We start from the raw sequence: 115,343 nt of genomic DNA, 5'->3' as shown, positions 1-115,343 counted from the left end.
AATCTCCAGGATTTGCATTTGCTGCCCATTTAGAAGCTGGGCCGTTATCGCCATGCGCAACAAAATCGATTTGCATTGTTTTATTAATTAAATCAATATTTCGAGTGGTATAAGTTCGAGTCGCGACGAAAAAATCAGAGTCCCAGATTGATTCTTTATAATCTGTGCTGTGCATCGCGTTTTCAGATGGAATGTAAATTTTATTATTGCTTCCTGCACACATATTTTGAAATAGATTTACTTGTTCGTCAGACATCTTAAAAATTATTCTAATGTAATGTGGAGTAAGAAACAGCTTTTCTTTTACTACAAAAAGAGAACGTGCAGTATTTCGTATTGGTTTATCCATTCGTGTTTGATTTTTTTAGTTAATAATGGCCTGAATTTCTTTTCGTTCCGATTGAAGAAGGCTTGCTATGGCAATCACGCAACTAAATGCTCCAAAAAAGTATATGGTCTGATAACTGAACCATCCTGCAATCAAACCAGCGACAGGCCCTGCAATTCCCAGAGAAAGATCAAAAAAAGCAGCATAAGCGCCTAAGGCAGTTCCTCTCATTTGAGGTGTTATTTTCTGGATTGCCAATACGCCTAAAGATGGAAAAACAAGCGAAAACCCAATACCCGTTAGCGCGCAACCTAAAATAGCTGTGCAGCCATTAGAAGACAAACCAATGCATAACTGACCTGCAATTTCAATCAAAAAAGAAATCATAGCCACTTTAAATCCGCCAAAACGATCGGGATACGAAGAGAAAAAGACACGAGTTAAAATATAAGAACCTCCGAAGAAAAGAAATCCGAGAGAAGCTCCGTTCCAGTTTTTCTGACTAAACAATAAGGCGATAAACGATGCGATGCAAGCAAAAGCAATAGAAGAAAAGGCGAGGGCAATTCCCTGCGGAAAAACTTTTCCAATTACTTTGTAAAAAGGGGTTCTTACATATCCTTTGTGCACAGGAACTATTGGCAAACCTTTAGAGGCAATCCAACTTATAAATGTGAAAACCAGAATTGAAGTAAATGCGAATAAAGTTCCAAATTGGACAATCCATAGGCTGAAAGGAGCGCCTATTGCAATTCCTGCATACATTGCAATTCCGTTCCAAGTCATTACTTTGCCAGAATTCTGCTGACCCAAAAGACCGATTCCCCAAGTTAGCATTCCTGTTACCAGAAAACTTTCAGCAATTCCGTGAACGATTCGAGATAATACTAACAATGAAATCGAAAGTAAAGGAATTGATATTGAAGAAGATGCGAACATGTATAAAATACCTGCTATTAAAACCAATAAAATGCCTCGACGGGAACTGATTTTTGAACCGAGAACATCAGTTGTTTTTCCAGCAGATGCGCGTGTGAGAAGCGCGGATAATGCTTGAAGACCAATGACTAAACCAACGGTAAGATTGCCAAAACCTAACTCCTGTTTTATGAATTTTGGAAGTATGCCAATAGAGATGCCAATTGTAATGTAAACAGCCAAAACTGTTATAACAATAGGAATAAGCAATTTAGTGTTAGATTCAGGATTTGGATTTGGAGTATTGCTTGAAGTTGTACTTTTTTCTGTCATAATTTTACTTTGTATATTAATAATTTTTACAAAGGCAAAATTATGCTCGCATGGTGTTTTAAACGTTATCTATAGCAGGGCTGTTGTTGGACAAATCATGGTTTTTTAATCTAAACTCAGAAGCAGTCATACCAATGTTCTTTTTTACAAAACGTGAAAAATAAGCATGATCTTCATAACCTAATTCAAAAGCAATTTGTTTAATATCCAGTTCTGTATAATACAAAAAACGTTTAGCTTCCAAAGCAATTGTTTGCTGTATCCAGTAACTTACAGTAAAACCAGTAACTTGTTTTACAATTTCATTTAAATACAAAGGTGTAATGTTTAGCAAACTTGCATAATCTTTCACTTGTTTATATTCTTTGTATCGTGATTGTAGAAGTTGCTTAAATGTATTGACAGTCTGATACTTTTGTCCACCAATAAGTTCTTTTGAATCTTCCTGTATGAGTGCTCCAACAAAAAATCCTAAAAAAGCATCAGCAAGCGAGTATTCGGTTTGATCCTGAAAGAATTGTTTTTTTTGTTTTAAGAGACTTTCAAGTATCGGAATAATAGAAAAAATCAAATTATTAGCATTCAGTTGAATTCCCTGACGGCTGTTTAAATTCGTATTTAAGATTTGAGTGTATTTCTCAGAAATCAAAAGCGGATCCATAAAAATATACCATCCTTTGCAATTATTCTGGCTGATATAGGAATGAACTTGTCCAGGTGCTACATAATAAGCATATTGATTGGACATTGTAATGTGTTTGAAATCCAATTCCAATTCAAAAACGCCTTGAGTAAGTACAATAAACATATAATGATCATCACGATGGGGCGATTGCGCTTTTTCTGAAAATGCACCAATTGGAATGACGTCTATTCCAATAGTTTTCATTTCATCTCGATGTATTTCAATATGATTCAAATTCATACTTCAGATTGGATCTTGTATTTTTATTGTATTCAAATGTAAAAGTAAAAAAGAAAGTTGTTCGTTATTTTACAATTTTCGCTTTAGCGTAATAATTTCCTTTGTAAAAAAATATATAAACCATGAAAACAAAAATTTTTTTAAGCGCATTTATGATGCTTACTTTTTGGTGTAATGCCCAAACTACAGATTCTTCTTTACAAGAAGTAAAAAAAGTTATTGAAGCCAGTAACAAAACATTTTCTGATTTTACCAACAAAAACGACGGATCAATCGTTGCGAGATACACAGACGACGCCTGTTTATTTCCGCCAAACGGAGAGCCAAAATGCGGAGCAAAACAAATTGATTCTTTTTTTAGAGGCGGACCTCAAGTGCATGTTAAATTCACTATCCAACATCTTTATGGAGACTCCAAAACAGCTGTAACAGAAGAAAGCTTTTACGAAATGACCGATATGAATGGCAAAAAACTAGATGACGGAAAAGTAATTGTAATCTGGAAAAAAACAAAAGACGGCTGGAAAATGCATCGCGATATGTTTAGCAGCAATCATCCTGCAAAACAAGGCTAAAAGCCAATGTTAACCGCTTGCTGAAAGTCGGTATCATCTTTTAGCTGTGAATTTCTGGATGCCGAAGGCGTGATGCCCGTAAACCTCTTAAATTCTTTGATAAAATGGGCTTGGTCATAATAACCGCAGTCATACGCAATGTTGGTTAATGATTCTGTGGTATTGAGAACCAAATCTAAACTCTTATTAAATCGAATTACAGAAGTAAAAGCGGCGGGACTAATGCCAATATTGGCCAGATAAAGTTTTTGGATATACCTTTCTGATAATCCCGAATGGCGGGCAAGGAAAGGTAAATCCAATTGCTGATGATTGCGGAAGAGTTCCTGACTTAAATTCTGCACTATAGAAACCTTCTTTAAGCGGGTTTCATTTTTCTTTAATTTTTGAAGAAAATACCTCTCTAAAACATCAATCTTAGCTGAAAGACCTTCGGCTTCCATAATCTGATCGTACAAATCTCTATTCTCTCCCAATGCCACATCGTACATATCGGTGGCATAATTGGTAAATTCTGATAGCGGATCTGAAAAAAACAGTGCGCTGGCATGCGGATAAATTCGCGCTATAAGTACCGAAGTGCCTTTTGCTACAGAAAGACGCGTTGGAAGCGTCAGATGTCCCAATAATTCTATTGCAGGAGTATCTTTCTGTTTTCCATTGATAATCGTCGCTGCAAATCCTCCAGAAATATTGATTACCAAATCGACATATCCGCTCGGATAAAATACTTCATTGTCGAGATCTTTTTCAATTGTAACAACAGTATAGTTTTTGATAAACGGCGCTAAACTAGCGGATGGTAAAAACTGCATATCGTTTTTTTGTTGTAATTTAGAAAGAAATTAACTGATTATTAGCCTGTTCTAAATTAGCAATAAATACAATGCAAACGAGTTAAAGTTTCAGAGATAATGTTACAATTTTCCATAATTTAGTTACAGCTGTCTCTACAATAGAATCGAAATTTGCAGTAGTAAAATAACGATGTTATGATTTTAAAGATTTTAATTATTGCCACCAATATCGGTACTTATCCAGGAACCAACCTTAAAACGGGTTTATGGTTAAGTGAGCTTACACATATTTATGATGCTGCTCTAAAAGAGAAGTACGAAGTTACAATTGCCAGTCCGAATGGCGGAGATGTGCCAATAGATCCTGAAAGTTTAAAATTCTTCACGCTTGATAAAATTTCAGAACAATATTGGAAAAAATCTTCCTTTAGGGAATTATTAAAAAACAGCAAAAGTGTAGATGCTATTTCGAATCAGGAATTTGATTTAATCTATCTCGCTGGCGGACATGGAACGATGTTTGATTTTATAGAGAATAAAACGCTCCAAAATAGTATTGCAAAGCAGTATGAAAGCGGAAAAATGGTTGCCGCAATTTGCCACGGAGTTGGCGGACTGCTGAATGTAAAATTATCAAACGGAGAATATCTCATTAAAAATAAAAAGATTACTGGTTTTAATTGGTTTGAAGAAAGTCTAGCCAGAAGAAAAAAGGCAGTGCCTTTTAATCTGGAAGCAGCATTAAAAGAAAGGGAATCAGCTTACGAAAAGGCGTTTATTCCGATGACTTCCTATGTTGTGACAGACGGAAATTTAATTACAGGGCAAAATCCATTTAGTTCAAAAGAAATGGCAAAAGAAGTAATCAAGCAATTAAAAAAACAAGCGAATTAAGATGCAGACTATATTGGGAGCCAACGGACAAATAGGTGAAGAATTGGCAAGAGAATTAAAAAGAAACTATACTTCAGATATACGAATAGTAAGCCGTAAAGCACAAAAAGTAAATGATACCGATACTGTTTTTTCGGCAGATTTAACCATTAAAGAAAGAGCAATAGAAGCCGTAAAAGGCAGTGAAATTGCTTATTTTACATTAGGACTTCCGATGAATTCTGATTTGTGGGAAAAACAGTTTCTCCTAATTACCAGAAATGTTATAGAAGCCTGCAAAATCAATAAAACAAAACTAGTGTTTTTTGATAATACGTACATGTATCCGCAAGATAGCAGAGTGCTTACCGAAGAAACGGCTTTTGAACCAATAGGAAGAAAAGGGAAAATTAGGAAGGAAATGGCCGAAATGGTTTTAAACGAAATAAAATCAGGTCAGCTTGAAGCGGTAATTTGCCGTGCGCCTGAATTTTATGGACCCGCTAAAACGCAGAGCATTACCAATACTTTAATTTTTACTGCTATTAAAGAAAATAAAAAACTAAAAGTACCTTTGAGTGATGCTAAAAAAAGAAGCCTAATTTGGACACCTGATGCAAGCCGTGCAACAGCACTGATAGGAAATACCCCAGATGCTTTTGGCCAGACTTGGCATTTGCCGGTTGATGAAAGCCATCTCAATTATAAAGAGTTCATTGCATTGGCTTCTGAAATATATGGCAGAGAATTAAAATATACCGTTATTCCAAAGTTGATATTTAAAATAGGAGCGCTTTTTAATAAAGGGATAAAAGAACTGCAAGAACTCCTTCCGAGATATGAGCATGCTAATGTTTTTGACGATTCAAAATTTAGAAAGCGTTTTCCAGATTTTGCTGTAACAAGCTACAGAGAAGGAATCGAACAAATTAAGAGCGAACAGCAGAAATGAAAACACCTGTAAAAATACCGTCGATAAATGCATTGCATCAGTTTTTAGGATTAAAGAAACCTTTAAATCCGTTGGTGAGTGTATTTGGTTTTGATGACATAAAACTAGAATCTGAAACTCTTTTAAACGCCTTTACGACCGATTTTTATGTCATCGCCTTAAAGAAAGATTGTGCAGGAGGAAAGTTCAAATACGGCCAACAGTATTACGATTTTGATGAAGGCATTATGTATTTTACAGCTCCAAATCAGGTATTGCAGTTTGAAGATATTTTGCTAAATGGCGTAAAAGGTTTTGTATTGGCGGTGCATCCAGACTTTTTATACAATTATCCTTTGGCGGTAAAGATTAAAGAATACGGCTATTTTGCTTATACTGCTAATGAAGCACTTAATCTTTCAGAAAAAGAAGAGGTTTCTATTATGCAGATAATCGAAAATATTGGTAGAGAAATCCAAGATAATATGGATGCTTTTACACAAGATTTGTTGGTGAACAACATCGAATTGCTTTTAAAATATTGTGATCGTTATTACAGCCGACAGTTTTTGACCAGAAAAAAGGCAAATCACGATCTGCTTACTAAATTGGAAGAACTGCTAGATGATTATTTTAAAAGCGATAAATTGGCTGAAAAAGGCGTTCCAACAGTTCAATATATGGCAAGCGAACTTTGTTTAAGTCCCAATTATCTTTCAGACATGTTGCGCATACAAACTGGCCAAACCACACAGCAGCACATTCAAAACAGAGTAATAGAAAAGGCAAAAGAACTTTTGTCTACAACTTCCATGTCAGTATCTGAAATTGCTTACTATTTGGGTTTTGAACATCCGCAGTCTTTTCATCGATTATTTAAAAATCGGGCATCGCTTTCTCCACTAGAGTTTAGACAATCATTTAATTAAAAGAGAAATGCTAAACCTACATGATTTAGCATTTTGATATATTTTTTATGCCGACGTAACATTCTTAACTGAATGATTTTTATTTCGTTTCTATAAAATGCAATATTTAATATTCCGTTAGGAATATCTCGTCGGTAAAAAAATGTATTGCATTGTATAGTGTCCCGTAGGGACACCTGATTCAGAAACAATATGCCAGCCGATTAATCAAACGTTCCTACGGAACGTGTAATCTGAAATCCAATTTAATTTTTCTACCGATATGACATTCCTAACGGAATGATTTTTTTATAGTTCTTCATACCAATTTATAATATATTCGGCTACACTTTCCCAGCCAGGTTCTCCACAGATAAAATGGCTTTTTCCATCAAATATTTTAAGATCGACACGACCTGCATTTTCTTTATATCGTCGGGCAATTGATTGTGTGAGGTTAGAAGGGAAGATATGATCACTTCCTCCGCCAATAAATAAAATAGGTTCATGAGGCCTTTTGAAATTGATATTAGAGAAGGAATTTAAAACCAATTCTCTGCTTACTTTATAGCTTTCAGGTACGGCAAACTTCTCAAAGGCAATGCTTTTTTGAGATTCGGGTATTGTATTAAAAAAAGCATAATCGTACCATTTTCGGCTTCCCATAAAATATTGAGAAGAAGAGAAAAAACCAAACGCAGGAATGACTGTTTTTAAGGTTTGAAATGGCGGGAACACATTTTTTGGAGGTGCTCCGTCAATGCTAACTCCAGCAACAGCTTTGCCTAATTCTACAAGCTTTAAAACAGCCATACCCGCCATCGAATGCCCTATTATCAAAGGCTTTTCGGGTAAAGTATCTATTAATTTGCTGATGTTAGTAACGATGTCTATAAATCCAGTTTTGATTAGATCAGGATGAACTCTTGCTCTCAGTTCGGCAGGAACTCCTTCGTGTCCTGGATTTGTCGGAGTATAAACCGTATATCCTTTTTGTTCGTAGTACTTTTTCCATTCTGTCCAAGTTTTCTCGTTGACAAAATTTCCGTGAATAAGCACAATAGTTTTTGATTTTGACATGATTCTTTTATTTGATTAATATTAGAATTGCTCTGAAAATTTCACTTTTCAATAAGTTTGCTTTTTTCAGAAAAACCAATTTACATGCCATGCCAAATATGCCTTAATTATTAAGGTTTTAGGGCTTTCTCTGGAATTTAAAAGTTCTATATTTCGCTAAATGCATTTAGATTAGTGAGATTTCGCTATAAAAGAATTAAGCGTTGGAACGAATCAATAAACATATAGAAACATAGTTGCAAAGCATCGGAATTGCGTTAAAAGCATTTCACTTATTTGAATGTACCTAGTTTATCTATGTATGGAAACTAGTTTCTTTTACTTTCTTTTTCGATATAAAAAACTATGTTTCTATATGTTTAAAAACTTTAATCGCTCAAATTATCTTCTTTTTTCATTGATTGGAAATTCTTTAGAAAACTCAATTTTAAGAATTGTTCCGTTGTTATTTTCCATAGAAAATGTTGCATCCAAATCGTCACTAAGACCTCTTATCAGGCTCAGTCCAAACGAATTGATTTTTTTATTGCTAATGTTTGCATCAAAACCAATTCCGTTGTCTGCAATTATCAGTAGATATTTGTTTTCGGAAGTAGCTTGTAGGGTGATATAGATCATTCCAGTTCTGTTATCCGGAAAAGCATATTTTATGGCATTGGTAATCGATTCATTTAAAATAAGTCCAAGCGGAACGGCCTGTGCAACATCCAATTCCAGAGGATCAATTTTAAGTTCAAAACGGATGCGCTGTCCAAGAGAAAAAGATTCTCTTAAATATTCGACCAATTCTTTGATGTAATTTGGCATATTAATCGTCGAAATATTCTCTGAATTATACAATTTCTGATGAATAAGCGACATCGAATGAATGCGATGCTGGCTGTTTTTAATAGCCGACAATGCCATATCATTCTCCAAATAAGCCGATTGCGAATTCAAAAGACTAATTACGGTTTGAAGATTGTTTTTTACGCGATGGTGAATTTCTTTCAAAAGCCATTCCTTCTCATCCAGCAAATGCCTCAGATTGATGTTTTTCTGGTTGATTTCTTTCTCTTTCAGTTCTAATTCGGCATTAGTTCTCTGTTTCAGGCGGTATCGATTGTACAATAGAGCAAGAAAAAGAACCAATAAAACCAAACTCCAGATTGAAAGTGTATTTATTAATTTTGACTTTTTTAATGCTGTTTCCTTCAAATCGGTTTCTTTGCCTAATTGTTTGATTTTTTGTTCTTTATTCTTGGTTTCATATTGAATTTTAAGCTCTTCGATCTGTTTGTTTTTAGAATAATCTAAAAGAGAATCGCTCATTATTTTATACAATTTATGATGCACCAAAGCCGATTTAAAATCACCTCTTAGTGAATCTAATTTATACAAAGACATCTGAATCGCTTCTGAATTGTATGTTTTGTTGTGTTTTTTTGAAAGCGCATCGATTTTGTCAATATAAAATTTTGTTTTCTCAAGGTTTTTACGATTGGAATAAAACAAAGCAATAGACGAATAGGTATTGCAGACATCTCGATAAGTTAGGGGCGAATCTAAACCATCGGCAGCTTCTCCAGCTTTTATAAAATACTTTTCGGCTGTTCCATAATTTTTAATTCGCCAATAGCTATTCGCATAAGCATAATTCATCAGCATATTGTCAATGGCATTTGGTGGCGCATAATGGCTTGTTATGGAGTTCATGTATTCAATTGCTTCTTTATTTTTTCCTTTTAGAGATAAAGAGGCCGTCGCTGTTATAAAACTTTTGTACCAACTACCGCTGTTATACACGTTTTGTCCGTATTGAATACTTTTTTGGGCCATTTTTATAGCATCATCTGTATGTCCCATTTGTAGGTACGCAAATCCTAATCGCATATAAAAAATATCGGCAAAAGTGTAGTCTTTTGTAGCTTCCATGGTCTGTACACTTTTTAAAGCATAATAAAGAGCATCTTTAATATTGTATTGTACACCATGGATATAAGAAAGGGTCGTTTCGCCAAATTGCTGTTGTCTAAAACCAATTTTACGCATAGCCGCAATATTTTGGTAGAGTATTTTCTTGGCCTCATTTATTTTTCCGTGCCAGAAATAAATGGTGCATAATTTTGCTTTAGTTTCGATTACTTTTTCTTCAAAACCCAAAGCCTTATATAGTGTTTCGGCTTCTTTTAAAATTTTTTCTTTTTCAGGATCCAGATCGTATTGATAGGTCGCCTGATTGAGCAAAGCATCAGCAAGAGCGGTTTTATCATTTTGTTTTCGGCATTCGTTTACAACCTGCAAAAAGCATTTTTTACTTTCGGGATAATTGTTGATTTGGAAATAGAATTTTCCGAGAAGCATTAAACTCTCGTGTTGCCACTTTTGTATTTTTAGCTGATTGCTGATTTTTACCGCTTCATTGATATAAAAATTAGCATTTTTTAAGTCATCGGGTTTTGTAAAAGGCTGAAACAAATAAAAGATTCCCAATTGTAAAGCCAGTTTTATTTTATTGATGTCTTTTGATTTGATAAAAAGCCTTTTTGCAGCCTCAATATTTCCTTTTTCAATTAAATCACTTCCAATTAAATAAGAGCCGTCATTAAAACCTTCGTCATAAGCCAAAGAAACAGGAAGCTTATAGGCTTTGCACGTTAAAACTACAGAGCTGTCGGCATCAATAGCACCTTGATTGGAATTGTACAGATAAGCCGAACAAGTTTGTATTAATAAGCGTTTCTTTTTTAAGTCATAATTGGCCGTTGCAGGATGATTTTGCGCCTGCGTATTAATCGTAATAAAAAATAGCAAACAAAACGAGTAAAGTAGCTTCATGGTTTACTTAGAATTAAGTTTTGGTAGGTTTTAGAGTAACAAATATAATTAGAAACCTTTTTGGATGTCTTAGGAAATAACATGAAAATTAAGGTTAATTGTTGTTTTTATTTATCTAAATTTAGAAACGATTAATTTTAATTGTGATAATTAACTATTTTTGTGTCAATAAATTAAGTGCAAGATAAGATAAAAAATACTCACTTATGAAAAACTCTCCCGATAACAGATCTCAAGCTGTTTCTTCTGGTTTTAAAAAACGAATTTTAATTGTAGAAGATCAGTTTATTGAAGCCCATGATTTGCAGCTGATTCTTGAAAAAGCAAATTATGAGGTGACGGGAATAGCACGGTCGGTAGAGCAGGCTTTGGAACAAATTGAAGTTGAGAAGCCAGATTTGGTTTTCTTGGATATCATGCTCAAAGGAAACCGCAATGGCATTGAGTTGGCACATATTCTTAAAGAAAAATATATTGGTTTTATATTTATTTCTGCCAATTCAAGTAAAACAGTATTAGATCAGGCTAAAACCACTCAGCCTTACGGATTTATTGTAAAACCTTTTCGAGATCAAGATGTACTTACAACGCTCGAAATCGCATTTTACCGCCAGCAATATAGCTTAGAAAGCCAGTTATTGCAGCAGTTTCAGCTTCAAGCAGCAATTACCGAAATTATCAATTCCAATCTAAAGAAAGAAGATGCCTTATTGGCTTTTGCAAAAGCAGTACAAACTTTTATTCCTTTTGATTATTTAGAAGCGGGATTTGCTACGGCCACACACTACGATAATCTCGGAATTGTCCGTAGAAATTTAGATCAGTATCAAATCATCAATTTGCAAAAACTATCGCAGATTGCAGTTCTCTCTGAAAAGGAAATAAATGACACTTATAGAAAATCAAAAGTAGATAAAGAACCAATTATCTATAGCGAAGAAGCGCTGATAAACAATCTGCAAGAAGCGCCAATTAAAGCTTTGATTGCACATAATTTTGGCATAAAATCGTATCTGGTTTTTCCGCTTTCAATTGCCTCGATCCAGCACTATCATTTTACTTTTTACAGCCGTAATCTAAATGTTTATTCTCAAGAACACTTGCGAATTTTGAGTTCGCTAGAATCACTTTTGTGTCAGTTTGTTGCTAAAATCTATTCGAAAGAAGAAGTAAGTTCGCCTCCAAAGAAAACAGAAGTTAAAAACGGAAAGTCTGTAAATGCCAATGAAGGATTTGAAGGTATTATTGGCAAAAGTTCGCAAATGAATACTGTTTTTAATTACATCCGAAAAGTTTCGCCTTCAGACACTTCGGTTTTGGTTTTAGGCGAAAGCGGTACAGGGAAAGAAAAAATCGCGCAAAGTATTCATGCTTTGTCTCCAAGAAAAGACAAACCTCTGGTGATTATTAACTGTGGAGCAATTCCAGAAAATCTGGCAGAATCATTGCTTTTTGGTCATGAAAAAGGTGCCTTTACTGGTGCGCTGGACAGACGCCTTGGTAAATTTGAACTGGCAGACGGAGGAACCATTTTTTTAGACGAAATAGGAGAGATGTCTCTCGAATTGCAAGTGAAATTGCTTCGTGTTTTGCAGGAAAGAGAAATTGAGCGCGTAGGCGGCACTTCGCCCATAAAAATAGACGTTAGGATTATTGCGGCAACCAACAAAAATCTTGAAGAAGAAGTGGCCGCAGGACGATTTAGAATGGATTTGTACTATCGTCTGCATGTTTTCCCGATTATGGTTCCGCCATTAAAAAAGAGAAAAGAAGATATTCCAGATCTTGCCAATCATTTTATAGCTGTTTATAGCGAGAAAATGGCTAGAAAAGCACCTGTTCTTTCTGATTTTGCTTTGCAGCAGATTATGGATTACAATTGGCCTGGCAATATTAGAGAACTCGAACACGTGATGCAACGTGCTATTTTGCTGACTGATGGAAATACAATCAAGGAAATTGAACTTTCAATGTCTTCCAAAATGCATCCTGAACCAGTGCAAGATTCATTTTCAATCAAAACCATATTAGAAAACGAGCGAGATTATATTTTGTATATCCTTAAAAAATGCAACGGAAAAATCTCTGGAGCAGGTGGTGCGGCTGAAATTTTAGATATTCATCCGTCGACTTTAAATTCTAAGATTAAAAAGCTCGAAATAAAGAAAGGAATTATTTAAGCCGTTAGCGAAAAATTAAAAACATTGATATGTGCTTTTTAAATAAGTCGAAATCCTTTTTTAAGCTTATTGCAACTATGTTTCTATGTATTTTAACAAACTAGAAATTAAGAAATTTTCTTTAGCCAATTGGCGATAAAGTCAGCGATAGCTTGCCAATTTTCATCAGTTATACTCAAATGATTGAAATCTTGAAATTCTTTGTAACAAGTAATCGAATGCAGGTTTTTGTATTTTTTGAAGTTTAAATAGTTTAAAGAAGCAGGCACTAAAGCATCTTTTGAACCTGATACAAACAAAAGAGGATTATGTTTCTTTTTAAAATCGATTTTAGCTGATCTTGAAAAAATATCACGCATAATTGATTTTGATTCGGGAATCAATAAGGATTCATAAGCTTCTTTTTGTTCTTCAAATGATATTTGGTTTGCAAAATAGTGCTGCCATGCTTTAAAAGGCATTAAATAAGTCTTATTTGATGAACTAAAATGGTCTGAAAGATTCCAAACAGCTTTATAGAACGGAAAATTAAAATGCATGAGATTGCCAGGCGGAATAGAATTGAGGCAGATTCCGTGCGAGCCTAATTCTTTTTGCATTAATAATTGAGTTAGAAGTCCTCCGTAAGAATGACCAATTAAAATAGGTTTTTCGGGCAGTTTGTCAATAATTTCAGTATAGTACTCCAGCACATCAAATAAACGAATTGAAGCTATTTTAGATTTGGGATGCGTTTGCCTTAAATCGACAGCCAATTCGTTTTTGCACAGCCAAGGCGGCGCTACAGTTTTATAGCCTTCATCTTCAAAAAATACAATCCATTTTTTCCAACAGGAGTGACTGATGAACGCTCCACTAATAAACATAATCGTTTTTTTATTAGATAAATACATCATATCGCGGTAATTAGGTTTGTTTTAGTAAAAAGGTGCTATTTCATTTACAAAAGACAAAAGGAGTGCCTTTTTTGAAATGTCTTGATTATAAAAGCATTTTTCGAGAAGCCAATCGCAGAATTATTATATTTCGTTAAAAGGAAGATTTAATTCTTGAAATATCATAATTTTAAAGGTAGAGTTTGGTTCTAAGTGCTTTGTTATAAGGTTTCTGTGTTTTGGTTTAATCTTTGTCTGTGGCATAAAAAACAAATATTGATTACAATCTTTAACTTATAATTATGGAAAAAATTTATGACGCAGAAACCCGGTTTGCTGATCTTGGCGACCGCAAAATTGCTTATCGTTCTTATGGAAAAGGAAAAGCAGTGATTTTTGTAAACCGATTTAGAGGGACACTTGATACTTGGGATCCGTTGTTTGTGGCATCAATGGCAGAAAAGTTTAACGTGATCGTCTTTGATTATTCTGGAATTGGTTCTTCTACAGGAAGCCTTGCGCCAGATATTACTGTTGTGGCCAAAGATGTAAAGGATCTGGCAGATGCTTTAAAACTAGATTCAATTATTGTTCTGGGATGGTCTTACGGCGGTTTGGTGGCGCAGACGGCAACTTTATTGTATCCTAATCTCGTAACGCATGCCGTTTTGGTTGGAACAAACCCGCCAGGGGCAAATGAAATTCCAATCGAACAGGCATTTTTTGATGCAGCGCTAAAACCAGTAAACGATTTTGAGGATGAAATTGTTTTGTTTTTCGAACCAAAATCAGAATCAAGCCGACTGGCTGCAAAAGCTTCGCATGATCGAATCCATAAAAAAATCGACGTAGCCAAAGTCCCTTCAACTATGGATGTTTTTCAGCTGTATTTTGGCGGTGGAGATACTTTTAGAGAAGATGCTTTAAATTTTAGAGAACAGCTTAAAAAAACTAAAACTCCAATCTTGATTATTTCGGGAGATCATGATATAAGTTTTGCTGTAGATAACTGGTATCCTTTCATCAATCAAATGACAAATGCCCAAATGATTGTTTATGCCGCAACTGGCCACGGACCTCATCATCAATATCCAGAACTTACCGCACAATACATCATTAATTTTGCAGGATATATTTAAAATTAAATTGATTAGCAGAACTTGACGAAATGCAAAAAGGAATAGTTTAAACTACTATTCCTTTTTTTATGAAAAAAAATTATAAGGTGTTTTTTATGATCTTGTTTTATAAAATGATATTTCGCTAAAACGTACATTTTAGCGAAATATGACGAAGAAAAACGGCCAATTTAGATGTCAATTGTGCTGTTTATTTTAGGCAGAAATAATTCCAGAGAAGCCTTTTTAAAATCATCTAAAGCTTTTTGATGATCCATGACAATAAAACCAAAAGTGTCATAATGAACGCCCAATATTTTGTTTACACCAACTAGTTTTGAGGCTTCAATAGCTTCTTCAATTCCCATAGTAAGTCCGTCTCCAATAGGAAATACGGCAAAATCAAGTTTAGCAAATTTCAGAATGAGCTGCATGTCTAAAGTCAGTGCTGTATCGCCACTGTAATAGAAGTTTCCATCTGCCGTTTTTAGCACAAAACCACAAGCAATACCTCCGTAAGAACCATCCATAAAACTGCTCGGATGTTGGGCTACGACACATTTTACAGTACCGAAATCAAAATCGAATTTCCCGCCTGGATTGATGGGATGCGCGTTTTCGATTCTGTTTTTCAATAGCCAATTATAGATTTCAAAATTCCCGAGCACTTTTGCGCCTGTGTTTTTGGCAATTCGTTCTACATCCAAAATATGGTCGTAATGCGCATGCGAAATAAAAATGTAATCTGCTTTTATGGCATCAACATCAACCTCTTTGGCTAATTCGTTTGGCGTTATAAAAGGATCAAAAAGAAGGTGTTTTCCGTTGGTATAAACAGAAAAACACGAATGTCCGTAGTACGTAATTTTCATGGTAAATTGTTTTAAATCAGTTAATAATGTAGAATGTTTTCCAAGAAATATGCCAGCGGAATATAACAGTCTTAAAAAGCAGTTGAATAGAAATGCCAGTATACTTAAAATATAGCCAGCTTATTTTCTATAAATTTAGGAGGTACTTATTAAATAAAATCTTATCTTTAACTAGTTAGTATGTCAGTTTTTATGTGTTTTTAGCTGTTGTACTTTTTTAAGCTGTTTAGGTTAAGAACCCCATATTTTCTTAAACAGTATATTTTAAATCTAATTCGGCATTTCTAATAACTCCGGATTTTTTTTAATGGTAAGTTTTTATTTCATTTCTATTGTATCCTGCTGTTTTATTGAACGGCAAAAAGAAGTCGCTGGTTAAGTAATTTCAATTTTTAAGAATATTATATAGATGCACGTAAGACTAAATTTCCTAAAGCCTTTTATTCTGTTTTGCTTTTTACTTTCCTTTTGGAATATAAGAGCACAAACCACTTCTCTTGAAGAATGTTTTTCTATAGCGAAGCAAAATAATATTACTATAAAACAGGCTCAATCTGCTTTGTTAACAGGCGAATATAATCTTCAAGCCGAAAAGAAAGGCTATCTTCCTAAGGTAGATCTGTTGTCTAGCTATTCTTATTTGGGCAATCCGTTGACTATAAACCTGCAGACGGTGAAAGACGGAGTTGTGGAAGGATCGTCTCAGCAAAGTGTAAACACCGCCAACGAAATTTACCATGAAATTACAGGAGGCAATTTGTCTCAGGCAGCACAGGATCGCATTTATGAAACTTCCAAAAAAGTCATTAGCGGCATTTATCCAGATTATAATCCTAGTTTAAGTAAGCAGTCCTATTTTATTGCAGGAGTGGGAGTTCGTCAGCCAATTTTTCTGGGAAATAAAATAAACTCGAGCATCGATTTGGCTCAATCGGTTGCCAATTCTGCAGGAATTGGTGTCGAGCTTGCGGGCAAAGAAGTTGATTTTTTAATAGCAGTTCAATATATCAGGATACTATATCTCAACTCTTTGATTAAAAAGCAAGAACAAATTGTAAATGCTTTGGATAAAAATAAAAACTACGCCGAAGAATTGGTTAAAAACAAAATACTGCCTCCGTATCAGAAAAACTGGACCAATGTAGTCTTGATTCAGGCGCAAAGCCAGTATAACAACATTAAATTGGAAAAGCAAAATGCCCATCTGGAACTGAATAAGCTTATGGGAGTTGATCTTGACGCTCCAATAGTGATTTCAGACACTTTACGATACAGTGCCATAAATCTAGAGAAACCAATGAAAGAGTATTGGCTTTCTAATCCGGTTTACAGAATTGCAAACAATAAGATCACTTATGCCGAAACGGCTGAAAAGATCAGTAAATCAATGGCTTTGCCTAATATTTTTGCAATTGGAAATTACAATTTATACCAAAAGGATTTGCCCGTTTCTATACCTGATTGGTTTGTAGGCTTAGAATTGCAATGGACTTTGTATAACGGACAGACGAGTAAGAAAACTTTAGCCGCAAAACAGCTAATAGAAGAAGCTAAGTTAGGAGAGGAAAATTCAAGTTTAATGCTTCAGGTGCAATCAAGGGTTGCAAAAAATAAAATGACTTCTCTTCAAAACGATGTTGATGCCATGGATGCGGCTAGAAAAGAAGCCGCCACGACAAGCAGTTTGATTACCAAAAGGATGAACAATCAGCTGTCATCGCCAAAAGATGTAAATGATGCCTTGTTGATAGAAACAGAAATAGAGAAAGGATATTATACCGCTGTTTTGGGGTACTATCTGGCATTAGCGGAATATTTTAACAGTTTAGGAAATCCAAGTCAAATAACGCAATTTATTAAATAGATGAAAGAGATATTTAAAAACTACTGGGCGCTGATTATTCCAATCTTTGTTGTGCTGGCAGGATTGATTTTTTTCTTAAAAGACAATAAGGAAGAAGATAATTTTATCGGAATGGTGGACGCATCTAGTGTAGATGTGGCGGCTGAATTTCCTGGCAGGCTAGATTCGTTACTTGTCAAACAAGGCGATACAGTAAAAACGGGGCAATTATTGGCAGTGCTTCGATCTAACGAAATAAATGCGATTAAAGCTCAGGCATTATCGGCTATAGATGCAGCAAAAGGACAACAGGAACTTCTTACACAAGGAGCCAGACCCGAACTTATTGAAGCAACATCTAAACTATATCAAATAAGTCAGGAACAGTACAAGTTGTTTAGCACCACTTACGGAAGAATGGAAAGGCTCTATAACGAAGATGTTATTTCTGGACAAGAAAAGGATGTTTTTTATTTTAAACTCCAAGCCGCAAAAAAAGAAATGGAAACTGCTCAGTTAAACTTGCAGATGCTAAAGAACGGCACAAGACCCGAACTGCTAAAAACAGCAAATGCTATTGTAAAACAAGCAGAACAAGCCTATGAATTGACCAAAGCACTTGGAGATAACACAAAAGTATATGCTCCGGCAGAAGGAGTTATTTCAAGTTTGGTGACACATCAGGGCGAAATTGTTTCTATAGGTTATCCGATTATGACCATCGAAAAGAAAAATTCCACTATCATAAAATTCAACATCAGACAAGATAAATCAAATCTGCTTAAAGTAGGAAGCAAAGTTGCGGTTAAGGTTCCAGGCTGCGAGCCTGAAACGTTTGATGCCGTTGTACATACTATTGCGCCTACACTAGAATTTGCAAATTGGGTGCCATCAAAAGATAAAGGAGAATTTGAATTGAGAACTTTTACGATAGAATTGAAACCTGTTAGCCTTTCCAATATTAAAGGATTGCGTTCTGGCATGACAGCTTCTTTAATACTTCCTTAATGAATTTTATAAAGAACATAATGTTTAGGGAGTGGAAACGCATTCTGAGTTTAAAAGTATTTTACTTAGTAATGCTCATTGTGCCAATACTATTGTTTTTCTTCTACGCTTTTATTTATCAGAAGCAGGATGCCAAACATTTAGCATTTGCTATTTGGGATGAAGATCAAAGCGCTGTAACTCGTGAGCTGCTTTTTTTATTAGAACAAAAAGAAGCCTTGCAAATAACCAGAAGAGTCAGCAGTGAAGCCGAAGTAAAAAAACTGATACAGGAAGGTAAAATATTGGGCGCTATACATTTTCCTGCCAATCTGCAGAAGAATATCTATAGCAGACATCCCAGTACAGTGACTTTGTATACCAATGCGGCCGCACTTGTTCCTGCCAAATTGGTTTATAAGGCTGTTGCCGAGGTTGTTATTACAGGAAGTACAGGCGTAATTTTGCAGAAGCTTGTAAAAACAGGAATGAAACCAGATCAAGCAATGGCGATTGCCAACCCAATAAGTTTAAATACCTATCAGCTTTACAATCCAACTTATAATTATCAGGAGTATTTGGTTCCGGGTTTAATAACGGTGGGCATGCAGATGATTCTTATTATCAGTTCTATGCTGGCACTAAATTATGAATGGATTACGGGAACGATGCAGGAACTGTACGATACATCAAAAGGTTCTGTTTTGAAGGCCATTATGGGAAAAACAATGGCACATCTCACGATCAGCTGGATTAATTTTATCATTATTACAGGTATTATTTTTCCTTTTTTTGATATTGGTGTTCCAGCAGCCACGGGCAAGTTTTTTGTTATGTACACCATGCTTTCTTTAGCCTGTATTGGTATTGGCATGTTTATATCGGCTTTGTTTAAAGATGTGATGCTTTCAGGAGATGTGGCTCTTTTCTATACGTCGCCTGCATTTGTTTTTAGCGGTTTTACTTTTCCAAGATGGGCAATGCCTTGGTACGATCAGTATTATGCGCTGATTATGCCTTATACTTCGTTTTTGGATGGTTTTTTCAAGGTGTATTATATGAATTTGCCTCTAAAATATGCCAATGGAGATTTGGCTAAACTCCTATTATTTTGTGCCGTAATGTATCCGACAGCGGTGTTGTTGTTTAAACGTCAATTTAATTCGATTAAAAATGAAGAAGAAGCCGCAACAATCGCTGATTAAACTTTTTTTGAGGGAAGCTTCATTGGTTGTAAAAGATCATAGCTTGCTGCTTACGCTTCTTATAGCGCCTTTGCTGTATGCTTTTTTTTACGGAAGCATTTATATTAATAAAGAAGAATTTGATGTAAAACTAGCTGTTGTAGACGATGATAATTCTAGGTTGTCACGTTTGCTAATGCAAAATATCGACGATTCTCCGATAGTTGAACTCATTCATTTTTCTAATCTCGAGCAGGCAAAAGAGCAGATGTATCGAGGTAATTGCCAAGGCTATTTTTATATTCCAGAAGGAACAGAAACCAATTTGCTGAGTTTAAAACAAAGCAACGTGGTATTGGCAATCAATGCGGCAAGGTTTCTGCCATCGAGTGATCTTTTGATGAATGTGCAGCAAATATGTCTGACTATTGGAGCGGGAGTGAGGCTACAGTATTATCAGAAAAATGAAGGCATGAGCACTACTATTGCGATGGAAAATGTAATGCCTGTAAATTTTGATTATCGCCCTTTGTTTAATGAAAGATCAAGCTATGGAGCATTCTTATTGCCAGGATTATTAGCACTGATCTTGCAGCAGACTTTATTGATTGGCTTGTGCGAAAGTGTTGCAGGCGAACGGCAGCGCTCCCGCTTAGGCGAATGGTTGGGATCTAGCATTTCTAATGGCATTTGGGGCAAAGGATTGTTCTATCTGATTCTTTTCTCTTCGTATGGTTTTTTCTTTTTAAATGTAAATTACAGATTGCTCAATTTGCCAATCAGAGGCAGCGGATTCGAGTTGAGTGTATTGCTGCTTTTGTTTATCGTAACTTTAATTCCGATGGCTCAGTTTATCGGTTCGCTTTTTAAATCGCAGCTCGTTTGCCTTCAAATGATGGCTTTTTCAACCTATCCAATTTTCTTAATTACAGGATATAGTTGGCCCTTTGAATCGCTTCCGTTGCTATTGCAGTGGCTTTCTAATCTTTTGCCAACCACGCCTTTTATTGTTTTGTATACTTCAATTGTACAATCGGGCGCGAGTTTATGGGACAATCCTTCTGTTTTATTGCATCTTATGCTGCTTTTTGCTTTTTATAGTACAATCTGTTTTATTCGATTGAGATATTTGGCAAAGTAAGTTATGAGTTATGAGTTATGAGTTATGAATTATGAGTTATGAATTATGAATTATGAGTTATGAATTATGAATTATGAGTTATGAATTATGAATTATGAGTTTTGACTAACTTAATCCTAACGCGCATTTTTTTGCTTGTACGCATATATCAAACGTAGCCAGTGGTTTCAACCACGGAGATCCAGATGATATTAAATTGAATTGGCTCCAGCTTTAGCTGGAGTTTAAATAAAGCGAATCAAAATGGCTTTAGCCAAAAATATGTCGTTTGGCTAAAGCCTTATTCTTATGCTGATTAAAAACCTCCAGCTGAAGCTAGAGGCTATTCATAAAAAAGCTCAACTTAGAGAGTTTTGAATTATTAATAATTCTTAAATCTGCTCAATCTGCCAAATCTGCGAGAGAATAAATAAAATAGTGGCTAAAATCCATCTAAATCTGCGAGAGAACAAATAAAAAAAGCTGAAATAAATCGCAATTTACGATTTGCTCCAGCTTCTTAATTGAGTTAGTTACTTAAATTATTATAAAACCACTAAAGGAGAAATTATACCAAGCATAATTCTTCCGCTTGTGGTGTTCGATTGTCCCAAATCTGTTTTAGCATAATCGCTATAATTATAGAATCGCTGCACATAGGTGGCAAAAAACTTTAAGTTGAAGTTTTTGATCGGATAAAATTCTACTGTTGGAATAATGCCGTATGCGGTACGAATTCGGTTCGAGCTTACAGAAGGATCAGGAATATCTTTCCACGAAGCTTTACTTGTCATTCCGATAACTGTAAGTTTCCATTGTTCGTTTAGAGAATACACGGTTCGTAGCCAGTGTTCTACATAATATACATTTTCTGCAGCATGATCTAAAACAGTATCTGGAATAATATTACTAACCACTCCTGTTCGGTCTAAATCCTCACTGCTCCATTTGAAATCATATTGAAAAAGCCATTTTTTGCTTCGAAATTGATTTCCTAAAGCCGTATAATACATATTTACCGGCCTTCCATTTTTTGTGGCTTCCTGAAAAATACTGAAACTGTATATCGTTTTGAATTTTCCTTCTAAAAAACTTCCGTTCCAGTTTCCAACATAGGCAGCCGGAAATTTTGCTTCTTCGACATCTGGCACATTTTGATATAGTTCAGAAAAAGTTTTGGTTCTTGAATTTAAGATCTGTCCCGAAAAGACATGGTTGGCATTCAATTTCCAGTTTACCTGAACTCCTGTTAGAAAGTTATCCGAATTATCCACAATATCATTATACTGATAGATATCAATCGGATTCATATCAAACTCATAACCACCCCAGTTGGCCGTCATTTTTCCTATTGCAATACTGGTTCTTTCAGATATTTTATATCCAATAAAAGCCAAGTCAGTAGAACTGCTAATGTTATCGGTAGATTGCGGTTCAGTTTCTTTAGTATATCGGTCTCGAAACCTAAAAAACACTTTGTCCTTATACACTTTTCCTTTTATTTCCAATCTAAACTGATTCACTTCAAATTTACTGCCAGTGTAATTTCCGTCATCAAAATAGGTGTTAAAGCCTACTTGTGTATTGAAAATTAAATCAACATTATTGAGTAAATCAACTTTGGTTGCTTTTATTAGAGGCGTTTTATGATTTAGGATAGTATCAGTCTGTTTTTCCTGCTGAGCGTATGCACCGCTTACCAGAAAAATGCCCAAAATTATTGTAGTTAAGACGCGCATAATTTACAATTTCATTTTGTTTAATACTCAAAGAAATATTCCTGCAGTTTTTTACTGTCACTGGTTTGAGTAAGTCCCAGCATTAGTAAAATCCTCGCTTTTTGCGGAATTAAATCATCGGCGACAATCGTTCCAAGTTTCTGGTCGTCAGTTTCGTCAAATAAAGTAACTCTTCCAGACGGTACTCTAGAAGCTCTTGCAACGGCAATCCCTTTTTTAACAGCGCTAGCAGCAGCATCTGAATTTATCTTATTAAGATTTCCATTACCCAAACCGCCAGTTACAATTCCTTTTACTCCAGACGCTACATATGCATTAATTGCAGTTGCAGGAGCATCGGCATATAATTCGACAACCGCCACTTCAGGCAGAGTAGTTAAACCTGTAATATCAAACGGAGTGCTTTTATTGGCTTTTCTTACCGGAGTTTCATAAAGAGAAACTTTTCCGTCGTAAACCTGTCCGATTGGACCATTGTTAGGCGCTGTAAAAGCGTTTAAGTGCGTAGTACTGGTTTTTACAGCACTTCTTCCTGTAAAAATGTATTCGTTAAATACCAATAAAACGCCACTGTGCGCCGCCTGTTTAGAAGCTGCTAGAGTTACTGCATCGTATAGATTCTTTGGACCGTCTGCGCTAATGGCTGTTGCTGGACGCATAGAACCTGTAATAATTACGGGTTTGTCATATCGTACTGTCAGCGATAAAAAATAAGCGGTTTCTTCTTGCGTATCTGTTCCGTGCGTGATTACGATTCCGTCTGCTTCGTTATTTTTATAAATTTCGTTGATTCTTTTATTCAGCTTAATCCAAATGTCTACCGTCATGTCCTGACTTCCTACATTTGAGATCTGCTCTCCCGAAATCTCTGCGACTTTGTCAATTCCTGGAACCGCCGCAATTAAATCTTTTATCGGCAATTGTCCCGCGGTATAAGCAGAACGGTCTGCAGATGCGCCTTGGCCCGCAATTGTTCCTCCAGTTGCAAGTATTTTAATTCTAGGTAATTTTTGAGCATAAATACCTGTTACTAATAAAACGGATAATAATAAAGTAAATAGATTTTTCATAGGATCAAATGTTTATATTTTAGAATTCTATTATTTTTTTGAGTTTTCCCAGCTCGTTACATATTCCAATAAAATTTTACGGATATTTTTACCCAAGATTAGATAACTATCAGTTGGAAGATTGGCAAGAGAAACTCTAATGCTCCATTCAGGTCCAGCAAATCCGCCACCGTTTAATAACACGATTGCTGTTTTTTCTGCCAAACGGAAAAGAACATCAACAGGTTCGAAGTTAGTTTTCAGCCAATTGGCAAAATCGTCCCCATAAAAGTGTTTTGCGGCCACCATAACATCAATTTCAGAATAATATCCAGCACGCATCGGATCTTCTAGAATTGGAACTTCTAATCCTTCCCAAAGTAAGTTGAGACGTTTGTGAATGATGGATTGTGTAAGGGTTTTGTAAACATCTTGAGTGTCTAATAAACAAAATGCCGAAAAAAGCATCATCTGAAATTGTTGAGGTAAGGATAAGCCTGCAGTGTGATTTAAAGCAACTTGTCGGCTATCGGCTACCAGTCGGTCAATAAACTTAATTTTTTCAGGCTCTAATGTCAACGAAGAGTAACGTTCGTGCAGTTGCTTTTTATGAGCTGGGCTTAAATTGGCAATTTTTTTATCAAAAATATTGTCCTCATGAATGGCTATTGTACCAAGTCTCCAGCCTGTACAGCCAAAATATTTGGAGAACGAATAAACGTTGATGGTATTATGCGGTATAATAGCCATTAATGATCTGAAATTATTAACAAATGTTCCATAAACATCATCTGTAATAATCATCAGTTCCGGATTATGATTTTTTACTATATCTGCTATATAATTAAGCGTTTCGTTGCTCATTGCCGATGATGGCGGATTGCTCGGATTTACCACAAAAGCCACTTTGACAGCAGGATCTTTAAGCTTGTCTAATTCAGAATTAGGATATTGCCACGTATGGAAACCATTTTCACCAACTCCGCTTGCTTGCACATAAACAACATCAAATTTGTATTGTTCTAATTGCGGAATTTCGATATAAGGTGTAAAAGTAGGAGTGAGAAGTGCTATTTTATCGCCACGTTCTGTAAGGTGGTTTTGCATAAACGAATCAAAAATGTAGCACATTGCGGCAGTACCTCCTTCAACGGCAAAAATATCAAACTTGCCTTTGTCATTTCCTACACCGCACATTTCCTGAACCAGATAATCGTGAACTATCACTTCTATTTGATTTAGCATACGGTCAGGAACAGGATAATTAAATCCGATTACGGCTTCTACCCATTCGCGAATCCATGCATCGCCATCAAAATCATGTTTTTCTACTCCGTAGTGATATGTTTTTTCTAAAAGAGAAGCTCCTGGTGATTCTTTGTGTTTCGCTAAAAATGTTTCAAAACGTGAAGCCACACCGCTTTTGTTCTGTACAATTCCGGCTAAAATGCCTTGCGCTTCAAAAACATTTCTACATTCTTCCAATGCAAATTGTCCGAAAAGAAAAAAAGCTTCTCTAGGAACAGTTGCAATCCAGTTTGGGTTTCCTCTTCCAGCATTTAGGGTTATCGCTGTAGATTTAAGCGCGCTTTCTTCTGCCAGATGAATCAATTCATTTTTAATTTCAAATGGACTTAGGGTCTGAAGTGTTTTCTCTACTTCTCGAGATGTTTTTATTTTAGAAATATCAATTGCCATAATGTAAATGTTTAGAGATTATATAATAATTGAATTAACTCATGATTAAAATGATTACGACGCCCCATATAATAAGCAGCGTATTCCCAACGGCATAGGTTACCGTATAACCCAAAGCAGGCGTTTTGCTTTTTACAGCATCTTGCAATGCTCCTAGAGCTGCTGTAGTGGTTCTAGCTCCAGCTGCGCATCCTAAGGTTATAATAGGATGGAATTTGAAAATATATCTTCCAAGAAGAAGTCCGAGAATTAACGGAATGGATGTCGCCGCAGCACCTGCAATAAAAAGTCCCCAGCCGGCTTCTTGAAATCCGACAATAAAACTTGGTCCTGCTGTAATACCTACTACTGCGATGAAAATGTTTAATCCAACATTATTCATAATCCATAATGCAGGTTCTGGGATTCGTCCAAAAGTAGGGTGCTGACCTCTTAGCCATCCGAAAAAGAGACCAGAGATTAATGCACCTCCACTAGTGCTAAGGCTTATGGGCACTCCGCCAATTTTTACAGTCAAAGCGCCAAGCAGTCCTCCTAAGACGATTCCAAGACCAACAAAAGCCATATCGGTAGCATTTGTAGGACGGTCAGGATAGCCAATATGCACAGCAACTTGATCTACATCTCGTTTTATACCAATTAATTCGATCATGTCTCCTTTCTGCATCACCGTATTGGGCAATATTGGCATCTGAATTCCAGCTCGTTTTAATGATCTAATTACAACACCATGCATGTATTTCAAATGTCGTAAATCGGCTAGTGTTTTATCAACCACTTCTTTCTTTACAATTAGTACACTTAAAACTTCTACGGGGAAATTTAGAAGTTCAATGTCCAGAACTTCTTTTTCATTTACAGCAACATAATTCATCATGAATTCTCTTCTTCCGCCCAAAGCGATAACATCGTTTTCCTGAATAACGATTTCTGGAGAAGCGTCTATAATTTCTTTCCCTTTTCGGATTCGCTGTATAAATAAGCGTCTGCCTTTGCTTTCAAGTTCGTTTTCAATTTCTAAGACTGTTTTATTGCAAGCATAAGATTGTGCAGAAATCTCATAAGCGTTGTATATCACACGGTCATAAGCGGAGGCAATGCTAGGATCATCGCTAATGGCATCTCCTCCAAGCTGGATTTCGAGTTCTTTGGCTTTTTCTACAAGATTACCGCCTAATAATTTTGGTCCGATAGAAGCTAATAGCCAAGCAGATCCTGCCGTTCCGAAAATATAGGTTACAGCATATGCAACTGGGATTTTGTTTATTAAAGCCGCTTTTTGATCAGCAGGAATTCCTAGTTGATTGATTGTGTCTGATGCAACACCAATAACAGCAGAAATAGTTTGCGAACCGGCAAGCATACCAGCCGTCAGTCCCATATCGTATCCCATAATTTTACCGATCAGATACGGACATATTAGGCATAACACGCAGACTACCGCCGCGTACAGCATTTGAGGAAGTCCATCTTTTTTTAGTCCCCCAAAAAATTGAGGGCCCACACTATATCCTACAGCGAAAAGAAACATGAGAAAAAATACAGATTTAACGTTAGGAGAAATCACAATGTCCAATTGTCCAACTAGAACTCCAATAAGCAGAACACTGGTAACCGTTCCTAAAGAAAAGCTTCCGATTTTAAATTTTCCGATAAAATAGCCTAGAGATAGAGTGAGAAAAATAGCCAGTTCGGGATACTCTTTTAATGTAGTAATAATCCAATCCATAATTGTTTGCTTTAGTTTATATCAATAATTGATTCTGAAAATCGCAGGAAATAGGAAAAAGACTGGGGGCTTTTGAGAACGGTTTTTTTTAGGTCTTTCAAAAGTAGACTAGAAAGTCAGAATAATTGCATAAAATAAGCGATAGAGATGTTTCATGTTATAATTTGAAACAAGAAAACTTGCAACATTCAGATGAAATACTAGGTTGATAATAAGCATATTAAAGAAGGAAACTCTTTCTTTATAGTAGTTGCCATGCAATTTTAATAGTATCTATGTCAAATTGTTGAATAAACTCTAAAAAGGATCCTATTCTGCAATACATGTTAAAGCTGTATTTGAAATTTGCACTTTGTATACTTCAAGTACAAAGAAAAACAGTAGTCGTATAAATATATTACCTAATTTTTATTGTAAAGAATTATATAGTCTTTATCGGTTATGATGCGTATATTTGAGAGAATAAAAAAATAAAGCCATTATGAAGAAAATAGGATTTTTATCATTTGGGCATTGGGCTAATCATCCGTCATATAAAACACGTACCGCGGCTGACACATTACTGCAATCTATTGATTTGGCTGTAGCTGCTGAAGAAATTGGTATAGATGGCGCTTATTTTAGAGTACATCATTTTGCACAGCAGCTGGCATCGCCATTTCCGTTGCTTTCGGCTGTAGGAGCCAAGACAAGCAAAATTGAAATTGGAACAGGTGTAATCGATATGAGGTATGAAAACCCGATGTACATGGTAGAAGATGCTGGATCTGCCGATTTAATATCGGAAGGTCGTTTACAATTGGGAATTAGCAGAGGATCACCTGAACAGGTTATTGATGGATGGCGTTACTTTGGTTATGAACCTGATGCAGGAGAAACCGATGCCGATATGGGGCGTAAGAAAGCGCTGGAATTTTTGGATAAATTAAATGGAGAAGGATTTGCAGAACCGAATCCGTACCCGATGTTTCCGAATCCGCCTGGATTGTTGCGCATCGAGCCGTATTCTGAAGGTTTAAGGGAACGCATCTGGTGGGGAGCTGCATCTAATGCCACTGCCATTTGGGCTGCCGAAAACGGAATGCATCTTCAAAGTTCTACGCTTAAGTATGATGAAAACGGAAAACCTTTTCATGTACAGCAAGCCGAACAGATAAGATTATACAAAGAAGCTTGGAAAAAAGCAGGACATCAGCGTGAAGCGAGAGTTTCGGTTAGCCGTTCGATTTTTGCGATTGTCAATGAGCAAGACCGATATTACTTTGGCGGACAAGCTAAAGGCAATGATAGTTTTGGTTATATCGAGCAAGATAAAAGAGCAATCTTTGGTAAAAGCTATGCCGCAGAACCCGACAAATTGATCGAAGAACTAGCTGAAGATGAAGCGATTCAAGAAGCAGATACTTTGTTGCTCACAATTCCGAATACGATAGGAGTAGAGTACAATGTTCATATTCTGTCTTCTATTTTAGAACATGTCGCGCCAGCTTTGGGTTGGAGATAAGTTTTGATAAAAAATGAATAAGCCCTCGTTGATGCGAGGGCTTTTTTATGATTATTTTTCATTTGCAATTTTATATTCTTCATCAGTAACAGGTTGGAGCCAGGTAACTTGAGTATCTTCTTTAAAATTGGTGATTGCAACATGAACCATTTTAGTTTCTGCGTTAGCACCATGCCAATGTTCTACATTTTCGGGAATATTGACAACATCTCCTTTTTGAATTGTTTGTGCTGGTTTTCCTTTTTCCTGATAAAGCCCTTGGCCTTCAATAACCAGCAGAACCTGACCTTTTGGATGTGTATGCCAGTTTGTTCTCGCCCCAGGTTCGAAAGTTACGCTACCCGCTGAGAACTCATTATTTTTATCTCTTGCAATTAAAGGCTTCAAAAAAGCATTGCCTGTAAACCAATCTTTAGAAAGAGGTTCTCCTTTTGGAAATATTTCTGTTGAGCTCATATTGTTTGTTTTAGAATTACATGCAGTTAAAAGTACTGTGAATATAATGATTAATTTTTTCATTTTTGCTTCTGTTTTTACTGCTGTAGTTTAATGTTTTACTTTACTAAAGAGTTTTAATCGTCTTTGCAGGAACACCTCCAACAAGGGTATTATCAGGAACATTTTTTGCAACGACCGCACCCGAAGCTACAATAGAATTTTCTCCAATTGTAACCCCCGGAAGAATGGTTGCATTGGCTCCAATCCATACATTTTTTTTAATATGTACAAGACCCGGTACAAGTGACTGTCTATTTTCGGGTTCTATGGGATGCGCTTCAGAGAGCAGACTTACATTTGGAGCTATTAAGACATTGTCTTCAATAATGATGCCTCCCAAATCCAAGAAAGTGCAATTGAAATTGATAAAAACGTTTTTTCCTATTTTGATATTTTTGCCATAATTAATATAAGAAGGAGTAAATACAGAAGTGCTTTCGTGAATAATACTGCCTGTAATCTCACCTAATATGGATCTGATTTCAGAAGGATCACTAGAACTGTTCATCTTCACAAGCAACTGTTTTGTTGCATAAGAAGATTTCTGAAGAAGATGAATCTCTGGATCCTGCGGTGTTGCTGTTTCCCCTTTTAAAAGTCTTGCAAAGATGTCTTCTCTATTTTTGTTTGAACTCATGAATCAAAAGTTTAGCTTATTTTAGATTGTTTTCAAAAAAAGATTGTAACTTTTCAAACGGAATTTTATCCAATCTATCATACAAATCTACATGCACACCATTTGGTATAATCATTAATTCTTTTGGTTCGGCCGCAGCTTTAAAAGCATCTTCGCTAAAATATCTAGAATGTGCATTTTCACCCGCAATAAGCAAGACAGGTCTTGGGCTTATTTCTTTAATATAAGACAGAATTGGCATATTCATAAAAGAAATAGGTGTCGTTGCGGTCCAAGATGCATTAGAATTGATTGAGCGAACATGAAAACCTCTCGGTGTTTTATAATAATCAAAATATTCTTTTACAAATTGAGGTTCGCTGCCGGTAAGTTTTTGCGGAAGATTATTTGCAGATGGCGCATAAGTGCCGTTTTCTGCATCTTTCCAACGCTGTTGTCCCAATTGTTCTAGGTTTTTTGAGCGTTGTTCGGCAGTTACTATATCATTATAGCCTTTCGACATTACTCTAGTCATATCGTACATGCTTGTTGTTGCAACGGCTTTAATGCGTTTGTCAGCTGCTGAAGCATTTAAGGCAAAACCTCCAAATCCGCAGATGCCTATAATTCCGATTTTTTCTCTGTCAATATTCTTTTGGAGGCCCAAAAAATCAACTGCGGCACTAAAATCTTCGGTATTTATATCAGGTGAAGCTACATTACGTGGCAGGCCACTGCTTTCCCCTGTATAAGATGGATCAAAAGCCAATGCTGCAAATCCGCGTTCCGCCATTTGATTTGCATATAATCCTGAAGACTGTTCCTTAACAGCCCCGAAAGGGCCGCTTATTGCTAATGCAGAAAGTAATTTTTTATCTGTACTTTTTGGAAGATAAAGATCACCTGAAAGGGTAATGCCATAACGATTCTTAAAAGTTACTTTTTGGCGTGTTACTTTATCGCTTAATTTAAAAGTATAATGTTGTTCTGTAGTATTCATTTTCTTTTTATTTTGAATTGATTCTTTGTTTTGTGAGAATGCCTGTCCGACAAGTAAAAAAGACACGGCAATTAATGCTGTTATTTTCATCTGTTTAAAATGGTTTAAATTACAGCTACAAAATTAAAAGGGCACCATCAGGTGCCGTTAAAGAATATCAAACCAAAAGTTAAGAATATCAAACTTCGATTTCTCGATATGATTTAGGATTGGTTCCTGTATGTTTTTTAAAAAAGTTATTGAAATAGGTTGGATATTCAAATCCAAGCGCATATGCAACTTCTGAAATATTCCAATCCGTATGCTGAAGAAGTGCTTTTGCTTCTGCTGTGATTCTTTCTGTAATATGTGATGTCGTCGACTTACCTGTGATTTCTTTCACTGCTCGGTTTAAGTAGTTGACATGAATGTTCAAGTTTAGGGCGTAATCTTTTGCTGTTGTCATACGAAGAGGGCTGTCTGCACTTTCGATAGGAAATTGTCTTTCTAAGAGTTCAAGAAATACAGAAGCAATCCTTGATGTCCCGTTTCTGCCTTCATTATTATTTTTAGAAGGTTGCAATTTTAAAGATTCGTGAATGATTAAATGGATATAGCTTCTTATGAGTTCATCTTTATAGGTATAATCACTTTTTTGTTCCTCTATCATCTTTTGAAAAAGAGTATTAAGGAACAATCTCTGTTCTTCTGAAATGTGGAGAACAGGTGTTCCGCCAATTTTAAAAAAAGGCGATTGATGAAGGCTTTCTGACCGTTCTGATTGTTTTAGAAATTCTTCAGAAAATAAAATAGTATAACCAGTATATGTGGTAGAAATTGTTTCCCATGAGTAGGGTATATGAGGATTGCCAAAAAACAATATGGTTCCCTGCTGGTCAAAACTTTTATCGGCATAGTGAATTTTGCTATGTCCCGTAGTCAGACATATTTTAAAGAAATCTTTTCTGCTGTATATACGGGTCGCATTACTATCTTCTTCTATTTGAAAAGCTTTGAAGCCTTTTAGTTTAAGTTCATTATTAAACTCAGAAAGGTTGCGAACTTTTTTTTCTTCCATTGAGCAAAATTAATAAATTCAAATTTATTGGAAGTTTGGTATTAGTTGTTTTTTATGTTTCAAACAAAAGATAATTTAATTACGACACCTAATATAGCAGCAATTAAAATAATATAAGGTTCTTGAATTTTCTTGATATAAATAAGAGAAAGAATACTGGTAAGAGCGATTAATACTGTCGAAGTATCGACAATACTTCTTTTTGCTATAATAATAACAGAACCAACTAGAGCACCAACTACGGCCGCTGTTATTCCTTCTACAAAAGCTTTGACAGGTTTATTGTTTACAATTTTTTTAAAGAATGGAGCCAAAACAATAGTAAAAAGGTAACAAGGCAGAAAGGTGGCTAAAGCTGCTGCGATAGCGCCTAAGAAACCATTTACAAGATAACCAATAAAACCAACCGTTATCACTACCGGACCAGGAGTAATCATAGCTATAGCAACCGAATCTAGAAACTGCTGTTCGGTTAGCCATTTGTTTTCTACAACGACTCCAGAATGTAAAAACGGAACAATAGCAAGACCGCTTCCAAATACAAAAGCACCTGCTTTAGCAAAGAACAATGCAATTTTGATCAATGTGGAGCTTTCAAAATTCCAAAAGCCAGATGAAATCAAGATCAAAACATTGGCTGCTTTTGTAACTTTAAAATACGGACGCGCTTTTATGACCATATAAATAAGCCCCGCTGCTACAAACAGCAAAATATGTTCTTTCTCTGTTATGTAAGTGATATAAATGGCTGCAAGGAAGAAAAGCCATAAAAGCCATTTTTCTTTGAAAGACTGCAGATTAAATTTGCCGATCGATTTTACGGTAAGTTTATAAGAGCTTAGCGTAATGATTCCAATAACAGCAGCACTCACACCATAAAAAATAGACTGAATCCATAATAGTCCGCCGTATAACTGATAGACTATTCCGAGCGATAGCACCATAAGAAAAGAAGGAGTAATAAAAGCAAAACCCGCCAATGTAGCACCCAGAATGTTATAATGAACATAACCTACGTATATGCCAAGCTGTGCGGCCAATGGCCCTGGAGCCAATTGTGCTAGTGCCAGACCTTCTTTATATTCTTCATCCGAAATCCATTTTTTGTTTTCTACCAAATCTTTGTACATATAGCCCACCAGCGCAACAGGTCCGCCAAAACCAATTGTACCAAGTTTTAAAAAATATAGAATTAATTCTCTTAATGTATATTTTGGTTTTTCAGTCATATTGAGATTCTTTAAAAGCAATTCTAATTCATTATAAAACAAAACTAGAACGAAAGAGACACTTTAAATAGAATCTTATTTACCTTTTGTACGCAGATTACTTTTTTCGAGAAGAAAAATTAATATCAATCTCTATTGGCCTCCTTTGCCTGTCTGATTGCTTTAGAATCTGTAAGGTTAAAACGATAGACAAAACTCAGACGATATCTTGCCGCATTAGGAATACTGTTATCTCTAACAACATAATCGGTTCCAGTTGTAACACTTTTGTACTGGCGCAGGTTAAAAGCATTGGATACGTCAAAAACAATAGTTGCTTTATCTTTAAGAAGGAGTTTGCTAAATCCGAAATCAATAGACTGTAAGGCTTTGCTAGTGGTTTGAGCATTGCGTTTTTCGCCACGAAAATTATAGCGTCCTTGAAAACTAAATTTTGCAGGAAGTTTGATTTGCGTGCTCACTCTCGCCGTAAAGTTCTTGCTGCTGTAATCTAGGTTTTCTTCCATATAATTTCCTTTTTGTTTGAAATGGTAATAATTCATTTCGGCATTAAGCTGAAGCCATTTTAAAGGATTGTATAAGGTCGATAATTCGATGCCGCTTCGTATTTCGTAATCAATATTGATGGGAGTCGTCAGGAAAATATCATCTTGCCGATAGGTATAATCTTGAATAAACCCTTTTTCATACTGATAATAAACCGAAGGATTCAAAGTAAATGTTTTCCAAGTTTTAAGAAATGCCATTTCAAACGCATCTGTATAAGACGGATTTAAATCAGGATTCCCGATGTATTGCGCATTCAAATCGGTAACTTCATTGAAAGGATATAAAGCATATAGAGACGGACGTTTAATGCGTTTGCTGTAATTGAGCTGTAAAGCGGCTTCATCAAACTTATAGCTGAGGTTAACTGTCGGAAACAGCTTGTTGTAGTTTTTTTGATCGTTATAAGCATTTTCGACATCTTTTATAGAAATGTTGGTAAACTCGGTTCTAAGACCCAGCATATAGCTAAATCTGTTGATTTTACTGCTAAATTGAGTATAAGCTCCCGTTATAGTTTCGTCATAATTTAAATCATTATCAATATTCTGATACACGACCCAATTAGTATCCTGTTGCTGTTCTGCCAGATAGTCGCTAGAAACCGTTCGAATTTCAGTCTTTATTCCGAATTCTAAAGTATAGAGACTGTCAATGGGCTGTATAAAATCGGTCTTGGCTAAAAAATCTTTGCTGTTTCCGACAGAACTTGTTCTAATGCTTGGATAAACCATAGCATCTGGAACTAAACGCTGTGTAGAAAGATCCCATTTTTTGTCGCTGTTCCACCAATCGTATTGCACATCAATCGTCCATTTTTTTTCCTTCTGTTTGAATGTTCTGGTATAATTAAATTCAAGCTGACTGTAATCGCGTTTTTCTAATGACTTTCCGTGTCTGGTTAAAAGACTATCAGGCATATTATTTCCAAGATCACTATCATATTGGTATCGCAAATCGGTTTTATCGTTGTCGTGTGTGGCATTTTTTAAAAAAGCAGCCGTTATAGTCTGATGTTCATTAATAAAATAATCGGCACCCATATAAAGTAATTTTCCATCATCATGTCGGTCTTCGTTCTGCACACGATGCATGTAATTTGGTGTTGTAGTGCTATTCGTTACTTGATCGGTGGTGTATAAACCAACATAATCGCTGGAGCGAATACTGAAATTAGAAAAGAGATTGATTTTGTTCGATTTGTAGTTAAGGCTCGGATTAAGACGGCTATCGTTTGGAGAACCCCCAACCAATCTGACCTGACCGCTAAAACCGCTTTTTTTGTTCTTTTTCAGGATAATATTAATAATACCCGCCGAGCCAGCAGCATCATATCTTGAAGAAGGATTTGTAATAACCTCAATTCGTTCAATCTGATCGGCTGCAATCTGGTCAAGTGCATTGCTTTGAGTAAGTCCAGATTGTCTGCCGTTAATTAAGACCAAAACATTACTATTTCCGCGAAGACTTATTGTTCCAGAGGGATCTACTGCGACAGATGGAACGCCATTTAGCACATCATGAGCAGAACCATTTTGCGAAAGCACGTCTTTGCCTACTTCAAAAACCTTTTTGTCTAGTTTTAAGCTAATGTTCGGTTTTTGGCCATTAATTTCTACTGCTTTTAATTGTACGGCATCGGTTACTAAATCAATAATTTCCAAGTCTATTTTTTGTTTTTCGGAAAAAATTAAAGATTGAGAATGATTTTGATAACCTGTATAAGTAAATAAAATGGTTGATGCGTCAGTTAAAGTCGCTTCAAGATTAAATAAACCATGATCATCAGTGACGCCTGTAGCTATTGTTTTTGATTTACTATTTTGTACTGTTACGGTAACATAAGCCAATGCTTCTTTTGTTGCATGGTCTTGAACTTTGCCCGAAATAGTGGTTTGTTGCGCTATTCCAAAAAATGGAATAAAGAGTGCTAAAATATTGATTGTTAGGTTTTTCATTTTGATTGATTTTGTTGTACAAGATTAAATCATAAAATAAAGTGCCGTTCTCAAAAACATGCAAACCGCTCTATGAACTTCTCAAATGCATTTTTCCATTCGATATTTATTTTATCTTTATCCTATGTATAAATCTTACTTTTTTATCGTTTTTCTTCTTCTAATGTTTACCTCGTGTTCGTATTATAAAGAATACGTAACATCAGATGTAACCTATGATATTGATTACGATCATCAGTGGATAGAGTGGGGAAAACCGAAAAATTCAGTTTTTAAATTAAAGACGGAAATTGATATACTGAAGCGTGAAAACAGTTCTGGATCTTTGGGACTTCAGATTAATGCTTTTGGTGCTTTTGATGTGTATTGGGACGGAATCTTAGTAGGAAGAAATGGAAAAATGGCAAAGGCAGGACAGGCAGAAGTACCTGGAACAGAAACAACATATTATGAGATACCGAAGAAATTGTCTAATCTCGGGAAACATACCGTTTTTTTAATCGGTACCAGGACTTACAATAAAGAAGCAGAACGTGGTATTGATATAAAACTTAAAGATTACCTTTTGCTTCATCGTTCGCCGCTTATTGTGGTTTCTTTTATGAATATTATGGCCGGTGCATTCCTCATTGCGGGAATCTATTATTTCTTTCTGTATGTAAATAGCACCCGAAAAGAACTGGCCGTTTTGCTTTTCGGCATTATCTGCTTGCTTTTCTTTGGACTTCTAATTATCGAGTACGTCAAGTATTATTTAGATATTCCATACAATCAATTTTATACTCGTTTAAAGATTATAGGCTGGCTGACTTTTGCTATTTCTATGCTTGTACCGTGGTATTTCATGCTTCAGTTTGAATTTAAAAGGAAAAGGTTATTTTTAGCTCTTTTATTCCTTGTTCTTTTGGCGGTTTATATTGGCTATTACGGACATTATGATGTTTCTGCGGCTTATTTTACCATTACGGCCCGATTCTTTTCTATTGTAATTGCTATTGATGCTATAGTTAGAAAGAAAAAAGGCGGACTCATTGTGGCCGCTGGTTTGCTGGCGGGCGTTGCGGTCAATTATTTTATGTTTTATGATTTCGGATTGTATATTGCTTTTACAATTTTGGTGCTTTGTATGCTTTATCTTCACACTATAAGAACAAAAGCGATGGAAGAAGCCCACAATGCCTCATTGCTGCTTTCTTCGAGACTTCAATTAGAACTGATTAAGAAAAATATTCAACCGCACTTTCTTCGTAATACTTTAACTTCATTGATTGACTGGATTGAGGAATCGCCAAAAGAAGGAGTCGTTTTTATTCGTGCTCTTGCCGAAGAATTTGATATCATGAATGATATTTCCGAACACACGCTTATTCCAATAAGGCAGGAAATAGATTTGTGCCGAAGACATCTGGAAATAATGTCTTTTCGTAAAGAAATTTGCTACGAATGGCAGGAAGAAGGCATTGACGAAAACGAAACCATTCCGCCCGCTATTTTTCATACCATTATAGAAAACGGAATTACGCATAGTCTTTCTCCAAAACAAGGCTGTATTGTTTTCCGTTTAGAATTCGCTAAAGAAAAACAATTCAAACAATATACATTATTGACTTTTGCCAAAAACAGAAACACTAAAAAGGAAAAGCGTGTTGGAACAGGTTTTAAATATATTGAAGCCAGATTAACAGAAAGTTACGGTGCCAATTGGACTTTTGATTCTCACGCTGTAGAAAAAGGCTGGGAAACCACTATTAAAATTTCGCATTAAATGAAGATACTCATCATAGAAGACGAAGCTCGTATTGCCAAAAGAGTAGAAAGAATGACACGCGATTTCTTTGACAAAGAGGTGCAAATCTTGCTTTCTGATTCTCTCGAAAATGGACTTTTGGCTATCGAACAAAATACAATCGATCTATTGCTTTTGGATTTAAACCTGAATGGAGAAGATGGTTTCGAAATCCTTCAGACTTTTGTTGCAGGTCCATTTCAGACTATTATCATTTCTGCTTATACCGATAAAGCGATTACGGCTTTTAATTATGGTGTCTTGGATTTTGTACCTAAACCTTTCGATCAGAATAGATTGGCGCAGGCTTTTACACGTTATACCACGCAAGGAAAGCAATCGGGTGGTAACGTGCGCTTTCTGGCAGTACGAAAAGGCAAAACCTTTAGACTTGTACCTGTTAATGAAATCCTGTACATAAAAGGAGCAGGAATTTATACCGAATTACATTTGGCCAACAATAAGATAGAGCTGCACGATAAATCGCTTGAAGCTTTAGAAAAACTGCTTCCAGAAACCTTCGAAAGAATCCATAAATCGTATATTCTCTGTTGGGAACAAGCAGACAAAATTGTGGTAGAAGCAGGAGGGAAGTATAGCATGCAGCTCAAGAACGGCGATTTATTGCCAATTGGCCGTTCTAAGTATAAGGAAATAAAAAATAAGCTGGTTTAATTTGATAAGAGTGCTTAAAAGAATTGTAATGCAAAAAACGCATTAACTAATAAAAAAATAGCATTTTTACGCATTACGTTTTTATCTAGTTTTACGACTCGAAAACACAACTACAAATTACCAAAAATGATTACCACCAAAAATCTTGTAATAAAACCTTATGAAGCCAAAGATTCAGAGGTTTTCTTTAAAAGTTTGACAGACAACCGCGATTATTTGTTTGATTACTTCGCCAACATGATAAAAGCAAACGGGAGCTTAGAATCAACCAAAAAATATTTTGAACAGAAAGCCACAGATTGGCAAGAAAATAAAAGCTATGCTTGCGGTATATTTTCAAAAGAAAGTAACGAATTGATAGGCCATATATCGGTAAGAGAAATTGATTGGAAAATTCCAAAAGGAGAATTGGCTTATTTTATTTTTAAGCAGCATACTGGAAATAACTATGCGGCAGAAGCATTATCATCATTTAAAAATTGGTGTTTTGCCAAAAAGAAATTTAACAGACTCTTTATGAAAATCGCCGAAGAAAATACAGCAAGCATTAAAGTTGCCGAACGCGCTGGATTTGTATATGAGGGACTTTTAAAGAAAGATTACAGAAAAAGAGAAGAGGAATTGACAGATATGAAAATATACGGATATACTGAAAATCTAGAACTCATAAGATCCGATTCTCAAAATGAAGATTTCTCAAAGCTAATAGTAAAGCTGGATGAAAATTTAGCAAGCAGAAATGGCGATATGCAGGAATATTTCAATCAGTTTAATAAGGTTGATGCTATTAAGCATGTTATTATTGCCTATATCAACGGTATTGCAGTAGGCTGTGGCGCTATAAAACAATTTGATAGCCAATCTGTTGAGGTAAAACGTATGTTTGTTTCTAATGAATACAGAGGAAGACGCATAGCATCTCAAATCTTAAACGGACTTGAAAGCTGGGCCAAAGAATTAGGATATGCAGTTGCAGTTTTAGAAACCAGCAATGTGCAGACAGAAGCAGTCGGATTATATACTAAAACCTATACTGTTACTGAGAATTACGGACAATATGCTGGAATAGAAACCAGTATTTGCTTTAAAAAGCAATTATAAATACTTAAAAACTAAAACAACTTCGATGCTTTATATTAAAAAACATCGAAGTTGTAGGGTTTATTTTTCGGTTCAAATTTTTTTAAAGTGTTTTAAACACTATAGCGCATCCCAAGATGCACTTGGATAATAGATAGAACTTGTTACAGGAGCTGTCCAGTAATCCTGACTTCCACCACGGAAAGTGTGTAAGCTTACTGCATTTACATTTCGCTTAGCATCGTTGGTTACCCAGCGAATTTTTTCGTTCAATATCTCCGTACCGTTTACATAATATTTTACATATCCGTCTGTATTTGAACCTGTGTTTAATTTCACAGATATTTGGCAGTTATACGTAACACCTTCTTGTATGTAATATTTCTTTCCAAAATCATTTCCAAATTGTCCTGGCTGATCTTTATAATATACATAGGGTTGCAGATAAGCACCGCTTCCTTTTGCCGTATTAGAGCCGTTCGGGCAATACCACATAAATCTGGCACTACCACCATTTCCATCCCATCCTGGATCTCCGCCTGTATTTTGGTCACCAATTAAGATACCGTATCCACATTTACCGCCTCGGCTCCAATAAAATCCGTTGTTGAATTTAATTTGAAACCAAACCGTATAAAGACCCGTCGACCAAACGCCATACGATGTGCACAAGCCGCCAGGACATGATAAGGTATTGGTTTGCAAAGTAATGGTTCGTGCTCCAGCGGTTCCTTTTGCTGTAGTGCTGCCTTCTAAAACGTTATTAGCAGAGAGTGTATCTTTGCTCGCTGCTTGTTGCATTTCTTTTTTAGCAGTTTGAGGCGCATTTAAATCTTCTTGTTCCTTTTCGCAGGAATAAAACACTAGTGCTGAGGTTGCTAGCACACAAGTTAATTTTAAGATTTTCTTCATTTTTTAAATTTTAAGGTTAGTAAATAATAGTTAGTAAATAGATAGTAGATTAGTATTTGATACCGAAAGTGTAAAGTTGAACATTAATGTTTTAGACAAGGAGTAATAAAGTACGTTTTTACGTACACAGGAATCCAGCGTAGCGATTTGCTGTATAAAAGATGTAGTTTTTTAAAGCAAAAGCCCGTTAAATTAAAATGGTTTTAGTAGGAATGATTGTTTTAATTCGCAGTAATTGAGGTAAATACCAAAAAGCGTCTAGTTTAAAAGACCAAATGGATAAAACTGCTTTTGAATAAAAAAGGGACCTATAAATCGATTATTTATTGCAGTCAATCCAATTTAGCATTTTATATAAATTGGTTTCACATTACAATTTGAAACATCAATTTGAGCGTCTTTCAATTTTATACGAAATGTTCTAGGTAATTTTAGTAGTCGAGTTTAAAAGTATTTTTTCTATGGCTGCAAAAGAACAGGAACTAATCGGATTAAGTTTTAAAGAAGTTGCCGAATCCAAAAAGAAATTCGGGACGAATCAGTATAATTATAAAAAAGAAAATCGATTTTTAGCTTTCTTCAAAAGTGTTTTTGCAGAACCAATGGTACTATTGCTGCTCGCAGCTTCGGGCATCTATTTCATCAATAAGCAATACAGTGATGGTTTGTTTCTTTTAATTTCCATTTTACTTATAGTTACCATTTCGCTTTATCAGGAAAGCAGAAGTCAGGATGCTCTAACAAAATTAAAAGAATTTATTGAACCGCTTTGCACGGTTATTCGTGACGGAAAGCAGCAAAATATAAAAACACAGGAAATTGTTGTTGGAGATCTAGTAATAGTGGAAGAAGGTTCAATTGCTCCAGCCGATGGCGTAATTGTGCAATCTAATGACTTTTCGATAAATGAAGCGATACTAACTGGAGAAGCGATGCCAGTTTTTAAAGACAGTGCACAGGAAGACAACAAAGTTTTCTCTGGAACCATTGCAGTCAGCGGATTGGCAATTATTAAAATAACCGAAATAGGAAACCAAACGCGATTAGGCAAAATTGGAAGCAGTTTAGAATCGATAGCTGTAGAAAAAACGCCACTTGAAATACAGATCTCGAATTTTGTAAAGAAGATGATTTTTGCCGGTGCATTGGTATTTGTATTGGTCTGGGTTTTAAACTATTTAAAAGTAGGCAACGTGCTTCAGAGCCTTTTACTGGCACTTACGCTTGCTATGAGTATTCTGCCAGAAGAGATTCCCGTTGCTTTTGCTACATTTATGGCACTGGGAGCTCGCAGGCTAATGAAAAACGGTATTGTGGTAAAACAAATGAAAACTGTAGAAACATTAGGCAGCGCCACGGTAATCTGTACAGACAAAACAGGAACCATCACGCAAAACAAAATGGACTTAGCAGGACTTTATCTTTCTTCGGGTTCTGAGACAGAGGTAAGTGCATTTAAGGAGTCAAAAGAAACAGAAGAACTTCTTACCGTTGCAATGTGGGCAAGTGAGCCCATTCCTTTCGATCCTATGGAAATTGCGCTTCATAATGTTTATAAAAAATTTGCAGAAACAGATCAGACGACTGCTTTCAAAATGATACACGAATATCCATTATCTGGCAAACCGCCAATGATGACACATATTTTTGAAGATGCTGCAGGCAATCGTATCATTGCCGCAAAAGGAGCTCCTGAAGCCATATTGAAAGTTTGTGGACTTTCGGAATCAGAAACACAAAAGGCTATAACCGCAATGGATAACTTAACAGGCAAAGGCTATCGAGTGCTTGGTGTTGCCGAGGGAAATTGGCAAGGAAATAATTATCCAGAAAAACAGCAGGAAATTCCGTTTACATTTAAAGGATTGGTTGCTTTTTACGATCCGCCAAAAGAAAATATTGCTCAAGTATTGCAGTCTTTTTATAAAGCAGGAATTGCCGTTAAGATTATTACAGGCGATAATGTACGTACGACCAATGCTATTGCGCAGCAGATTGGTTTTGAAGGTTATGAAAAAGCTATTACAGGAGATGAACTAATGCAACTGAAAGATGAAGAACTTCAAAGCAAGGTAATGGATATTAATGTCTATAGCCGTATGTTTCCAGATGCCAAATTGAGAATCGTAAATGCTTTGAAAGCTTGCAGACAAATTGTTGCCATGACAGGAGATGGCGTCAACGACGGGCCTTCTCTTAAGGCAGCACATATTGGAATTGCGATGGGAAAAAAAGGTACCGCAATAGCAAAAGATGCAGCATCGCTTATTCTTACCGAAGACGATCTTTCCAAAATGGTGGATGCCGTGGCAATGGGAAGAAGAATTTATACCAACTTAAAAAAAGCGATTCAATACATCATTTCGATACACATTCCGATAATCTTGATTGTATTTCTTCCGCTTGCTTTAGGATGGATTTATCCTAATATTTTTAGTCCACTTCATGTAATTCTTCTCGAGCTTATTATGGGGCCTACTTGTTCTATTATATACGAAAACGAACCAGCAGAAGCCAATATTATGGAGAAAGGCCCAAGACCGTTAAGCAGCGATTTTTTTAATATAAAGGAGCTTACCATTAGTATTTTGCAAGGCGTTGTCATCACTTTTGGATTATTATTTGCTTACCTGTGGGCGGTACACAACCAAAGTAATGAAAATGTAACGCGCAGTATGGTTTTTCTAACCCTAATCGCTTCAAATATTGTACTTACTTTGGTCAATCGCTCTTTTTATTATTCTTTATGGACAACATTTCAATATAAAAACATTCTTATTCCTATCATAATAGGAGTCACCGTACTTTTGACCATCTTGCTATTTGCAGTTCCATTTTTGCGTTCGCTTTTCAATTTTGAGCTTATCACGATTTGTCAGCTATTCTTTTGTGCGCTTATAGGCTCTTGTGCAGTATTATGGTTTGAAGTGGTGAAATATTTTAGAAGAAAGTACTAGAAAAAAGGTTTTTCACTTAGAATAGTACACATAGAACTATATGTTAAAGCTTGCTCTAACGCATATTATTTTTTGTCAGCATTTTTTCTGGCAAATAGTTCCACATTATTTACGGTTAGCCTTTCGTTGAGCCAGTTTTTCAACTTTTCGGTGTCGGCATCATTAAGATTCTTTTCACTGCTATAGAGAACAGCAGTTATCGGAGTGATGCTGTCACGCTGATTGATCAAATTACTTTTGTTTATGGAGAGTGATTGGACAGAAGGAAATAGAATTTTAATTTCTTTGAGTAAAGAACGGCTGTCGAATTTATCTTTAGAAAGTTCCTTTTCGAGCTGCGAAATCCTAACATCCTTTAAATTCATTTCGTTTTCTTTTCCTTTAATTTGATTTAAAATATCGCCTTTTAAAAGAGATAAGCGGTCTGTTGAATCTTGGCGAATGAGAAGTTGCGTGCCTTCAAGATATTTGCTGTGGTTGAGTTTGTTTTTTAATGTATTGATTTCTTGAGGAGAAAATCGTTTAGAAAGAAAAGCAAGTTCAACGGTTTTGGTCTTCGGATTAAAATCAGTTCTTTTGTAAACCACCGTGTAGCCTTTTGCAGTAAATTCGTTTTCAATAAAAATATTTATATTTTTTTTAAACTGCTGTTCTCTATAAAGCGAGTAGGCAAGATAGCTGCTTGGAAGAAGCATAATAGTAATCAGAAAAATAATAATATATTTTACCCTTCTTTGGCGTGCTTCATCTACCTGTTTAACCGCAGGATATTTAAGGTATTTGATAATCAAAAAAGTTGCAATTCCTATAAACACGCAGTTGATGGTATAAAGATAAAAAGCGCCGAAAAAGAAAAGCCATTGAGACGTAGCCAGTCCGTAGCCCGCAGTACACAAAGGCGGCATTAATGCTGTTGCAATAGCCACTCCAGGAATAGGATTTCCTTTTTCAGATCGCGTAACAGCAATTGCTCCTACAATACCGCCAAAAAAAGCGATCAGAATATCATAAATATTAGGCGAAGTTCTAGACAATAATTCAGATTGAACTTCTTTAAACGGACTTATATAAAAATAAAGTGTTGAAACAAACAGACTGACAAAAGTCGCTGTAACAAGATTTTTTAATGATTTTTTTAGGAGAGAAAAATCATAAATGCCCAAAGCAAATCCTGCACCAACAATCGGTCCCATAAGAGGAGAAATAAGCATTGCACCAATTATAACTGCGGTAGAATTTACGTTAAGGCCAACTGATGCCACAATTATCGCACAGGCAAGAATCCAGAGATTGGCTCCTTTAAATGAGATATTCTTTTTAACTGCTTCTAGGGTTTTAATTCTATCATCTTCACCCTCTCTAAGATTCAGGAGATTTGCAATTTTTTCAATCATCTTTATGCAATTCAATTATCATACAGTTAAATATACAATAAATCTCAGTTTTCTCCTTAGCAAAGCGTAGTTAATTCTGCATCAAAAGATTCCTGCTTTATGCCTGTTTTCAGTTGATAAATTAGCTATTCTTTTTTTAACATGAAATCGTTTATTAATTTAGGTTTTTTCGTATTTTTATAATGTAATAAATAAAGAATAAAAGCCATGCAGAGACATTACTTTCTTTTATTTGTTTTGTTGACTTTGCTTTCGGTCAATGGAATCTCACAGACCAATTACAATCTTCAAAAATCACTACAAACCGCAAGAAAAAATAATCCTGTTCTTAAAGGCCAGTTTTATGATGTAGACGTTGCCCAAAGTGATATTGTGACGGCAAAATTAAGACCCAATTTAATTTTTGGATTTAATTACATTGGCATAGCAACAGAAAAAAATTACGCTCCCAATACCGGTTTTTTTAATAGCGCTAATACTCAAGCCAACTTGCAATTAGGAAAAGTTTTTCAGCTTGCTGGAACACGTAAGAATAAAATTGAGTTTGCGAGTCAGAATTCTGTTTTAACGCAAAAAAATTACAACGAAATAGAACGGAATCTTTTTCAGGAAGTAGGCTTGAAATGGGTCGATGTCTGGGCGGCGCAAAAACAATTGGAAATAGTAAAAAAGGCTAGCAGCAATCTAGACAGTTTAGTGATTATAAACAAAGTGCGTTTAAAAAATCAAGTTATTACAGAAACAGATTTTAACCGTACTTCTTTACTAGCCAATCAATATGCTTTAGAAATAAAAAAATCGGAGCAAAATTTAAAAAATCAATTGGTGAGCCTTAAATATTTACTAGGCACTCAAGAAGAAATAAATATTGACTCTAATGATAATTTTGTATTTGCTTTGCCTTCTGATTTAGAAGGTTTTTTGCAGGAAGCTTTAGAAAAGCGAACTGATGTTTTGGCTTCCAGATCAATTTTAGATGTGGCCAATAGCAATATCAATCTTCAAAAATCATTAGTTTATCCTCAGCCCGAATTAGGAGTCATCTACAATCCGCAAAACATGATTCCTTATGTGGGGTTATATGGAACAATCGAGCTTCCTTTCTTTTCAAGAAATCAGGGCGAAATACAAAAATCAAATTACCTAAAACTGCAGGCAGAGCAAAATCTCGCAGCGACGCAAGGTTTAATTCAGACAGAAATAACCAACGCATTTAATGCTTATCAGACTCAGAAAAGCAACCTAGAGAATTTTAACGGATTGCTTTCCAGATCAGAGAATATCCTAAAGAGCGTAAAGTATTCTTATTTAAGAGGCGGAACCACCATTATCGATTTTCTGGAGGCACAGCGCAGTTGGCTAGATGTACAACAGCAGTATTACGATTCGATGCAAGAATATAGAAGAAGTTATATCACATTGCTTTACGCCTCGGGCTTAATCAATCAAATAGCGCAATAATAATCTTTTAGAACAGATGAGATTTGGTATAAAATAAATAATAGCATATGAGACATTTAATACAATATATCGGGATTATCATATTATTTCTGTACTCCTGCGGAAAAGAGAAAAAACAAGATCAAGAAATAAACACGATGCCTCAGGTCACGAATAATGGGAAAAAAATTTCATTTCCTACTGATAGCAGTGCGGCTTTTTTTGAAACAGAATCTATAGGAAATTCGGTGCTCAACAATCAAATTATAGCTCCCGCTAAGGTTTCTGCAACGGTTATGAAATCGGGTGAAGGAGCGTCGCAAAATATTATTTTATTTGAAAATCCTGATTTAGCGGCCAGTTACACTCAGCTTATCCAGCACTTAATCAATATCAATCAAATTCAAAATAAAAACATAAAGCAAAAACAGATAGAAGTGGAGCGCACCAAAGACCTGCAAGCTCATGGTGCAGCGACAGGCAAAGATCTGCTGGAAGCGCAAACGGCATTATCTGTAGAACAAACCAATTTGGCTAATGAAAAAGCAGCTTTGATCGAATACGAAACAAACTTAAAGGCGGGAGGATTTGAACCGGAACTGCTTAAAAGGGCAAAGGCGGGAACATCTTTTATTATTTGTGATATTCCCGAAAATCAGATTGACAGAATAAAAAAAGGAGATAACTGTACGGTGCAATTTACCGCTTTTCCTAATGAAAAATTCTCTGGAAAAATTGACGCTGTTGCCGATATGATTGATCAGTCAACCAGAATGGTTAAGCTTAGAATAAGCCTAAACAATTCGAGTGGTAAATTTAAAGCAGGCATGTTTGCGACCGTTTCTTTTGGCATAAGCGAAGGCGATAATATAAGTATTGATAAAAATTCTTTGGTTACCGTTCAGGCAAAGAATTATGTTTTTGTCAAAAAAAGCAATAAAGAATTTGAACGCACAGAAGTTACGATTGGAAATCAAATTGGGGACAGAATTATTGTGTATAATGGTTTAACAAGCGGTGACGCGATAGCCGTAAAAGGTGTTATGCAATTAAAAGGACTCAGTTTTGGGTATTAGAAACAAAGATTATGTCTGTAAAAACAAAGTGAAAAATACGATTTGCTAACCCTTTAAAGAAAAAACAATGACACAAGCACAAGTATTCATAGATAAAGACGAACTAAAGGGAACACAGCCTTTGTACGAGTATATTTTAAGATTTTTGATTGAGCACAAAATTGAGGGAGCAACTGTATTTCACGGCAAATTAGGATATGGAGCCAGCAGATACCTGAACAGACCGCATGATTTGTTCAGTTTTGATAAAACGCCTTTGCTAATCAATTTTATTGATGAAGATGAAAAGGTAAAATCTGCCCTAGTGGCTTTACGAAAAATTTATAAAGGCGGTTTTATAGTTACAAATCAAGTAGAAAAATGGTAAACAGATGATTAAAAATTTACTCATATTCAGCCTTCGTAATCGGTGGGTTATCATTGCCATTACCATTGTTTTAATGGCGACCGGTTTTTGGTGTTTTACTCAATTAAAAATAGAAGCCTATCCCGATATTGCAGATACCAACGTAATTATAGTAGCACAATATGATGGTCGAGCAGCAGAGGAAGTAGAACAGCAGGTAACGGTTCCTATTGAAAGAGCTTTGCAGAATACGCCCAATGTTTTAGATCGCCGAAGCAGAACTATTTTCGGCTTGTCGGTGGTGCAGCTTACATTTAAAGACGGTACCGACGATTATTTTGCACGTCAGCAGGTAACAGAACGGCTTGCAAGTGCCGAATTACCAGACGGCGTAATACCTCAATTGGCGCCACTTTCTACTGCTGTGGGAGAAATTTTCAGATATGTGGTAGAAGCTCCGCCCAACTATAGTCAGGCACAGCTTCGAGATTTGCAGGATTGGATTATAAAACCTGCTTTACTGCAAGTTCCAGGAATTGCCGATGTAACTACTTTTGGAGGTCCGTTAAAGCAATTTCATATTATTACTTCGCCAGAAAAGCTAAGAAAATACAATCTTACACTGCAAAACGTAATGGACGCAGTAAATGCAAACAATCAAAATACAGGAGGAAATATAATTGAAAGAGGCGGGCAGGGCTTTGCAGTGCGCGGTTTAGGAGCCATTAAGACCGATCGAGATATTCAAAACATTGTTCTTAAATCTGAAAGTGGAGTACCGGTTTTTATTCGTGATGTGGCTACGGTCGAAATCACGCCGCCGCCGCCAAGCGGTGTTATGGGATATACCGTTACCAAAGATAAAAAAGATGTAAGCAGCGGTGTTGAAGGGATCATTCTTTTAAGACGTTATGAAAACCCAAGCGAAGTCTTAAAACTTTTAAAACAAAGAATGGCCGATTTAGAGGAAAATGATTTGCCTCAAGACGTAAAATTGCGTCCGATGTACGATCGTACTTTTTTGATTGACCATTCGCTGGAAACGGTTGCACATACCTTATTTGAAGGAATTTCGATTGTCATTATTCTATTGGTTTTGTTTCTCGGAAGCGTGAGAAGTGCTTTGGTAGTAGCCTTGACAATTCCGTTTTCATTGCTTTTTGCCTTTATTTTAATGAGGCTTACGGGCATTCCTGCCAATCTGCTTTCGCTTGGAGCAATAGATTTCGGGATCATTGTAGATGGCGCCTGTGTTATGGCAGAGCATCTTATACGAAAATACAGAACAGCGACACCAGAAGAAAAGCAGCAGGGAATTGTGCAGATTACACTGCAAGCTGCTCAAGAAGTGGGAAGAGAAATTTTCTTTTCGGTTACCATTATCATATTGGCTTATATGCCTATACTTTTAATGACGAGAGTAGAGGGTAAGCTGTTTTCTCCAATGGCTTTGACTTTGGCATTTGCTGTTATTGGTTCGATGCTGGGAGCGCTTAGTTTTATTCCAGTTCTAATTTCGTTTGTTTATAGAAAAGCTATGCTAGATATTGATAAGCCTATAAAAGAGCACAAAAACGTAGTCTTGGACTTTTTAACCGAATCATATGAAAAAACACTTTCGAGAATTTTAAGTAATTATAAAAAAACTACGCTAATTGGCTTCTCGTTAGTGGCAGTGTTTATTTTATGCGGTTTAAAACTAGGAACCGAATTTTTGCCAACATTAGATGAAGGATCTATTTTTTTAAGAGGAAATTTTCCTGCTGGCATCTCGATACAAGAAAATGCAAAGTATGCTCCTAGAATTAGGAAAATAATTGCCAAATATCCTCAAATATCTTACGTAATAACGCAAACCGGACGTAATGATGATGGTACCGACCCGTTTCCTGCCAATAGAAATGAAATTTTAGTAGGATTGAAAGATTACAAACTCTGGAGCGATACTATTGCTAAAAAAGATTTGGTCGAAATCATAAAAAAAGATTTACGGCAAGAAATTCCTTCAGTTCAATTTTCTTCTGGACAGCCTATTATCGATCAGGTGATGGAAATTGTAAACGGAAGTGCGGCAGATTTGGCTGTTTCTGTTGTAGGAGATGATTTGGAGATGATGAGAAAAAAGGCAGAAATGATCGCAAAGATTGCCAAAGAAACGCATGGTGCAGATAATGTCAATATTGAACAGGAAGGAGATCAAGAACAATTGGCAATAGATATTAATAGAGAACAAGCTGCGCGGTTCGGAATAAACGTTGCCGATATTCAGAGCATGATCGAGGCAGCAGTGGGCGGAAAAACAATTTCGACCTTGTATGATGGAATAAAGCGTTATGATATTGTTGTTCGTTTTTTACCGCAGTACCGCAACTCAATTGATGCGATAAAAGATATTTTAGTGCCGTCTTCCAACGGAGCACTGATACCAATGAATCAGTTGGCAAATATACACTTTGTTGAAGGACAGACTAATATCTATCGTTACGGCAGCAAACGCATGATTACGGTGAGAACCAATATTAAGGGCAGAGATCAGGGAAGTTTTGTAAAAGAATTGCAAAAAAAAGTAGAAAAGAACGTAACTGTGCCCAAAGGATATAGTATTATTTATGGAGGACAATATGAAAATCTGGAACGAGCAGGAAAACAATTGGCCTTTACGATTCCGCTCACCATTATTATGGTTTTCTTATTTCTATTTATGCTTTATAAAAACTTTCAGCATACCATGATTACAATGTGCTGTATTTTGTTTGCTTTAGGAGGCGGAATCATGGCTTTACTAATAAGAGGATATTATTTTAATGTTTCTGCCGGTGTGGGATTCGTAAGTATTTTTGGAATTTCGGTTATGGCTGGAGTGCTCCTCGTATCGGCTCTCAACAGAAAAACATTATTTAAAGAAGATAATCTGCAAGAAAACGTACTGATAGCTTCAAAAGAACAATTAAGAGCTTTGTTATCTATTCTAATTGTTGCTATTATAGGTCTTGTGCCTGCAGCAACCTCTTCAGGAATTGGTTCAGATGTGCAACGTCCACTTGCAACGGTAATTATTGGCGGATTGACAAGCACATTGTTTTTTGCTCCGATATTGATTCCTCCTTTATATTTTTGGGTCAACAAGAAAAAGAAGGAATAAGTATTTTCTAAAACAAAAGATATAAACCATATCTGTGAATAAAATTTTGATTTAATCTATTGGATTTAAAAATATTATCAGAAATTTAGCATGCAAATTAAATTCTTTAATCAATGGAAAATTACAATCAAGACGTTACCGCTTACATTGCAAAAATGGCTGATTTTGCAAAACCAATTCTAAGCCATTTAAGGGAAACAATTTTTAGTGCCTGCCCAGAAGTAGAAGAAAACATAAAATGGGGAACACCGCATTATTCGTATAAAGGAGATCATTTAGTTATGATGGGCGGTTTTAAACAACACTGTTCTTTTAGCTTGTACAAAGCAGAACTAATGAAAGACAAAGACATACAGGAAAGTGTAAAAGCAGGTAAAAAATTTGGTTATATGGATAAAGTAAAGGATTTATCTGAATTGCCAAGCAAAGAAAAATTGGTTGCTTATATTAAAGAGGCAATGGTTTTTAATGAGAATGGTACGGCAAAGCCCAAACCAGTAAAAGAAAAATCGGCTGTAGAAGTGGTAGCTCCGCAAGAATTTATTGACGCTCTAAAAAAAGACAGCAAAGCCACTGAAATTTTTGAAAGCAAATCGCCTTCATTCCGCAAAAATTATATTATTTGGATTGCAGATGCAAAGACAGATGAAACCAGAAATAAAAGAATTGCCCAATCTTTGGAATGGATTGCAGAAGGAAAAGATAGGTTTTGGCAATCTAAAAAATAGAAGAGTATAGTAAAATAAGCAACATATAAAGAATTAAATACAAAAGCTGTCTCACGATAAAGGAGACAGCTTTTGTATTTGGACTCGAATAGAGTTGAAATCATTTATCTGCGAGAATAAAATCAGCAGAGATATTGATGTTTTCTGAGATTTTATCTTTAACGATGCTTGGTATTTTGATATCAAAATCTTTTGCCTTTACTATAAAATTGCAATCGGCATTTATTTTTCTGTCTTTTAAAACTAGAGTTATTTTAGTCTTAATTTTTTTTGTTACTCCATGTATAGTCAAATCGCCTTCAAGATCATATTTGGCATTTGATAATTTAGAAGCATCAAAATTGATGATTTTTCCTTTGAAAGTAGCCTTTGGAAATTTACTGGATTCCATATAATTTTCATTAAAATGCTCTTCCATTAAAGGAATTTTAAATTTGAAAGCCTTTACCAGCGCTAATGCAGCAAACTCTCCGGTTGATTCATCAAGAATAGCAGAAACCGAGTTGTTTACTGCCGCCACGGGTTCAAACGTGGTCATCGAAGCTTCAAATTTTATTTCTCCTGTGCGTGTTGCCATCTTCTGAGAAAAAACTAGATTTCCCATAAATAGCAAGACAGCCAATACTAGTATCTTTTTCATTTTGATTTTATTTTTCTACAAATCCGTTACTTACCCAAAGTTTAATTACATCAATATTGGGCTGCGGCAGTTTTCCGCCTAGAGGCATTCTTGTTCCGCAATCGTTGCTTTCAATTCTGCAAACTAAATTATTATTTAGACAAGCATTTTTTACCGCCGAATACGTTTCCAAATTAGGAAATTGGCTGTCTCCAGAATGGCAACTGGTGCAACTGGCTGTCATTATAGGCTTAATATTGGCTTCATAAGTCGGATTTGTTGTTTGTCCAGCCACTTCTTCATACGTATTCGATTCGCAAGAAGCAATAAGTATACTGCATAGTATTATAAAAGCTATTTTTGTTTTTCCCATCATAATATCTATTAATTTTAAAAAACTCTATATAAATTAAATCCAAAGTAAATGCTTCCGCCATTCCATTTCCCAGTTGCATTAGAGTACACATAGACATCATTCATAGTTTGGCAGTTTGAAAAGACCAGCTGGAAAATATGCCCGCCTGTTTCGATGTCGAGCCCTAAAGAAAGCAAATTGTGATAAACATCATGCTCTGGCGCATCTATTCGTGCCGCATATTCTAAATTCACACTTAGTCTTTTGGTCAATTTATACCTTCCTCCAGTTCCAATAACAAATTGATTGTCTTTTTCGGTAAGTGGTTCATAAAGGTTTTTATGAATAAAAACGGGTGTTAATTGTGCAGAAAATCTATCGGTGAATTTTCTTGAAATCAAGAGTTGTGTGGTATAGGCTAAACGATTATGGAATTCAAGATTCGGATAAATATCGGTGCTCAAATTAGTATTGATATCCATGGTATTATAACCTACAATTGTAACCGGAAAACCATTTTCTTCTTGACCTTTAAGTCTATATTTTGCTGTAAGCTCATATATTTTATTGTGAGTTTGTCTTGAAGCTCCAATGGATAGCCAATCGGTTACGCCATAAATTCCTCCAATTTTTGTATAGGCTTCATCCAAACCAAAGAAATTATCCAAACCTTTTGTCAAGTCGCCAAATCGATGCGAGATTAACATATACCATTCGCCTTTGGAAGTTAATTTGGTCGATTGCATGTTGCAAATTTGTAAGCCTTTGAAGGCTGCAATTTCGACTTGTTTCTCTTTAGGTTTTATGGTGTCTAATTCTTTTAAAAGATCGTCTTGTGCATAAGTTTTGCCTATACCCAAAAAGCCTATCGCTAAGAGTAATACTACTTTTATATTCATCTAGTTTAATTTTTAATTGCGAAACACTGATCTAGTTTTAATTCTTCCATTAAATCATCGTATCCTATGATTCGTCCTTTTATGGTCACTGTTTTTCCTTTTTTAATAGATATGTCCTGATTTTTAAAACTGCAAATGATATGGTCATCCATGATTATTTCTTTTCCATTTACAGCTGTTATTTTTCCATTTATTGCAACAGCTTGTTCCAGATATTTTTTATTTGAAGCTTCTATATCTGAGGAGAACTCTGCTGTAATGGATGCGGAAGTAACTGTGAAATTTGTTTTTTCTGTTTCCAGATTTCTACTTCCGCCATACATTACATACGCATACAAGAAAACAACTGCTAAACCAATTACAAAAACTATTAGAATTATTAACCTGCTTCGTTTATTCATTTTGTGCTCAATTTTGTGTGATTTATATTGCCGGTAAAATATCCTTTACAGGTACAGGCCAAATTCCTGGACTAGGAAAACTAATTCCTTTATTTGAGCCTCTTACACTGGCATCTTGCCCAAAATAATATAATGGCCATCCATTATACGTCAGTTGAGATTTGCCAAATACAGTTATGACTTTAAATTTAGTTTTATCCAGAATTGAAGGAACTACTATTTTGTCTGTTTCATATATTGGCCACACACCATTGTTTGAAAAATCAGCTTTTGTAAAATTATTTTTCTCGAAGCTGTCATTTTTGAAAGTATATAGCGTCAGTCCTTTTCCATCTGTAAAGTAAGTGGTCAAACCATCTCCTACAGTATAATCAGACTTATAGTGATTGGTATCATGGCCAACTAGCTGGCTTTTTACAATCATGATAGAGTAATCAGGTTTTGCTACAAACCATACACCGCCAAATCCGTCACCGTTTGTTTTGCCAGCTTCTTCTATAGTGTTTGTTCCAGAACTGCCATATGCGCCACCTTCAGAAATGGGTGCATAGTAGTACAATGGCCAACCTTTGAAGGTTAATTGTTTTTTTCCTGATGGAGTAGTTATGGTTGCAAAATCTGTCAAAGTTAATCCAGTGCTTAATTTATCAGCGGTCAAATTATCTACAAAAAACGCAGGCCATAACGCTTCACATCCGCCTGTGCAAGAGGATTGTCCGTTTGCATCTGTCGAAAAAAAGTATAAAGTCCTTCCTGACTTGTCTGAAAGATAAGTACCTAAAGTAGCACTTGTAGAAAGTGTAACTTCTATTTTAGATTGTGGAGTAGGTGTTGGGGGTGTATTATCAGTTCCACTGTCGCTGCTGCAGCTTAAGAATAAGGTTATTATTGGTAGTGCTAGCGTGAATTTTAAATATTTCATGGTCTTTAGAATTAAGTTGTTTAAAATTTTAAAAAATTTGATTTATTGTTGATTAAGCAATATTTAGCCGTTTAGAATTTCTTTTTACCGCATTAATTTGGCATTCCGTCAGTGATCCATTTATTAATTAAATCGATATTAGCTTGCGAAAGGCTTCCTCCTTTGGGCATTTTCAAAGGATCGCCAGCAGGTTTTTCTATTCTTACTTTAATGTTAGAGGCATTTGCGCTTACTTGCGCATAAGTTGTAAAGGGAACATCGCTTTTTGAGCCTCCTGGACCATGGCATGATGTGCAATTTGCGTCGATAATAGATTTAATATTGGCTGTATAAGTAGGATTGGTTACTGTACTGCCGCCGCCTGTTGGAGGAGAAGTTGGTGGAGGACTTGTAGAATTATCGTCACCGCTGCTACATGCCATTGTTGCAAGAGCTGCAACTAAGCCTGTAAAAATTGGTCTTAATTTTTTCATATTTGAATTAATTAATAGGTTAAGAAAAACAAATCTTCTCTCTAGAATAGAAGGATTTCGTTTTTGCTAAAAGAGTCATCTCTGTTTTTTTTGGTGCATCCAATAATAAAACAGCTTTGATGCAGATTACCCTACTAAAGAATTGTTATTTTGATGAAAAAAAATGTAAGTTTTTGGAAATTAAGGACTCAGAGATTAAAATAAAACTCTGAAACTAAGATTTGGAGTTCTTCGTAAAGCGAATGTATTTACTTCTTCTACCGAATTTGCCAAAGAATTTATTCTGTAGTACTCGTTGATTTCATTTTTCTTGTTGAGAACGTTCAAAATAGACATTCCAAGTTTGTATTGAATATCTTTGGCTGTTTCCCATTTGTAAGTCATAGAAAAATTAACCTGCAAGAAAGTGTGCAGATTGTCACTGTTAGGTTTGTTATAAACCAAAACAGGATTAGAATTATCGATTAAAGTATTTTCAGTTGATGTTTTTGGTTTGCCAGAAGTCCACTTTGTACCCAAAGCAATTTTAAACCTGTTTTTTTCATATATCCCAGCCCACGATGCAGTATGCATGACTTCAAAGTTGTTAGGAAAAACAGGATATTCGTAACTGCTAAAATGATAGTTGTTATGGTTATAAGTATAACTCAACCACGTTAAAAAATGATTCATTTTTTTCTGGGCAAGAATTTCTGCTCCCCAAATTTCGTAGTCGCCAGTTGTCTTTACAAATTCTAATTGGTTCTGAAAACCTTGGCTAGAGGTTGTAATTCCAGTTACTTTTTTATAAAAATTTTCTGCATCAAACAGCCAGTCATTCTTTTTATAGGATAAGTTTAAAGACAGCTGCCTGCTTCTCTGAATAGGAATTGTGGTATTATTAGAAAGTACCCATCTTCTTTTTTCAATTCCAAAATAGTCTTTCTGTAAATCTATAATTTGCTGAGAGTTTTGACTTTTTAATTCTCCTAATATTTCTAAAATCAGGTTTTTATTGATGCCATAACTAAACTGCACTCTAGGCTCTAAAATGTATTTTTTAAATTTATCAATATAATTAATTCGAGTACCTGCCTTAAAATAGATTCTAGAAATAGTATCGTTGTATTTTCCTTCCAGTATTAAAGAATGTATTCTAAGTACTTCTTTAACTTTGCGATAGAAGTTCGGATTTGTTATATCTTCCAAGTTAGTAACACCAATTTCATTGAACTGATATCCATCGTTAAAACTAAACCTTGACGTAATAATATGATTGTTCTCTAAATTAATTCCGTTGTTATTTACCTTATTTTCCTGAATGGCAGTCTGATTATCAAAAGTTGTTTTTTGATTTGCTAAGAGATCATAAGTTGAATTGTAAACATTAATTTTGGTGGTATTATAACGATTCCAGTTTCTTTTCCATAATAGGTTTCCGCCATAATTCTGCTGTTGCAAAACATTATTTTCAGATCTGAACGTGTTATTTGTGGTTGCGCTTTGAAATACTTCTAAATTGTCTTTAATGGTAATGAAATCCAAAACAAGTTGATCTTTTTGACCAATTTTTTGAATATATTTTAAAGTAGCATCATAGAAATTAAACTTTTTATCGCTTTGATAATTAGTGTTTTGACTATTAGAAAAATCTGTGATTGTAGTGTTTTGAAATATTTTCTCAAAATATTCTTTATAGGTGGGAGTTTCCACAAAATCTGTGATAGATTTACGCGCCGAAATTTCGATTGAGCTTTTCTTCGAGAGATTGTATTTGGCATAAATATCAGCGTTAATCATATTTATTCCTGCACCAAAAGAGTTTTTCTCCGTCGTTTCGGGAGTAGAAGAAATATCAAGTACGCTAGAAACACTTTCGCCATAAAAAGCAGAACTTCCATTTTTATAAATAGAAATCGTATGAGGCAAATTTGGATTAAAAACAGAAATTAACCCAAAAAAGTGTCCCGTTTGAAACATTCGTATTCCGTTCCATAAAAACAAATTCTGGTCATGAGTACCGCCTCTCACATTAATGCTAGACACACTTTCATCAATACTATTTACCCCAGGCAGCTGTTGCATGGTTTGCAAAGCATCAGGTTCAATAAGTCCGGGAAGAATACCAAATTTCTTGGGTTTAATTTCAAAAGAGCCGTCTGTTTTTTTTGTAATCCCCGAAGCTAGAATAGAATTGGTTTTAATTTCTTGAAGAACCGTAATTTGAGGTTCTAAAAATATTTGAAGGCAATTTTTTGAATCTAGATTTGCAATAGAAATATCTTTAGGAATAAAACCAACATGAGTAATAGAAATTGCAGTCGCTCCTTCTTTGTTTAATTTGAAATAACCATTTGCATCAGTTGTAACAGGAACTTTATTAGAAAAGGCAATATTTACATCTTCAATAGGTTTTTTATCCTTGCTAGAAAAAATATAACCGCAGATTATGGATGGTTCCTGAGTTCTTTTGTAAATGTTAATAAATTTATTGTCAATGTTTTCAAAAGACAAATTGGTTTTTTCGGTTAAATAGGCCAGTTTCTGTCCTAATGAAAGCGTTTTTTTGGGAGGAATAGCTTCAAGTCCTTCTATACTTTCTTCTGTATAGTTAAAACTTACCAGATGCTGCTGCTCGATATCAAACAATATTTTTTTTATAGGCGTTATTTTTCGATAGTCCTGAGCAAAAGTATTGAGGGCTACGAAAAAAAGCACGAACAAAAAATGAAATTGTGTGGGACGCGACATTTATTTTTCGTCAAATATTATTTTGTTTTTTGAGACTTTTTTTGCTTTCAAATGATAGGTTGTACTGATAATCTGAAGGGTTGTATTTAGATCATTAGAAGGTAATTTTCCTGTAAATAAAGAGTCTGGATTTTGTGTATTTAACTCGATCGTGATATTGTATTGTCTTTCAACTTCTTCTAACAAGCTTCTTATATTTTCTTTATAAAAGCATATTTCATTATTTATCCATTCTGGTTTTGAGGAATAGATCTCTCGATTAACTTGTTTGCCATTGTCAAAAGTCACACTTTGTCCGTGAGTCAATACAATCTGAGCCTGATTATAATTTACTTTTACTCGGCCTTCATAACATATTACGTCAAGCCTTTTATTTCGTGACTTAACGTTAAATTGAGTTCCCAAAACAGTTACTTTTCCCAATTCGGTGCACACTTCAAATCGTCTTCCTTTTGAAACCTTAAAATAAGCTTCACCTTTTAATTCTAATTTTCGATCCGTATTCCAGCCCCATTTTTTATAGTTTATTTCAGAACCTGAATTTAGAACTACTTGAGAATTGTCGGGTAACGTAAAAGTGCTTTTTTGACCAAAACCTGCAGTTTGTGTTTCTGGCATAAAAAATCTTAGAGCAAATGTAATTCCAAGAGCTAAAACCAGTATGGCAGCTATTTTAAAGATCCAATTTTTTTCAAATGAAACTACCTTACTCTTCGTTTTTTGCTGCGTGAGAATATTGGACAACATTGCGTTTTCGTCCAAATCGTCTATGGCCAAATGCGAAGTATAGTCTTTGATTTTCTGGTATTTTTCAAAATCAGCGCTAGCTTCAAACTCGGCTAATTCATCCTCAGATAAATCATTGTTTAACCATTTTGCTAATAAGCGATCTTTTTTCATTTTTTTTTTATTCTATAATTAAAACAGCCAAAGCGAAATTTACCCTACTTTTATAAGTCAATTTCCTTTCGTAAACTTAATAAAGCCAGATGAATGCGTTTTTCGACTGCCTTTACGCTTATGTTCAAGTCCGAAGCAATTTCGCTATACTTTTTGCCATCAATTCGATGCATCAAAAAAGCAACGCGCTGTTTTTCGTTTAAGTTTTCAATAGCTTTTAAAAGTTTGACTTGAAATTGTTTTTCTTCCAAGATATATTCAGGGCTTTCATTGGTTTGATCTAAACTTTTAAAGTTTTTTTCGTATTTCAAGACTACTTTTTCATGAGCAATCTTATTGAGACTGCTGTTGTTGGCAATAGTATAGATGTATGATTTTGCTTTTTCTAGAGGTACCGAACTACAGTTTTGCCACAATTTAACAAACGCTTCCTGCGCCACATCTTCGGCATGATCTAAGTTGCCAAATTTGTAAAATATAAAATTTCGAAGTGCTTTAATTTGATCTTTAAAGAAAGTCGAAAAAATTATTTCATCGCAGGTGTCAGATTGATTCTTAGGTGGCATTTAAATTTCTAATTGGTCATATACAAATGTATTTGTTTTTGATATAAGTAGGGTAAAAAGAAAGCTGATTGTTTTATATCTGAAAGAAAGCTGTTTATTTATAGTCAGTTAGTGTGTAATTCATACTTATTAATATTAAGTAAATTGAAAAACGGTTTATTGAAATTGATTACATTTGTAAAAATATATATATGTCTACTTTTAAATTTTTGTTATCTCTTGGTGCGCTGCTGCTATTGCTGTCGTGTCAAAATGAATCTGATGTTCAAGACGATAACAGACAAGGAACTATTGTAAATACTTCGCCTCTTACAACCTATTTGCAAAGGGTAGCAATGGTGAGCACCGTTCAAGACAATATCATTGATGGATCTACCTATTGTACGATAAAATTTCCGTATACCGTTACCGTAAACAGTCAGAAAATTGCAATTAATTCAGCAAGCGATTATCAAAAAGTAGCAGACAATATCAATGCAAGCAATACAGACAATGATGTTGTAACAATAGATTTTCCTGTTACAATGATTTATTATAATTATTATCAAACGGTTATTGCTACCGAATCTGATTTTAATTCACTGATAGATTATTGGAATAAATTTCCAGATCTTTTAGCTAAAATTAATGGACTGAATATTAATTATCCAATTAGGATTAATATTTACAATAGCTTGAATCAGTCGGCAAGTTCTGAAACGATTGCAAGCGATCACGCCTTTTATGATTTTATAAAAAACTTGAACGGAAGTACCTATATTTCATTGCAATATCCAATTTCTGTAGTCGATTATAATAATAAAACAAATGTGATTTCGAATAATTTAGAATTCGAAAATGCCATAAAGTACGCCATTGATTACTGCCCTGAAAACAATATTGCAACGCTAGATTTTGCAGCAACAATCACTCAAGGTTCTTGGGGAATACCTTACTTTTTTGATGTTACCGAAAAAACCTCTCTTTATAACAGCTATTTGTTTGTCTTCAAGAGTGATAAGTCAGTAGTTGCCACTAAAGCCGGTGTTTCAGAGATAGGCCAATGGGATAGTAGCGTACAGAATGGAACTACAGAATTGAAATTAAATTTTAGTTCCGATTTGCTAAGCAAATTAAATAAAAATTGGAAGTTATTTGAGTTTAATAATTCGCAAGTGCGATTACGCGATGTTAGCAATGGTACAAACTATCTGTATTTCGAAAAAAAATAGACTGGACAATTCTTCTTCAAGCTCTAGTATGAGATAAATTCTATCTCCTTATTTGCGACCTAATTGTATCTCATATCCTTATTCCATGCAGTTTGGGCAGTGTAGTCTATTAAATCACAATTCCTTTTAGCGTTGATAATTTTTTAGTTAAAATGCCCCGTCCAAAAAATAATAGCTTCAATACATTTTTAAAAATTAAAATAAATTGTACCTTTTAATGAGCTTTAAAAAAAGAAGCATTAAAAAATAGTAGTATCATGAAATCTATAAACCCATATAACCAAGAAGTAGTATTTGAAATTGCTGAATGGAGCAACAAAGATGTTGAAAAAGCAATTGACAAAGCCGATGCGCAGTATAAGAGTTGGAGAGAAGTTCCTTTTTCTGAACGTTCCCTATTGATGAAAGCGGCTGGCCAAGAGATGAGGAAGAATGCGAACGAATATGCTCAAATTATTACGCAAGAAATGGGAAAACCAATTGCCCAATCGCTGGCTGAAGTAGAAAAATGCGCTAACCTATGTGATTTTTATGCTGAAAACGCTCCAGTGATGCTTGCTGATAAAATAATTGAAACAGACGCAGATAAAAGCTATGTAAGCTATGAACCAATAGGAGTTGTTATGGCCATTATGCCTTGGAATTATCCGTTCTGGCAGGTTATGCGATTTGCTGTGCCGGCACTTATGGCTGGAAATGTTGGACTATTAAAGCATGCTAGCAATGTGATGAAAAGTGCCATAAGTATTGAAAAAATATTTGAAAGAGCAGGTTTTCCAGCTGGATGTTTTACGAATTTGCCAATTGGCAGTAAAATGGTAGAAGAAATCATTAGAAACCCTAAAGTGAAAGCCGTTACACTGACAGGAAGTGAAGCAACGGGAAGAGCGGTGGCGGCTGTTGCAGGAAGCGAAATCAAAAAAACAGTGCTCGAGTTAGGAGGAAGCAATGCCTTGGTTGTTTTTGCCGATTGTAATTTGCAGCAAACCGTAAAAACTTGTGTTCAAGCGCGCTTTCAGAATGCTGGACAAAGCTGTATTGCAGGAAAACGATTGTTGGTAGAAGCATCTATTGTGGCAGAATTTACAAAAGCTTTTCTGGAAGAAGCAAGCAAACTTCGTTCGGGAGATCCTTTGAGTAAGGAAACGACAATTGGAACAATGGCTCGCATTGACCTTGCAGAAGAACTCGAAAAACAGCTTCAAGATGCGCTAGAAAAAGGTGCAGCCGTTTTGTTGGGAGGAAAAAGAGACAAAGCCTATTTTGAACCAACTGTTGTTGGAAATGTTACCACAGAGATGGCAATTTTTAAAGAAGAAGTATTTGGTCCGCTGATCGGAATCACGACTTTTAAGGATGAAGAAGAAGCTGTCGCACTATCAAACCATAGCCCTTTCGGACTTGGCGTTACTATTTTTACAGAAGACTTTGAAAAAGTCTCTCGATTAGTGCCTAAATTTGACGAAGGTGCTGTATTTGTAAACGAGTTGGTAAAGAGCGATCAGAGATTGCCTTTTGGAGGCGTTAAAAATTCAGGATACGGCCGTGAACTTTCGCAAGATGGCATTCAGGAATTTGTAAACAAGAAGACGGTTTACATTAAGAAATATAAATAATTAATCTCGTTACATTATAATATGAATACTATATTTTCTGCCAGCAGCCAAATTGGTATGGTCTCTAGTTTTTCCGAACTTGTGCATACTGATTTTAAGGAAGAAACAAATGCATTGTGCTGGTACAGAAAATTGGATGGCGATTTTAGCGAAATTGTAAGCCAATTGAGTTTAAAGGAAAATATAACAGAAGTGTATCCTGAAGATTTAATGGCGCTCCAATTATCAGAAAGGGGAAACATGGCGAGAGAAACAATCTTGAACGATCTGCAATTATTAACTGATTTTGGAGCATCGCCTTCTCTTAATTTATTGAAATGCTACGAACGAGATGATGAATTTGATTTTATATCCACCGACGTGTATTCATTTCATGTTGATCGTTCGCCCATTGCTACAGATACCTTTTTATGCACCTATCACGGAGCAGCAAGCGATATTATCTCCAATTCGGAGGCAGAGCAGAAAATACTAATTCCAGAAATTAGAGCCAAATTACAAGAGCTTCACGACGGAACAGAAGAAGAATTTGAGAATTTTTTAAAAGAGAATTTCTTTGATTTGCATTATCAATTGCATGAAGATGCTAAACCGATCAATTTAGGGCAAATGCATCTTTGGCGTTTGGCTGTTGATCATCCAAAGCAAAAAGTACTGCCTTGTATTCATAGAGCGCCAAAAGAGAATGAAGGGGAATATCGTTTGTTATTAATTTGCTAAATAAGAATATTTTTTGTAAGAATAAATCTATATATTAAATTTTAAAGCTAAAAATTCGGGGCAGTTTTGGTTAAATTAGTAAATATTAGAAAATGATGTTAAAATTCTGTTATTTGCAAATTTGGAAAAGAAAAGTCAAGATTTGTGCTACTCAATTGTATTTCAACCCTACTAAATTTGCAAGTATAAAAGGAACAAACCTCTATTAATTGAAGTCTTTGAGATGAAGTTAGCTTATATTCTTTTTTTACAAATTTGTCTATTAACTATCCCAAATAGTTATAGCAAGGCTATTGTAAATAAGGCAAATAGCAATGCCTCGACAGTATCTTTTTTTGAGACTTCAACTCCATATAAAGCCATATTTGAAAAGACGCTTTCAGATTCTGACCAATTGAAATTTGTTTTATTGGAGAATACTTCAGAAACAGAAAAATGCAGCACTCCTTTGCTTGCATCTTCACTTCATTTAAATGGAAATAGCTTAAGAGACAATCATTTTGCTTTCGACGAAAATGCAAAATTGAACCGTCAAGGGCTAATGGAGCGCAATTTCACTCCTTTTAGAAACATGTCAAGAAATATACTATTTCACAGCTTGAAAATCCACTTTTAATTCTTTTTTAAACGCTTTAGCCAAAATTTAGTGCTTAGTATTCATGTTAAAAATAAAGTTTTTAATCATGGAAAGGAGAACTATGTCCTTATTTTAGTTTAAAGTAAAAGGAAGAAATTTAATTTACTATCGACCCCTAATGACAGTTTGCAGTAAAGAAGGCAAGTGCACGGCCTTTCTGTAAAAGTGCATTAGCGTATTCAAGTAGAACAATTCTATTTGGAAAGGGCAAGTATTGCCTTGGTTTCACTCCTCCCATCTATTTTATCACATCCGTAAAGCCATGATTGATTTTTAAGGAGATCAGCTATGCAGCTTTCAATACCACACGTTATTTTTTTAACTAAAAATTTTTATTATGCATTTAACACCAAGAGAAATTGAGAAGCTAATGCTGCACACAGCTGGCGAACTGGCTCAAAAGAGAAAAGCCCGTGGCTTAAAACTAAATTATCCAGAAACCATTGCACTTATTAGCAGTGAACTTATGGAACGTGCGCGAGACGGCAAGACAGTAGCCGAGTTAATGCAATATGGTGCGACACTTCTTCGTAAAGAAGATGTGATGGAAGGCGTTGCAGAAATGATTCATGATATACAGATCGAAGCAACATTTCCTGATGGCACCAAACTAGTAACTGTGCACAATCCTGTGCGATAAACCTAAAAAAGACTAACGATGATTCCAGGAGAAATTATATTACAAGATAGTGCTATTATTTGTAATGATAGCCGTGAAACGTTAAAGATAAAAGTTACCAATACCGGAGACAGACCTATTCAGGTAGGTTCTCATTTTCATTTTTTTGAAGTGAACAGAATGATGTCATTCGACAGAGAAAAAGCATTCGGAATGCGATTAAATATTATTGCCAGTACAGCCGTAAGATTTGAGCCAGGAGAAGAAAAAGAAGTGGAACTGACTCGATTTGGAGGCAATCAAAAAATCTATGGCCACAACAATTTAGTTGATGGAGATTTAGCTCCGCATAATAAAGCCCTTGCATTAGAACGCTTAGAAGAAGGAAAATTTAAAAATGTGAAATCATGAGTTTAGAAGTAACTAGAAAAAATTATACAAGTATTTTTGGTCCAACAGTAGGAGATCAAATACGTTTAGGAGATACCGACCTTATTATAGAAATCGAAAAAGATTTCTGCTCTTACGGAGATGAAGCAAAATTTGGTGGAGGAAAAACGGTAAGAGATGGAATGTGCCAATCTTCGACAGCTTTACGCGACGGAGGTGTACTTGATTTTGTAATTACAGGTGCTACAATTATTGACCACTGGGGAATTGTAAAGGGTGATATTGGTATCAAAGATGGAAAAATTGTAGGAGTGGGTAGAGCTGGAAATCCTGATACAATGGACAATATCACACCCAATATGATTATTGGAGCTTCAACAGAAGTCCATGGCGGACACGGGTATATTGTTACGGCTGGAGGAATCGATACGCACATCCACTTTATTAGCCCTACGCAAATAGAAACAGCTTTGTATAGCGGTGTTACCACTATGATTGGCGGTGGAACTGGTCCTGCTGACGGAACAAATGCAACAACGGTTACTCCAGGAAAACACAATATTAAGAGAATGTTGCAAGCTGCAGAAGCATTTCCTGTAAACGTGGGGTTCTTCGGAAAAGGAAATGTGGCTACAGAAGCTCCAATCGAAGAGCAGATTGAGGCAGGTGCATTGGGAGTAAAAATCCATGAAGATTGGGGTGCAACTCCTGCTGTAATTGATGCTTCTTTAAAAGTGGCAGATAAATATGATGTGCAAGTAGCGATTCACACTGATACGCTTAACGAAGGAGGATTTCTTGAAGATACCATGAATGCTATTGCAGGACGTGTTATTCACACTTTCCACACAGAAGGAGCTGGTGGAGGTCACGCGCCAGATATCATCAAAGCAGCAATGTATCCAAATGTATTGCCAGCGTCTACAAATCCAACTAGACCTTACACGACAAATACTATCGATGAGCACTTGGATATGTTGATGGTTTGCCATCACTTAAGCCCACAAATTCCAGAAGATGTTGCTTTTGCCGATTCACGTATTCGTCCAGAAACGATTGCGGCAGAAGACGTGCTTCAAGATATGGGAGTTTTCAGTATCATGAGTTCAGATTCACAGGCTATGGGGCGTGTAGGAGAAGTAATTACTCGTACTTGGCAGACAGCAGATAAGATGAAGAAACAGAAAGGATATTTGGCTGAAGATGCAGAAAACAAAAACGACAACTACCGTGCAAAAAGATATGTTTCTAAGTACACAATAAACCCTGCTATTGCACACGGAATTTCTAATTATGTTGGCTCTATAGAATCTGGAAAAATTGCCGACTTGGTAATCTGGAAGCCTTCATTGTTTGGAGTAAAACCAGAAATTATCGTAAAAGGAGGTTTTATTGCAGCAAGTAAAATGGGAGATGCAAATGCTTCTATTCCAACACCACAGCCAATTATTATGCGCAATATGTTTGGAACTTACGGAAAAGCATTGACAAAAACGGTGTTCACCTTTGTTTCTCAGGCAGGTATAGACAATAATATTGCCGAAGAATACGGTTTGGAAAAGAAATTATTGGCCGTTTCAAATTGCAGAAATATTGGAAAAGCAGATATGATTCATAATAATGCCACTCCAGAAATCATGGTAAATGCAGAAAATTATACTGTGACAATCAATGGAGAGAAAATCACTTGCGAACCGGTGGATAAACTTCCATTAGCACAATTGTACTACTTGTTTTAATTAATAATAATTCTATTTCTCACTGCAACAGTTTGTTGTGTTGCAGTGAGATTAGAAATAACAATTTCAAAAGAAGATTATGAATACTTGGAAAATTAATTTGAGTTTAGTTCTTCTCCTAGTTTGTGCTAGTCTAACAACGGTTCATGCACAGAAAGGATCTTTAATGCTTTACGGTTCATTAACTTATAAAGACAATAATAATACAGGAAGCACTTTTGCTGCAAATCCAATTGGAGTAGGATATTTTTTTAATGATCACGTAGTTGCCGGGATGAATTTTGCTTTCGATCAAGAGAAAAATCCAGATGGAAATCTTACTGATTCTAAACACGAAATCGGTCCTTTTTACAGTGATTCTTGGAATATCGGCGATCACTTTGCCATCATCGCACAAGCAGACGCACATTATGTATGGGGAAACACGCTTATGAATACTCCAGGATCTTATAGCTATAATGGTTATCTAGGAAGAATTTATCCAATTGTTGCCGTATTTCTAGGTCACGGATGGGCGTTAAAAGCTAAATTCTGTGAACTGTCTTATGAAAATACTACAGGAAACGATGCAAATAAAACGAGCAATAAAACATTTGTTGCAGGAATAAACGGGTCAACATTCGGACTGGGAGTTTCAAAAAACATCTCCTTTAAAAAAGCGAAATAATGATTATACAACAGATAATAGGCAATACAAAAACACAATCAATTGAAGGTTTAGAGATCGATCTGCTGGAAATTGAGTGGTTTGAGACTACCAAGCGAATTCAGCGTAAGCGAACAAATTCTGGGGTAGAAATTGCAATTAAATTTATTCAGGAAGGACAGCGATTGAATCAAGATGATATTTTGTATCAGGATGAAAAAAAAGCTATTGTCGTGAATATTAAATCTTGTGAAGCAATCGTAATGACACCATCTTCTTTATTGGAGATGGGTACGATTTGCTATGAAATTGGAAACAAACATCTTCCATTGTTTATTCAGAACGATCAAATTATGATGCCTTTTGAAATGCCAATGTTTAGATGGTTGGAAGCGAGCGGTTACAAACCAGAAAAACAGGAGATAAAACTCTTGCATTTGCTAAAATCAAACGTAGCGCCTCACGGTCACGGAAACTCGTCTCTTTTTACAAAAATTCTAAATATGGCTTCTTCAAATGACTAATATAGAAAACACCTATTTAGGAAGTCTTCTGCATTTGGCAGATCCGACTTTACCAATTGGAGGATACACACACTCCAACGGATTGGAGACTTATGTTCAAGATGAGGCAGTAAATTCTGTGGTTTCAGCCAAAGAATTTGTGTCAAATATGTTAATGTATAACATTAAATACAACGATGCATCTTTTTTAAAACTAGCCTATATAGCTGCGGCAGACAACGATTTAGAAACGATAATTAAACTAGATCAAGAATGCAGCGCTTTAAAGAGTCCGCGTGAGATACGAGAGGCGAGTCAGAAATTAGGAATTCGGTTGATTAAGATTTTTCGAAGACAAAAAGCCTTTGGCCTTATTGACGGTTATGAACGTGCAATTGCCAATAAAGAAGCAACGGCACATTATTGCATTGCTTTTGGTTTGTACGCGCAATTATTAGAAATTCCTTTAGACGAAGCCTTGTTTGCATTCTATTACAATGCCGCTATCGGAATGATTACCAATTCGGTAAAACTGGTGCCCCTAGGACAATTAGAAGGACAAGATGTTTTATTCGAATTGCAACCGCTGATTAAAAAATTAGCAAAAGAAACTTTAACAGTAGACAGAGAATTGGTAGGCCTTTGCAGCATCGCTTTTGATATTAGATGTATGCAACACGAGAGACTTTACTCAAGATTATATATGTCGTAAAAAAAATGCAAAGTACAAAGTACAAAGTACAAAGAAGAAAGATAAAAGATAAAGAAAATGGAAGCTAGAAAATATGTAAAAGTAGGAGTGGCAGGGCCTGTTGGTTCAGGAAAAACTGCATTATTAGAACGTTTGAGCAGAAAAATGCTAAAAGATTATAATTTAGGAGTAATCACCAATGACATCTATACGAAAGAGGATGCTGAGTTTATGGTGAAAAACAGCCTTTTGCCTAAAGAAAAAATTATTGGAGTAGAAACTGGAGGTTGTCCTCACACTGCAATTCGCGAAGATGCAAGTATGAATTTGGAAGCAGTAGATGAATTGGTTTCTCGTTTTCCAGATATCGAATTAATTTTAATTGAAAGCGGTGGAGATAACCTTTCTGCAACTTTTTCGCCAGACTTGGCCGATGTGACGATTTTCGTTATAGATGTTGCTGAAGGAGAAAAAATCCCTCGTAAAGGCGGACCTGGTATTACAAGATCTGATTTGCTTTTGATCAATAAAATTGACTTAGCGCCTTATGTTGGAGCAAGTTTGGAAGTAATGGAAAACGATGCAAGAAGAATGAGAAAAGGAGCGCCATTTGTGTTTTCAAATCTTAGATCTACAGAAGGAATTGATGAAGTGATTGGATGGATCAGAAAATATGCATTGCTAGAAGATATTGAAGAACCAAATTTAATTCGTTAATCGAATGGTAAGTACCCTAAAAATAGAAATAGAAGAAAGGGATGGGGAATCATTTTTAAGAGATGCATACGTTACACAGCCCTTTAGGATTATGCCTGTGGGGCAATATAAATCGGATGGAGCTTCGTATTTGATGATTATGAGTTCGTCTCCAGGAATTTTAAGCGGAGATACTTATGATATTCAGGTGCATGTAAAAGAAAATGCTCGTTTGCAGCTGCAGTCACAATCTTATCAGCGATTGTACAATATGGAAGGCAGTGCTGCACAGGTCATGAATGTGAAAATGGAAAAGGGAACTTCGTTTTCGTATGTGCCACATCCTGTAGTGCCTCACGAGGATTCTACTTTTAAGAGCCATAACAAGATTAGTCTTGAAGATGATTGCGATCTTACAATAAGCGAAATTATTACTTGTGGTCGTAAACATCACGGAGAAACTTTTAAATATGCTCATTTTCAGAATCTTTTAGAGGTGTATCACCATGATCGTCTTATCCTAAAAGACAATGTTCTCTTAAGACCCGATATTATGCCCTTATCGGCTATGGGTTTGCTGGAAGGCTTTACCCATCAAGGAACTTTTGTATATCTCAATACAAAAAATGAAGATGTAGAAGAGCAAATCGAATACTTCTTTAAAGAATTGGAAACATTAGAAAATGTAGCATTTGGAATTAGTGAATTGGAATTTAACGGCTTTGTCATTAGAATTCTAGGACATGGAGGAGAGCAAATGTTTGATTTCTTCAGAAAAGTGCAAGATGTGCTTTGGGAAGAAAAAGCAGCAATACAAATTTAAACAGTTATGGATTCAAATTTAATAGCGTTATCAATTACAGCTATCAGCATTAGTTTTTTTCATACAGCATCAGGCCCAGATCATTATCTGCCGTTTATTGTTTTATCGCGATCGCGTAAGTGGAGCTTGTCTAAAACAATCATGCTAACTATAGTTTGCGGTTTAGGGCATATTTTAAGTTCGGTGATTTTAGGAATTATTGGGGTATTCTTAGGATGGCAGATCAATAAAATAACCTTTTTCCAAGATTTTAGAGGCAATATTGCAAGCTGGGCGCTGCTGTTATTTGGTGCCATTTACCTCTGTTATGGACTTTGGGCTGCTTACAAAAATAAAGCGCACAAACACTTTGACGTAATGGGAGAAGATGTATTTGTGTATTCGCACAGACATGGCGAAGTGGTTATGCCCACAAATCGGGTTAAAGTAACGCCTTTGGTTTTGTTTGCCATTTTTGTGATGGGACCAAGCGAACCGCTAATTCCGTTGTTATTCTATTCAGGATTAAACCGTTCTGTTGCTGAAATTTCGACAATCATTGGTGTATTTACGCTAAGCACAGTTTTAACAATGCTAGCAATGGTGCTTTTGGGCGTTTACGGATATTCTTTTTTCAAAACGGAAAAATTTGAACGCTACACTCCCGCAATTAGTGGAGCAGTAGTTCTAGCCTGCGGTTTTGGGATGGTTTTTTTGGGATGGTAATTCAAATAATTTTTCACTTTAGAAGTATATATAAATGAAAAAAATTAAAACGATAGTAGAGACTGTGCTTAAGGGCATTGGTCAAATTATGCTCCAAGAAAGCGCTTGGACAGGTTTGTTATTTTTAGTTGCAATATCCTACGATTCTTTGCTTATGGGTTTTGCTGCATTAGTAAGTGCTATAATTGGAACGGCAACAGCCAAAATCTTTCAATTTAGCGACGAAAATATAAAAGCAGGTTTGTACGGATTTAATGCAACCCTAATTGGAGTGGGGTTAGCTTTCTTTTTTCAAACAAGTCCATTAATATGGTTTTTAATTGTTTTAGGATCCATATTAAGCACTCTGCTTATGGAATTTTCCATTCGTAAAAAGATTCCTTTTTTCACCTTTCCTTTTATCGTAATCACTGTAGCTGCTGTTTTAAGTATTCAGCATTTTGGGTTAGCAGCAGCAAGAATACCTGAAGCAAATGTAGAAATGGATGGGCTTGAGGTTTTTGAAGTAGCTGCGCATGCTTATAGCGAAGTGATTTTTCAGGGAACTATTGCGGCAGGATTGCTGTTTTTTATAGGGGTCTTTCTTAATAATCCAACAGCAGCGCTATACGGATTCGTAGCGGCAATAATTGCGGGAGCAATAGCACATTTTGACCGAGATTCTGTAAAATTAATTGAGGATGGAATGTTCAGCTTCAATGCTGTTTTATGCGGAATTGCTTGCAGCGGAACAAAACCAAGAGACGGATTGTATGTATTGCTATCCGTAATCATAGCAACATGCTTTGATATTTTTATGATGCATAATGGATGGATTACGCTTACGTTTCCGTTTGTTTTATCGATGTGGGTTATTGTTTCCTTAAAAAAATTAGTAGGTCATTTTGAAAATAAAATGGCAATTGTAGAAGAAAAATAAAAAATAATGAGGAACAAACTTTTTACAGGGATTGTAATAGTGTTGTTAATAGTGCAGAACGGATTTGCACAAGAAGCAAATAAAGTAGAAACAAATAAGTCAGAAGTATATAAGCCAGAGGCAGATACAGTGCATCTGAGCAAAATTGTTATAAGCAACATCGACTTTAGAAAATAAATAATGAAAGTCGATTTGAAAATGTCACCGGTTAATTCCGCTCAGGATTTATTGAGAAAAGTTCCTGGATTGTTCATCGCACAGCATGCTGGTGGCGGTAAAGCAGAACAAATATTTTTGCGCGGATTTGATAATGATCACGGAACAGATATTAGCGTTATGGCTGACGGAATTCCAGTAAATATAGTCTCGCATGCGCACGGACAAGGTTATGCCGATCTGCATTTTTTAATTCCAGAAACGATCAAAGACATTGATTTTGGAAAAGGAGCTTATTATGCCGATAAAGGAGATTTTAATACCTCAGGCTATGTCAATTTTAGCACTTTTGACAGATTGGATAATAATCTTTTCAAAATTGAAGGAGGTTCTTTCAATACCATGCGTGCCGTGACGATGCTTAATCTTTTAAATAAAAATAATAAGGATAAAAGTTTTTATGTAGCAGGTGAATTCAATTATAGTGATGGACCGTTTGACGTCAAACAAGATTTTACACGCGTTAATTTTCTGGCAAAGTACAGCCAATGGATTGATGAAAAACAATATATCTCTGTTCTAGGATCTACTTTTACTTCTAAATGGAATGCTTCGGGACAAATTCCAGAAAGAGCAGTAGAAGAGGGCATTATAAGCAGATGGGGTTCAATAGATCCAACAGAAGGAGGAAATACTTCGAGAACAAATCTTGCCGTACATTATAGATATTTAGCCAACGAGAACGAAGAGTTTTCGAGCAATTTATTTTATTCTAAATATGATTTTAATCTGTTTTCGAATTTTACTTTTTATCTAAATGACCCCGTTTACGGAGATGAGATTCAACAGATTGATAATCGTTCTATTTATGGTCTAGAAAACAAGTATATCCGAAGATTTGCCTTTGAAAACAGCAACATGACTTGGACCTCTGGAGCAGGTTTTCGTTTTGATGATATTAAAGATTTGCAGTTAAATCACGTTTATCATCGCGATTTATTATTAAACAGAATGTCTGATGGTTCCGCATCCGAGATCAATGTTCATGGTTATACTTCATTAGATTATAAAGTAGGGAAATGGCTTATCAATCCATCAGCGAGATTAGATTATTTTACTTTTAGTCTTCATGATCGTCTTGCTAGTTTGCCTGCTTCAAGAGAAGCTTCGGCAGCTAGGATAAGTCCAAAACTGAATATATCGTATACGCAGAACAGTAATGTGCAATGGTATATTAAATCTGGTTTTGGATTTCATTCCAACGACGTACGCGTTGTCGTAGCGCAAGACGGGAAAGACATTCTTCCGTATTCTTTTGGAAGCGATTTTGGGGTTATTCTTCGTCCAACAGCTAATATGATTATCCAGCCAGCGATTTGGCACATGTATTTGCAGCAGGAATTTGTATATGTTGGAGACGAAGCCGTGGTAGAGCCATCAGGAAAAACACGCCGTTTAGGATTTGATTTGAGTTTAAGATACCAGCCTATTTCATGGCTGTATCTAGACGGAGATCTTAATTATGCCCATGCCCGTTTTATCGACGAGCCCAAAGGAGAAAATTATATTCCGTTGGTTCCAACTCTTACCAGTACTGGAGGTGTGGCGGTAAAACTTCCATCTGGTTTTTCGGCCAATTTAAGATACCGCTATATGGATTCTAGACCAGCAATCGAAGATAATTCGGTAAGAACACGAGGTTATTTTGTTAATGATTTGGTGCTGGCTTATGGCAAAAGAAAATGGGAAGTAAATCTGCAGTTTCAAAACATCTTTAACACCAAATGGAACGAAGCACAATTTGAAACCGAAACCAGACTTAGAAATGAGACTAATCCAGTATCAGACTTGTGTTTTACACCAGGAACTCCTTTTGCTGTAAAAGCAGGAATAAGTTACAAATTTTAAAATTCAGAAAATATGAAAAAAGTGCTTGCAAGAAGCAAATTGTTCTTGGCAGCGCTTATTTTCGTGGTCACACTCAGTAATACTTACGCACAGTTAAGTCCTCCAGGGTTAGGAGAAGCAAAAAATGCTTCTTGGTTTGCCTTTGGAGTCAGGCAATCTTTGGATTCACTTAAACAAAAAGAATCGACCACTTATGTAGGCGTTGGACTAAAGAGCAGTCCAGATGAGAATAATCCATTTTCAAAAATGGCTATTCTGGTCATCAATGAAGAAATTTCCAATCGTTACAAAAAGAACTGGGAATACTCGTATGCATTAAGTTACAGACGATCTAATAATTACGACTCAGCAGCTCCATACGAGACATTAGATCCAGCAATTGAACAGGAATTTAGAGTATACGGGCGTTATTCTTATGTCATGGAAGCCAATGGACTGAAATGGAAAAATACCGTAAGACAAGAATTCAGGAAATTTTTTAATCCTGATTTTAGTAATGCCGAAGAAAATTTTCAGTTGCGCACAAGGTTTAAAACACAGTTAAGTCTGGATTTAGGAACTACTAAAACACATCATATTATAGGAGGTGCCGAAGCGCTTTTTGCAATTAGTAAAGAAAATGAGCCAGAAAAGCAATGGTCAAAATTTGATTATAAAGAAAGCAGATTTACACTTTATTATTCGCTTAGTCCGCATGAGATCCCATTTATTTTCGATGTAGGTTATATGTATAATCTAATAGGAAAAGGAGCTGATATTTCAGACGTAAATTACCTAGCCGTAGATATAATTTGGAAGAATCCTTTTGGGAAATAATACTCTTATACAATATAAAAAGCAATTATAAAAACAGAAAAACAAACAAATTATGAGCGAAATTAAAAAGAACTCGAGAAACACAGAAAACGCGCCAAAAAGCCCTTTTTCAACGCAAACAGTAGCGTTTTCTCACTACAACAATTTTTCGGCACAATTGCCTGTAGATCCTAAAACGGGCGAAATTGTCAGCAGTGATATTAAAGAGCAGACAAAACAATGTTTGGCTAATATTCAAACGATTGTAGAAAGCATTGGCCACGTTATGGACGATGCTGTAAAATTGACTGTTTTCTTGAAAGATATTTCAGATATCGAAGCAGTTGATGAAGTGTATAAAACATTCTTCCAAAAAGAACTTCCAACACGTACAACAGTTCAAGTAGCGGCCTTACCGTTAGAAGAGGCTTTAATTCAGATAGATGCTCTTATCTCAAATGGAGAAGGAACAACTCCGCAGAAAGCTTTAGATCTTGTAAAAGTAACAAGAAATACAGAAAACGCGCCAAAAAGCATTCACGCGCATACTGTTGCATTTTCTCATTACAACAATCTTTCAGCTCAATTGCCAATTGATCCGAAATCTGGTGAAATTGTAGCTGGTGGAGTAAAAGCGCAGGCGGAACAATCTTTAAAAAACATTAAAGCTATTTTAGAAAGCATCGGACATGTTATGAATGATGTGGTTAAAACTACTATTTTTCTAAAAGACATTGCAGATGCAGATGCCGTAAGCGAAGTTTTAACAAAATTCTTCCCAACTTATGTTCCTGCAAGAACAATTGTTAACGCTTCGGCTTTGCCAATGGATGCTCTAGTACAGATTGATGTTGCAGTTTCTCATGGTGATGGAACACCTCCACAACTTCCAGAAGACACAAGATTTTTGGTAATCGAAGCAAACAACACAGCAAACGCACCAAAAGTTTCGTATACCCATACTGTAGCTTATTCACATTACAACCACATTTCTGGGCAATTGCCTTTAGTTGCCGCAACCAATCAAATAGTTGCTGGTGGTGTAAAAGAACAAGCAGCTCAATGCTTAAATAACATCAAAGCAATTGTAGAAAGCATCGACCACAAAATGGACGATATTGTTAAAATCAATATTCAGCTTAAAAATGTAGCAGATATAACGGCTGTAAACGATGTCTATACTTCATTTTTCACTGGCGACTTGCCAGCAAGAACGGTGATTGGCGTTTCTGCAATTCCTCAGGATGCTTTAATCCAAGTGGATGCTGTAGTTTCAAACAGCGAAGGCACGCCAGCTTAACCGATAGCTGAAAATAATATTTTTTAAGTAGAGCCTTTTATAGGCAAAAAGCGCTTATCACAGGATTTCAAAGATTCTGTATAAGCGTTTTTGTTTATAGAAATAAAAATCAGTGCGAATTAGCGTTCTGGCCAAATATATTTTAAACACATAGAAACATAGCTTTTAGGACACATAGAACTATGTGTTAAAGCTGGCTTTTTCTGCAATCTTGAACACAAGCAGTAAAATCTATGATTCTATGTGTTTAAATAAAAAAATCCGTGTATATCCGCGTTTTCGCAAAGCGAATCCGTTTCATCCGCGTACTATTAGCCGCGTGTTTAAACTAAATTTTAATGCTTCAAAAACTTAGATCGATAATCAGAAGGTGATTGTCCCGTTACTTTTTTAAACATACGCGAAAAATAAGAAGGCGACTGAAAATGCAATTCAAAAGCTATTTCTGCTATTTCTTTAGAATTATCCTGCAAAAGAATCTGGCTGTGCTGAATTGTAATTTCATTAATCCATTGTTTTGGTGCTTTTCCGGTAGTTTCTTTGACGCATTTGTTCAAATAATTATCAGATATCTTCAATAGATTCGAGTAGAAATCGATGTTTTTGTGTCGAATGTGGTTCTTCTGCACCAATTCTCTAAAATGAAAAGAAATAAAGCTGGTTCGATTAAGCGATTTGTTATCGGTATTTTCTGTTCGAATAATCTTTAGCAACGCCGATTGAAGAAGTGCAATCGTAATGGCATCAATATGTTCATCTTCATTTAACTCTTCTTCCAGCAATTCAAACAAACGAATCAGCCAATTGATTTTATTAGGATCTAAAATCGAGAAAGGAGAAGTATAAAAGAAATTTAAATCACTCGTGTTTAATGCAATTTCGGTTATCACTTCATTTTCATAAATTATAAAAAAGCCTTCAACATCTTCTGATAGTTCCAATGTTGCTGTAAAATTTCCTTGTTTGATATTCAGTGCCTGATTGGCATTAATTTTAAAAACAGAGGTCTCCAACTGTTGCTTTACATATCCTTTTGTTACAAAAATCAGAAAATTAAAAGTAGTCTGATATGGATTAACAGGTATGACAATTTTCTTCAAATAATTTTCAATTCGATATAGCTGTACATTAGAATTATTAAAAAGATTATGAGTTGATATATCAGGAAGAAAGAACTTCTTGTACTCATAATTAGTTATTAATTTGGGATTGTTTTTCATGCAAAATTGATTTTCTAATAGGTTGCGAATGCAAAATGAATAAGAAGTAGTACAAGATTAAAGTTGATTCTTAAAGCTAGATTGAAAAGCCCAAAAGGTGCACTAATTTACGCTTTTTTGCCTATTTGTATAGAGCAATTGGCTTAAGAATAAGTTAAAATACTTATTAGTTGAAAGCGGGGCAAATAAAATTAGGGAGAAGTTTGATTTAAAATCGGAAACTGTATGAAGATACGTTTTTTGGAAAGCGAAATGTCAGAAACATTTAAGTTGCATCTTTAATTGTAGAACATTCTGTACAAGAAGAATGTCATGTGTTAATTTCTTCAGATAGTTTTATTTAGCTAATTTCAGTATGCTGTTGCGCGGTTTCGATTATTTTCTGCAGTTGCAAGGCATTAAAAGCGGCATATCCTTTTTCATCATTATCAAAGAATATAAATACATCTTTGGTTTTTAACCATTTTAGACATTGTTCTGCCCATTCGTTTAAAGCTTCGTCAGAATAGCTTCCTTGATATTTAACCGAGGTTGGGCCATGAAGGCGAATATATACAAAATCGGCAGTAACTTTCATAGGCGAAATGTGCCCTGCCAATTCGTAAATGCAGAAAGCACAGTTGTATTTTTCTAAAAGCTGATATACTTCGGGCAAATACCAGCTCGAATGGCGAAATTCAAATACATATCGGTTTTTGGGAGAAAGAACCGTTAAAAAATCTTCTAGAAGTCTTAAATTGACGTGAAGGGAAGGAGGAAGCTGAAATAAAATGGCGCCCAATTTTTTCTCCAAGAATTTAACTTTCTCCATAAAAATAAGCAGACTGTCCTCAGGATCATGCAACTTTTTTATATGTGTAATAAAGCGATTTGCTTTAATGACATATCTAAAGTCTTCAGGCACTTGGCTTTCCCAATTTTGAAAGGTCTCATCGGCTGGCATTCCATAAAAAGTATTATTAATTTCTACAGAATTAAAATTATCGATGTAATACGAAAATTGGTCTTTCACTTTTAGATTTTCAGGATAAAAGGTATTACGCCAATGTTTGTAAGACCATCCAGAGGTGCCAATATGTATAGCGTGCTTTTTCATGATATTTTGATTCTTTTAGTAGTTGGGTACAGGTTTATTTTTTTCCTGTTTCTACCCATGTAAGGGCCTGCTCGAATGCTTCTTTTTTAAAGCCTTTAAATTCGCCAGGAACAAAATAGCTGAAAGCATTTGTAAACGAAATGGCCTTGTCAGAATCAGTTACGATGGCGGCGCGATTCCATTTTCCGAGATTCTTGAGTCCTAATATGGCGTCTTCTATCCAAGCCGCTGCAGTAAAATTTTTAATTTCGGTATCGATTAAAAACAAGAAGTTAATTTCGTTGATTTTCTCTGCAAGTCTGGTTACTTCTGGCACCAGAACATTTCTATAGTCGTCGGCTGTCACTTCTCCGACAGCTCTAAAAGCGGCAGTATTTGCCGGAGCATCAATTATCTGAATCATAACTAGATATGTTTTATTATTTCTAACTCTTTGGGCGTAACAACTTTGAATAGAATAGCACGCGGATAAAACGGATTTACTTCGTAAAAACGCGGATAAAACGCGGATTTTTTAAATTTTTTATACAAATCTGTTTTTGTCTGCGTTTTCGTGCTAACGAAATCTGTCTAATCCGCGTCAAAACTTATAATATTTTTAATTGCACCAACTGATTATTTCTAGTTTAAAATTACAGAGACTGACCAAAATATTTTTATAAAATGAAAACCAGATTTTATAGAATATCTATTGGCTAATAGCAACTTAATATCAGCAATAAAAAGAAAGAGCGGTGGTTTTCCGCTCTTTGTAAGTACTATTAATGCGCATGGATTAGTACAGAATCCATAAATTTTCCTGTTATAATAGTGCCTTCCTCATCTTCCCATTGTGTAATAACATTTTCTATAAGTTCGGGCTCAAAGCCAATTATTTTCATAATTGGTCCGCCAAACTCTTGTTTTACATGCTGGCCTTTTTTAAAATTTGTTTCCATAACTGTTTAACTTTTATCACAAATTTCTAAAAAAGACATTTCTGGGCTGTTATACTTTTTAATGCCGAGTTTACAGCTTTTAAATAGGCAGATAAATAGAGATTTCCGTGCCTTTTGATGGTTCGCTTGATGCCCGAATAAATCCGTTGTGGTTGGCAACAATCTTGCTCACTATTGTTAATCCGAGTCCGCTACCGTAGTGTTTTTCGTTTCCATGCAATCTGTAAAAAGGCTCAAATATTAGCTTTTCATAATCTTTGCTAAAACCGCTGGCATTATCGCTTACAATTAGTTTGATAAATTTGGAATCTGAGTTCACGCCTGTGGCCTTTAGTTCTTCAAGAGAAGGCTCTTGCGTGCTTATTTTTATATTGGGCACGATTTCTTTTTGTCTGTACTTTATAGAATTGGTTATTAAGTGAGTAAACAGTTTATTAATTTCTGACGGAATAACCGAAAGAGTGGGCATATCGTCGGAATGAATTTCTGCCTGATTTTCGCCAATGATACTTTTGAGCTGGTAGATAGTTTTTTTTATTAAAGTATTAAGATCTGTCATTTTAAATTTTTTCTCTGTAAAATTAATTTGCGAATACTCCACCAAATCTTCCATCAGCTGAGTGAGGTTTGAAGCTGAATTTAAAAGGCGAGTCAAGTTATGTCTTCCCGCTTCTGTAAGCGCTTTTTCGGTATCCAGAACCTTTTTTCCAAACATATAGATCTTACTTACGGGTTCGAGCAAATTGTTTTTAGCCGCATTTGTAAAATATTCCAATTGCTTTTTATTATGGATAAGTTCCTGATTTTTATGTTTTATGGCTTCCTTGCTTTTTTCCAAATCTGTAAGGTCTTCCAAAGCAATAAGAATCATTTCTTCAGGAGTTGAATTGGATATTCGTGAAGCATTTAAAATCATTGTTTTTGTGGTTCCGTCCTCAAGGTTAAATTGTATTTTAAAATTTTCAACCATTTCTTGGCTAGTCAGTTTTTTTAATACCGATTCTTTAAATTCAAGAATGTTCCAGTGTGAGTTTCCCAATTCAAAAATGGAAATTCCTTCTGTTTCTTCGGGACTGGTTTTAAAAAATTTATAGAAAGAAGGGTTTGCACTGTTCACGATTGCATTTTTATCCAGAATAAGCATAGGTTCTCGAATCGTATTTACAGCCGATTCGTAGAAATTCTGCAATAGGGAGAGTTCTCTATTGCGATCCTGCAGTTCGTCGTTGATGCAAGAGAGTTCTTCATTGCTCGACTGAAGTTCTTCTTTCGAAATAGCAAGCTGTTCGTCAATCAACTGTTCTTCATTTGTAGTAAGTATTGATTCTTCATTAATTAGTTCTATTGGTTTTTCAAATTGATGGTTTTGAATCTCTTCTGTAGAAAGTATTTTACTAAAAACAATTAGTGACAAATCTTTGTAAGAAGGAAGATAAATCACTTCAAAAGAAGTCACAAACTCTTGCTTTTTTGCAGCGATATGTGTACCCAAGATATTTTTCTTTTTATTTCGGGATTTTATAATGGCGTTTTTTAATTCAAAGGCCAATTCATCGCTAACCATGTTTAGAATATTAAAACTAGGTTTTCCTGATGCAGGCTGTAAAAACGGACTTGTATCGCCATGGAAATACACAATTTCGAGTTCGCTGTTTACAATTACAGCAGACGGATAATAGTGCTGAAGAATATCGGCAGCAATTTTTTCATAATCTAAAACAGGCACTTCAGTCTCAAGGAGAGGTTTAGTAGCATTAAAGGTTGATTTTTTATGCAATTTGCCATCGCTTTTTCGGCAGTATATTTTTTCTTCTTCTCCAATCGTTTTAAATAAATCTGGATTGTTCTCTGCTGTTTCTGATCTTCCTAAAAAAAGAAACCCTTTGTGGCGAAGCGCATAATGAAAAGAATTCAGTAGCTGATTTTGAAGATCATCATCAAAATAAAGTAAAACGTTACGGCACGCTATTAAATCAATTTTTGAAAAAGGCGCATCTTTAGTTAAATCATGAACAGCAAAGACACACATATCACGAATGGTTTTATGGATATGATAACTGCCTTCTTTTTTAGTAAAATATTTTTCAAGAATGGCTTCATCTATATTTTTTACATCTTGGATAGTATATATTCCCGAGCGAGCTTTAGCAATGGAATTTTCGGATCGATCTGAAGCAAAAATTTGGACTTTGGTTTGCAAATTTTGTGTCTTCTCCAGATATTGATGTATAGTAATGGCTAGTGAATAAGCTTCTTCGCCAGTAGCGCACCCAGCCGACCAGATTCTTATTTTTTCTTTGTTTTGGTTTTCGATTAAAGATGGAAAAACACGATTTGAAAGCTGGGCAAAATGGGCGGGATCTCTAAAAAAATAGCTAACCGAAATAAGCAGATCGTTAAACAAAGCAGTTTGTTCAGAGGTGTTGTTTTTTAGTATAGCGAGATAATCCGCTAAAGTTTCTTTTCGGGTAATCGCCATTCTTTTGGCTATTCTTCTTCGTAAAATTTCGGGTCTGTAGTGCGGAAAATTTGTACCTGAAACAGAATGTATAATTTCGATTATTTCGTTGAACGACTGATTATCTTCTATTGTACTATTCTGATCTTCTTCTTCATAAGCACGACTAGCAAAATAACTCTTTTGTATCTCGTTTAGTTTGGAAGCAATTGAAAAATAGGGGACGAAATGGTCAATAATATCTTCGGTGTTTTTATTCTGAATCAAGCCTTTTTTGTAGACTATAGATAATGCTGTTCCTCCAAGTTCCTTGATTTTTTTAAGACCTGTTAAACTGTCTAAAGGCGTTCCTGAAATAAGAACTCCAATGGCATAGCTTTTATAAATTTCTGCAATTGACTTATAAAACTCGTCGAGGCAGTTATGATTGAGACTGCTTCTGTTTTTAGGTTTAAGTTTTAATATTCCGTCTTCGGCTATTAAAAAATTATTCTCAGGAATGATGAAGATTTGATTGGGCTGAAGATTAATTTCATTGACAATTTCTATAACTGGCAGTTTGGTTTGAGCGGCAAGAACGGCTCTTAAATTTTCTGTTGTAGGATAATCTAAAGTTTCAAATATTAGATATGCCATACCAGAATCTTCAGCCAAATCTGAAATTATTGATTTTAGTATTTCAATTTCCGACCCTTTTGTTCCTATTCCCACAACTGAAAAATTGGTATCTAAAATTTCTTCATTATGGTTGTCTGGATTTTCTTTTACAATTGTAAGCATTTGATGTTGATTTGGTTAATGTACAGGCAATAATTATTTTTTTTCGCAAAAATTAAATTTGCGAACAGAACAAATGTTTTTCAAAACAATAATCCATATTGGAGCGGTTTTGAAATTAAATTCTACGATATGTATGCTTGTATAATAGCCACGCAGTTTTACATTTCTCAGGAAAAAATCCTCTGAGAACAGTACTATGGGAATCTGTTGGAAACAGAACCCAGAACAGCTATAGACAACGTACAGAATAAACCGAAAATTTTCCGATTGGTTTCTGTAGTGAACAGATTCATTTGCACGGATCTGTTTTAACAAAATTAGGGAAAGAGTGTTTTTGGAATTATTCAAAGCTAGAGAATACTTTGCATAAGTTATTTATATTATTTTGATACAAAGCTTCATAATTTACATTTTATTAGATATTAAGTTCTGCTATGAAATGATATAGTATTGTTAAATGATTTATTTAAACAAAATTATTCTTGAAAAAATTGTAAATTGCTGTCTCTTATACGTTGTGTAAGTTTTCAGAGCTTATCTGATTCACCAAAAATATACATTATTACATCAGTCTACCGATTGTTGGTATGTTATACTATTGGTATATTACACTATCTGTGGACTGGATTAAAACATAATCAACAGTCCCCATGAAAAAACAACAACAAAATAATTCAGTGCCAGATAAAACTGATTTCTGGAAAGCTAGAAGCGAACTGGCGATGAGCATTAATAATGCAGGCATCGACGGAATGATAGCTCTAGATACCAATATTAACATTATTTTCTGCAATACGGTAATAGAAACATGGTCAGGAAATTTGTCTAAAGATCTTATTAATAAACCTTTTTTAAGCGCATTTCCTTCAGCAGAAAAAGAGGTTTATGCGACGGCTTTTGAAAATGTTCTTGAGGGGAGAAAGTTTTTTTTATCCTCTGAATCGGTTTCATTTTTACAGGGACATTTTGAAGCACATATTGTTCCGCTTCGAAATTGTTCGGGAGAAATTAGCGGCATTTTGCAGGTTATTCATGATGTAGAACATAGGGTTAAGGCAGAAAATCAGCTGCTTGAACTTAATGAGGAACTCCTAACAAAATACACGGAGTTAAAGCATGCGAACGAAGAAACGGCAACATTTGCCAAAATTGCAGCACATGATTTAATGGAGCCGGTTCGAAAAATCTACATGTTTGCGGAGCAGATAAAAAAGAATGAAGCAGCCAATTTAACCGATAGCGGAAAAGGAAACGTAAGGCGTATGCAAACAAATCTGCAACGTTTAGGACTGCTTATGGACGATATTGTAACTTTCTTGACTTTAAATACTTCAAAGAAAGAAGCCGAAAATGTAGATCTTAACATTATTCTGTCAAAAGTATTGGATAGCTTAAGCCATGAAATACAGGAAACGGGCCTTCTCATCACTGCAGTGAAACTTCCATCCGTTAAAGGACATTTGAATGCACTCGAACAGATTTTTAGACAGATGATCTCCAATGCTATTAAATTTATAAGAGATGATGTTACGCCTCAACTTTTAATTACTTGCGAAAAAGTACGCGGAGATGAAGTTCATTTTAATGAAGCGCGTCCAGCTGAAAACTATTATTGCATTGCTTTTAAAGACAACGGAATTGGTTTTGAGTCCAAATACATTGATCGTATTTTTGAATTGTTCCAGCAGCTTCATCCGCAAGGCGTTTATAAAGGAAGCGGAAAAGGATTGGCAATTGCCTTAAAAGCCGCGCGACTGCATAAAGGATTTATTAAAGCAGAAAGTGAGCCAGGCTCTGGGAGCACTTTTTACTGTTATCTTTCTCAATAACGTCATTCAAATGGCAAATAGAAAAAAAATCATACTGACCGAAGATGATTTGGCAATGCGCGATGCGATGAGATTCCTTTTGGAAAGTGAAGATTTTGAAGTAACTGTATTTTCAAACGGCGATCGTCTGTTAAAAGGCTTTTATGAAATTCCCGATTTGTTTATTCTTGACAAGCAATTATCGGGTGTAGACGGCTTAGACATTTGCAGGGAGATACGAAATAAGCCCGATACTGCAGGAATTCCTATCATTATAATATCGGCAAGCTCTTTAGTTGCGCCTTTTGCGTTAAAAGCAGGAGCAAGTGCCTTTCTAGAAAAACCTTTCAAAAGAAATGAAATATTGGAACTTCTTAGTGCCTTATTAAAGGAAGATGAAGAAAAATAACCATTTCGCTAGACTAAAAGACAGCAATAGCTTTGCAAATAAAAAGGTGAAGTTTGAAACAGCTTCACCTTTTTTAGTTCATTAATTAAGGATTTCCTTCGCCACCGCTTGAACCATAAATTTGTCCTGTAGCATAACTTGCATCTTCCGCAGCAAGCTGTACATAAATAGAGGCCAATTCTACAGGCTGTCCTGGTCGGCCCATTGGCGTTTGAGATCCAAAATTTTTGAGTTTTTCCATTGTCGCTCCTCCGCTTACCTGAAGCGCTGTCCACACAGGGCCAGGTGCAACGCCATTTACGCGTATTCCTTTTGGAGCAAGCTGTTTGGCCAATGATTTTACATAATTTGTAGTTGCCGCTTTGGTTTGAGCGTAATCGTATAAATCTTCGGTTGGCGCATAAGCCTGAACAGAGCTTGTTCCGATTATGGAAGAGCCTGGTTTTAAATGAGGAAGTGCCGCTTTAATAATCCAAAAAGGAGCATAAATATTGGTTTTCATTGTGGCGTCAAAATCTTCGGTGCTAATATCAAGAATAGAATCGTGTGTCTGTTGCCTTGCAGCATTGCTCACCACAATATCCAAACCGCCAAGCGCTTTTACGGCCTGATCTACCAATGATTTGCAAAAGTTTTCGTCTCGAAGATCGCCTGGTATTGCTACCGCTTTTCGACCTTCAGCTGTTATAAGTGCCATAACTTCTTTAGCATCTTCTTCTTCGGTAGGATAATAATTAATGGCAACATCAGCGCCTTCTCTCGCATAAGCAATGGCTGCTGCTCGGCCCATTCCAGAGTCGCCACCTGTAATTAACGCTTTTCTTCCTTTTAATCTTACTGATCCTTTATAGCTTTTTTCGCCGTGGTCTGGACGCGGATCCATTTTACTGACTAAGCCCGGCCATGGCTGTTTCTGTTCCTTAAAGGGCGGGCGCGGGTATTTTGTCTTTGGATCTTCTGGTGCAACCGATTCCTTGTCATCGATTTTTAAATCTGCCCCTAAAACAGGTGTAAATGCAGTTGCCAAGCATATGGCTCCCATGCCTGTTATTGCAGAACGTCTGGTTATTGTTTTATTGCTGCTCATAATAATAGTAATTGAATTAATAATGATTTTGCAATAAAATTAAGTAAGCAGACCTTCGTCTTTTTATAAAATTATCTTTTGAAGTTATATAATGTGTTTAAAATCAAAATGATAATGATTGAAGTTTTTTTGGCAAGAAATTTTCAGCCAAGGATTCAATTCTGATTTTTTGGGTCTTTACTGTCCAGATAATCGCTGTAGGTTAATAGCAATTCTTCTTCATAACTATATTCTTCGTGTTTTTCAGGATAATCCTGCTGTGAGTAATTTTCAATCTTCATAATATAAAAATTAAATGTTGAATTTGATTTCTAAAAATAAGAGACTGTTGGCTAAATCGATTATAAAATTTTCGTTGGAAGCTATTAAATTCTCATGTCAAATTTTATAAGACGATTTTGGAGAGATACATAAAGTCTTGATTATTATATAAAATTATAAAAAAAATCTGTAACTGTAAAAACGGATTAAATATTAGATTAGTTACTTGAATATGAGTTGTTTGTGTTTTGTTGTTGATGAATTCATTCTACTTGAAATTATACTAAAAAGTTAGTTAATATCGATATTATGGCGCTAAAATATATTTTAAATACTTTAAAAAGGCTTGTCGTTCTATTTTTGCTTTTGCTTGTGACAGTTAGCTGTTCAACATGGAAAGTTGGCAATTCGGGACAAGCTAAGATTGCCCAAAAGACCTATGTTATTATTGGTGCATCTAGCGGAATGGGACGTGGTGTTGCAGAGGAACTGGGAAAGTATAAAGCCAATGTTGTTCTAGCAGCAAGAAGAACAGATCTTTTAGAAGAGATTGCCTCTATAATACGAAAATCGGGAGGCACAGCTCTAGTTGTTACCGCAGATATAAGTAAACCAGAAGACTTGGAAGCTGTAAGAACGGCAGCTCTTAAAGAATATTCTAAAATTGATGTATGGATTAATATGGCTGGAGTTACGGCAGTAGGGAGATTTTGGGAAGTGCCAATGGAAGATCAGATGCGGGTAATAGACGTTAATTTAAAAGGTTTTTTCTATGGCAGCAGGACGGCAGTTGAGCAGTTCATAATTCAGGGAGAAGGCGTGCTGATAAACGTGGCGTCGGTAATGGGCGAAATTCCATTAGCTTATCAAAGCAGTTATTCTGCCACTAAATCGGGTATTAGAAGTCTAAGTTTGGCACTGTCGCAAGAACTTCGTCTGAATGGATATGACAAAATAAAAGTAGTAACAATCGAACCTTGGGCAGTTGATACGCCTATTTGGCGCCATGCGGCCAATTATACTGGTGTTGAGCCTAAAATGGCTATGATGGACGAACCTGATAAAGTAGTAAATGCTGTTCTGCGAAAATCCCTTCGACCAAAAAAAGTAGTGCCAGTAGGATGGAAGGCAGAGGTTTCCTCTTTTAGTGCCAATGTATTTCCTCGTTTCTCAGAATGGCTGGGCGGTAATATGGCTCAGAAATATATGATTGAAATGGGGCCAGAGGCTAGTGATACAAAAGGTTCGCTATACAATCCGATTCCTGAAGGTAGGGGAATCGATGATGGCGCAGACGAAAGAATGAAAGAATACAAAAAGGACAAGAAAAAGAATAAATAACTGAAAAACCTTATTTTCTAATTATCGAGTTCTGTTTTAGAAGCAATAAGGCGAAAAAGAGGTTCGTATTTTTTAATCTGAATTCCCAAATCTTCATTTTTATTTGCTGGCCCAATGCTGCCTTGCAGACAATATAGTTTCTGTTTATCTAAAAACATAAACTGCAGCATTCTTACGTTCATATTTTCGTTTTGGTAGTGTATAGATTCCTCAACTTCCACCATCAATCCCGGAGTATCATCAATAATTACTGATTCTGTTCGAATAAGCTTAGTTTGTGGCGAAAGAAAAGATAAAACCGATTTTTCATTTAGTGTAATTCCGTTCAGCTCTTCAGGAAGGTCATACACCACAATCAGTATTTTTTCACTTCCATTTCCGTAACAGCTGGTAAACTGCTGAATTGTTTGGGGCATGTCAGCTTCTTGAGCAAGCCAACTTTTTGGAACAGGAATTTTTATGGCAATATTTTCTGCTTTTGGATGATTTTCGGAAGAAAAAACATCCACATGTCCGTTCGTAATCTCTTGATGTGGTGCGTCATGATATTTAAACGAGAGAATTCCTTTTGGAAGCAGTCCGTCACTGTAAGTAGACCTATCTTTTACTTTTAGAAGAAAATCGTGGGCATGCTGCTCTTTTTCAATCGGATTTGAAAGCTGTTGGTTCAGAAGTGAATCAATATACTTGTGCAGCGAATCAATCTGTTGTCGGCTAAGTTCTTCTTTTAAGAATTGATTCAGATTTTTTTCAGTTCGCCCAAAAACATTTTTTAAAGCTTTCTCTGTCTCAAACACTTTTGGTTTAAGATGCGGAAACTGTTGCGCTACTTTTTGCAGTGCCGCATTTTGCCCTTTAATAAAAGCATAAGTTTCGATAGCAAATGCGACCTTGGCATCATATTTCTGCGAAAAACAAGCACAAGGAACTAACAGAATTAGAATGTATAAAATTCGTGTCATCACATTTAGAAAATTATGTTGATTGTAATTTTCAAATGTGTTAAAAGTCTATTTTTTGTCCTTACATAATTTTAATGCATTGTTATACAATTTCCATGTATAAGATGTTAAAAGGAAATATTTTTAAAGTAATGATTTGATTTTCAAATGAATATTGTGAAACTCAATTACATCATTTTCCCCTCTTTAGCATATTCTTTTTTGATGCCTTGTAGCAGATGGTTTAAGTTGATGCTTTCATTTTTGTCTTCTAAAGTTCTGAGGCAGGCGTACTGAATGATGTTGACAATATTAGCGCCTGTAATGTCGTATTTTTTTGAAAGTTCATTAAGATTGACATCATCTGCAATTTTAATTCCTTTTGGCAGATTATTTTTCCAAAGCTGTAAACGTTCGCCATAGGAAGGTGTTTCGAACTCAATTATAGATTGAAATCTTCGAGTGAAGGCGGTATCAATATTCGCTTTAAAATTTGATGCCAGAATAACCAATCCAGGATGATTTTCAATTCGTTGCAGTAAATATGAAACCTCCTGATTGGCATATTTGTCGTGCGCGTCTCGTACATTGGTTCTTTTTCCGAAAACGGCATCGGCTTCATCAAAAAATAAAATCCAGTCTTTATCGGTTGCTTTGTCAAAAAGAGAAGACAAGTTTTTCTCGGTTTCCCCAATGTATTTCGAAATCACCATCGACAAATCTATTCGATAAACATCTCTTTGGGTATATTTTCCTAAAAGCGAAGCTGTAAGTGTTTTTCCTGTTCCTGGCGCACCGTAAAACATGACTCTAAAACCGGGTTTTATTTTGGCTTTCATATTCCATTCGTGAAGTAAAATATCGTTGAATTTAAGCCAGGTTTCAATTTCTTTTATCTGATTTAAGGTGTTAGAATTCAAGACCAGATCGTCCCAATCCAATTGTGTTTCTATTAATTGCGCAGGGAATATGCTGCTCATTTGAGGTTTTAGGATTTTTCCAGTTATAAATTTCTCAATGTATTCATCTTCTAAAACCAATAGACCGCTCAATTTTGGTTCGCCATTTGGAACAGATTCTATTTTAATAATTCCTTTTTGGTACAGATAAGACTGATTGTGCAGGTAATCATAGAATGAAATTCGATTTTCTAGATCATTTCCAGCTATTAAAAACTGAGCTGTTTCACCCGTTGGTAAAATACCGCGGTGATTTTTTGTTTTGATTCCGCCAAACTCGGGCAGTTCGCCGCCATTGGGCAAATATTCTGCCATAATCGAACTCAAAAAATCAGGCTTCAAATGCGGAACCAGAGCTAATCCAAGCAGAAGAGTATCTATTTCAGTTAGATTTTTTTCTATAATAAATTCATTTATAAAACCATTTGAATCTATCTGATTTAAAATAGGTTTTTCCATTGGGTTTTCGACTTGAAAAAGGTGATCAAGCTGAAAAACGAATTGGTTTTTTAAGTATGTGAAAATTGTTTCCATTTTATCTTTTAAATAAAGCTGTTTTTTATTTTAATGATGGTTAAAAATTTTGAATAATGAGGGTTCTAAATCAGTATTGTATTTCTTTTTAAACATAATAGCCTCTTTTGTGTCTCCTCTGAAATAATCAAAAAATTGCTTCCTACTTTCTATAAGACCTCGTGTTACAGCTAAAAAATTAATGTAACTATCAAAAAAAGTAATTCTTGAATTATTCCAAACGATATAATAGTCAGATAGAAAAATTACTTTTGGTTCTTTATTATCTTCGTCCGGAACAAATGACATACAAGAGGTTTCACTAAAAAGATCAAAGATAAAGAGCATTTTGCCAAAGGAATTTCCATTATAAATGTAATCATTGAATTGTGTAAAATGATCTCCTGAACTTGAAGTGTCAAAATAGTCTTGTTCATAAAGAAAAACTTCTTCAAAAGGAAGTATTTTTATTTTTCCAATTTCTAAATCTCTTGTGTATGGAAAGGTGAAGTTTGGGAGTTTTTCTTTTAATTCTAAATACTCCTTTTCGTCTAAATGACTTGCTATCCTCCAACTTAAAGTCAATCCATTGCATTCTCGATAAAACTTGTAAATTGCTTTCATATCTATAGATTGGAAATAATCTATACATTGATACAATTCAGTTTTTAAATTTTCCAATTCAGCTTCACTTAATCCGGGATTAAATTGACATTCTATCAATTCAAGATATGGATGCTTAATTATATCTTCTTTTATCTTTTCAAATATGCTTAAATACGTCATGATTTCTAAATAATTTGACCTGATTTAATTCTTTTAACTGTGTCAACTGAAACGCCAACTTCATTTGCTATCTGTTGCTGTGTTTTTATTCCCTGTGCTAAAAGTTCCCTTACTCTAGTTATTTCTGTACGAGTTGTTCTTTCTCTTGCAGGTCTTGTTGGTTCAGAATTTCGTTTTCGTTTAGATTTATTGGCTCTTTCTTCATCACTTAGTTCATTTGGTAAGATGTATTTACTTGCTTCTCTTTTTATATTATTTGGAACTTGAAAATCAGTAAAACCTTCACCTGAGATTTCTTCGAGTTTATTGTTTAATGGTTTTGCATTGACATTGAATTCTGTTGCCACTTGATCTTCTGCATCTATAATATCTTTCTTTTCGCTAAGTTCTTGTTGTAATTTAACTTTTAAGCCATCATCATCAATATCATCGATGCGACTTGCATATTCCCTTTCTATATTTTGTTTAAGGCTACCTTTATCAGATCTGGAAGCATAAATCGCTTCTACCTTATACTTATATATCATTGGTTCATTTTCTCTGTTTATATTTCTTTTCAATGTGTTCTCAACACCACTTTCAAACGTTTGGTTTCCAGATTCAGATTGCGGGGTTAGGTTTTTAAAATCATCTCCAGGACCATGTAAATGGCTGCTAAGTAGATGACCATGTTTATAAAATCTTACAGAGGATCCTTTTGATTCGTGTCTTTTTCCTAGTTTATCAAAAGTTCCTGTAGAAAGTGATGTAACTGCACTAGAACCTTCAGGTCCTTTTTTTGTGAGTACATTTATTTCCATAGATGTAGCAAAACCTCCAGGTGACCTGCCTCCATAAACAGGAGGAGTGGATTCTGGAATTTCACCTACTGCAGACTCCATAAAAACAGCTGTTTTTTGTGCTAGAAGACCTAGCTGTCTTTCAAATTCTGCAGAATTTCTTGAACCTTCAGTATTGTTAGAAGTGTTGGTACTTTTCAATCTTTCTATGGCTTCTAAGATTTCTATAGCTTCCCTTTTAGCTGTGTCTTTCTCTGTTTTTTTAGGATCAGATGCAGCAATAGTCAAATTAGTTACAAAATTCTTGTAATCTTGTTCTTCACTTCTAACCATTAACCTTGTTTCATTACCTACCTGTTTAAATAAAAATGTATGTGGTTGTCCGCTCTGATCTCTAAATTCTTTTCTTATTCCCAGCCATCCCAAAATAGCATCTCTGGCACTTGCACCCATTGCCATAACCCTGTCTAACAATGCCATTCCTGTATCAACGGCTTTATTCACTAACCAAGTAAGTGCCTCATCAACCATTTGGCGAACGGCAATAAGCATTTCGCCAACTCTTGCGCCAATTCCGGTTAAACCAACTTGATTGGCCAAGAAACCGATCACGACAGGCATGGCTTGTCCCATAGTTCTTTCCAGATAATTGGCTGCTGTAGTTACATTTCCTTGTGCGATATCAGCCACACCATTAACAAACGAATTGACCACTTCGAGCATTTCACGCAAGTACTTGATAAAACTTTGAATTGCATTGAAGAATGCCATAGCACCATTTATCACAGCCATGATTCCCGTTGGATCTAACATGCTTAAAAGTCTAGCGGTAATTCTATTTACAATACGTTCCATGACAAAGTTTTTCACGGCATCGAGAACGGTATTCCATAAATTGCTAAGCTGTTCTTGAATTTTATCCCAAATGGCGGCCATACCACGTTCTTGAACGTCTTTGATAAATGTCCAAATACCTTCGAGCGTATTAATTGCACTGCGGATTCTGGCAACTCTTGCTGGTCCGATGCGTGGATGTGCAGCTAATTTTTCCCAGATTCTTTCCATCGAAATATTCAGCACTTCTAGAACCCAAGCGATAACACCTCGTAAAGAGAAATCAGTAAGAACTGGAATATTGGCATCTTTCAGCTCGCTCATTAGCCAGCCGGTTACGCCATTTATTAAGTGGGTAACGATATTGTCGAAGAACTGTACAAATCCTTGTTTAAGTGCTCGAAGTATATTTTTTAAGAAACCAATTGGATCTTTCTTGATATCGTCAATGGCTTGCAAAGCTCTATTAATGATATTTCCTATAAGATCAAATGGGAAATTCATGATCTCTAGAATGGCAACAATGACAATTCGTATAATTTCTGCCACAAATGCGATTAATCGGCCAATAGGTTCTCCAAATTTTTCGATGATTCTCATGAAAGCATCTATCGGATGAATAAGATCATCAATAGACATCGAATCCCAAATATCGGTAAAGAGCTGTATGATAGATTGTGGCGTCATGTTGAGCGTTGCCACTGCCGCTTCAATCTGGCCAGCAATTCGAGCTATGGCGCCTGTTTCGACCATTTGCGCATATTGTTCTTCTCCGCCATCCATCAGGCTCATAAATCCTCTAATCAGATTCGGAATTGTGCGAGGCACAACTTCTTGTGTAAAAGGATCTTTTCCGATAATTACTTTCACAAGCGAATAGCCTCTTACAGTTGCGGCTTGAGTAGACAACCATCCTAATAATGATTCTTTAACGAGTTCTAATACTTTAAGTGCCACGCCTGAAGCGAAATCCCAAACTCTTTGTAAGAAATCTCCAGCCTGAGTGGCAAGTGCAGAGAGATTATCGGCAATATTGACCAGATTGGATGGCTGAATAGCATCCCAAGCTGCGGTGATAAGTCCGCGAAGTTCACCTAATAACGAATTGAAAGTTCCAACTTGGGTATCAAGCCAATCGGCAGTTTTTTGCAGCGTGCCTTTTTCGCGCATTTGCTCCAATTCGGTCTGTTTGTCGATTAGGATTAAGAAATCTTCTAATATTTCGACTGTTGTAGCAGTAACTTCTTCATCGCGCAACGGATCGTATTTGATGATTTTTTTGAGGAGCGAATACGCTTTATTTTCTGCTAATAATGGTTCTGCAACATCAATCAACGCTTCTTTTATCCAAGTTATAATTTGGTCAACAAGTGAAGTTGCAAAAGTACTTACTCGATTTACTAAGTCATTAAATTTAGTTCTAACAACGTCTATGAAAGTGGTAACTGAAGATTCGTCCCAAGCATCTTGAACGAGTTGAAGTAACGCATCCATACTTAGACCCAATTCACTCAAACGACTGTTGACCCAATCAAAAACACGATCAATAATACCATATTCTTGTAATTTATCGAATATGGCTGTTCCAAAAGGAATTAATCCCATAAATCCCTCAATAAGGTTAATGGCATTTCTTTCGACATTAACATCATTCAAAGGATCGTAGCCTGCTACAACAGTAAGTAGTGTATAACCGGGAATATGTCTGACATTGTTTTTTATAAAACCAGGAATCGCAAAGGACAATAATGAACCCTGAACCATTTCGGGAGCAGGGGAGATAGGTTCTGGTTTTTTTCTAATTGCCGCTCCCTGCTGTACAGTATGCGTTAATTCGTGGGCCAGTAAGTGCTTGCCTTCTTTCGAATTTGGATTGTATTTTCCTTCGTTAAAATAAATATTGTTTCCTGTTGCAAAAGCCTGAGCGCCTAACTGCTTATTCATTTGAACAGCATTTGAGTCATTGTGTATACGGATATTGCTGAAATCGGCTCCAATGCCAGATTCCATTTCAGTTTTTATTTTCCCTGATAGGGGCGAACCTCCGCCTTTGCTGCTATTTAAATTAGATTCTAAATTTGTATTATCGCTAGGATTGGCATCGCCAGAGGCACTTTTTTGAAGTTGTTTTTCTTCGTCTGAGTTTTGTTTTTCTTCTTCTTTTTTCTGCTGTACATTTTCTTCTTCTCCTTTATTTTGGATTAAAGGTTTGATGGAAGAAGCAGTTTTTGAGACAGGTTCAGGTTTTTTGACTTCTATTTTATTCTGAACGGTCTCTTCTTTTTTCTGGATTTTGTCTTCTAGCTTATGCTGAATTAACGTTTTTGATCCAGAAAAAGCGGGATTAATTTCTCGCTTTTCAGCAACTCTTGAATCGAGTTTGTTTTGGATGAAATCTTTTTTTAGCTGTACGACAGGCGTTATCGTCTCGGCTACTGTTTTTCTCTGAATTTCTTTATTCTTTTCTTCTTGCTTTTGAACATTTCCTGCTAGCTTTTTTTGTACTACAGGCGATGGTGAAAAGAAGCTATCTGCATTTGCCGTTTGTTTATTGGAAACTACCTGGTCTGCAACTCTATCAGCTTCTGCTTCAAATTTATCGTTAGATTTTCCGATGTTTAATTTTGCCTGAATACCAAAAAAATCCTGTCCCTTTCTTGCATTAAAAGAAGAAGGGGTAGATGGATTTGATTTTGATATTTGCTTGAATGCTGGCATCTCTAATTGGTTACATTAAAACTTCCTTTTAAATTTGGACTGCCTCCAGGATTAATTACTTGAACTTCTACTTTAAAGAAGATGCAATCTTTGGTTTTTACAGCAAATGACTGTGTTTCTGTTTTGCCAACATCATATCTTCTGCCCGTTTTATGTATGGTTCCTCCTTGTATGGCAGTCAAGAGTATATTGTAATGTTTTGCATTATGTGGAGTAACCCAATTTGCGGTAGATGTTATTTTAAAATTGCCTTTTGAGCAAAAAGTTGAGGAAGACATAACGGACTCATCTATGTTAAATTCATTGTTATTTTGTGGTAATTGAAATGCTTCTCCGCAACAATTACTATCACCGCCTTTTTGTCCCACAAGTTTATTGTCTAAAGCTCCTATAGTTTCTGGCCCCACGATACCATCAATTTTATTCAATCCGTTGTCTGCTTGAAAGCCGATTACTGCATTTCGCGTTTCGCTTCCAAAATCTCCATCTGCCCCAAATTTGGGTAAACTTTGGCCTGCCTGCATCAATCCATTTTGAAGTTCCGAAACATATTGCCCTTTTTGACCAGTAGAAATAAGCATTTGGTTATCATTGGCTTTTTCAAGCGGAGGATTGCCCTTAAACTGAGGATTTTCGGGTCTTTCGGCTCGCAGGTCTTCAGGATGGTTTTCAATAGCTGATTTTTGTATTTTGCCTGATTTTGGTTGGGCACCGCCTTGCTGAACAGTATGCGTTAGCTCATGCGCCAGTAAAAATTTCCCTTCTTGAGAAGTTGGATTGTATTTTCCTTTATTGAAATAGACATCATTGCCATGTGTAAAAGCTTGTGCGCCCAGTTCTTCGCTCATTTGTACGGCTCTGCTGTCGGTGTGGATGTTTACATTGCTGAAATCGGCTCCAAAACCAGATTCCATTTCCTGCTTTGTATTTTTGTCCATGGCATTGCCGCTACCTTTAGAGCTGGTGAGATTACTTTCGACATTTTCATCTACTGAGTTCGATTCCTTTAGCTTTGCTTTAACTTGTTTTTCTTCTTTTTTCTGCGCCTTTTTGTCTTCGTTTTCACATTCGGCACATTTTTTTTGTACTTTTTTATCTTCTTCCTTATCCGATTTCTTTTGTACCTTTTTGTCTTCTTCTTTTTCTCCCTTTTTCTGTACTTTTTTGTCTTCTTCCTTATCGGATTTTTTTTGAACCTTTTTGTCTTCCTCTTTTTCTCCTTTTTTCTGTACTTTTTTATCTTCTTCCTTGTCCGATTTCTTTTGGATTTTTTTGTCTTCTTCTTTTTCCTTACCCTTTTTTTGAAGAGGCTGTTCTTGTGCTAAATCTTGTTTTTGAACCGTTGAAATGGTTTCTGAAATAGGTTTTTGCTGCACAGCTTCTTCACTTCTTGATCGCAACAAACCTCCTGTTTTACGTTTGTTCACCACTTTATCTGCAACATTATCAGCTTCTACTTCATACTTGTCTCCAACAGTGCCCGTAGTGAGTTTTTTTTGGATTTTTGGTCCAAAAAAAGTAGAAGAGGAGGGATTAGCCGTTTTTCTTTGTTCAAATTCTCTCATGACTTATTATTTTACCATTTTGAAATACTAATTTGTTTCAATAAACAAACTGTGGAATATCTGCAATAACACCTTCTTTCTCTAATGCATTTTTTATTTGCTTGTACCAATACGGAAATATTTTAGAGAGCCGAAGTTCAATCTCTTCAACAACATATTTTTCATATTTTTTCATTCCAAAAAAATGAGAATAGCCAATATGATCTGCATGTTTGCCATGTTCTGTTATGTTTTCTCCTTTCAATAGTGTTGTAGGAGGATTGTTTTTATAGTTTAGCAACGAAGCGAGCGTGTATTGTTCGATTAAAATGCAGGTTTCATAACCTTCTTTTTTCAATACATCAAAGTCCTTTTGGTTTTCGATATATATATTCTCCAGATCATAATAACTTTTTAGATATTCATCACGGAGTTGGAGATCATTAAAACCAAATATGCCACAATTGAAGGAATAACCTAAATCGGAATGCCAATAAGGCAATCTGCAGGTGTATTTATTAAATAATTCCACCTGTTTCTTATAATGGACTTCATAAGTATCTTCCTTGCGTTCTACTATTACATCATCGAAACTAAATTCAATTTTTTTCTTAATAAATATGTCAGTGTCTATATGAACAAACGGTTTGGTTTGCAGTTCCATAGCCTTAATTTTCGATTTCATCCAAAGTTCAATTCGATTGTCGTTTTGTACTTTGGTAACAGCACAAGGCAGCATATATAGAAACTTAAAACCGATCTCATCTACATACAACTCGATTTCATCATACCACAGATGAGAATATAATATACTTAAAGCGGTCATGTAAACCGTTTCCTTTAGTTTGTCACCCATATTCCATCTGTTGTTTGTGATGGGAAGCACATCAAGGCTGTAAATTATCTTGTGTCGTTGTTTCATATCGTTGTAATTTAAGCTATGCCTTCTTTCTCTAATGCATTTTTTACTTCTTTGTACCAATACGGAAACAGTTTAGAAAGTCTGTTTTCTATTTCTTGAACAATGTCAATTCTGTATTTTTTTTGGCCTGCAATGTGCGTGTAACCAATTCTGTCTGCGAGTTGGCTGTTTTCGTGCAAGTTTTTTTTCCAGAGCAATAAGGTTGGTTTAATATTTTTGTGATGTAATAACGATGCTAGATTGTACTGCTCTAAAACAATGCAAGGTTCTATTCTCGTTATTCCTGGGTTGTTATTTTTTATGAAAATATCCTCCAAAGTATAATAAACCTCTAGAAACTCATCCCGAAGTTTTAAGTCTCTAAAACCTAATACTCCGCAGTTAAATGCATATCCTAAATCGGGTTTCCAATAATCTAAATCCTGCGTATATTGATTAAAAAAATCCAAACGATACTGGTACATGCCGTATAATTCGTAATCATTTTGTTCTACAATTACTTTCTCAAAATCAAAGCGTATCTTTTTCTTTATAAAAGCATCATTGTCAAGGTGAACAAAGGGTTTAGTTTGTTTTTCCATGACATCAATTTTCGATTTCATCCATATGACAGCATCTTTATTGCTGCTGATTTTAGTGACTCTGCACGGAAGCATATAAAGAAATTTATAAGCAGTTTCATCAGCATACAATTCAATGTCCTGATACCATAAATGACTGTATAGTATACTTAAAGCTGTCGAATAAATCGTTTCTTTAAATCTATTGCCTTCATTCCATCGGTTATTGCTAATAGGAAATGCGTCTAAGCTGTAAATTATTCTAGGCTCTTCCTTCATAAAATATTTTTTTTAATGGTATGAATTAAGTTTTTCTCTTCCAGAAAAGTTACATTGTTGTACAAAGACGCTTTTCGGCTGTGTTTATACAATCGTTTCCATTGATAATCGGCACCTTTAACCACCGAAGTGTTGAGATGTATTTCGGTATTATGATTTTTTTTACTTTCTTCAAACGAGGTGTGCCAGACCATTTTACCCAACAAAGGAGACTGTATAAAAGTTGAATTAGAAAAATGCCTTGGAAAACTATCTATATTGATTGAGTTTTCGCCAGCTCTGAATATATGTACTAGTGCTTCACCATTTTTTGTTTTATAGTATTTAGAAAGATATCTTTTGGTCTCCAATTTGCTGATCATAGGTTGTAAATCCATTTCGTTTTCAAAAATCAGATCGATATCATTGATGGTAATGTCATAATATTCGCGAAGATTGAGATAGTCTGCAATGCCTCCGCAAAAAACTACTTTAGACATGTTTACATTATTAAATAAAAACTCTAAAGCCATTTGCTGAAAGCTGCGAATATTTTTTCTATCGTATTCTAAAAAAGAGGTGTTTTCAACAGTCATATTTCTCATTTTTACCAGTTAACATAAATGATGCGTTTTTTCCAAGCCAATTTTATGATGCTCAAATTCCAACTTAATTGGTCTAATAAAACATCTTGTGTTTTTCGCTCGATAATTATTGTCGGACTTTCATCACCATTACTATTCAGTTTGCCAGGACGTTGCAAAAATTCGTTCTGCAGCAATTCTACCGTTGATGTTTTCATGATATCCCAATTGCTTAATACCGCTTGCAGCATGGTCGCAGCTTCTTTTTTCATTTCTTCAGAGAGTACAATGTTTCTTTCAATGGGTTCGGTTAGCGGAATATTGCATAAGAACTTTTCAAAAACCATAGCATTTTCATAATCCTGTTCTTGTCCTGTGGCTACATAATGTAAAAGGTGCGCGGCAACTTCTGGATTATTTATAGTATTGTCTATATGAAGCAGTTTACAATTTTCAAAAAGGGATTTTAGAAAAGGATGAACCAGTACTAAACCAGCGTTACCAACATAGGAGTCGCTAACGGCAACATCTAATAGGTTTTCTTTTTTATCTTTTTCTTTTTCAAAAGAAGAATCTTTTTCCTCAATTGCTTCCTCTTGATTATTAATAGTTTTTTCTTTTGAACTATTTCTTAAAATCTCGATATCTTGATCATCGCCGTGAAGAGATTCTTCTTTGTTTTTTTCCAAAATCAAGCCTGCTTCTGCTGCTGTTTTTTCATTGCTTTCTTGAATTTTAGAAGCTTCTATTTCTGCTTCATTTGTTTTTGCTTTATCTTCAATTTCTGCTTCATTTTTAATCTCTGTTTCATCTTCAATACTTACTTCATTTTTGATCTCAATTTCATTTTCTATTTTTGTCTGTTTTACTATTTCTTCTTCCGTTTTTATTTCTTTTTTAGTTTTTAATGAAGCTTGATTTCTTTGGGAAGTTTCAATTTCTGTCTCTTCTAAAATAATTTTGTCTAATTTTTTCTCGATAATCGAAATAATAACATCAAGATTAGCCAGTAATTCTAGTGGGTTTTGATTTTCTATCTGATTTTTAATTTCTTGTAAAAAAAGTTCCTTGTGTTGCAAAAAGAGGTTCTTTTTATGAAATTCGAATACATCGCCAATCAATCTCGAAAGCTTTTGTTTTAAAACAGTATCGCTTGTTCCCAAAAGGCTTAAAATGACTATTTCCCACATTAAAAACCTTTGATTTGGAATCCATAGATTTTTTGCACTATTGGTTTCTATGTGTTTTTTTATGGCTTCAATCTTAATTATTTGGGTATTGCTCTCTGTATTATTTTTTTTAAGCAATATTCCTTTTTTAATGATGTTTACAATTTGGCTGTCTGTAAATTGTTTGATGAGTCGTGTTCTCACTATTGGTTTTTGGACAGCGTTTGTCCATTTAATAGAAAAAACTACATCATTTAGGATTTCGTCAAATACAGCATCATCCACTATTTTAGCATCATGGTTTGAAGTTTTCCACCAAGCATTTGTGCCTGTTTCCAAGAAATAAAAGAAGCTTTCTATTTCTTTTTCTTGTGGTTTGATGAGTTTATAGCCTTCTATAGTTGCATTTTCGTTTTTAAAAACTTCTTCAACTTGTGTTGTGATTTTTTTCAGGATTTGATTTTTGAAATCTTCAAAATCCAAATTCTGATTGATGGCAATATCCAAGTTGAGTTTGTCTAATTGTAAACTGTGTGAAGCATTTTTCGAATCCCATTCGTTGAAGTAGCTTTCTAAAAGCGCGAATACTTCCTTTTGCAAAAAGGCGTCCATATTGTCCTTGAGATAATATCCTTTTTCTTTAGAATTGGTATTTATCTCAAGGAAAACTTTATTGATGATATGTTTATTTGAATTTTGCACTGGCTGTAAGGGCTTCTATTTGTATGTTTAAAAAGGATACTATAAAGTCGATTTTTGGAAATACTTTTAGCATGGTGGATAAAAATGCTCTCAATGATCCGTCGCTATCTGTGTTAAATTGTATTTCGACGAAACTTTGAAATAAAGTATTAAAAAACAATCCTGCTGGGGCAATTTGTTTTTCAGATGCTTTCAGTGTTTCTAGATCCTGACATCTCAAAATCGTATAAAACAAAGAAGTGTTTGTCGATATAAGGGTTTGTACCGCAGCAATCTGATTTGGATTTTGCTGTCTGATCGCAGAGGCCACAACTGTCGATATAAAATTGAAATATTCTTGTTTAAATAATTCATTCAGCATAGCATTTGACTTGCCAGCAATGTAGCTCTCCAGATTTTTTTGAACTTCGACCAGTCTGTTTTCAGTTTCTGCAATAAAGTTGATTGTGTCTTTGTTGAATTTGTTTATAACAGAAGTTTCTTTTAAGCTATAAATTGTTACAAGTGAATTATTTATAAATAAACCAGCATTGTCAAGGCACGGATTTACTTCAACTGGTTTTCTAATTTCAATTGACCTTGGTCCATCGGTTACCAAACCGCATTTACCCTCGGCAATTAAGGAAACAGAAATAGAAGATTCGTTAAATAAAGAAATTGGTCTTGTTATGGATTCTTTTTTATCTGTTTTTACAATTTCCTTATTAATTTCCCAAGTATAACCTATGGCATTTTGAGAATTATTGTTTAGGGTTAGAATTCCTGTCGTAGCATCTACATTGTAACTAAAATTAGCAATAGGCAAATCTAAAAGTGTAATGGTAAGATTGGATGGTTTGTCGTCTATAAAAATGGTTACGATTTGGACATCCTTAGATACCTCGCCTGGAGCAAACATATATTTTTCTCCGAATGTAACTTGAACTCCTTCTCCTAAAATTTGTGCCCCTTTAATATTAGGTTCTAGAGTAAGCTCTACAGGTTTATCGTTTCGGCAAAAAGATATTTTGTTTACTAATTTACCGTCAACCAGTACTTTTGGATCTGAAATTTCAAAGCTCACCGGATGTGTTACTTTAAAATCACAGTTCCCATTGTCTGCATAAAGGGTAACATCAAATGTGAATTTCTTTTGCGATTCGCTATTATACTTGTAGATATGTGTTATTTCGGTTTTATCATCTGTAACCCAATCGGTTTTGTCTCCAAAATCCCAAGTAAACTTATTTCCTTCGATATTTTCTCCACTGATGGTAAAAGTAACTTCGGTTTCGCTAATTCCAGGTTTTATAGGAGTTGCGACAAAATCGAATTTTGGTTTTTCAAAAATGGTTATCTTACAATTAGTGTCAAAATTATTAACTGTAAAGGTTATAGGCTCACCGATCAGCTCTTTGCTGACCAAATTTGGATCAAAAACAAGCGCTCCATATTCATTTACTTTTATGCCTCCGTTTTGATCTGGTCTAACATTGGCTTTAACAAAACCTCCAGATGGAGATACTTTAAAAGGCAGAGGAAGCGTTTTGCTGTCGAAACAAATTTTATCTACAGGCAAACTAAGGTCTATGTTGTTTTCATCGCAACATAAATAAGGCAACGCAAAATCGGCCACAATTGGATTTATAATCGGAATTCCTTCTGTAAATTTTTCAAAATCGCCTGTTAAAGATGGTTTGCGAGTGTTGTAATAGTAGTAATACGGCGCTTTTTCTTCCAGATAAATCATGATAAATGTTCCTCCAGGAGCGACGCCCGCTTTGTGCTCGTAACCGTGGTTTTTATTAAGGTAATATTTGGTGAAATTTTGAATTGTTTTATCCAATTCGTTAGCGTTTACTGCTAAGATCATGATATTAAATCCGAGCCCGTTTTCTAATCTAATTTGCTGGATGGTTTTTAATGCTTCTTTGTAATTGCGTCCGTGATGGCCTTCAATTCTATAAAAATCGCTATCAAGATGTATTTTTAGCGGATTTTTGGTATTCAATAAATCATCATGGTAACTCACATTGTTTTTTTGCAATCCTAAAATAGTTTTGTCAAAATCCCATGCCTTAATAAGCGAATCGTTTACATCATTGTAAAAAGGAATGGCTTTTTTGCCCAATTTTCCTAGTTGCAAAGAGGGTGTAATTTTTATAAAATCATATACGGGGTTGTAGTTTTCTAATAATTGGGCGCTTCGCAGAATAAGACTATACATTTTTTGCTTGTCGGTGTCCTCGCCGTAGCAAACTTTTACTTCATCTGCTGTTTTGTCTTTTTCTTCAGCTGTTTTGTCTTTTTCTTCAGAATCTTTATCTTCAGCTAGACAATCGTTGCAAGGAGCAAGATTTTCTCCTGAAAGCAAAGGCGATTTGTAAAAGGCATGTCGGAATTCAAAACAAGGTTCCGTTTTTATGAGCTCGCCTAGCATTAGATGTTTTGGAAAAGCATTAATATCAGGCGAACAATAGGTGTCTTCTATAGTAAGTAAAAGTGCTCTGGTTTCGTTGTAGGTGTCTACAAGATCGTTAAGCAGATCATATCGGTATTGGAAATCTGAAGGAAGTACAGGATCTCCTTCAAAATTAAATAATTCGGTTATTTTTTTCTGAATAGCATCTAAAACGATCGGCATGTTTAAGCCTGTAAGCAGCTGATTGTAGCCTTCTTGCAAATTTTTAACTACATTGTTTTTGAAAATCCCTTTGGTAAAAGTTTGTTTTATGGCTTCAAGATGGGCAAAGTCTTCTGCTTTTAATACAATTCTGTTTGATTTTAGATCGGGTAATTTATGGTATAAATTAGCATAATTGATTTTGCCAATCATGCTGTCATGGCTCATTATTTGTGTGGCAACAGTTTTGCTGACAATTAAAGCTTTATAATTGCCCACAATTTCCAATCCTTGATTGTCACATGAAAGACTCACGCATAGGTCAGACTCTTTTTCATAAGACTCCAGATACAATAAGATTACGGCATCTTTAAAGTCAAATTTTGTATTGGTTGTAAATTGCGCTAAAGCAAAATTAGGATCCTTTTCTTTTTTTTGCTGTTCTTCTGTCAAGAGTTCAAAAAGTGGCAATTGCTGGTTGGCACCATCATAGAAAAAAGGTTTGTAAGCCGCTTTTTTATTATCATATATTTTACAGTGCGTATAGGTTTTGGAGTCAAAATCAATTTTTTTGTTTCCCAATACATCTGCTTGATATAATTTAAAAAGATCACCATCGGTAGTTACACCCGTTCCTTGTGTTATTAAAATGGTTTGTTGGGCTTCATTATAAGAAGCATACAATCCGCAAACTATACCAACGCCGCTCAGGTAAATGCGTGATAGGCGATCCTGGTCGTCAAAAAAATCTACTACCTCATTAAGGTTTCCTTCTGTGAGTACCTGATTCTTTGTGAATCGTCGGTATTGTGTTGTTATGGTTGAAAGTTTTGCTGACATGGCAATAGTTTTTATAGTGATCCTAAATTTGTTTTTCCTAGTATAATTTTATCTGACAATCGCTCGTTTTCATCGCTGCAGTCAAATAGTCGTCCTGTTGGATAAACATTGTCCAGACTGGTTAATGATTTAATAAAGCTGATTAATTGTGGTTCTGGCTGTTCTTGATTCAAATCGGTTTTGGCGATTAAGTAGTCTTTATACGCTTTTTCAAATTGGACAAGCTGATTTTCTGCGGGGTCTTTTAAATCTTTTTCCCTGTATCCAATCCAGCATATTTTTGCCAGAACGTGAGCAGGCAATTCTTCTTTAATTATTTTTTCTATATAATTTCTAAAATCGGTATTGGCAAATCGCAATGTGTATCCTGGCAATATCACACTCACACGATAGGAGTAGGGATCTATTGGTTCGCAATCGCCGCACTCATCGGCACAGATCGGCATGAAAGTATCTGGATTTACCGTTATCTGATTTACATCTGGGCGCAACATCATGTGCTCGACCAAAAACATTCCTTCTTCGGTAAAATCTTCTTTCATGAATTGAATTAAATCCAGAATCGATTTCTCTAAATCAGGAAGATTAGTATAATACTCAAATCTGCGGGCAATAATGCGATCTGGATTTTTCTTGTCTTTAATGGCTGGATTTATAATGTCGTACGAATATTTTCCAGCATCTGACTGCTGAATTAAAATATTATCGATAATGGATAAATCTTTTACCGTACCGTTTTTAAAAGCTTCTTTTATTTTATATTCTCGAGTCTGAATAATTTGCAGTACGGCAAAATACAGTTCCTTGTTTGCAGCAGATGTATCAAAATATTCTGCTGTTGAAGAAAGTACAATATCGCCATGAGTGTCTACAATACGCCATCTATAAACAGATTGATTGTCTGTGTCAATAAAATTGTACATTTCGACAAACGAGTTAGAAAGATTTCTACGATTGTAATTTCTAATACCAATGAGTCTAGAGATTCTTTTTTCTGCACCTGAAACATTGTTGGTATTCCATAAATTGGCAATGGGCTGTTTGTAATAATCAAAAGCATTTCCGCGATCTTTGCTTACTGCTTTGTAATCTTTCAGAAAGTTTTCTTTGTCACGTAAAACGACTTGATCTGTGGTGTTGCCATAAATGGTCTTGTTAACGAAAACATATTCTGAAAAGTTTTCGGCAAAACGAGATAAGAGATGATCTAGAATTTTATTTCTTCGCTCGATATTATTGTCCTGTTGATCAAAAAGCAGTTCTGTAATAGAATCATCTGTGTAATTATCATATCCGTTGACAATGTCATTAGCGCCTTCAATGTCTTTAACGACTTGAGTAAACAGCGTTCGGGTCAAATTACCGCTTACCGAAAGCAATTCGCTTACTTGTCCCAGTTGCTTAAAATAACTTCCTAAGATTTGATCGAAAAACAGAAGATAGCCTTTTAGCTGTTTCGCCTTCGATTTACGTTCAACAGAGGCTCTTGACGGAAGTCCGACTTCGCCAATTCCATACGTTTCAGGAAAATCATTTTGTATCGTGGTATAAATATCAGTATTAAGATATTCGCCATTTGGTATTTCTAATTCTTTATTTTGGCTGGCATTGGTTGTAGCTTTATCTTTCTCAGCTTTTATAGCGTCTGAGTAAATTTTTACCTGCGCCTGATTGATATTTAGCGGCAACAATCCTTTATTGTAATTGAAAACACTTTTAGGGCAAATAACAGGTTTTTGGTAGGCTGCAAGGCAGATAAGCCATTTGTTTTCGAGATCGTCTCCAGCGCAATTGCCCAAAGAAATATCTTTAATTAGCAATACATCTGGCACTGACATTATTATTCTCATAATATCTGAAAGGCGCACTTCGTTTCTCAAATCGGCTGTTAGCAATTCTTTGGTATCAATAAAGCCATGCTCTAAAATCGGACCATCAAAAATTTCCAAAGTAGAATATCCTTTGTCCATCATTTGCTTTATAGAATAAAAATTGACTGTAGTCGACAAATAACTTTCTAGAGCATCCATTACTTTGGCATGAACCAGTTCTTCATCGGCTTCTGTATCTACTTCAATGTCAGCACATATTTTTATTGGGTAATCAACCACTTTTTTGATATCTACAAGATCTTCACAAAGATTTCTGTTGGCCTGATACTGCTTTCTAATCTGTTCTTTTACAATCGCTATATCTGCAGGTTTAGAACTTTCAAAATCTACATAAAGATCATATAAGCCATTAAGTGCAAAAGACTTTTTTAAATTTTCGGGCAGACTTTCAACATCCTTACTATCATAAGAAAGTTTGCTTTTTTTGCAGTCTACATATACTTTTTTGTTATGTTTTGCCAACCAGCAGTTTCTAACTCCATCTATGTCTATAAAAAGTTTTCGGTAGTCATTTTGTGTAACTGGACTTGATGATAATACTTCTGAAGCTTTAAAAAACTGCTTTGGAATGCTCTTATTAATGTCATTTGATTCTAAGATGTTTTCTATAGGCAAATTAAGTCTCATGCCAAGATCTGAAATGGCATAACAAAGCATCTCGAGCATAGTTACACCGGGATCATGCTCGTTAAAGTCTGTCCAAAATTTGCTTCCAAAAGACTCGATGTATTCAATTCCTTTTTTTCTTAAGTAAAAGAAATCCAAATCGTCCTCAGATGCTGATTTTTTAGGAATGGCTATATGTTGGTTTAGTATCGACATTTTTCAGGTTCTTCTTTGACTGTTGGTTTACAAGTTATGATGTTGGTACTGACAATGTGGTTTTTAACAGAGACTAAAATATTTTTTGGACTTGATGGTGAAAGCGTTGTTTGAAAATCTAAAAGATGAATATTATCCTTGTTGTTTTGTGTATCTTCTAATGGTTTGGGCTCATCTTTATTGGTTTTTTTATCGATATAGATTGCCATCTCAAGCTGAGATAAAAAATCGACATAGTATAGATTTTCTATATATTCTATCACAATGCTCCGTTGCAGTTCAACTCCGAATATGATTTGCTTCGAGGTGTCAAATGCCCAAGGCGATAAAAATTTGATAAGATCTTCGTTGAGTTGTTTTTTATAAAAATTCTCATCGTATTGCGGATAAAACTTCACATCCAATTTTATAATCACTTTTTCATAATCAGGATTGATTACTTTGGCCGAAACTTGCATTGAATTTTTAGAATTAATAAAACTTTCTATGCTGTTCAAAGCAGCAGTGCTTACTCTTGGCTCATAAATGTCAAATACATTTTTGTCTACGATGTCTGGAATTACTACCAGTGTGACTTTTCCTGGAGCTAAAAAAGAGGTTTCTGTGCCCGAAATAAAAGTATGGTTAAGGCATTTTACTCTAAAAACATTTGGAAATTCCTGTAAAATAAGATGCTCGTAATCCCAAAGCGTGATCGCTCTGTTTTTGTGGCGCAGGCGTTCGCTTACGCGGAGATAATAAGAAGGATCTGATTCTAATGGCTTTCCATCAAACGAATTAAAAGGCTGTTCGACGCTCTTAATTTGCGGAACTCTAGTAATTAATTTAGAGATCGTTTTGGCAGGTAATGTACTGTCTAAATGGGCTAGATTGTTTTGGTTATCAAAAAACTGGGCAGTTACCACTTGGGTTTTCACATCGATAACTTTGCAAACCGCATCATAGTGTTTGTGCATTTTTGCTCTTATCCAAATGGTATTGGCTGGAAACAGTGTATTGTCATGAGATGCCTGTTTTGGAATGCTAAATTTTACGATGCCCGATTTTAGAAAATTATCAATACCATTAGCTAAAATGTCCTTATCCAGATTTTTCCAATAATTGTTGCATAAAATGTACCATTCAACTTTTTGTTTTCCTGTAAAAGTAGGTACGCTTGTGTTTTCACTTCCTTCCAATATTTGAAATAATAATGAAATTTGCTGCAATATTTCGGCATCCTGAAGACCTACATAAAACTCGCCTCCATGACAATAATCCGAAACCAGACAATTGCTAATTGGAGTGCCAGCATCTAAAATTTCTTTATCAATGGCTTGCTGTTTCAAATAAGAATGTTCTTCTCGCTGGCCAAAAGGAGCTTCATGAAACAATTTTATTCGGTTAGATTCGTAAGCCGAAACTGTAAAATCTATACTTTCTTCTGCTGAATAATTCAGGCTTATGCTTTCTACAAGAGGCGTGTAAGGTTCGTTTGGAATTGGCGTTGTTGGTTCGTCAGTCACATTTATTATTGCCAAAGTATATATTTTGGGATATAATGAATGTAAAAATGACTTATTTAATGTTAATCGAATAGGGCCGCTTTTGCCAATATCAAAGTTGCCTTTTACATTGATGTTAGATTCAAATACGTTGTCTTTATCAGAATCAGTAAATAGCTCGACATCTTCCGGTTGATCTTTCCAAACTTCTTTGTTTAAAACGGATACTGTTGCTGTAAAATAGTCATCTCCAGTAACAATTCCACCGTCTGGGTCTATTTCAGGTGATTCAGGTGTTTCTTCAACAGCTTCTATTGCATCATTAATTTCTACAGGAACTTTTATTTCTGAGTTGCTTTTTTTTGCAATTCCATCTTCAGGCTGGTTGGCATTCATTATTTTTTTAACGGTATCCTTGACGAAAATGGCATCAATGAAACTCTGTTTGCTAATGGTTTCAAGGAAACTATTTTTATAGGCGGCATAATGCGTTACAAATGATAAAGGAGTGTTTTTCCACTTTATATTGATATATGCATCTGTCCATTTTTTAGAAAAGATTTCAGGATAGTTGATTATAAAAGAACTGTTTTTTTCTGGCTGTGTTGTAAAAGGATAAAAAGGTTTTGTTGCATTAAGCAAACCTGTGTCGCTTTCTAATAGTAAAGATTTCACATCATTAACTTCAACTTTTGCAGTAATGCTCGCTATTGTTTTGGTGACTAAACTTCTAAACAGAGCGTGTCCTTTTTTTTCTTGCGTATGGATTAGAAATCGAATGACAGGAAGTTCTGTCGAAAAATGTTCTCCTAAAATTTTCTGATCGTAAGCCGTAATGGCAGGATTGTCTTTTGGTATTTGAAAAACCAATCTTAATTGATTGCCGCCAATGCTCGAAGATTGATTTCCATTCTTAAAAGCAACGTCTTTGCTGGGTTTAAAATTTCCAATCCATCCTTTTTTTCCGCTATATAAAATGCTAATGTTTTCCAAAAGATCATCTACAGTAAATGATGAAGCTGGGAAACTTAAGGGTTCATTAAAATTAATTGTGATGTCAATATTTCGATCTCCTTCTTTAAGATTAAATAATTCTGATGCTATCGCAAAACCTACTTTGGCATCGTTTAATGCTGGATACTTGCTTTCATTGGAAGTATATCCAAAAGGAAACCAATAAGGGGCATCTTCTTTCAAAGGTTCGCCTTTTCCGTCCAGAGAATTTGCAATTTCACTGTACTTTATTTCGCCGCGATCAACATCATTATAAACACTTTTTAAGTAAGCGATGTGGGCTTTATTGGCAATAAATTCTTCTGTAGTTTTGTATATTAATTTTTTGCCATCAGGATCTTTTCCTGCATCCAATTCGGTATTTGCTGCAATTTTTTCTTCGGCAACTTTTTTTGCCAGTTCAAATATGATATTGACTTTATCTGCTTTTGCAGGAAGTTTTTCGATCTGCAATATGTCTTTGTAGAAAAAATCTAAATGCTTTTTGGTAATTAGATTAAGCTTGTTTTGAGATAATTCCAATAGCTTCAAGAAACATACAAACAAGGTTAGGTGAGGAGTAAGGTCTTGATTTATATTGGCTGCAGATAAAGTTTTGGTGATGCTGTCTTTTAAAACTGCATATTCTGCATCTGTTCTTTTTGGAATGCCATCTGGGTGATCCTTTATTGAAAAACCGAAATAGCTAAAAAATTCCTGCCAATCTCCTTCTGGTTTTTTATCGTTACTAATGTCGAAAAAGTTGACTTGTTTCGCCAAATTATAAGCAAATAACACCCAGTCTTCAATAGTAAAATCATGAAGTTTCAAGTTGCTTGGCTCTAGTGCGTCACTAAAGCGTTCCTCTTGATTGACTCCATTTCTTTTAAAAATAACATTGTCTATTTGACTGCTGGTGCTCATAGCTTTAAACTTTAAATATTAGTTCCTTCTTCTTTATAAAACGGATAAACAAGATTGCTTCTTGAGTTTGTGCTTCTTATTCTATAGTCGATTATGACTAAAAATTCTCCTTCTAAATCGTCGCTTTGGGTTATGTCGATTTTTTCTACATCAATTCGCGGTTCATAATATAAAATGGCCGTTTTGATGAGTTCTGTAACATAGGTTTTTAGCGTTCTGTCTAATGTTTCAAAAAGTAATTCGTCCATATTGCATCCGTATCGGGGCAGCATAATGCGTTCTCCAATTTTGGTAGAAAGCAATATCTCCAAGCTGCTTTTAATGTCGGCCTCATCAGACGTCATTACAACCGCTCTATTGTTCTTTTTAAACTCTGGCGGAAAACTCCATCCAGTACCTAAAAAAGCTTCTTGATTTTCCATAACTTAACCTATTAAAACCGTTGGGCATCCTATTACAATGGTACCGCCATGAGCAGTTGAATCTCCCATTCTTGCGGCTGGTTTTCCTCCAATGAGTACAGTGCTTGATCCTGCTATAATGCTATCTGGCGGACCTGTACAAACGATCATATCTCCCATGCAGGCTGCTGGTTGCCCGCCAATGAGTACTGTAGGCGAGCCGGGCGGTAATATTGGTCCGCCAACATGAGGAACGGTTCCTGTTACCATTGGACAAACATGCATATCGTTAATTCTTGCGGCTGGTGCTCCCATAATTATAATTTTAAAAAATTAGGCGTAATTTAATTTTAACACATAGAAACATAGTTTTGCTTTGTGCGTAAAGGCGCTTCACTTGCATCAATGCACATAGTTCAGCTATGTGTGGAAACTTGTTTCTTTTACTCTCTCTCTTTTCAACATAAAAAACTATGTTTCTATGTGTTAAAAAGATTTTTTTAATTTATCTGAACAATGCTTCCTTTCACAATTGCGACTGCTGCCGATGACATTTCTGCGCCAGCATTTCCTTCGGCTTTAAATTGGGCAGTTGCTTTTAGATTAACATTGGTGCCTTCAATTTTTACATCGCCTGTTGCTTTTATCGAAATATCGCCTGCGCTTTCCATTTTTATTCCTGCACTGTCAATTGTAATCACGTTCGAATTTTCGTCTTCAACAACTATAGATCCTTTGTCTTCGTCTAGCGTTATTTTCTTTCCTGCTGGAGTCTCAATAGCTATCGATTTTTTATCGTCGTCAAAGAGCACTTTCATTTCACTTCTTGTAAAAATCCCTTTTTGATGATTATCGTCAGATGCCTTTAGCGGAGCAGGTTTTGCACTGCTGTGGAGCATTCCTAACACAATTGCATCATTAGGATCTTCGTTGATGAAGCCAATAATTACTTCGTCTTCAATTTCGGGCCTAAAAAATGTACCTCTGTTGTCGCCTGCATCTAGAGCCGCAACTCTGCACCAAATGCCCTGTTCTTCGTTATTGATGATAGGTATTTTTACCAAAATTCTGTCTTCGCCGTCAGGATCGTCTTGAAGCTGAGTTACAATACCAATATGAAGTCCTTTTATAGACGGAATGATTCCCGAAGCCGATGGCGTATTGATATCATACGTTTCAGAAAACCATTCTGGATTCAGGCCAAACTGTGCGTTTACAGTCCAATTGCCATTTGCTATTTCATGAAAAACTCCTGTCACGTATGCTTTGCCATTAAAACGATCGCCTACGCCTTCAAGCATAAGGATGGTATTAGGCTTTACGGCTGGAATACCTTGAAATTTGACTCTTCCGCGGACTTTCGACAGCTGTTGGAACAATAATTTTGCATCTGCCCAATCCTGCAATTCGGTATCGGTAATATGACCGCCATGACGCAATTCTAAATTTTCCAGTTTTACGATATCGGACAAATCCGAAGGCGTTAGATTTCCGTTTAAGCTCACGCTCGGATCTTTGGCTTCAATTTCTAATAATTCCTGATTGGACGCATTCCAACTGTAGGAAGAAACTTTGGCAAACTGATTTCGAGCATCAATTTCGGCGTCAAAATCGAGCATACTGCTGCCAAAAGAAACAGTTTCAACTGGTTCAGAAGCCAAATCTGGTTTTTTTATCGAAATTTTGCCATTTTCCACAAAACATATTTTTCCATTGGCTTGCGCACGTGAAACTATAAAATCCCAATCGGAAGCATTGTACTGCACTAACTCTTTGTGACTATAATTTGTGCTTTCCACGTCTTTTTGCAGTCCGTAAGCGCCTATAATTTCTTCAAAAGCATCGCTGTCTTTTACATCATAAAAATATTTGCTCTTTCTGCCAATGGTCAGTTTTACTGCTTCGTCTTTGCATTCTACAATTAACAAGGATGAATTGTCTTTTATTTTTATGGAATGTTTTACAACGATCCCTTTATAAATGGTTTCTTCATCACTATGATAACCCGCTTTTATTTCTATTTTTTTTCCTGGAATGAGCAAATCTTCATTACTTAATTTAAAATCTTGAGCGGCAGCATCTCCATCGGTCAGAATAATTTGCGCCATAGGTATTCTATTTACCTCATTATGAACAACAATGCTCATTACTTGGTAAACGCCAGATAGCTCAGTTCCTTCAATAAGCACTTTGTGTGTTATTAAATCTGCACTTTTACTGGTTTGTATGACGCCGCTATTGTTCATTTATTGTTGTTTTTGAAGAGGTGGAAAAAAGATTTTCTGGCCAATTTTTAATTTTCTGAAATTGATAAGCTTGTTGGCTCTGGCTACTTCGAGATAATACTTAGAATCGCCATAGATTTTAAAAGACATTAAAGGAAGCGTATCGCCTGCTTTTACCGTTCTGGTATGCGTTAAATCAGGAGATTGATTGTTTTGCTGTTTGGCTCTTAATTCATCTTCGACAACTCCCTTAAATTTTCCTTTTGCTATGGCTCTTACGGGTGTTCCGTCTGGCCTGAAAAGTTTGTACTCAATGGTCATTTCTGTGAGAGAGCCTTTAAACAGCAGACTTCCCCAAGCAATTTTTAAATAGTTGGGCTTATGTTCTGTGCCGTTATATTCTAAAATTACTTTTCTAAAATGTTCAATGTCTTCAATGACGCCATTTTCGGTGCTTTCCTTGCCCGCAATAACGCCTGTTCGATCAAAAACAAAATCCAATTCTAGTTCCTCTGGAGCAATTGCTGTGAATCTTGGTGCAGGACTGCTTGTGCCAGCGGCTTGAGTAGTGTCTTGCTCGATCCTGTAATGAAAAGTATATTTTTCGGGATTCATGAGCGTAACGAACTCTTCAATATCCGAAATGGGATTGTTGAATTGCGGATCGCTATAAGCAATAATCTTCAGTTTTTTTAATTCTCCTGTAGTTGTCATATTAGCGTTCTTTTTTTCGTTCAATAATCTTCATTACTTGCTCGACACACTCCGCTACGCTATCTTTATCATTTGTAGATGATGAAGTAGAAGCAGGTTTTGCGCCAGAGTTTGAATTTTCGCTCACGTTTATTTTAATGTGAAGCTCTTTGATTTCAATGGGCATGGTACATTATTTTTGATGAAGAGTGAAATAATTATAAGCAAGTTCAAAGCTTTCAACAACAATTTTGCTTTCTAAAGCACTAAAATCTTCAACAGCCCATTTTACAGGATAAGCATGTACCACTTTCCAATGCATTAAAGGTTCGTGATCTTGATTTAAAAGTTTTACAGTTAAATCTACAGGCTTGAATTCGAAATTTTCTAATGCTTTTCTGCACCATTCTATTACGTCAGAATCAATAAGGATTCCTCTTTTTAAAACCAAATTGGGATATTTGGTTTTGACAGGGAATTTGTGTTTGAATCTGTTTTCTCCACCCTCGACAAATTCTTCTGTTTCAAGATCTACAGAAAGTCCTGATACCGATTGAAATTGATGATCTTTTTCTTTTGTTCCCAATTGATCAAATTCAACCAGAAAATGAAAGCCGACGGGTGGATAATAATTAGCCATCACTAGTCATTTTGAATAGACAAACCTTCATGAACCAATTCGATGGATTCAATGGCCACTTCGTTTCCATCGGCTTTTAGATCAGTCGATTGCACTTTTGTTGGCCACGCATTTTTTACTTTCCAAGTAATTACTGGTTCGTGTTCCTCATTGAGTAATTTAATGGTAATATCCCTTCTTTCGATGGTATTTAGTTTTACCGTATTCCACCAAGCGTAATATTCATTATCGCTTTTAAAAGTGCCTCTTTTCATCGTAATGTTAGAGAACTTTTGCATGCCTGGCATCTTGATTTTACTGTATTCTGGACTTGCGCCCTGACGGTACTCAATAACTTCAGTTTCTACATCTAATCCGGAAACTTCTGTAAAGCCTATTTTTGTTCCACCCCAGTCAACTGAGAAATGAAACTTTGCTAACGGATAACTCATGATCTATATTTTTTTAATGATGATTTAATTAAGATTCCTGCATTTTGTGAGAGAAACGTAGGATGATAAACTCAGCCGGACGAACTACTGCCATACCAATTTCGATTATCATTTTACCGTCTAAAATATCCATAGCCGACATGGTTTGTCCCAGTCCGATTCGCACATAAAATGCTTGTTCAGGTTTTGCTCCTGCCAAAGCGCCAGCTCTCCATTGAAGAATTAAGAAATTTTCAATCATAGCTCTTACTCTTATCCAAGTATTGGCATCGTTTGGCTCAAAAACGAATTGTTCGGTTGCTTTTTTAATAGATTCTTCGGCCATGTTAAAAAAGCGGCGAACGGGTACATAGCGCCATTCACTATCGTTACCGGCTAAGGTTCTTGACCCCCAAACCAAGGTTCCCTTGCCGGTAAAAGTTCTGATAGCGTTGATCGATTTACCTGCAACAGTATCAACATTTAAGTTGTCCTGAATGGTATTTGTTATTTTAACGGTTGGTTTTATTACATAGTTCAAACTTACATTTGCAGGAGCTTTCCATACGCCTCTGTCTTTATCAACTCTGGCATAAACTCCCGCAATAGCAGAGCTTGGAGGAAGTGTTATAGGCAGGTTGTAAATTTCAGTAAGTATTTTATTGAAAGTCGCATTGTCGATAGCTTCTAAAGTGCTTAATTTTCTGCCGTTCAATGCTCCATTATTCACATCTTTTCCGTTAACAGATTTAATCGCATTTAAAAGCGTCAAAAGAGTGCCTTTAATGCCAGAGAAATTATTTGTAGATACTGTAATTCCAGTTTGAGCATTTAAAGGAGCATAGTTTACAAGCTTTTTTAATTCTTTATCAAAGCTTACGGTATCAGTTGAAATAATTTTAAGCAGTTTAGGCGTATCGTTCTCGTCCTGTACTTTTTTCTTTAATGTTTTTAAGTTTTTGTAAACAGAATCAATTTTGTTTGTGTCGGTAAAGTTCAAATTAAAAGCAGTTAAAGCACTTGCAATACCAGCAGCAATGGTCATGTCCTCATCAGATATGGTACTGATGGCAGCATTTGCTTCGTCGTTTAGCGAATTTCTCAAAAGAGATAAACTTTCTAAAGAAGCAAGCACCACATTCAGTTTATTCAAGAAAGCTGTTTTTTTGGTAGGATCGCTCACAAAAGTTCCTCCTAAATCAAAACCAGTTGCATCATTGCTGTAGATCTGTAAAAACAGATCGCTCACTTGACCAGAAATATCTCCAGGAGTAGTGGTCACGTCAATCAATTTGGCTACGGTGGCATCGATTCCTGTAGTCGGATTTTCGATAGCTACCAGTCCTGCAGCAATTTGGTCGTATGCTTTTGCGGTATAAGAGTAGTGTTTTAATACAATTTTACTACTGTCAAAAGCATAGTCTAGAATGGTTTCTAAGTGAGGATAATAAGCTGCTCCGTATTTAATGGTATCTTTTTCAGAACTGATTTTATCCCTTAAGTCATCTACGTTGGTATCGGTTGGGCTAGACTCATCATAACTTAAAGTATCGATTAAGGTAAATCTGTCCTGAAGGTCTTGGCACTGCATTAAAGCATTGTTGTATAATCCGTAGAAATCAGTTGTTGTAATGCCGCTCACTCTAGTGGCATCAGGAAATAGAATTAGTGTTGGCTCGTCTACCTTTTCTAATTCGGCTAGTCCATCGTTCAATGCAGTGCTGTTATTGATTGCCGTAATTTGAATATCTGAATCATCTAAGTCGTTTCCATAACGTCCTACCGAAATAATGTAGCAAGGGCCTCCGCCATTGGCAAAAAACAGCTGTAATGAATAATACATCAAAAAAGGCTGTTTTGAAGTGGGCTGATCTACAACAATAGATCTTACATCTCCATTTTCAGTTGAAACATCATTAATGGTTACACTAATTGTAGTTTCTGGTTTTGCAAAGCCAAAAAAGCGCTCATATTCTAAAAGAGATGTT

97 protein-coding genes (2 of these 97 running past the window's edge) are annotated in these 115,343 nt (G+C 35.6%); 41 read left to right on the top strand and 56 right to left on the bottom strand.

Features of this window, described 5'->3' with window-relative positions:
* The 3 genes in view from J7574_RS12325 to J7574_RS12315 are tightly spaced (at most 58 nt apart) and all read right to left on the bottom strand, a layout consistent with a single transcriptional unit that may run on beyond the window.
* On the bottom strand, nucleotides 1-349 hold the start of the coding sequence (locus J7574_RS12325) for a siderophore-interacting protein (RefSeq protein ID WP_290968542.1). It extends 449 nt beyond the left edge of the window; the window shows 349 of its 798 coding nt (coding positions 1-349); it begins with the start codon at nucleotides 347-349; its stop codon lies off the left edge, out of view.
* A 15-nt stretch (nucleotides 350-364) separates the two neighbouring features.
* Entirely contained in the window at nucleotides 365-1,579 is a 1,215-nt protein-coding gene (locus tag J7574_RS12320) for an MFS transporter (protein ID WP_290968540.1), read from the bottom strand.
* A 58-nt stretch (nucleotides 1,580-1,637) separates the two neighbouring features.
* The gene (locus J7574_RS12315) at nucleotides 1,638-2,468 is read right to left on the bottom strand and encodes a helix-turn-helix domain-containing protein (protein ID WP_290968538.1); all 831 of its coding nucleotides are present in this window, start codon (nucleotides 2,466-2,468) and stop codon (nucleotides 1,638-1,640) included.
* Between the two features lie 158 nt (nucleotides 2,469-2,626).
* On the opposite strand from J7574_RS12315, the gene J7574_RS12310 reads away from it, so the two are divergent.
* Nucleotides 2,627-3,079: a DUF4440 domain-containing protein gene (locus J7574_RS12310; protein WP_290968536.1), complete on the top strand. Its 453-nt coding sequence runs from the start codon at nucleotides 2,627-2,629 to the stop codon at nucleotides 3,077-3,079.
* Here J7574_RS12310 and J7574_RS12305 read toward each other — a convergent pair.
* Nucleotides 3,076-3,894 carry a helix-turn-helix transcriptional regulator gene (locus J7574_RS12305; RefSeq protein WP_290968535.1) on the bottom strand — a complete coding sequence of 273 codons (819 nt, stop codon included), beginning with the start codon at nucleotides 3,892-3,894 and terminating at the stop codon, nucleotides 3,076-3,078. The two genes, J7574_RS12310 and J7574_RS12305, sit on opposite strands and share 4 nt — an antisense overlap.
* Nucleotides 3,895-4,071: 177 nt before the next feature.
* Between J7574_RS12305 and J7574_RS12300 the strand changes: the two genes are divergently transcribed.
* The 3 genes from J7574_RS12300 to J7574_RS12290 are packed head-to-tail and all read left to right on the top strand — an operon-like array spanning nucleotide 4,072 to nucleotide 6,609.
* Nucleotides 4,072-4,770: a type 1 glutamine amidotransferase domain-containing protein gene (locus tag J7574_RS12300; RefSeq protein ID WP_290968533.1), complete on the top strand. Its 699-nt coding sequence runs from the start codon at nucleotides 4,072-4,074 to the stop codon at nucleotides 4,768-4,770.
* Nucleotide 4,771: 1 nt separating this feature from the next.
* Nucleotides 4,772-5,701, top strand: coding sequence for an NAD-dependent epimerase/dehydratase family protein (locus J7574_RS12295; protein ID WP_290968531.1), 930 nt, complete (start codon nucleotides 4,772-4,774; stop codon nucleotides 5,699-5,701).
* Nucleotides 5,698-6,609 carry an AraC family transcriptional regulator gene (locus tag J7574_RS12290; protein ID WP_290968529.1) on the top strand — a complete coding sequence of 304 codons (912 nt, stop codon included), beginning with the start codon at nucleotides 5,698-5,700 and terminating at the stop codon, nucleotides 6,607-6,609. The genes J7574_RS12295 and J7574_RS12290 overlap by 4 nt, the downstream gene beginning before the upstream one ends.
* A 288-nt stretch (nucleotides 6,610-6,897) precedes the next feature.
* Here the strand turns inward: J7574_RS12290 and J7574_RS12285 are convergent, their stop codons facing one another.
* Nucleotides 6,898-7,668 carry an alpha/beta hydrolase gene (locus J7574_RS12285; RefSeq protein ID WP_290968526.1) on the bottom strand — a complete coding sequence of 257 codons (771 nt, stop codon included), beginning with the start codon at nucleotides 7,666-7,668 and terminating at the stop codon, nucleotides 6,898-6,900.
* Nucleotides 7,669-8,049: 381 nt separating this feature from the next.
* A complete protein-coding gene (locus J7574_RS12280; RefSeq protein ID WP_290968524.1) occupies nucleotides 8,050-10,485 on the bottom strand; it encodes a sensor histidine kinase in 2,436 nt (811 codons plus the stop codon).
* Between the two features lie 206 nt (nucleotides 10,486-10,691).
* On the opposite strand from J7574_RS12280, the gene J7574_RS12275 reads away from it, so the two are divergent.
* Nucleotides 10,692-12,665 (top strand): sigma 54-interacting response regulator, encoded by a 1,974-nt coding sequence (locus J7574_RS12275; protein WP_290968522.1) that lies wholly within the window; start codon nucleotides 10,692-10,694, stop codon nucleotides 12,663-12,665.
* Between the two features lie 107 nt (nucleotides 12,666-12,772).
* Here J7574_RS12275 and J7574_RS12270 read toward each other — a convergent pair whose 3' ends face one another.
* A complete protein-coding gene (locus J7574_RS12270; protein ID WP_290968516.1) occupies nucleotides 12,773-13,561 on the bottom strand; it encodes an alpha/beta hydrolase in 789 nt (262 codons plus the stop codon).
* Nucleotides 13,562-13,842: 281 nt separating this feature from the next.
* Here J7574_RS12270 and J7574_RS12265 point away from each other — a divergent pair, with 281 nt between their 5' ends.
* Nucleotides 13,843-14,679 carry an alpha/beta hydrolase gene (locus tag J7574_RS12265; protein ID WP_290968514.1) on the top strand — a complete coding sequence of 279 codons (837 nt, stop codon included), beginning with the start codon at nucleotides 13,843-13,845 and terminating at the stop codon, nucleotides 14,677-14,679.
* 170 nt (nucleotides 14,680-14,849) lie between these two features.
* Here the strand turns inward: J7574_RS12265 and J7574_RS12260 are convergent, their stop codons facing one another.
* A complete protein-coding gene (locus J7574_RS12260; RefSeq protein ID WP_290968512.1) occupies nucleotides 14,850-15,530 on the bottom strand; it encodes a metal-dependent hydrolase in 681 nt (226 codons plus the stop codon).
* A gap of 409 nt (nucleotides 15,531-15,939) precedes the next feature.
* Here J7574_RS12260 and J7574_RS12255 point away from each other — a divergent pair, with 409 nt between their 5' ends.
* Genes J7574_RS12255 through J7574_RS12240 form a run of 4 tightly spaced genes read left to right on the top strand, consistent with a single transcriptional unit; the run spans nucleotide 15,940 to nucleotide 20,685 of the window.
* Nucleotides 15,940-17,394: a TolC family protein gene (locus tag J7574_RS12255; protein ID WP_290968510.1), complete on the top strand. Its 1,455-nt coding sequence runs from the start codon at nucleotides 15,940-15,942 to the stop codon at nucleotides 17,392-17,394.
* Nucleotides 17,395-18,381, top strand: a complete 987-nt coding sequence (locus J7574_RS12250) for an efflux RND transporter periplasmic adaptor subunit (RefSeq protein WP_290968508.1) — start codon at nucleotides 17,395-17,397, stop codon at nucleotides 18,379-18,381.
* Entirely contained in the window at nucleotides 18,381-19,565 is a 1,185-nt protein-coding gene (locus tag J7574_RS12245) for an ABC transporter permease (protein ID WP_290968506.1), read from the top strand. Before J7574_RS12250 ends, J7574_RS12245 begins: the two co-directional genes overlap by 1 nt.
* Nucleotides 19,534-20,685, top strand: coding sequence for an ABC transporter permease (locus J7574_RS12240; RefSeq protein ID WP_290968504.1), 1,152 nt, complete (start codon nucleotides 19,534-19,536; stop codon nucleotides 20,683-20,685). The genes J7574_RS12245 and J7574_RS12240 overlap by 32 nt, the downstream gene beginning before the upstream one ends.
* 524 nt (nucleotides 20,686-21,209) lie before the next feature.
* Here the strand turns inward: J7574_RS12240 and J7574_RS12235 are convergent.
* From J7574_RS12235 to aspT, 4 genes are read right to left on the bottom strand one after another with little or no spacing between them, the layout of a single operon-like run.
* The gene (locus J7574_RS12235) at nucleotides 21,210-22,403 is read right to left on the bottom strand and encodes a porin (protein WP_290968502.1); all 1,194 of its coding nucleotides are present in this window, start codon (nucleotides 22,401-22,403) and stop codon (nucleotides 21,210-21,212) included.
* A gap of 20 nt (nucleotides 22,404-22,423) precedes the next feature.
* On the bottom strand, nucleotides 22,424-23,473 hold the full coding sequence (locus tag J7574_RS12230) for a type II asparaginase (protein WP_290968500.1): 1,050 nt from the start codon (nucleotides 23,471-23,473) through the stop codon (nucleotides 22,424-22,426).
* A 30-nt stretch (nucleotides 23,474-23,503) separates the two neighbouring features.
* Nucleotides 23,504-25,150 carry an aspartate 4-decarboxylase gene (aspD, locus tag J7574_RS12225; protein WP_290968498.1) on the bottom strand — a complete coding sequence of 549 codons (1,647 nt, stop codon included), beginning with the start codon at nucleotides 25,148-25,150 and terminating at the stop codon, nucleotides 23,504-23,506.
* A 34-nt stretch (nucleotides 25,151-25,184) separates the two neighbouring features.
* Complete coding sequence (gene aspT, locus J7574_RS12220; protein ID WP_290968496.1) at nucleotides 25,185-26,879, bottom strand: aspartate-alanine antiporter; 1,695 nt, start codon at nucleotides 26,877-26,879, stop codon at nucleotides 25,185-25,187.
* A 481-nt stretch (nucleotides 26,880-27,360) separates the two neighbouring features.
* Here aspT and J7574_RS12215 point away from each other — a divergent pair, with 481 nt between their 5' ends.
* Nucleotides 27,361-28,383: an LLM class flavin-dependent oxidoreductase gene (locus tag J7574_RS12215; RefSeq protein ID WP_290968494.1), complete on the top strand. Its 1,023-nt coding sequence runs from the start codon at nucleotides 27,361-27,363 to the stop codon at nucleotides 28,381-28,383.
* Between the two features lie 51 nt (nucleotides 28,384-28,434).
* On the opposite strand, the gene J7574_RS12210 is transcribed toward J7574_RS12215, so the two are convergent.
* From J7574_RS12210 to J7574_RS12185, 6 genes are all read right to left on the bottom strand, one after another.
* A complete protein-coding gene (locus tag J7574_RS12210; protein ID WP_290968492.1) occupies nucleotides 28,435-28,902 on the bottom strand; it encodes a cupin domain-containing protein in 468 nt (155 codons plus the stop codon).
* 43 nt (nucleotides 28,903-28,945) lie between these two features.
* Nucleotides 28,946-29,518, bottom strand: coding sequence for a sugar O-acetyltransferase (locus tag J7574_RS12205; RefSeq protein ID WP_290968489.1), 573 nt, complete (start codon nucleotides 29,516-29,518; stop codon nucleotides 28,946-28,948).
* Nucleotides 29,519-29,534: 16 nt separating this feature from the next.
* Nucleotides 29,535-30,587, bottom strand: coding sequence for an alpha/beta hydrolase (locus J7574_RS12200; RefSeq protein WP_290968487.1), 1,053 nt, complete (start codon nucleotides 30,585-30,587; stop codon nucleotides 29,535-29,537).
* 88 nt (nucleotides 30,588-30,675) lie between these two features.
* On the bottom strand, nucleotides 30,676-31,554 hold the full coding sequence (locus tag J7574_RS12195; RefSeq protein WP_290968485.1) for a helix-turn-helix domain-containing protein: 879 nt from the start codon (nucleotides 31,552-31,554) through the stop codon (nucleotides 30,676-30,678).
* A gap of 59 nt (nucleotides 31,555-31,613) precedes the next feature.
* A complete protein-coding gene (locus J7574_RS12190) occupies nucleotides 31,614-32,783 on the bottom strand; it encodes a chromate transporter (protein WP_290968483.1) in 1,170 nt (389 codons plus the stop codon).
* Nucleotides 32,784-32,908: 125 nt separating this feature from the next.
* Nucleotides 32,909-35,287, bottom strand: coding sequence for an outer membrane beta-barrel protein (locus tag J7574_RS12185; protein WP_290968481.1), 2,379 nt, complete (start codon nucleotides 35,285-35,287; stop codon nucleotides 32,909-32,911).
* A 124-nt stretch (nucleotides 35,288-35,411) separates the two neighbouring features.
* On the opposite strand from J7574_RS12185, the gene J7574_RS12180 reads away from it, so the two are divergent.
* The 3 genes from J7574_RS12180 to J7574_RS23175 all read left to right on the top strand — a co-directional run bounded on the left by J7574_RS12180 (nucleotide 35,412) and on the right by J7574_RS23175 (nucleotide 38,849).
* The gene (locus J7574_RS12180) at nucleotides 35,412-37,052 is read left to right on the top strand and encodes a histidine kinase (protein WP_290968479.1); all 1,641 of its coding nucleotides are present in this window, start codon (nucleotides 35,412-35,414) and stop codon (nucleotides 37,050-37,052) included.
* Nucleotides 37,053-37,748: a LytTR family DNA-binding domain-containing protein gene (locus tag J7574_RS12175; RefSeq protein ID WP_290968476.1), complete on the top strand. Its 696-nt coding sequence runs from the start codon at nucleotides 37,053-37,055 to the stop codon at nucleotides 37,746-37,748.
* Between the two features lie 126 nt (nucleotides 37,749-37,874).
* Entirely contained in the window at nucleotides 37,875-38,849 is a 975-nt protein-coding gene (locus tag J7574_RS23175; protein WP_367272597.1) for a GNAT family N-acetyltransferase, read from the top strand.
* Between the two features lie 99 nt (nucleotides 38,850-38,948).
* Here J7574_RS23175 and J7574_RS12160 read toward each other — a convergent pair whose 3' ends face one another.
* Entirely contained in the window at nucleotides 38,949-39,740 is a 792-nt protein-coding gene (locus J7574_RS12160) for a polysaccharide lyase (protein ID WP_290968475.1), read from the bottom strand.
* A gap of 461 nt (nucleotides 39,741-40,201) precedes the next feature.
* Between J7574_RS12160 and J7574_RS12155 the strand changes: the two genes are divergently transcribed.
* Entirely contained in the window at nucleotides 40,202-42,697 is a 2,496-nt protein-coding gene (locus J7574_RS12155; protein WP_290968473.1) for a cation-translocating P-type ATPase, read from the top strand.
* 65 nt (nucleotides 42,698-42,762) lie between these two features.
* Here the strand turns inward: J7574_RS12155 and J7574_RS12150 are convergent, their stop codons facing one another.
* Entirely contained in the window at nucleotides 42,763-44,091 is a 1,329-nt protein-coding gene (locus tag J7574_RS12150; protein WP_290968471.1) for a TIGR00341 family protein, read from the bottom strand.
* A gap of 207 nt (nucleotides 44,092-44,298) precedes the next feature.
* Here J7574_RS12150 and J7574_RS12145 point away from each other — a divergent pair, with 207 nt between their 5' ends.
* The 5 genes from J7574_RS12145 to J7574_RS12125 all read left to right on the top strand — a co-directional run bounded on the left by J7574_RS12145 (nucleotide 44,299) and on the right by J7574_RS12125 (nucleotide 50,823).
* Nucleotides 44,299-45,552, top strand: coding sequence for a TolC family protein (locus J7574_RS12145; RefSeq protein WP_290968469.1), 1,254 nt, complete (start codon nucleotides 44,299-44,301; stop codon nucleotides 45,550-45,552).
* A 47-nt stretch (nucleotides 45,553-45,599) separates the two neighbouring features.
* Entirely contained in the window at nucleotides 45,600-46,607 is a 1,008-nt protein-coding gene (locus J7574_RS12140) for an efflux RND transporter periplasmic adaptor subunit (RefSeq protein ID WP_290968468.1), read from the top strand.
* A gap of 67 nt (nucleotides 46,608-46,674) precedes the next feature.
* Nucleotides 46,675-46,974 (top strand): DUF190 domain-containing protein, encoded by a 300-nt coding sequence (locus J7574_RS12135; RefSeq protein WP_290968466.1) that lies wholly within the window; start codon nucleotides 46,675-46,677, stop codon nucleotides 46,972-46,974.
* 4 nt (nucleotides 46,975-46,978) lie between these two features.
* Nucleotides 46,979-50,095, top strand: a complete 3,117-nt coding sequence (locus J7574_RS12130; protein ID WP_290968464.1) for a CusA/CzcA family heavy metal efflux RND transporter — start codon at nucleotides 46,979-46,981, stop codon at nucleotides 50,093-50,095.
* A 113-nt stretch (nucleotides 50,096-50,208) separates the two neighbouring features.
* Complete coding sequence (locus tag J7574_RS12125) at nucleotides 50,209-50,823, top strand: YdeI family protein (RefSeq protein WP_290968462.1); 615 nt, start codon at nucleotides 50,209-50,211, stop codon at nucleotides 50,821-50,823.
* A 100-nt stretch (nucleotides 50,824-50,923) separates the two neighbouring features.
* On the opposite strand, the gene J7574_RS12120 is transcribed toward J7574_RS12125, so the two are convergent.
* The 9 genes from J7574_RS12120 to J7574_RS12080 form a co-directional block, all read right to left on the bottom strand.
* Nucleotides 50,924-51,463 carry a YceI family protein gene (locus tag J7574_RS12120; RefSeq protein ID WP_290968460.1) on the bottom strand — a complete coding sequence of 180 codons (540 nt, stop codon included), beginning with the start codon at nucleotides 51,461-51,463 and terminating at the stop codon, nucleotides 50,924-50,926.
* Between the two features lie 7 nt (nucleotides 51,464-51,470).
* Nucleotides 51,471-51,818, bottom strand: coding sequence for a hypothetical protein (locus J7574_RS12115; protein ID WP_290968457.1), 348 nt, complete (start codon nucleotides 51,816-51,818; stop codon nucleotides 51,471-51,473).
* Nucleotides 51,819-51,832: 14 nt separating this feature from the next.
* Complete coding sequence (locus J7574_RS12110) at nucleotides 51,833-52,696, bottom strand: DUF5777 family beta-barrel protein (RefSeq protein ID WP_290968455.1); 864 nt, start codon at nucleotides 52,694-52,696, stop codon at nucleotides 51,833-51,835.
* Between the two features lie 5 nt (nucleotides 52,697-52,701).
* Complete coding sequence (locus J7574_RS12105) at nucleotides 52,702-53,097, bottom strand: hypothetical protein (RefSeq protein ID WP_290968453.1); 396 nt, start codon at nucleotides 53,095-53,097, stop codon at nucleotides 52,702-52,704.
* Between the two features lie 22 nt (nucleotides 53,098-53,119).
* Nucleotides 53,120-54,019 (bottom strand): hypothetical protein, encoded by a 900-nt coding sequence (locus tag J7574_RS12100; RefSeq protein ID WP_290968451.1) that lies wholly within the window; start codon nucleotides 54,017-54,019, stop codon nucleotides 53,120-53,122.
* Between the two features lie 92 nt (nucleotides 54,020-54,111).
* Complete coding sequence (locus J7574_RS12095; protein ID WP_290968449.1) at nucleotides 54,112-54,492, bottom strand: cytochrome c; 381 nt, start codon at nucleotides 54,490-54,492, stop codon at nucleotides 54,112-54,114.
* Nucleotides 54,493-54,687: 195 nt separating this feature from the next.
* Entirely contained in the window at nucleotides 54,688-57,120 is a 2,433-nt protein-coding gene (locus tag J7574_RS12090) for a TonB-dependent receptor (protein ID WP_290968448.1), read from the bottom strand.
* A gap of 102 nt (nucleotides 57,121-57,222) precedes the next feature.
* Nucleotides 57,223-58,122: a FecR family protein gene (locus J7574_RS12085; protein ID WP_290968446.1), complete on the bottom strand. Its 900-nt coding sequence runs from the start codon at nucleotides 58,120-58,122 to the stop codon at nucleotides 57,223-57,225.
* Nucleotides 58,123-58,172: 50 nt separating this feature from the next.
* Nucleotides 58,173-58,688 carry a sigma-70 family RNA polymerase sigma factor gene (locus J7574_RS12080; RefSeq protein ID WP_290968444.1) on the bottom strand — a complete coding sequence of 172 codons (516 nt, stop codon included), beginning with the start codon at nucleotides 58,686-58,688 and terminating at the stop codon, nucleotides 58,173-58,175.
* Nucleotides 58,689-58,879: 191 nt separating this feature from the next.
* Between J7574_RS12080 and J7574_RS12075 the strand changes: the two genes are divergently transcribed.
* The 18 genes from J7574_RS12075 to J7574_RS11990 all read left to right on the top strand — a co-directional run bounded on the left by J7574_RS12075 (nucleotide 58,880) and on the right by J7574_RS11990 (nucleotide 74,762).
* Nucleotides 58,880-59,899, top strand: coding sequence for a hypothetical protein (locus J7574_RS12075; protein ID WP_290968442.1), 1,020 nt, complete (start codon nucleotides 58,880-58,882; stop codon nucleotides 59,897-59,899).
* Nucleotides 59,900-60,153: 254 nt separating this feature from the next.
* On the top strand, nucleotides 60,154-61,515 hold the full coding sequence (locus J7574_RS12070) for an NAD-dependent succinate-semialdehyde dehydrogenase (RefSeq protein WP_290971140.1): 1,362 nt from the start codon (nucleotides 60,154-60,156) through the stop codon (nucleotides 61,513-61,515).
* Between the two features lie 21 nt (nucleotides 61,516-61,536).
* Nucleotides 61,537-62,235: a DUF1826 domain-containing protein gene (locus tag J7574_RS12065; RefSeq protein ID WP_290968440.1), complete on the top strand. Its 699-nt coding sequence runs from the start codon at nucleotides 61,537-61,539 to the stop codon at nucleotides 62,233-62,235.
* 223 nt (nucleotides 62,236-62,458) lie between these two features.
* Entirely contained in the window at nucleotides 62,459-62,851 is a 393-nt protein-coding gene (locus J7574_RS12060) for a hypothetical protein (RefSeq protein ID WP_290968438.1), read from the top strand.
* 358 nt (nucleotides 62,852-63,209) lie between these two features.
* Nucleotides 63,210-63,512: an urease subunit gamma gene (ureA, locus tag J7574_RS12055; protein WP_111425036.1), complete on the top strand. Its 303-nt coding sequence runs from the start codon at nucleotides 63,210-63,212 to the stop codon at nucleotides 63,510-63,512.
* A gap of 18 nt (nucleotides 63,513-63,530) precedes the next feature.
* Nucleotides 63,531-63,902 carry an urease subunit beta gene (gene ureB / locus J7574_RS12050; protein WP_290968436.1) on the top strand — a complete coding sequence of 124 codons (372 nt, stop codon included), beginning with the start codon at nucleotides 63,531-63,533 and terminating at the stop codon, nucleotides 63,900-63,902.
* Complete coding sequence (ureC, locus tag J7574_RS12045; protein ID WP_290968434.1) at nucleotides 63,899-65,620, top strand: urease subunit alpha; 1,722 nt, start codon at nucleotides 63,899-63,901, stop codon at nucleotides 65,618-65,620. Before ureB ends, ureC begins: the two co-directional genes overlap by 4 nt.
* A gap of 79 nt (nucleotides 65,621-65,699) precedes the next feature.
* Nucleotides 65,700-66,287 (top strand): hypothetical protein, encoded by a 588-nt coding sequence (locus tag J7574_RS12040; RefSeq protein ID WP_290968432.1) that lies wholly within the window; start codon nucleotides 65,700-65,702, stop codon nucleotides 66,285-66,287.
* A complete protein-coding gene (gene ureE, locus J7574_RS12035; RefSeq protein ID WP_290968431.1) occupies nucleotides 66,287-66,790 on the top strand; it encodes an urease accessory protein UreE in 504 nt (167 codons plus the stop codon). Before J7574_RS12040 ends, ureE begins: the two co-directional genes overlap by 1 nt.
* A gap of 1 nt (nucleotide 66,791) precedes the next feature.
* Nucleotides 66,792-67,481: an urease accessory protein UreF gene (locus J7574_RS12030; protein WP_290971137.1), complete on the top strand. Its 690-nt coding sequence runs from the start codon at nucleotides 66,792-66,794 to the stop codon at nucleotides 67,479-67,481.
* Nucleotides 67,482-67,538: 57 nt separating this feature from the next.
* Nucleotides 67,539-68,177, top strand: coding sequence for an urease accessory protein UreG (ureG, locus tag J7574_RS12025; RefSeq protein ID WP_290968428.1), 639 nt, complete (start codon nucleotides 67,539-67,541; stop codon nucleotides 68,175-68,177).
* A gap of 4 nt (nucleotides 68,178-68,181) precedes the next feature.
* Nucleotides 68,182-68,979, top strand: coding sequence for an urease accessory protein UreD (locus J7574_RS12020; RefSeq protein WP_290968427.1), 798 nt, complete (start codon nucleotides 68,182-68,184; stop codon nucleotides 68,977-68,979).
* Nucleotides 68,980-68,985: 6 nt separating this feature from the next.
* On the top strand, nucleotides 68,986-69,684 hold the full coding sequence (locus tag J7574_RS12015; protein ID WP_290968426.1) for a hypothetical protein: 699 nt from the start codon (nucleotides 68,986-68,988) through the stop codon (nucleotides 69,682-69,684).
* Nucleotides 69,685-69,718: 34 nt separating this feature from the next.
* The gene (locus J7574_RS12010; RefSeq protein ID WP_290968425.1) at nucleotides 69,719-70,603 is read left to right on the top strand and encodes an urea transporter; all 885 of its coding nucleotides are present in this window, start codon (nucleotides 69,719-69,721) and stop codon (nucleotides 70,601-70,603) included.
* A 6-nt stretch (nucleotides 70,604-70,609) separates the two neighbouring features.
* Entirely contained in the window at nucleotides 70,610-70,780 is a 171-nt protein-coding gene (locus J7574_RS12005; protein ID WP_290968423.1) for a hypothetical protein, read from the top strand.
* 21 nt (nucleotides 70,781-70,801) lie between these two features.
* Complete coding sequence (locus tag J7574_RS12000) at nucleotides 70,802-72,667, top strand: TonB-dependent receptor (RefSeq protein ID WP_290968421.1); 1,866 nt, start codon at nucleotides 70,802-70,804, stop codon at nucleotides 72,665-72,667.
* A gap of 12 nt (nucleotides 72,668-72,679) precedes the next feature.
* A complete protein-coding gene (locus tag J7574_RS11995; protein ID WP_290968419.1) occupies nucleotides 72,680-73,483 on the top strand; it encodes a DUF2490 domain-containing protein in 804 nt (267 codons plus the stop codon).
* 52 nt (nucleotides 73,484-73,535) lie between these two features.
* Nucleotides 73,536-74,762 carry a Rid family hydrolase gene (locus J7574_RS11990; RefSeq protein ID WP_290968417.1) on the top strand — a complete coding sequence of 409 codons (1,227 nt, stop codon included), beginning with the start codon at nucleotides 73,536-73,538 and terminating at the stop codon, nucleotides 74,760-74,762.
* Nucleotides 74,763-75,097: 335 nt separating this feature from the next.
* Here the strand turns inward: J7574_RS11990 and J7574_RS11985 are convergent, their stop codons facing one another.
* The 5 genes from J7574_RS11985 to J7574_RS11965 form a co-directional block, all read right to left on the bottom strand.
* A complete protein-coding gene (locus tag J7574_RS11985; protein ID WP_290968416.1) occupies nucleotides 75,098-75,982 on the bottom strand; it encodes an AraC family transcriptional regulator in 885 nt (294 codons plus the stop codon).
* Between the two features lie 340 nt (nucleotides 75,983-76,322).
* Complete coding sequence (locus J7574_RS11980; protein WP_290968414.1) at nucleotides 76,323-77,078, bottom strand: DUF72 domain-containing protein; 756 nt, start codon at nucleotides 77,076-77,078, stop codon at nucleotides 76,323-76,325.
* Between the two features lie 34 nt (nucleotides 77,079-77,112).
* Nucleotides 77,113-77,481, bottom strand: a complete 369-nt coding sequence (locus J7574_RS11975) for an STAS/SEC14 domain-containing protein (protein ID WP_290968412.1) — start codon at nucleotides 77,479-77,481, stop codon at nucleotides 77,113-77,115.
* A gap of 358 nt (nucleotides 77,482-77,839) precedes the next feature.
* Nucleotides 77,840-78,016: a hypothetical protein gene (locus J7574_RS11970; RefSeq protein WP_290968410.1), complete on the bottom strand. Its 177-nt coding sequence runs from the start codon at nucleotides 78,014-78,016 to the stop codon at nucleotides 77,840-77,842.
* 79 nt (nucleotides 78,017-78,095) lie between these two features.
* Complete coding sequence (locus J7574_RS11965; protein WP_290968408.1) at nucleotides 78,096-81,254, bottom strand: CheR family methyltransferase; 3,159 nt, start codon at nucleotides 81,252-81,254, stop codon at nucleotides 78,096-78,098.
* Nucleotides 81,255-81,904: 650 nt separating this feature from the next.
* Here J7574_RS11965 and J7574_RS11960 point away from each other — a divergent pair.
* Nucleotides 81,905-83,083 (top strand): ATP-binding protein, encoded by a 1,179-nt coding sequence (locus J7574_RS11960; protein ID WP_290968406.1) that lies wholly within the window; start codon nucleotides 81,905-81,907, stop codon nucleotides 83,081-83,083.
* 10 nt (nucleotides 83,084-83,093) lie between these two features.
* Nucleotides 83,094-83,471: a response regulator gene (locus J7574_RS11955; RefSeq protein WP_290968404.1), complete on the top strand. Its 378-nt coding sequence runs from the start codon at nucleotides 83,094-83,096 to the stop codon at nucleotides 83,469-83,471.
* Nucleotides 83,472-83,556: 85 nt separating this feature from the next.
* Here the strand turns inward: J7574_RS11955 and J7574_RS11950 are convergent, their stop codons facing one another.
* The gene (locus J7574_RS11950; RefSeq protein ID WP_290968402.1) at nucleotides 83,557-84,558 is read right to left on the bottom strand and encodes an SDR family oxidoreductase; all 1,002 of its coding nucleotides are present in this window, start codon (nucleotides 84,556-84,558) and stop codon (nucleotides 83,557-83,559) included.
* 155 nt (nucleotides 84,559-84,713) lie between these two features.
* Nucleotides 84,714-84,839, bottom strand: a complete 126-nt coding sequence (locus J7574_RS11945; RefSeq protein ID WP_290968400.1) for a hypothetical protein — start codon at nucleotides 84,837-84,839, stop codon at nucleotides 84,714-84,716.
* A gap of 289 nt (nucleotides 84,840-85,128) precedes the next feature.
* Here J7574_RS11945 and J7574_RS11940 point away from each other — a divergent pair, with 289 nt between their 5' ends.
* The gene (locus J7574_RS11940; RefSeq protein ID WP_290968398.1) at nucleotides 85,129-86,160 is read left to right on the top strand and encodes an SDR family oxidoreductase; all 1,032 of its coding nucleotides are present in this window, start codon (nucleotides 85,129-85,131) and stop codon (nucleotides 86,158-86,160) included.
* Nucleotides 86,161-86,177: 17 nt separating this feature from the next.
* Here the strand turns inward: J7574_RS11940 and J7574_RS11935 are convergent, their stop codons facing one another.
* From J7574_RS11935 to J7574_RS11840, 20 genes are all read right to left on the bottom strand, one after another.
* Entirely contained in the window at nucleotides 86,178-87,122 is a 945-nt protein-coding gene (locus tag J7574_RS11935) for a hypothetical protein (RefSeq protein WP_290968396.1), read from the bottom strand.
* A 167-nt stretch (nucleotides 87,123-87,289) separates the two neighbouring features.
* Nucleotides 87,290-88,594, bottom strand: coding sequence for an ATP-binding protein (locus tag J7574_RS11930; protein WP_290968393.1), 1,305 nt, complete (start codon nucleotides 88,592-88,594; stop codon nucleotides 87,290-87,292).
* Nucleotides 88,595-88,624: 30 nt separating this feature from the next.
* Nucleotides 88,625-89,359: a hypothetical protein gene (locus J7574_RS11925; RefSeq protein WP_290968391.1), complete on the bottom strand. Its 735-nt coding sequence runs from the start codon at nucleotides 89,357-89,359 to the stop codon at nucleotides 88,625-88,627.
* Between the two features lie 5 nt (nucleotides 89,360-89,364).
* A complete protein-coding gene (locus tag J7574_RS11920) occupies nucleotides 89,365-93,690 on the bottom strand; it encodes a DUF4157 domain-containing protein (protein ID WP_290968389.1) in 4,326 nt (1,441 codons plus the stop codon).
* 2 nt (nucleotides 93,691-93,692) lie between these two features.
* Nucleotides 93,693-95,255 carry a DUF4157 domain-containing protein gene (locus tag J7574_RS11915; protein ID WP_290968387.1) on the bottom strand — a complete coding sequence of 521 codons (1,563 nt, stop codon included), beginning with the start codon at nucleotides 95,253-95,255 and terminating at the stop codon, nucleotides 93,693-93,695.
* A gap of 37 nt (nucleotides 95,256-95,292) precedes the next feature.
* Complete coding sequence (locus J7574_RS11910; protein ID WP_290968385.1) at nucleotides 95,293-96,156, bottom strand: DUF6734 family protein; 864 nt, start codon at nucleotides 96,154-96,156, stop codon at nucleotides 95,293-95,295.
* Between the two features lie 11 nt (nucleotides 96,157-96,167).
* Nucleotides 96,168-96,995 (bottom strand): DUF6734 family protein, encoded by an 828-nt coding sequence (locus J7574_RS11905; RefSeq protein ID WP_290968383.1) that lies wholly within the window; start codon nucleotides 96,993-96,995, stop codon nucleotides 96,168-96,170.
* Nucleotides 96,992-97,570 carry a hypothetical protein gene (locus tag J7574_RS11900; protein WP_290968381.1) on the bottom strand — a complete coding sequence of 193 codons (579 nt, stop codon included), beginning with the start codon at nucleotides 97,568-97,570 and terminating at the stop codon, nucleotides 96,992-96,994. Before J7574_RS11900 ends, J7574_RS11905 begins: the two co-directional genes overlap by 4 nt.
* A gap of 11 nt (nucleotides 97,571-97,581) precedes the next feature.
* A complete protein-coding gene (locus J7574_RS11895; protein WP_290968379.1) occupies nucleotides 97,582-99,429 on the bottom strand; it encodes a contractile injection system tape measure protein in 1,848 nt (615 codons plus the stop codon).
* A complete protein-coding gene (locus J7574_RS11890) occupies nucleotides 99,413-102,871 on the bottom strand; it encodes a hypothetical protein (RefSeq protein WP_290968377.1) in 3,459 nt (1,152 codons plus the stop codon). The genes J7574_RS11895 and J7574_RS11890 overlap by 17 nt, the downstream gene beginning before the upstream one ends.
* Before the next feature lie 11 nt (nucleotides 102,872-102,882).
* A complete protein-coding gene (locus tag J7574_RS11885; RefSeq protein ID WP_290968375.1) occupies nucleotides 102,883-105,585 on the bottom strand; it encodes a hypothetical protein in 2,703 nt (900 codons plus the stop codon).
* A complete protein-coding gene (locus J7574_RS11880; RefSeq protein ID WP_290968373.1) occupies nucleotides 105,573-108,986 on the bottom strand; it encodes a baseplate J/gp47 family protein in 3,414 nt (1,137 codons plus the stop codon). Before J7574_RS11880 ends, J7574_RS11885 begins: the two co-directional genes overlap by 13 nt.
* An 11-nt stretch (nucleotides 108,987-108,997) precedes the next feature.
* Entirely contained in the window at nucleotides 108,998-109,408 is a 411-nt protein-coding gene (locus J7574_RS11875; RefSeq protein WP_290968371.1) for a GPW/gp25 family protein, read from the bottom strand.
* Nucleotides 109,409-109,411: 3 nt separating this feature from the next.
* Nucleotides 109,412-109,702, bottom strand: coding sequence for a PAAR domain-containing protein (locus tag J7574_RS11870; protein ID WP_290968369.1), 291 nt, complete (start codon nucleotides 109,700-109,702; stop codon nucleotides 109,412-109,414).
* Nucleotides 109,703-109,887: 185 nt separating this feature from the next.
* On the bottom strand, nucleotides 109,888-111,633 hold the full coding sequence (gene vgrG / locus J7574_RS11865; RefSeq protein WP_290968367.1) for a type VI secretion system tip protein VgrG: 1,746 nt from the start codon (nucleotides 111,631-111,633) through the stop codon (nucleotides 109,888-109,890).
* The gene (locus J7574_RS11860) at nucleotides 111,634-112,326 is read right to left on the bottom strand and encodes a LysM peptidoglycan-binding domain-containing protein (RefSeq protein WP_290968365.1); all 693 of its coding nucleotides are present in this window, start codon (nucleotides 112,324-112,326) and stop codon (nucleotides 111,634-111,636) included.
* Nucleotide 112,327: 1 nt separating this feature from the next.
* Nucleotides 112,328-112,492, bottom strand: a complete 165-nt coding sequence (locus tag J7574_RS11855) for a DUF5908 family protein (RefSeq protein ID WP_290968363.1) — start codon at nucleotides 112,490-112,492, stop codon at nucleotides 112,328-112,330.
* A 6-nt stretch (nucleotides 112,493-112,498) separates the two neighbouring features.
* The gene (locus tag J7574_RS11850) at nucleotides 112,499-112,945 is read right to left on the bottom strand and encodes a phage tail protein (RefSeq protein WP_290968361.1); all 447 of its coding nucleotides are present in this window, start codon (nucleotides 112,943-112,945) and stop codon (nucleotides 112,499-112,501) included.
* A 2-nt stretch (nucleotides 112,946-112,947) separates the two neighbouring features.
* Entirely contained in the window at nucleotides 112,948-113,376 is a 429-nt protein-coding gene (locus J7574_RS11845) for a phage tail protein (RefSeq protein ID WP_057123864.1), read from the bottom strand.
* Nucleotides 113,377-113,404: 28 nt separating this feature from the next.
* Nucleotides 113,405-115,343, bottom strand: the 3' portion of a protein-coding gene (locus J7574_RS11840; protein WP_290968357.1) for a phage tail sheath C-terminal domain-containing protein. The gene runs 161 nt beyond the window's last position; the window shows 1,939 of its 2,100 coding nt (coding positions 162-2,100); the start codon falls outside the window, past its right edge; its stop codon occupies nucleotides 113,405-113,407.

It is taken from the genome of Flavobacterium sp., from assembly GCF_017744675.1.
Lineage (GTDB): Bacteria > Bacteroidota > Bacteroidia > Flavobacteriales > Flavobacteriaceae > Flavobacterium.
This window is presented reverse-complemented; position numbering and strand designations above follow the sequence as displayed.

Coding starts and splice junctions, on each gene's coding strand:
- J7574_RS12320 (WP_290968540.1), bottom strand. CDS start 1,579: ATGACAGAAAAAAGTACAACTTCAAGCAATACTCCAAATCCAAATCCT.
- J7574_RS12315 (WP_290968538.1), bottom strand. CDS start 2,468: ATGAAAACTATTGGAATAGACGTCATTCCAATTGGTGCATTTTCAGAA.
- J7574_RS12310 (WP_290968536.1), top strand. CDS start 2,627: ATGAAAACAAAAATTTTTTTAAGCGCATTTATGATGCTTACTTTTTGG.
- J7574_RS12305 (WP_290968535.1), bottom strand. CDS start 3,894: ATGCAGTTTTTACCATCCGCTAGTTTAGCGCCGTTTATCAAAAACTAT.
- J7574_RS12300 (WP_290968533.1), top strand. CDS start 4,072: ATGATTTTAAAGATTTTAATTATTGCCACCAATATCGGTACTTATCCA.
- J7574_RS12295 (WP_290968531.1), top strand. CDS start 4,772: ATGCAGACTATATTGGGAGCCAACGGACAAATAGGTGAAGAATTGGCA.
- J7574_RS12290 (WP_290968529.1), top strand. CDS start 5,698: ATGAAAACACCTGTAAAAATACCGTCGATAAATGCATTGCATCAGTTT.
- J7574_RS12285 (WP_290968526.1), bottom strand. CDS start 7,668: ATGTCAAAATCAAAAACTATTGTGCTTATTCACGGAAATTTTGTCAAC.
- J7574_RS12280 (WP_290968524.1), bottom strand. CDS start 10,485: ATGAAGCTACTTTACTCGTTTTGTTTGCTATTTTTTATTACGATTAAT.
- J7574_RS12275 (WP_290968522.1), top strand. CDS start 10,692: ATGAAAAACTCTCCCGATAACAGATCTCAAGCTGTTTCTTCTGGTTTT.
- J7574_RS12270 (WP_290968516.1), bottom strand. CDS start 13,561: ATGATGTATTTATCTAATAAAAAAACGATTATGTTTATTAGTGGAGCG.
- J7574_RS12265 (WP_290968514.1), top strand. CDS start 13,843: ATGGAAAAAATTTATGACGCAGAAACCCGGTTTGCTGATCTTGGCGAC.
- J7574_RS12260 (WP_290968512.1), bottom strand. CDS start 15,530: ATGAAAATTACGTACTACGGACATTCGTGTTTTTCTGTTTATACCAAC.
- J7574_RS12255 (WP_290968510.1), top strand. CDS start 15,940: ATGCACGTAAGACTAAATTTCCTAAAGCCTTTTATTCTGTTTTGCTTT.
- J7574_RS12250 (WP_290968508.1), top strand. CDS start 17,395: ATGAAAGAGATATTTAAAAACTACTGGGCGCTGATTATTCCAATCTTT.
- J7574_RS12245 (WP_290968506.1), top strand. CDS start 18,381: ATGAATTTTATAAAGAACATAATGTTTAGGGAGTGGAAACGCATTCTG.
- J7574_RS12240 (WP_290968504.1), top strand. CDS start 19,534: ATGAAGAAGAAGCCGCAACAATCGCTGATTAAACTTTTTTTGAGGGAA.
- J7574_RS12235 (WP_290968502.1), bottom strand. CDS start 22,403: ATGCGCGTCTTAACTACAATAATTTTGGGCATTTTTCTGGTAAGCGGT.
- J7574_RS12230 (WP_290968500.1), bottom strand. CDS start 23,473: ATGAAAAATCTATTTACTTTATTATTATCCGTTTTATTAGTAACAGGT.
- aspD (WP_290968498.1), bottom strand. CDS start 25,150: ATGGCAATTGATATTTCTAAAATAAAAACATCTCGAGAAGTAGAGAAA.
- aspT (WP_290968496.1), bottom strand. CDS start 26,879: ATGGATTGGATTATTACTACATTAAAAGAGTATCCCGAACTGGCTATT.
- J7574_RS12215 (WP_290968494.1), top strand. CDS start 27,361: ATGAAGAAAATAGGATTTTTATCATTTGGGCATTGGGCTAATCATCCG.
- J7574_RS12210 (WP_290968492.1), bottom strand. CDS start 28,902: ATGAAAAAATTAATCATTATATTCACAGTACTTTTAACTGCATGTAAT.
- J7574_RS12205 (WP_290968489.1), bottom strand. CDS start 29,518: ATGAGTTCAAACAAAAATAGAGAAGACATCTTTGCAAGACTTTTAAAA.
- J7574_RS12200 (WP_290968487.1), bottom strand. CDS start 30,587: ATGAAAATAACAGCATTAATTGCCGTGTCTTTTTTACTTGTCGGACAG.
- J7574_RS12195 (WP_290968485.1), bottom strand. CDS start 31,554: ATGGAAGAAAAAAAAGTTCGCAACCTTTCTGAGTTTAATAATGAACTT.
- J7574_RS12190 (WP_290968483.1), bottom strand. CDS start 32,783: ATGACTGAAAAACCAAAATATACATTAAGAGAATTAATTCTATATTTT.
- J7574_RS12185 (WP_290968481.1), bottom strand. CDS start 35,287: ATGAAAAACCTAACAATCAATATTTTAGCACTCTTTATTCCATTTTTT.
- J7574_RS12180 (WP_290968479.1), top strand. CDS start 35,412: ATGTATAAATCTTACTTTTTTATCGTTTTTCTTCTTCTAATGTTTACC.
- J7574_RS12175 (WP_290968476.1), top strand. CDS start 37,053: ATGAAGATACTCATCATAGAAGACGAAGCTCGTATTGCCAAAAGAGTA.
- J7574_RS23175 (WP_367272597.1), top strand. CDS start 37,875: ATGATTACCACCAAAAATCTTGTAATAAAACCTTATGAAGCCAAAGAT.
- J7574_RS12160 (WP_290968475.1), bottom strand. CDS start 39,740: ATGAAGAAAATCTTAAAATTAACTTGTGTGCTAGCAACCTCAGCACTA.
- J7574_RS12155 (WP_290968473.1), top strand. CDS start 40,202: ATGGCTGCAAAAGAACAGGAACTAATCGGATTAAGTTTTAAAGAAGTT.
- J7574_RS12150 (WP_290968471.1), bottom strand. CDS start 44,091: ATGATTGAAAAAATTGCAAATCTCCTGAATCTTAGAGAGGGTGAAGAT.
- J7574_RS12145 (WP_290968469.1), top strand. CDS start 44,299: ATGCAGAGACATTACTTTCTTTTATTTGTTTTGTTGACTTTGCTTTCG.
- J7574_RS12140 (WP_290968468.1), top strand. CDS start 45,600: ATGAGACATTTAATACAATATATCGGGATTATCATATTATTTCTGTAC.
- J7574_RS12135 (WP_290968466.1), top strand. CDS start 46,675: ATGACACAAGCACAAGTATTCATAGATAAAGACGAACTAAAGGGAACA.
- J7574_RS12130 (WP_290968464.1), top strand. CDS start 46,979: ATGATTAAAAATTTACTCATATTCAGCCTTCGTAATCGGTGGGTTATC.
- J7574_RS12125 (WP_290968462.1), top strand. CDS start 50,209: ATGGAAAATTACAATCAAGACGTTACCGCTTACATTGCAAAAATGGCT.
- J7574_RS12120 (WP_290968460.1), bottom strand. CDS start 51,463: ATGAAAAAGATACTAGTATTGGCTGTCTTGCTATTTATGGGAAATCTA.
- J7574_RS12115 (WP_290968457.1), bottom strand. CDS start 51,818: ATGATGGGAAAAACAAAAATAGCTTTTATAATACTATGCAGTATACTT.
- J7574_RS12110 (WP_290968455.1), bottom strand. CDS start 52,696: ATGAATATAAAAGTAGTATTACTCTTAGCGATAGGCTTTTTGGGTATA.
- J7574_RS12105 (WP_290968453.1), bottom strand. CDS start 53,097: ATGAATAAACGAAGCAGGTTAATAATTCTAATAGTTTTTGTAATTGGT.
- J7574_RS12100 (WP_290968451.1), bottom strand. CDS start 54,019: ATGAAATATTTAAAATTCACGCTAGCACTACCAATAATAACCTTATTC.
- J7574_RS12095 (WP_290968449.1), bottom strand. CDS start 54,492: ATGAAAAAATTAAGACCAATTTTTACAGGCTTAGTTGCAGCTCTTGCA.
- J7574_RS12085 (WP_290968446.1), bottom strand. CDS start 58,122: ATGAAAAAAGATCGCTTATTAGCAAAATGGTTAAACAATGATTTATCT.
- J7574_RS12080 (WP_290968444.1), bottom strand. CDS start 58,688: ATGCCACCTAAGAATCAATCTGACACCTGCGATGAAATAATTTTTTCG.
- J7574_RS12075 (WP_290968442.1), top strand. CDS start 58,880: ATGTCTACTTTTAAATTTTTGTTATCTCTTGGTGCGCTGCTGCTATTG.
- J7574_RS12065 (WP_290968440.1), top strand. CDS start 61,537: ATGAATACTATATTTTCTGCCAGCAGCCAAATTGGTATGGTCTCTAGT.
- J7574_RS12060 (WP_290968438.1), top strand. CDS start 62,459: ATGAAGTTAGCTTATATTCTTTTTTTACAAATTTGTCTATTAACTATC.
- ureA (WP_111425036.1), top strand. CDS start 63,210: ATGCATTTAACACCAAGAGAAATTGAGAAGCTAATGCTGCACACAGCT.
- ureB (WP_290968436.1), top strand. CDS start 63,531: ATGATTCCAGGAGAAATTATATTACAAGATAGTGCTATTATTTGTAAT.
- ureC (WP_290968434.1), top strand. CDS start 63,899: ATGAGTTTAGAAGTAACTAGAAAAAATTATACAAGTATTTTTGGTCCA.
- J7574_RS12040 (WP_290968432.1), top strand. CDS start 65,700: ATGAATACTTGGAAAATTAATTTGAGTTTAGTTCTTCTCCTAGTTTGT.
- ureE (WP_290968431.1), top strand. CDS start 66,287: ATGATTATACAACAGATAATAGGCAATACAAAAACACAATCAATTGAA.
- ureG (WP_290968428.1), top strand. CDS start 67,539: ATGGAAGCTAGAAAATATGTAAAAGTAGGAGTGGCAGGGCCTGTTGGT.
- J7574_RS12020 (WP_290968427.1), top strand. CDS start 68,182: ATGGTAAGTACCCTAAAAATAGAAATAGAAGAAAGGGATGGGGAATCA.
- J7574_RS12015 (WP_290968426.1), top strand. CDS start 68,986: ATGGATTCAAATTTAATAGCGTTATCAATTACAGCTATCAGCATTAGT.
- J7574_RS12010 (WP_290968425.1), top strand. CDS start 69,719: ATGAAAAAAATTAAAACGATAGTAGAGACTGTGCTTAAGGGCATTGGT.
- J7574_RS12005 (WP_290968423.1), top strand. CDS start 70,610: ATGAGGAACAAACTTTTTACAGGGATTGTAATAGTGTTGTTAATAGTG.
- J7574_RS12000 (WP_290968421.1), top strand. CDS start 70,802: ATGTCACCGGTTAATTCCGCTCAGGATTTATTGAGAAAAGTTCCTGGA.
- J7574_RS11995 (WP_290968419.1), top strand. CDS start 72,680: ATGAAAAAAGTGCTTGCAAGAAGCAAATTGTTCTTGGCAGCGCTTATT.
- J7574_RS11990 (WP_290968417.1), top strand. CDS start 73,536: ATGAGCGAAATTAAAAAGAACTCGAGAAACACAGAAAACGCGCCAAAA.
- J7574_RS11985 (WP_290968416.1), bottom strand. CDS start 75,982: ATGAAAAACAATCCCAAATTAATAACTAATTATGAGTACAAGAAGTTC.
- J7574_RS11980 (WP_290968414.1), bottom strand. CDS start 77,078: ATGAAAAAGCACGCTATACATATTGGCACCTCTGGATGGTCTTACAAA.
- J7574_RS11975 (WP_290968412.1), bottom strand. CDS start 77,481: ATGATTCAGATAATTGATGCTCCGGCAAATACTGCCGCTTTTAGAGCT.
- J7574_RS11970 (WP_290968410.1), bottom strand. CDS start 78,016: ATGGAAACAAATTTTAAAAAAGGCCAGCATGTAAAACAAGAGTTTGGC.
- J7574_RS11965 (WP_290968408.1), bottom strand. CDS start 81,254: ATGCTTACAATTGTAAAAGAAAATCCAGACAACCATAATGAAGAAATT.
- J7574_RS11960 (WP_290968406.1), top strand. CDS start 81,905: ATGAAAAAACAACAACAAAATAATTCAGTGCCAGATAAAACTGATTTC.
- J7574_RS11955 (WP_290968404.1), top strand. CDS start 83,094: ATGGCAAATAGAAAAAAAATCATACTGACCGAAGATGATTTGGCAATG.
- J7574_RS11950 (WP_290968402.1), bottom strand. CDS start 84,558: ATGAGCAGCAATAAAACAATAACCAGACGTTCTGCAATAACAGGCATG.
- J7574_RS11945 (WP_290968400.1), bottom strand. CDS start 84,839: ATGAAGATTGAAAATTACTCACAGCAGGATTATCCTGAAAAACACGAA.
- J7574_RS11940 (WP_290968398.1), top strand. CDS start 85,129: ATGGCGCTAAAATATATTTTAAATACTTTAAAAAGGCTTGTCGTTCTA.
- J7574_RS11935 (WP_290968396.1), bottom strand. CDS start 87,122: ATGACACGAATTTTATACATTCTAATTCTGTTAGTTCCTTGTGCTTGT.
- J7574_RS11930 (WP_290968393.1), bottom strand. CDS start 88,594: ATGGAAACAATTTTCACATACTTAAAAAACCAATTCGTTTTTCAGCTT.
- J7574_RS11925 (WP_290968391.1), bottom strand. CDS start 89,359: ATGACGTATTTAAGCATATTTGAAAAGATAAAAGAAGATATAATTAAG.
- J7574_RS11920 (WP_290968389.1), bottom strand. CDS start 93,690: ATGCCAGCATTCAAGCAAATATCAAAATCAAATCCATCTACCCCTTCT.
- J7574_RS11915 (WP_290968387.1), bottom strand. CDS start 95,255: ATGAGAGAATTTGAACAAAGAAAAACGGCTAATCCCTCCTCTTCTACT.
- J7574_RS11910 (WP_290968385.1), bottom strand. CDS start 96,156: ATGAAACAACGACACAAGATAATTTACAGCCTTGATGTGCTTCCCATC.
- J7574_RS11905 (WP_290968383.1), bottom strand. CDS start 96,995: ATGAAGGAAGAGCCTAGAATAATTTACAGCTTAGACGCATTTCCTATT.
- J7574_RS11900 (WP_290968381.1), bottom strand. CDS start 97,570: ATGACTGTTGAAAACACCTCTTTTTTAGAATACGATAGAAAAAATATT.
- J7574_RS11890 (WP_290968377.1), bottom strand. CDS start 102,871: ATGTCAGCAAAACTTTCAACCATAACAACACAATACCGACGATTCACA.
- J7574_RS11885 (WP_290968375.1), bottom strand. CDS start 105,585: ATGTCGATACTAAACCAACATATAGCCATTCCTAAAAAATCAGCATCT.
- J7574_RS11880 (WP_290968373.1), bottom strand. CDS start 108,986: ATGAGCACCAGCAGTCAAATAGACAATGTTATTTTTAAAAGAAATGGA.
- J7574_RS11875 (WP_290968371.1), bottom strand. CDS start 109,408: ATGGAAAATCAAGAAGCTTTTTTAGGTACTGGATGGAGTTTTCCGCCA.
- J7574_RS11870 (WP_290968369.1), bottom strand. CDS start 109,702: ATGGGAGCACCAGCCGCAAGAATTAACGATATGCATGTTTGTCCAATG.
- vgrG (WP_290968367.1), bottom strand. CDS start 111,633: ATGAACAATAGCGGCGTCATACAAACCAGTAAAAGTGCAGATTTAATA.
- J7574_RS11860 (WP_290968365.1), bottom strand. CDS start 112,326: ATGACAACTACAGGAGAATTAAAAAAACTGAAGATTATTGCTTATAGC.
- J7574_RS11855 (WP_290968363.1), bottom strand. CDS start 112,492: ATGCCCATTGAAATCAAAGAGCTTCACATTAAAATAAACGTGAGCGAA.
- J7574_RS11850 (WP_290968361.1), bottom strand. CDS start 112,945: ATGGCTAATTATTATCCACCCGTCGGCTTTCATTTTCTGGTTGAATTT.
- J7574_RS11845 (WP_057123864.1), bottom strand. CDS start 113,376: ATGAGTTATCCGTTAGCAAAGTTTCATTTCTCAGTTGACTGGGGTGGA.